This window comes from Bradyrhizobium sp. B039 (genome assembly GCF_038965675.1).
Taxonomy (GTDB): Bacteria; Pseudomonadota; Alphaproteobacteria; order Rhizobiales; family Xanthobacteraceae; genus Bradyrhizobium; species Bradyrhizobium diazoefficiens.
Genome location: NZ_CP152416.1, coordinates 2,836,382 through 2,951,724, shown reverse-complemented (window position 1 = coordinate 2,951,724; position 115,343 = coordinate 2,836,382). Strand labels below are relative to the sequence as shown.

The 115,343-nt window shown below is 65.3% G+C and carries 92 protein-coding genes and 1 pseudogene (2 of these 93 running past the window's edge); 32 read left to right on the top strand and 61 right to left on the bottom strand.

What is annotated here, in order from left to right:
* The 5 genes from shc to AAFG50_RS13805 form a co-directional block, all read right to left on the bottom strand.
* Nucleotides 1-1,857: the 5' portion of a squalene--hopene cyclase gene (gene shc / locus AAFG50_RS13825; RefSeq protein WP_028172327.1), read on the bottom strand. It extends 126 nt beyond the left edge of the window; 1,857 of the gene's 1,983 nt are visible here — the first part of the coding sequence; it begins with the start codon at nt 1,855-1,857; its stop codon lies off the left edge, out of view.
* A gap of 51 nt (nt 1,858-1,908) precedes the next feature.
* A complete protein-coding gene (gene hpnE, locus AAFG50_RS13820) occupies nt 1,909-3,165 on the bottom strand; it encodes a hydroxysqualene dehydroxylase HpnE (protein ID WP_028172328.1) in 1,257 nt (418 codons plus the stop codon).
* Nucleotides 3,165-4,004 carry a presqualene diphosphate synthase HpnD gene (gene hpnD / locus AAFG50_RS13815; RefSeq protein ID WP_011085786.1) on the bottom strand — a complete coding sequence of 280 codons (840 nt, stop codon included), beginning with the start codon at nt 4,002-4,004 and terminating at the stop codon, nt 3,165-3,167. The genes hpnE and hpnD overlap by 1 nt, the downstream gene beginning before the upstream one ends.
* Complete coding sequence (gene hpnC / locus AAFG50_RS13810; protein WP_028172329.1) at nt 3,994-4,878, bottom strand: squalene synthase HpnC; 885 nt, start codon at nt 4,876-4,878, stop codon at nt 3,994-3,996. The genes hpnD and hpnC overlap by 11 nt, the downstream gene beginning before the upstream one ends.
* A gap of 191 nt (nt 4,879-5,069) precedes the next feature.
* Nucleotides 5,070-5,303, bottom strand: coding sequence for a hypothetical protein (locus AAFG50_RS13805; protein ID WP_028172330.1), 234 nt, complete (start codon nt 5,301-5,303; stop codon nt 5,070-5,072).
* A 459-nt stretch (nt 5,304-5,762) separates the two neighbouring features.
* Between AAFG50_RS13805 and AAFG50_RS13800 the strand changes: the two genes are divergently transcribed.
* A complete protein-coding gene (locus AAFG50_RS13800; protein ID WP_027544089.1) occupies nt 5,763-6,260 on the top strand; it encodes a hypothetical protein in 498 nt (165 codons plus the stop codon).
* Nucleotides 6,261-6,335: 75 nt separating this feature from the next.
* Entirely contained in the window at nt 6,336-7,169 is an 834-nt protein-coding gene (locus tag AAFG50_RS13795) for a hypothetical protein (protein ID WP_028172331.1), read from the top strand.
* 28 nt (nt 7,170-7,197) lie between these two features.
* Here AAFG50_RS13795 and AAFG50_RS13790 read toward each other — a convergent pair whose 3' ends face one another.
* The 4 genes from AAFG50_RS13790 to AAFG50_RS13775 form a co-directional block, all read right to left on the bottom strand.
* Complete coding sequence (locus AAFG50_RS13790; RefSeq protein WP_011085781.1) at nt 7,198-9,564, bottom strand: MMPL family transporter; 2,367 nt, start codon at nt 9,562-9,564, stop codon at nt 7,198-7,200.
* A 205-nt stretch (nt 9,565-9,769) separates the two neighbouring features.
* Complete coding sequence (gene eutC, locus AAFG50_RS13785; RefSeq protein ID WP_028172332.1) at nt 9,770-10,555, bottom strand: ethanolamine ammonia-lyase subunit EutC; 786 nt, start codon at nt 10,553-10,555, stop codon at nt 9,770-9,772.
* 6 nt (nt 10,556-10,561) lie between these two features.
* On the bottom strand, nt 10,562-12,148 hold the full coding sequence (locus AAFG50_RS13780; protein ID WP_028172333.1) for a B12-binding domain-containing radical SAM protein: 1,587 nt from the start codon (nt 12,146-12,148) through the stop codon (nt 10,562-10,564).
* A 152-nt stretch (nt 12,149-12,300) separates the two neighbouring features.
* The gene (locus AAFG50_RS13775) at nt 12,301-13,683 is read right to left on the bottom strand and encodes an ethanolamine ammonia-lyase subunit EutB (RefSeq protein WP_028172334.1); all 1,383 of its coding nucleotides are present in this window, start codon (nt 13,681-13,683) and stop codon (nt 12,301-12,303) included.
* Between the two features lie 212 nt (nt 13,684-13,895).
* Between AAFG50_RS13775 and AAFG50_RS13770 the strand changes: the two genes are divergently transcribed.
* Complete coding sequence (locus tag AAFG50_RS13770; RefSeq protein ID WP_028172335.1) at nt 13,896-15,626, top strand: methyl-accepting chemotaxis protein; 1,731 nt, start codon at nt 13,896-13,898, stop codon at nt 15,624-15,626.
* A 304-nt stretch (nt 15,627-15,930) separates the two neighbouring features.
* Here the strand turns inward: AAFG50_RS13770 and AAFG50_RS13765 are convergent, their stop codons facing one another.
* Nucleotides 15,931-16,422: a septal ring lytic transglycosylase RlpA family protein gene (locus tag AAFG50_RS13765; protein ID WP_011085776.1), complete on the bottom strand. Its 492-nt coding sequence runs from the start codon at nt 16,420-16,422 to the stop codon at nt 15,931-15,933.
* Nucleotides 16,423-16,999: 577 nt separating this feature from the next.
* Between AAFG50_RS13765 and AAFG50_RS13760 the strand changes: the two genes are divergently transcribed.
* On the top strand, nt 17,000-17,989 hold the full coding sequence (locus AAFG50_RS13760; protein WP_028172337.1) for an MBL fold metallo-hydrolase: 990 nt from the start codon (nt 17,000-17,002) through the stop codon (nt 17,987-17,989).
* A gap of 83 nt (nt 17,990-18,072) precedes the next feature.
* On the opposite strand, the gene AAFG50_RS13755 is transcribed toward AAFG50_RS13760, so the two are convergent.
* The 17 genes and pseudogenes from AAFG50_RS13755 to hpaR all read right to left on the bottom strand — a co-directional run bounded on the left by AAFG50_RS13755 (nt 18,073) and on the right by hpaR (nt 41,610).
* Complete coding sequence (locus tag AAFG50_RS13755; RefSeq protein ID WP_028172338.1) at nt 18,073-19,290, bottom strand: acyl-CoA dehydrogenase family protein; 1,218 nt, start codon at nt 19,288-19,290, stop codon at nt 18,073-18,075.
* A 222-nt stretch (nt 19,291-19,512) separates the two neighbouring features.
* The gene (locus AAFG50_RS13750; protein WP_028172339.1) at nt 19,513-20,724 is read right to left on the bottom strand and encodes an ABC transporter substrate-binding protein; all 1,212 of its coding nucleotides are present in this window, start codon (nt 20,722-20,724) and stop codon (nt 19,513-19,515) included.
* A gap of 119 nt (nt 20,725-20,843) precedes the next feature.
* Nucleotides 20,844-21,425: an HdeD family acid-resistance protein gene (locus AAFG50_RS13745; protein WP_028172340.1), complete on the bottom strand. Its 582-nt coding sequence runs from the start codon at nt 21,423-21,425 to the stop codon at nt 20,844-20,846.
* A gap of 129 nt (nt 21,426-21,554) precedes the next feature.
* A complete protein-coding gene (locus tag AAFG50_RS13740; protein ID WP_028172341.1) occupies nt 21,555-22,670 on the bottom strand; it encodes a response regulator in 1,116 nt (371 codons plus the stop codon).
* Between the two features lie 3 nt (nt 22,671-22,673).
* Nucleotides 22,674-25,307 carry an ATP-binding protein gene (locus AAFG50_RS13735; RefSeq protein WP_049832425.1) on the bottom strand — a complete coding sequence of 878 codons (2,634 nt, stop codon included), beginning with the start codon at nt 25,305-25,307 and terminating at the stop codon, nt 22,674-22,676.
* Nucleotides 25,308-25,492: 185 nt separating this feature from the next.
* Complete coding sequence (locus tag AAFG50_RS13730; protein WP_028172342.1) at nt 25,493-27,010, bottom strand: FAD-dependent oxidoreductase; 1,518 nt, start codon at nt 27,008-27,010, stop codon at nt 25,493-25,495.
* 78 nt (nt 27,011-27,088) lie between these two features.
* Nucleotides 27,089-27,985: an alpha/beta hydrolase gene (locus AAFG50_RS13725; RefSeq protein ID WP_028172343.1), complete on the bottom strand. Its 897-nt coding sequence runs from the start codon at nt 27,983-27,985 to the stop codon at nt 27,089-27,091.
* Between the two features lie 113 nt (nt 27,986-28,098).
* Nucleotides 28,099-28,926 (bottom strand): metal-dependent phosphohydrolase, encoded by an 828-nt coding sequence (locus AAFG50_RS13720; RefSeq protein WP_028172344.1) that lies wholly within the window; start codon nt 28,924-28,926, stop codon nt 28,099-28,101.
* A 308-nt stretch (nt 28,927-29,234) separates the two neighbouring features.
* Nucleotides 29,235-30,113 carry a transglutaminase family protein gene (locus tag AAFG50_RS13715; protein ID WP_028172345.1) on the bottom strand — a complete coding sequence of 293 codons (879 nt, stop codon included), beginning with the start codon at nt 30,111-30,113 and terminating at the stop codon, nt 29,235-29,237.
* Complete coding sequence (locus tag AAFG50_RS13710) at nt 30,110-32,623, bottom strand: circularly permuted type 2 ATP-grasp protein (RefSeq protein WP_011085762.1); 2,514 nt, start codon at nt 32,621-32,623, stop codon at nt 30,110-30,112. Before AAFG50_RS13710 ends, AAFG50_RS13715 begins: the two co-directional genes overlap by 4 nt.
* Nucleotides 32,624-32,650: 27 nt before the next feature.
* Nucleotides 32,651-35,920 (bottom strand): transglutaminase family protein, encoded by a 3,270-nt coding sequence (locus AAFG50_RS13705; protein WP_028172346.1) that lies wholly within the window; start codon nt 35,918-35,920, stop codon nt 32,651-32,653.
* 294 nt (nt 35,921-36,214) lie between these two features.
* Nucleotides 36,215-37,519 carry a methyl-accepting chemotaxis protein gene (locus AAFG50_RS13700; RefSeq protein ID WP_028172347.1) on the bottom strand — a complete coding sequence of 435 codons (1,305 nt, stop codon included), beginning with the start codon at nt 37,517-37,519 and terminating at the stop codon, nt 36,215-36,217.
* A complete protein-coding gene (locus tag AAFG50_RS13695; RefSeq protein ID WP_011085759.1) occupies nt 37,497-38,018 on the bottom strand; it encodes a PAS domain-containing protein in 522 nt (173 codons plus the stop codon). Before AAFG50_RS13695 ends, AAFG50_RS13700 begins: the two co-directional genes overlap by 23 nt.
* Nucleotides 38,019-38,189: 171 nt before the next feature.
* Nucleotides 38,190-39,713: an altronate dehydratase family protein gene (locus AAFG50_RS13690; protein WP_028172348.1), complete on the bottom strand. Its 1,524-nt coding sequence runs from the start codon at nt 39,711-39,713 to the stop codon at nt 38,190-38,192.
* 168 nt (nt 39,714-39,881) lie between these two features.
* Nucleotides 39,882-40,658 carry an aldolase/citrate lyase family protein gene (locus tag AAFG50_RS13685; RefSeq protein WP_008549964.1) on the bottom strand — a complete coding sequence of 259 codons (777 nt, stop codon included), beginning with the start codon at nt 40,656-40,658 and terminating at the stop codon, nt 39,882-39,884.
* A gap of 115 nt (nt 40,659-40,773) precedes the next feature.
* Nucleotides 40,774-41,086: pseudogene (locus tag AAFG50_RS13680) on the bottom strand (malate dehydrogenase); the annotation flags it as partial.
* A 5-nt stretch (nt 41,087-41,091) separates the two neighbouring features.
* Nucleotides 41,092-41,610, bottom strand: coding sequence for a homoprotocatechuate degradation operon regulator HpaR (hpaR, locus tag AAFG50_RS13675; RefSeq protein ID WP_028172350.1), 519 nt, complete (start codon nt 41,608-41,610; stop codon nt 41,092-41,094).
* 111 nt (nt 41,611-41,721) lie between these two features.
* On the opposite strand from hpaR, the gene hpaH reads away from it, so the two are divergent.
* From hpaH to AAFG50_RS13645, 6 genes are all read left to right on the top strand, one after another.
* On the top strand, nt 41,722-42,528 hold the full coding sequence (hpaH, locus tag AAFG50_RS13670; RefSeq protein ID WP_028172351.1) for a 2-oxo-hept-4-ene-1,7-dioate hydratase: 807 nt from the start codon (nt 41,722-41,724) through the stop codon (nt 42,526-42,528).
* Between the two features lie 31 nt (nt 42,529-42,559).
* Nucleotides 42,560-42,958 (top strand): 5-carboxymethyl-2-hydroxymuconate Delta-isomerase, encoded by a 399-nt coding sequence (locus tag AAFG50_RS13665; RefSeq protein WP_028172352.1) that lies wholly within the window; start codon nt 42,560-42,562, stop codon nt 42,956-42,958.
* The gene (gene hpaE / locus AAFG50_RS13660; RefSeq protein ID WP_028172353.1) at nt 42,951-44,489 is read left to right on the top strand and encodes a 5-carboxymethyl-2-hydroxymuconate semialdehyde dehydrogenase; all 1,539 of its coding nucleotides are present in this window, start codon (nt 42,951-42,953) and stop codon (nt 44,487-44,489) included. The genes AAFG50_RS13665 and hpaE overlap by 8 nt, the downstream gene beginning before the upstream one ends.
* Nucleotides 44,490-44,619: 130 nt before the next feature.
* Nucleotides 44,620-45,603 carry a 3,4-dihydroxyphenylacetate 2,3-dioxygenase gene (hpaD, locus tag AAFG50_RS13655; protein WP_028172354.1) on the top strand — a complete coding sequence of 328 codons (984 nt, stop codon included), beginning with the start codon at nt 44,620-44,622 and terminating at the stop codon, nt 45,601-45,603.
* A 3-nt stretch (nt 45,604-45,606) separates the two neighbouring features.
* Nucleotides 45,607-46,476 carry a fumarylacetoacetate hydrolase family protein gene (locus tag AAFG50_RS13650; protein ID WP_028172355.1) on the top strand — a complete coding sequence of 290 codons (870 nt, stop codon included), beginning with the start codon at nt 45,607-45,609 and terminating at the stop codon, nt 46,474-46,476.
* A gap of 25 nt (nt 46,477-46,501) precedes the next feature.
* The gene (locus tag AAFG50_RS13645) at nt 46,502-48,127 is read left to right on the top strand and encodes a thiamine pyrophosphate-dependent enzyme (protein WP_028172356.1); all 1,626 of its coding nucleotides are present in this window, start codon (nt 46,502-46,504) and stop codon (nt 48,125-48,127) included.
* Here AAFG50_RS13645 and AAFG50_RS13640 read toward each other — a convergent pair.
* From AAFG50_RS13640 to AAFG50_RS13620, 5 genes are all read right to left on the bottom strand, one after another.
* On the bottom strand, nt 48,105-49,349 hold the full coding sequence (locus AAFG50_RS13640; RefSeq protein ID WP_028172357.1) for an MFS transporter: 1,245 nt from the start codon (nt 49,347-49,349) through the stop codon (nt 48,105-48,107). The two genes, AAFG50_RS13645 and AAFG50_RS13640, sit on opposite strands and share 23 nt — an antisense overlap.
* Before the next feature lie 58 nt (nt 49,350-49,407).
* The gene (gene alkB, locus AAFG50_RS13635; protein ID WP_028172358.1) at nt 49,408-50,061 is read right to left on the bottom strand and encodes a DNA oxidative demethylase AlkB; all 654 of its coding nucleotides are present in this window, start codon (nt 50,059-50,061) and stop codon (nt 49,408-49,410) included.
* A gap of 9 nt (nt 50,062-50,070) precedes the next feature.
* The gene (locus AAFG50_RS13630; RefSeq protein WP_028172359.1) at nt 50,071-50,817 is read right to left on the bottom strand and encodes a 2OG-Fe(II) oxygenase; all 747 of its coding nucleotides are present in this window, start codon (nt 50,815-50,817) and stop codon (nt 50,071-50,073) included.
* Nucleotides 50,818-51,098: 281 nt separating this feature from the next.
* Entirely contained in the window at nt 51,099-51,785 is a 687-nt protein-coding gene (locus AAFG50_RS13625) for a DUF2848 domain-containing protein (protein WP_028172360.1), read from the bottom strand.
* Complete coding sequence (locus tag AAFG50_RS13620; RefSeq protein WP_028172361.1) at nt 51,778-53,127, bottom strand: amidase; 1,350 nt, start codon at nt 53,125-53,127, stop codon at nt 51,778-51,780. Before AAFG50_RS13620 ends, AAFG50_RS13625 begins: the two co-directional genes overlap by 8 nt.
* Nucleotides 53,128-53,306: 179 nt before the next feature.
* On the opposite strand from AAFG50_RS13620, the gene AAFG50_RS13615 reads away from it, so the two are divergent.
* From AAFG50_RS13615 to AAFG50_RS13600, 4 genes are all read left to right on the top strand, one after another.
* Complete coding sequence (locus AAFG50_RS13615; RefSeq protein ID WP_028172362.1) at nt 53,307-53,720, top strand: Zn-ribbon domain-containing OB-fold protein; 414 nt, start codon at nt 53,307-53,309, stop codon at nt 53,718-53,720.
* Between the two features lie 3 nt (nt 53,721-53,723).
* A complete protein-coding gene (locus AAFG50_RS13610; RefSeq protein ID WP_011085742.1) occupies nt 53,724-54,863 on the top strand; it encodes a thiolase in 1,140 nt (379 codons plus the stop codon).
* A gap of 106 nt (nt 54,864-54,969) precedes the next feature.
* Nucleotides 54,970-55,884, top strand: coding sequence for an SDR family oxidoreductase (locus AAFG50_RS13605; protein WP_028172363.1), 915 nt, complete (start codon nt 54,970-54,972; stop codon nt 55,882-55,884).
* Between the two features lie 128 nt (nt 55,885-56,012).
* Nucleotides 56,013-57,131, top strand: coding sequence for an SMP-30/gluconolactonase/LRE family protein (locus AAFG50_RS13600; protein ID WP_028172364.1), 1,119 nt, complete (start codon nt 56,013-56,015; stop codon nt 57,129-57,131).
* 90 nt (nt 57,132-57,221) lie between these two features.
* On the opposite strand, the gene ppc is transcribed toward AAFG50_RS13600, so the two are convergent.
* The 6 genes from ppc to AAFG50_RS13570 all read right to left on the bottom strand — a co-directional run bounded on the left by ppc (nt 57,222) and on the right by AAFG50_RS13570 (nt 65,163).
* A complete protein-coding gene (gene ppc, locus AAFG50_RS13595) occupies nt 57,222-60,020 on the bottom strand; it encodes a phosphoenolpyruvate carboxylase (protein ID WP_028172365.1) in 2,799 nt (932 codons plus the stop codon).
* Nucleotides 60,021-60,148: 128 nt separating this feature from the next.
* A complete protein-coding gene (locus tag AAFG50_RS13590; RefSeq protein WP_028172366.1) occupies nt 60,149-60,553 on the bottom strand; it encodes a YccF domain-containing protein in 405 nt (134 codons plus the stop codon).
* A 49-nt stretch (nt 60,554-60,602) separates the two neighbouring features.
* A complete protein-coding gene (locus AAFG50_RS13585; protein WP_028172367.1) occupies nt 60,603-61,688 on the bottom strand; it encodes a rhomboid family intramembrane serine protease in 1,086 nt (361 codons plus the stop codon).
* A gap of 87 nt (nt 61,689-61,775) precedes the next feature.
* Nucleotides 61,776-62,570: an enoyl-CoA hydratase-related protein gene (locus AAFG50_RS13580; RefSeq protein WP_028172368.1), complete on the bottom strand. Its 795-nt coding sequence runs from the start codon at nt 62,568-62,570 to the stop codon at nt 61,776-61,778.
* Between the two features lie 122 nt (nt 62,571-62,692).
* Entirely contained in the window at nt 62,693-64,237 is a 1,545-nt protein-coding gene (locus AAFG50_RS13575) for an acyl-CoA synthetase (RefSeq protein WP_028172369.1), read from the bottom strand.
* Nucleotides 64,238-64,353: 116 nt separating this feature from the next.
* A complete protein-coding gene (locus tag AAFG50_RS13570) occupies nt 64,354-65,163 on the bottom strand; it encodes a crotonase/enoyl-CoA hydratase family protein (protein ID WP_028172370.1) in 810 nt (269 codons plus the stop codon).
* Between the two features lie 105 nt (nt 65,164-65,268).
* On the opposite strand from AAFG50_RS13570, the gene AAFG50_RS13565 reads away from it, so the two are divergent.
* On the top strand, nt 65,269-66,141 hold the full coding sequence (locus AAFG50_RS13565; protein ID WP_028172371.1) for an SDR family oxidoreductase: 873 nt from the start codon (nt 65,269-65,271) through the stop codon (nt 66,139-66,141).
* A gap of 214 nt (nt 66,142-66,355) precedes the next feature.
* Nucleotides 66,356-67,933, top strand: a complete 1,578-nt coding sequence (locus AAFG50_RS13560) for a fatty acid--CoA ligase (RefSeq protein ID WP_028172372.1) — start codon at nt 66,356-66,358, stop codon at nt 67,931-67,933.
* Nucleotides 67,934-68,131: 198 nt separating this feature from the next.
* On the opposite strand, the gene AAFG50_RS13555 is transcribed toward AAFG50_RS13560, so the two are convergent.
* Nucleotides 68,132-69,406 (bottom strand): acyl-CoA dehydrogenase family protein, encoded by a 1,275-nt coding sequence (locus AAFG50_RS13555; RefSeq protein WP_028172373.1) that lies wholly within the window; start codon nt 69,404-69,406, stop codon nt 68,132-68,134.
* Between the two features lie 210 nt (nt 69,407-69,616).
* On the opposite strand from AAFG50_RS13555, the gene AAFG50_RS13550 reads away from it, so the two are divergent.
* Entirely contained in the window at nt 69,617-70,396 is a 780-nt protein-coding gene (locus AAFG50_RS13550; RefSeq protein ID WP_028172374.1) for an enoyl-CoA hydratase-related protein, read from the top strand.
* A gap of 249 nt (nt 70,397-70,645) precedes the next feature.
* On the opposite strand, the gene AAFG50_RS13545 is transcribed toward AAFG50_RS13550, so the two are convergent.
* Genes AAFG50_RS13545 through AAFG50_RS13535 form a run of 3 tightly spaced genes read right to left on the bottom strand, consistent with a single transcriptional unit; the run spans nt 70,646 to nt 72,798 of the window.
* Nucleotides 70,646-71,023 (bottom strand): DUF6285 domain-containing protein, encoded by a 378-nt coding sequence (locus tag AAFG50_RS13545; RefSeq protein WP_011085729.1) that lies wholly within the window; start codon nt 71,021-71,023, stop codon nt 70,646-70,648.
* Nucleotides 71,024-71,026: 3 nt separating this feature from the next.
* A complete protein-coding gene (locus tag AAFG50_RS13540; RefSeq protein ID WP_028172375.1) occupies nt 71,027-72,013 on the bottom strand; it encodes a phosphotransferase family protein in 987 nt (328 codons plus the stop codon).
* Nucleotides 72,010-72,798: an enoyl-CoA hydratase/isomerase gene (locus tag AAFG50_RS13535; RefSeq protein WP_011085727.1), complete on the bottom strand. Its 789-nt coding sequence runs from the start codon at nt 72,796-72,798 to the stop codon at nt 72,010-72,012. Before AAFG50_RS13535 ends, AAFG50_RS13540 begins: the two co-directional genes overlap by 4 nt.
* Before the next feature lie 179 nt (nt 72,799-72,977).
* On the opposite strand from AAFG50_RS13535, the gene AAFG50_RS13530 reads away from it, so the two are divergent.
* From AAFG50_RS13530 to AAFG50_RS13520, 3 genes are all read left to right on the top strand, one after another.
* Nucleotides 72,978-73,757 (top strand): SDR family oxidoreductase, encoded by a 780-nt coding sequence (locus AAFG50_RS13530; protein WP_028172376.1) that lies wholly within the window; start codon nt 72,978-72,980, stop codon nt 73,755-73,757.
* A 131-nt stretch (nt 73,758-73,888) separates the two neighbouring features.
* A complete protein-coding gene (locus AAFG50_RS13525; RefSeq protein ID WP_028172377.1) occupies nt 73,889-74,269 on the top strand; it encodes a VOC family protein in 381 nt (126 codons plus the stop codon).
* A gap of 287 nt (nt 74,270-74,556) precedes the next feature.
* Nucleotides 74,557-75,834, top strand: coding sequence for an acyl-CoA dehydrogenase family protein (locus AAFG50_RS13520; RefSeq protein WP_028172378.1), 1,278 nt, complete (start codon nt 74,557-74,559; stop codon nt 75,832-75,834).
* Nucleotides 75,835-76,009: 175 nt separating this feature from the next.
* On the opposite strand, the gene yghU is transcribed toward AAFG50_RS13520, so the two are convergent.
* Entirely contained in the window at nt 76,010-76,885 is an 876-nt protein-coding gene (gene yghU / locus AAFG50_RS13515; protein ID WP_011085723.1) for a glutathione-dependent disulfide-bond oxidoreductase, read from the bottom strand.
* 113 nt (nt 76,886-76,998) lie between these two features.
* Nucleotides 76,999-78,657, bottom strand: coding sequence for an NAD(P)/FAD-dependent oxidoreductase (locus AAFG50_RS13510; RefSeq protein WP_028172379.1), 1,659 nt, complete (start codon nt 78,655-78,657; stop codon nt 76,999-77,001).
* A 268-nt stretch (nt 78,658-78,925) separates the two neighbouring features.
* Between AAFG50_RS13510 and AAFG50_RS13505 the strand changes: the two genes are divergently transcribed.
* Nucleotides 78,926-80,059 (top strand): nitronate monooxygenase, encoded by a 1,134-nt coding sequence (locus AAFG50_RS13505; protein WP_342714182.1) that lies wholly within the window; start codon nt 78,926-78,928, stop codon nt 80,057-80,059.
* A gap of 183 nt (nt 80,060-80,242) precedes the next feature.
* Nucleotides 80,243-81,751: an acetyl-CoA acetyltransferase gene (locus tag AAFG50_RS13500; RefSeq protein WP_028172381.1), complete on the top strand. Its 1,509-nt coding sequence runs from the start codon at nt 80,243-80,245 to the stop codon at nt 81,749-81,751.
* A 149-nt stretch (nt 81,752-81,900) separates the two neighbouring features.
* Here AAFG50_RS13500 and AAFG50_RS13495 read toward each other — a convergent pair whose 3' ends face one another.
* The 8 genes from AAFG50_RS13495 to ltnD form a co-directional block, all read right to left on the bottom strand.
* On the bottom strand, nt 81,901-83,097 hold the full coding sequence (locus AAFG50_RS13495) for an efflux RND transporter periplasmic adaptor subunit (RefSeq protein ID WP_342714181.1): 1,197 nt from the start codon (nt 83,095-83,097) through the stop codon (nt 81,901-81,903).
* Nucleotides 83,084-86,263, bottom strand: coding sequence for an efflux RND transporter permease subunit (locus AAFG50_RS13490; RefSeq protein ID WP_342714180.1), 3,180 nt, complete (start codon nt 86,261-86,263; stop codon nt 83,084-83,086). Before AAFG50_RS13490 ends, AAFG50_RS13495 begins: the two co-directional genes overlap by 14 nt.
* A 169-nt stretch (nt 86,264-86,432) precedes the next feature.
* Nucleotides 86,433-88,127, bottom strand: coding sequence for a methyl-accepting chemotaxis protein (locus AAFG50_RS13485; protein ID WP_028172384.1), 1,695 nt, complete (start codon nt 88,125-88,127; stop codon nt 86,433-86,435).
* Between the two features lie 237 nt (nt 88,128-88,364).
* Nucleotides 88,365-90,557 (bottom strand): methyl-accepting chemotaxis protein, encoded by a 2,193-nt coding sequence (locus AAFG50_RS13480; protein WP_039184072.1) that lies wholly within the window; start codon nt 90,555-90,557, stop codon nt 88,365-88,367.
* 179 nt (nt 90,558-90,736) lie between these two features.
* A complete protein-coding gene (locus AAFG50_RS13475) occupies nt 90,737-92,428 on the bottom strand; it encodes a methyl-accepting chemotaxis protein (RefSeq protein ID WP_028172386.1) in 1,692 nt (563 codons plus the stop codon).
* A 170-nt stretch (nt 92,429-92,598) separates the two neighbouring features.
* Entirely contained in the window at nt 92,599-93,873 is a 1,275-nt protein-coding gene (gene otnK / locus AAFG50_RS13470) for a 3-oxo-tetronate kinase (protein WP_028172387.1), read from the bottom strand.
* On the bottom strand, nt 93,870-94,652 hold the full coding sequence (gene otnI / locus AAFG50_RS13465) for a 2-oxo-tetronate isomerase (protein ID WP_028172388.1): 783 nt from the start codon (nt 94,650-94,652) through the stop codon (nt 93,870-93,872). The genes otnK and otnI overlap by 4 nt, the downstream gene beginning before the upstream one ends.
* A 16-nt stretch (nt 94,653-94,668) precedes the next feature.
* Entirely contained in the window at nt 94,669-95,694 is a 1,026-nt protein-coding gene (gene ltnD / locus AAFG50_RS13460) for an L-threonate dehydrogenase (protein WP_257787556.1), read from the bottom strand.
* Between ltnD and AAFG50_RS13455 the strand changes: the two genes are divergently transcribed.
* Complete coding sequence (locus AAFG50_RS13455) at nt 95,693-96,373, top strand: aldolase (RefSeq protein ID WP_039184069.1); 681 nt, start codon at nt 95,693-95,695, stop codon at nt 96,371-96,373. The two genes, ltnD and AAFG50_RS13455, sit on opposite strands and share 2 nt — an antisense overlap.
* Nucleotides 96,374-96,534: 161 nt before the next feature.
* On the opposite strand, the gene AAFG50_RS13450 is transcribed toward AAFG50_RS13455, so the two are convergent.
* From AAFG50_RS13450 to AAFG50_RS13425, 6 genes are all read right to left on the bottom strand, one after another.
* Nucleotides 96,535-97,239: an ABC transporter ATP-binding protein gene (locus AAFG50_RS13450; protein WP_028172391.1), complete on the bottom strand. Its 705-nt coding sequence runs from the start codon at nt 97,237-97,239 to the stop codon at nt 96,535-96,537.
* Nucleotides 97,223-97,954 (bottom strand): ABC transporter ATP-binding protein, encoded by a 732-nt coding sequence (locus tag AAFG50_RS13445; RefSeq protein WP_011085709.1) that lies wholly within the window; start codon nt 97,952-97,954, stop codon nt 97,223-97,225. The genes AAFG50_RS13450 and AAFG50_RS13445 overlap by 17 nt, the downstream gene beginning before the upstream one ends.
* A complete protein-coding gene (locus tag AAFG50_RS13440; RefSeq protein ID WP_028172392.1) occupies nt 97,951-98,934 on the bottom strand; it encodes a branched-chain amino acid ABC transporter permease in 984 nt (327 codons plus the stop codon). Before AAFG50_RS13440 ends, AAFG50_RS13445 begins: the two co-directional genes overlap by 4 nt.
* The gene (locus AAFG50_RS13435) at nt 98,934-99,767 is read right to left on the bottom strand and encodes a branched-chain amino acid ABC transporter permease (RefSeq protein WP_231166725.1); all 834 of its coding nucleotides are present in this window, start codon (nt 99,765-99,767) and stop codon (nt 98,934-98,936) included. Before AAFG50_RS13435 ends, AAFG50_RS13440 begins: the two co-directional genes overlap by 1 nt.
* A 198-nt stretch (nt 99,768-99,965) precedes the next feature.
* The gene (locus AAFG50_RS13430; RefSeq protein ID WP_028172394.1) at nt 99,966-101,210 is read right to left on the bottom strand and encodes an ABC transporter substrate-binding protein; all 1,245 of its coding nucleotides are present in this window, start codon (nt 101,208-101,210) and stop codon (nt 99,966-99,968) included.
* Between the two features lie 89 nt (nt 101,211-101,299).
* Nucleotides 101,300-102,115, bottom strand: a complete 816-nt coding sequence (locus AAFG50_RS13425) for a putative hydro-lyase (RefSeq protein ID WP_028172395.1) — start codon at nt 102,113-102,115, stop codon at nt 101,300-101,302.
* 119 nt (nt 102,116-102,234) lie between these two features.
* Between AAFG50_RS13425 and AAFG50_RS13420 the strand changes: the two genes are divergently transcribed.
* From AAFG50_RS13420 to AAFG50_RS13405, 4 genes are all read left to right on the top strand, one after another.
* The gene (locus AAFG50_RS13420) at nt 102,235-103,152 is read left to right on the top strand and encodes a LysR family transcriptional regulator (RefSeq protein WP_011085704.1); all 918 of its coding nucleotides are present in this window, start codon (nt 102,235-102,237) and stop codon (nt 103,150-103,152) included.
* 119 nt (nt 103,153-103,271) lie between these two features.
* Nucleotides 103,272-104,522: a Zn-dependent hydrolase gene (locus tag AAFG50_RS13415; protein WP_028172397.1), complete on the top strand. Its 1,251-nt coding sequence runs from the start codon at nt 103,272-103,274 to the stop codon at nt 104,520-104,522.
* Between the two features lie 12 nt (nt 104,523-104,534).
* Nucleotides 104,535-105,446 (top strand): NAD(P)-dependent oxidoreductase, encoded by a 912-nt coding sequence (locus AAFG50_RS13410; RefSeq protein ID WP_028172398.1) that lies wholly within the window; start codon nt 104,535-104,537, stop codon nt 105,444-105,446.
* A 12-nt stretch (nt 105,447-105,458) separates the two neighbouring features.
* Entirely contained in the window at nt 105,459-106,532 is a 1,074-nt protein-coding gene (locus AAFG50_RS13405; protein WP_028172399.1) for a malate/lactate/ureidoglycolate dehydrogenase, read from the top strand.
* Nucleotides 106,533-106,705: 173 nt separating this feature from the next.
* On the opposite strand, the gene AAFG50_RS13400 is transcribed toward AAFG50_RS13405, so the two are convergent.
* Entirely contained in the window at nt 106,706-107,779 is a 1,074-nt protein-coding gene (locus tag AAFG50_RS13400; protein WP_011085700.1) for a tartrate dehydrogenase, read from the bottom strand.
* A gap of 155 nt (nt 107,780-107,934) precedes the next feature.
* Here AAFG50_RS13400 and AAFG50_RS13395 point away from each other — a divergent pair, with 155 nt between their 5' ends.
* Both AAFG50_RS13395 and AAFG50_RS13390 read left to right on the top strand, forming a co-directional pair.
* On the top strand, nt 107,935-108,711 hold the full coding sequence (locus tag AAFG50_RS13395; RefSeq protein ID WP_028172400.1) for an SDR family oxidoreductase: 777 nt from the start codon (nt 107,935-107,937) through the stop codon (nt 108,709-108,711).
* Between the two features lie 126 nt (nt 108,712-108,837).
* Entirely contained in the window at nt 108,838-110,256 is a 1,419-nt protein-coding gene (locus tag AAFG50_RS13390) for an amidase family protein (RefSeq protein ID WP_028172401.1), read from the top strand.
* 186 nt (nt 110,257-110,442) lie between these two features.
* Here the strand turns inward: AAFG50_RS13390 and AAFG50_RS13385 are convergent, their stop codons facing one another.
* A complete protein-coding gene (locus AAFG50_RS13385; RefSeq protein ID WP_342714179.1) occupies nt 110,443-111,549 on the bottom strand; it encodes an amino acid ABC transporter permease in 1,107 nt (368 codons plus the stop codon).
* Between the two features lie 2 nt (nt 111,550-111,551).
* Nucleotides 111,552-112,739 carry an ABC transporter permease subunit gene (locus AAFG50_RS13380; RefSeq protein WP_028172402.1) on the bottom strand — a complete coding sequence of 396 codons (1,188 nt, stop codon included), beginning with the start codon at nt 112,737-112,739 and terminating at the stop codon, nt 111,552-111,554.
* 87 nt (nt 112,740-112,826) lie between these two features.
* On the opposite strand from AAFG50_RS13380, the gene AAFG50_RS13375 reads away from it, so the two are divergent.
* The 3 genes in view from AAFG50_RS13375 to AAFG50_RS13365 are tightly spaced (at most 12 nt apart) and all read left to right on the top strand, a layout consistent with a single transcriptional unit that may run on beyond the window.
* Nucleotides 112,827-113,699 carry a MurR/RpiR family transcriptional regulator gene (locus AAFG50_RS13375; RefSeq protein ID WP_028172403.1) on the top strand — a complete coding sequence of 291 codons (873 nt, stop codon included), beginning with the start codon at nt 112,827-112,829 and terminating at the stop codon, nt 113,697-113,699.
* Nucleotides 113,700-113,702: 3 nt separating this feature from the next.
* Nucleotides 113,703-115,052: an aspartate aminotransferase family protein gene (locus AAFG50_RS13370; protein WP_028172404.1), complete on the top strand. Its 1,350-nt coding sequence runs from the start codon at nt 113,703-113,705 to the stop codon at nt 115,050-115,052.
* 12 nt (nt 115,053-115,064) lie between these two features.
* A protein-coding gene (locus AAFG50_RS13365; protein ID WP_011085693.1) for an amino acid ABC transporter substrate-binding protein crosses the window boundary here: on the top strand, nt 115,065-115,343 show its beginning. The gene runs 735 nt beyond the window's last position; only the first 279 of its 1,014 coding nucleotides appear in the window; its start codon is at nt 115,065-115,067; the stop codon falls past the right edge of the window.

Below are 115,343 nucleotides of genomic sequence, written 5' to 3'. Positions count from 1 at the left end.
GGCGGTGTACCGCTGCTCATCCCACAGTCCTTTTTCGTTCTGTGTTGCAATCAGGTACTCCACCCCGCGGGCGACGGCCGGGTGATCAACCTCGCCTGCCGCCATCAGGGCAAGCAAGGCCCATGCCGTTTGCGAGGCGGTCGAGGGGGCGGCTTCCCAGCCCTTGTAGTCCAGCCGGTAGCTGACGGCGTCCTCGCCCCAGCCCCCGTCCTTGTTCTGGATCGAGGCCAGCCAGGCCGCGGCTTTCCGAATCATCGGGTCGTCGTGGCGGACGCCGGCCATGTTCAGGGCGCAAAGCACCGACCAGGTTCCGTAGATGAAGTTCATGCCCCAGCGGCCGTACCAGGACCCTTCCGGGTGCTGGGTCTTGCGGAGGTAGGCGACCCCGTCGGCCACATGCTTGCTGGTCTTGGCGGTCTCGCCGAGCTGGGCCAGCATCGAGACGCAGCGCGCGGTGACGTCCTCGGTCGGCGGATCTAGCAGTGCGCCGTGGTCCGAGAACGGGATGTTGTTCAGGTAATATTCGAGATTGTTGACGTCGAAGGCGGCCCAGCCGCCGTCGTCGCTCTGCATGCCCTCGATCCACTCCCGGCCACGGTCGATCGCGGAATCATAGCCGGTGACGCCGTGCTCCCGGCGCATCCGGTCCATCGACATCACCACGACCGCGGTGTCGTCGAGATCGGGATAGTAGGCATTGTTGTACTGGAACGCCCAGCCGCCCGGGCGCACGTCGGGCCGCTTCACGGCCCAGTCGCCCTTCACCTCGAGCTCCTGCTTCGGGATCAGCCAGTCGAGGCCATGCTTCGCCGCAGGCACGGCCTTGTCGCCGCCGGCCTCCAGCAGCGCGTGGGCGGTCAGCGTCGTATCCCACACCGGCGAGACGCAGGGCTGGCAATAGGCCTCGTCGTCGCCGATCACGAGCAGCTTGTCGATGCCCCGGCGCGTGACCGCGCGCGGCGGATAGTTCTCGTCCTTGCCGAGCGCGTCGTACATCATGACGAGGTTGGCCATCGGCGGATAGATCGCGCCCATGCCGTCCTCGCCGTTGAGCCGCTCCTCGCTGAAGGCGAGCGCGGTGTCGATGGCGCGCTTGCGCAGGCTCTTCGGAAACAGCGGCTCGATGACGCGCAAGATCGCATCGAGCGAACGGAACAGCAGGAACCACGCCATGCTCTGGTGCGGCGCCTTCGCGGTCATGCCGATCGAGCGCGGATCCTGGAGAAACAGCTCGTCGATGCCGACGCCCTTCGGATTCTTCGCGCGCGGCTTGAGCGCGGCGATCACCATCAGCGGCACCATGGTGGTGCGCGCCCAGTAGGAGATCTTGTTGATGTGGAACGGCGACCAGAACGGCAGCAGCATGATCTCGATCGGCAGCACCGGCACCGCGCGCCAGGTCACGATGCCGAACATCGCGAGCATGAAGCGCGTGAAGACGTTGCTGTGAATGGCGCCGCCGCGGGCGTGGATCGCCTCGCGCGCACGCACCATGTGCGGGGCGTCGATGGAATCCCCGATCATCTTCAGCGCGAAGTACGCCTTCACGCTGGCGCTCATGTCGAACTCGCCGTCATGCACGAGCGGCCAGCCGCCATGGGCGCCCTGCACGCGACGGAGATAATTGCCGATCTTGGCCTCGAGCACGGTGTCGACCGGCTCGGCGAGATAGTGGCGCAACAGAACGTATTCGGCCGGAATCGTGCAGTCGGCCTCGAGCTCGAACACCCAATGGCCGTCGGATTGCTGGAAGCCGAGGACGCCTTGCGTGGCGGACGCAATGCTCGATTCCAAGATCTTCGATTCCAAGATCTTGGATTCCTGGGCTTCGCGGGCGGTCGCGTTCAAGGAATCCATCTGGCTCGATTACTCCGATAGTTGATTTGAATTGATCGGGACAAATTCCCGTCAGGGCCGCTGTGCGGCCAGCACCAGATCGGCGGCGCGATCACCGGACCGGACCGATCCCTCGATGGTTGCAGGCAATCCCGTAGCAGTCCAGTCGCCGGCGAGGAACAGGTTTTTCAGCGCGGTGACCGGCCCCGGACGCAGGGCATTCTGCGCCGGCGTGGCGGCAAAGGTGGCGCGGCGTTCGCGCACGATCTGCCAGGGAGGCAGCTCGCCGGAGACGCCGCCTGCCTCGCAGACATCGTTCCAGATCGTCTGCGCGAGTTCCTCGCGCGGCATGTCGACGAGACGGTCGCCGTTGCTGATGGTCACCGAGAGCCGGTTCGGAAACGCGAACAGCCATTCCACGATGCCGCCGATCACGCCCAGGATCGGCGGCGAACCCGGCGGCGGCTCAAAACGGAAATGTGCATTCACGATGGCGCGGAATTCGGTCGGCGTCTTCAGGCCCGGCAGCAGGCTGGCGGCGGCACGCGGCGGCACCGCCATCACGACGACATCGCCGTCGGCGAGCTGGATCACGTCCTCGCCGCCGAAATTCAGCGCGCCGGCCTTGCCGTCACTGGTCACGAACGCGCGCAGCTCATGGCCGAGCTGGACCGAGTGGCCGCGCTCCTGCAAGAACTTCACGGCGGGCTCGATCAGCACGGCGCTAAGGCCGTCGCGCGCGATCAAGGGACGGCAAGCCTGTCCGCCGGCAAGCAGCGTCTCGCGCACGATCGCGCCGGCGAGCCCGGCCGAGCCCTCGGGCGGATCGACGTTGAGCGCGGCGAGCAGCAGCGGCTGCACCAGGCGCTGATAGAGCACGCCTTCGGTAGGAATGGACTTGCCGACCAGCGTCTCCTCCGAGGCCCAGATCAGCGGCGCCAGCTTGAGATAGTCGGTGAGGCCTGTGTCGGGAACGCGGCGGCTCTCGTCGAGCACCCAGGTCGGCAGCCGGCCGGTGCCGAGATCGATCTGCCAGCGCTGCCCGGTCTTGATGTCGACGAAGGGAAACTGCGCGCTTTCAGGGCCGACCAGGCCCGCCTCGGTCCCGATCGAGCGCGCATAGGCGCGCGCATGGCTGTTGCCCGACAGCAGCAGATGATTGCCGTTGTCGATGGTGAGGTTGGTTGCGCCGTCGAAATAAGAACGGCAGCGGCCGCCGGCCTGGTGCGTCGCCTCGTGCACGGCGACCTTGAAGCCGGCATTGGCGAGCCGCACGGCGGCGGAGAGGCCGGAAATTCCAGCGCCGATGATGTGAGCTGTGTTTTGCATCAGATGAAAGCGTAACGGAGCAGGATCAGGATGCGTGTGACCTTCGACACACGCACCGGCTCGCGCGGCGCGTTGAAGCCACGCGCGATCAGGAGGTCCAGAATGGAATGATAGTATTTCGACATGATCCGCGGCGCACGCACGGTGCGGCGCTTGTTGCGGTTCATGATCTCGTCCGACTTCTCGAAATGCACCTTCGCACGCTGCGCCAGCGGCAGGCAGACCTTCGGCAGCGCGCGTTCGGCGATGACGCGGTTCGGGTCGTTGGAGGTGATGCCGGCATGCAGCAGCGCTTCGCGCGGCAGATAGAGCCGGCCGAGGCCGGCGTCCTCGTCGATGTCGCGCAGGATGTTGGTGAGCTGAAGCGCGCGGCCGAGATGATAGGCGAGCTGGATGCCGTCCTCTTCGGGCAGGCCGAACACCCGCACCGACAGCCGCCCCACGGCGCTGGCGACCCGATCGCAATAGAGATCGAGCGTCGCCATGTCGGGCGCGCGGATGTCCTGCGGCACGTCCATCTCCATGCCGTCGACGATGGCCAGGAAATCCTCGCGCTTGAGCCCGAAGGTCTTCACCGAGGCGACGTAGTCCTTCAGCCGCGGCGGCGGATTGCCCTGATAGAGCGCGTCGATGTCGGTGCGCCACGCCTGAAGCGCGGCGAGCCGCTCCTCGCGCGGGCCGTCGGAATCGGCGATGTCGTCGACCTGCCGGCAGAAGCTGTAGATCTGGAACATCGCTTCGCGCTGGTCATGCGGCAGGATGCGCATCGCGGCGTAGAACGAGCTGCCGGATGCGGTCGAGCCATAACTGGCGCCGGGCGAGGTCGCCTCAAGCGTCATGTGCAGTCCCCGGTCTGGAAATGGCCTTGCGTCCGATCGCGCGGCGGCCGACTTCGCCGATCATGCCGGCGAGGCTGAAGGTGAGGAGCTCGAACTTGTTGAGATGCACGCGCTCGCGCAGGGGATCGCGCACCTTGAGCAGGCGCACGATGCGGTCGGCATAGGCCTGGATCACCGAGACGTCGATGCCGAGGCGGAAATCCCGGATCTCCGCAGCTAGCGACCTGCCCTCGTCGAGCAGCGCTTCGTTGCGCACGGCGAGCCCCTGAAGGCAGGCCAGCATCGCCGGCGGCGACTGGGCAAGGCCGAGCTGCTCGACCGAGGCGCCGCTCGCGGCCAGCGCATCGCGCGGCAGATAGACGCGGTTGAGCTCGCGAAAATCCTTGCCGCAATCCTGGAGGTGGTTGTTGATCTGGAGCGCCGCGCAAAGCGCGTCCGACGCGGCCCAGGTCGAGGTGCTCTCGCCATGGACGTCGAGCATGAAACGGCCGACCGGCATCGCCGAGTAACGGCAATAGTGGATCACCTCGTCCCAGTTCTCGTAGCGCAGCTTGGTGACGTCCATGCGGAAGGCGATGAGCACGTCGAGCGCGTGGCGCGGCGCCATGCCGCGCTCGGCCAGCGCGCGCCGCAAGACGACGGCTTCGGCCTGGGTGTCGCCCTTGCCGAGCAGTTCCGCCTCGAGCAGGTCGAGATAGGCGAGCTTCTGGTCGCCCGGCAGCGTCGCGTGGTCGGCGATGTCGTCGGCAGTGCGGACGAAATTGTAATACGCCAGGATCAGCGCGCGATGACGCGGATGAATGATCCAGGACGCGACGGGAAAATTCTCGTCGCGGTCACCCTTGCCGGATCGCAATTCGCTCGCAGAGGTCATCGAGGGCTGGTTTACAATCGTTTGGACAGGAAGAGCTTTTTCGCTCGCGCGGGCTCGTGCCGGCGATGCCGCCGCGGCCCCCATATAGGGGAATACGGCCGCAAAACCAATCCTGTCTCTCGAAGGCTGCCCTGCGGATCCGGCCTGAAAAAGGCGGCCCCGGGGCCGCCCTTGTGGGCCAGTGGCCGAGCTTACTGGTTGTGGTTCTTCAGAACCTGGTCGCAGGCCTGCGAGATCTTGGTCCGGTTCTCCTTCAGGCAGGCCAGGATGGTGAAATCGCCCTGATCGATGACCGGACGGCAGAACTTCTGCACATCGCGCGTGCAGGCCTTCTGCTCGGAGTCCGTGCCACGCCCTTGCTGGGCAAATGCCGCCGTGGAAAGGGACGCCGACAGCAGGGTGAGAGCGACGAGAAGCTTACGCATTGTATTCCTTCATTCTGACGGCAGAATCGCACCAATCCCGGACAGCACAGGGCGGACGACCGGAACGGAATGTTCTGATGGCAAGTCGCCGCGGAGCGTGCGGCCTCGGAGAAGGCACAAGCACTGGCAAATGCGGCCAAATTGGCGCCACATCCACCAAATCAGGTCTTCCCTGCGCCTTCATTGGCAGATGTAAGGGGTTGATACTACGTCATAATTCAGGCGGCCCGCATTTTACTGCACGCCTGTTGCAGAGCTGCATCGCTCAGCCCCTCCGTTTCGGCCGGAAACATGCCGAAACACGGAAAATCGCAGCCGCCGGGCATGGCGCAAGGCCTCGTGAACCGCCATCTCTGGCGGCCAGGCTTTGAACCTGACACGGGCTCGAAGCACTAAACCTTCGATGTGGCGAGACGTCCCGATCTTGAGCGGACGTCGTTCCAAAACGGGATATTTGTGATGAAATTCTTTGGGCGATCTGGACTGGCAATCAAGGCGGCCGGCATCGGGGCGGCGCTGCTCTTCTCGGTTTCGGCAAGCCACGCACAGTCGTCCGGACCGTTTGCCGGTTTTGACGGCGCGTGGACCGGCACCGGCACGGTGTCGCTGTCCGACGGCTCCACCGAGCGCATCCGCTGCAAGGCCGACTACAAGGTCGCCGGCAGCGGTCTCAACCTGAAGCAGGCGCTGCACTGCGCGTCCGACAGCTACAAGTTCGACCTCACCAGCGACGTGACGAGCCAGGGCGACCGCATCTCCGGCAACTGGAGCGAGGCCAGCCGCAACATCTTCGGCAATCTCCAGGGCACCGCCGGCGGCGGCCAGATCGAGGTGTTCGTCGAGGCCAACGGCTTCGCCGCCAACCTGTCGCTGCGCACCAACGGCACCAAGCAGACGGTGCAGATCAGCTCCAAGGGCGAGATCCGCGGCGTCAACATCACGATGACGAAGGGCTGACGCTCTTCCCGCATCGAGAGAAACACGCCCCCGGTTCTCGCGAGCCGGGGGCTTTTTGCTGACATTGTTGCGGATATGGACCCAATTCGCAGACATCTGCTCAAGGCCGCCGGCCTTTTCGTCGCCAGTCGCGCCTTCGCAAATGACCTGCACGGAACGAGCATGCAGCCTTCGTCCGTGAAACCACGTCACGTGCTCTGCTTCCTCGGCAAGGACGACAGCCTGCTGCATCCGCCGAAGGCGGTGGCGAGGACGATCGCGGATTTCAACTTCGAGATCGACCGCACGTATTCGCAAGCCAAGCCCGATCCGCACATGGAGCGGTCGTTCGGCGTGTGCTGGGACCGTGTCTTTCCCAATGCATGGTCTGCCGCCGACGAGGCGGCCGTGGTCAACCACAGATCGGTGCTCTACGTGCTGAGCCCGCCGATGGACCAGCAGAAGACGGTCGCCTATTCGGCAGCGGCCTTGCGCATCGTCGAGGAGATGATCGAGGCCGGCGCCACCGCCGTGAAGGGCGAAAGCGCGGGCGTTGCCCACGGGGTTGCGCGATGGCGCAGTCTCGCCGATCAGGCACGCACAGGCGCAAGGACCAGTGAGGGCCTTGGCATGACGCTCGCCGTCGCCAAGGCCTGTCGTCTTGCCTTTGCCAAGCGCCCGCTCGGCGGCGATCACTATTACGAGACCGTCGGCTATCACCTCCTCGGTTTGCCGGAGGTCTATGTCGCGAAATCGCGCAGCAACGAATGGTCCGCGGTGATGCTCATGGAGGAGATCGCAAACGCGATGGCCGAGCGCGGCATCGACGCGACGCTGCGCGATCGCAAGCTTACGCTCTCGCGGGAACAGGACTACGCCGAGGACGACTTCAAGTTCAACCCGTACGGCATCATCCGCATCGAAGCCTGAGCGCAGGGCAGCGTTCGCCGCCCCGCGCTTAGATCGCGCGCTTGTCCGCGCCCTGAAGCTTGGCGTGCAGGTTGATCAGCCACATCGCGGTCGGCCGCAGGATGAAGAGGTCGGCGACCAGGGCCATGACCATCGAGAAGGCGCTGAGCCAGCCGAACAGCCGCAGCGACGGCAGGTCGGAGAACACGGTGACGACGAGGCCGCAGGCCAGCACCACCGTGGTCAGGATCAAGGCCGGTCCGACCAGCACGGTCGCCCGCTCCACCGCGAGCGCCGAGCCGACGCCCGGCTTGCTCTCCAGCCTCAAGCGATTGAGGAAGTGGATGGTGGCGCTCAATCCCAGGCCGAACGAGACGGTGAGCGCGACGACGCTGGCGAATTGCAGCCCCTCGCCCATCGCCCACAGCACCGTCCCCGACATCACGACAGGGAAGATGCCCGGCAGGATGCAGGCGAACATCACCACCCAGGAGCGGAAGGCGAGGCCGATGAAGATCGCGACCAGCGCGAATTCGACGGTGAGCCCACGGTTCAGCTTCTCGATCATGCTGGCCGAATTGCGCGCCGCGATGGCGGCAAGGCCCGTCACCGCGACCTCGTAGCCGGGATGCTTCTTGCGGACGGCGTCGAGCTCGGAATCGAGCTTGTCCACGATCGGCAGGAGTTGGCTGGAATCCTTGTCCGGCACGCGGCCTGCGACCACGACCGCATCCTGCTCGGCGTCGATGAACCGCCGCACCAGATGCTCGGGAATGACGCCGATATATTCCTTCAGCGTCGCAACGTCGGCGCTGCCGGCCTTTTCCGCGAGCCAGCGGCGCAGGGTCTCGACCGACCAGACGTTGCCGACACCGGCCGCCTTCTCCACGGTCGCATGCACGTCCGCGATCGTCTGCAGCGTCTCCGGCGAATAGAGCGATTCACCCTTGGGGAACTGGACCAGCACGTTGACCGGGTTGGCGCCGGTGAGCTTGGCGTCGAGCCGGTCGCTGGCGGCGACCGCCTGGCGCTTGTCCGGCACCTGGTCGGCAAGCCGGTAGCGGGGCTCCAGATTGGCGTAGATGACGCCGAGGCCGCCGACGAACAGCACCGCGATCAGGCTGAACAGGCCTGGCCGGCCGACCATGCGCACCGCGATCCAGTAGCAGAAATTGCGTAGCGCCTGGACGCCGGCGTCCGCCCCCTGGAACTTGACCGCGAAGACCTTCTCGTTGCGCACGAACAGCACGCCGAACACCGGCACCAGCGACAGCACCGCGACCAGCGCGATGATGGTGGCGGCGAGCCCCGCCTCGCCGAACTTGCGGATCAGGTCGGAGCTGGAGAACTGGAGCGCGATGAAGGAAATACCGGCGGTGCCGTGCGTTAGCACGCAGGCGGGTCCCACCACCAGCACGGCGTTCTTGAACGCGGTGAACTTGTCCTGGCCCGCGATCAGCCTGTCGCGCGCGGCGAAAGTCAGCTGCATCGAGTCCGAGAAGCTGATGACCATGATGAGCGGCGTCATCACGTTCAGGAACATGTTGAGATTGAAGTTCGCCCAGCCCAGCGCGCCGAGCGCCAACAGGATCGCGATCATCGGCGGGAACGCGGCCGCGATCATGAACGAGATCTTGCGGAAGAAGATGATGGCGATGACGCAGCCGGCGAGAATGCCGAGGATGTTGTAGGTCAGCCCGTCGCGCTCGACCGCGTTGCGGATCTCGAGCTGCATCACCGGCACGCCGGAGAGCTGCACGTTGAGCCCGGTGTCGCCGAGATCCTCCTTCATCAGCGCGCGGATGTCGGCGACGGTCTTGGTCAGCTTGCTGGAGGCGACCACCTCCGGATCGAGCGACAGCACGATCAGGGCCAGCGTGCCGTCCTCCGACAACAACTTGCCGCGGATGATCTCGTTGTTCTTGACGGTCTCGATGAACTTGTCATAGGCCGCGCCCTCGGGCAGCTCGGGCGGGAACAGCGCCGCCGGCAGCTTGCCCGGCGCCGGTGCCTGACGCGCCGAGAACAGCGAGACGAGGCCACGCGTGCCCTCGACCAGCTGCATGTCGGTGATGAAGTCGCGCAGCTTCTCGAGGTTGTTCCGAGCCAGGAGGTTCTTGCCTTCGACCACGACGAGGACGTCGAACTCCTCGGCCGGAAACTTCTTCGTCACCTCTTCGTACTGGTGGAATTCGCGGGTGTCGGAGCGGAACAGCTGCGACAGCGAATCGTCGATCTTGATCCGGTGGATGCCGAATACGGCGCCCACGATCAGGACGAGCAGGACGATGCAGGAGACGATCGGCGCCCGGACGGCGATCAGCCCGATGCGCTCCAACCCGAAGGCGATGGAGGACGCGGGTCCCTGCTCGACCTTGTCGACATGAACCTCACTCTCGCTGTGCTTTTCGAGCATGCCTTATCCAGTTCCTAAATCGGCTCGGTCTGTGAGCTTATTGCGCTCCGCGAACGGCTTGAAAACGCCATACCAATGGGAGGCTTGCCCCTTGAAAATGCGCGGAAAATCGCCGCGAGGGGTTTAGCAGGTCCATAGCCTCCCTCGCAAGCAGGCGAAGTGTGGCCAAATCGATCAAGATGTAGCGATTTTGCCGGAATGCCCGTTATTCGGGCAAGGACGTGCCAATTCGACGCGGCGCCCGGTCCGCGCTCTCGTCTTTCAGCGCGACGCCGGTGACCTCCCTTGCCAGCCCCTCCCGGAGGAGCCAGGCGATCTTGAAGGCGGCCTCGTCATAGCTCAACCCAGCGTGGTGGATGTTCGACACGCAATTGCGCTCGGCATCGGTGCGGCCCGGCGTCGGCGCGAAGGTCAGATAGGCGCCGAGGCTGTCGGGCGCAGACAAGCCGGGCCGCTCGCCGATCAGCGTCACGACCATGCGCGCGCCGAGAATGGCGCCGATCTGGTCGCCGAGCGCGACGCGCGCGCCTGAGGCGACGACAACATGGCCGAGCGCGACAGCATCGTCGGCTGCGAGCAGCGGCAGCAGGCGCGTCACCAGCGCCGTCGCATGGGCGTGGACCGCCGCCGCCGACAGGCCGTCGCCGATCACGATCGCAAGCTGGCATGGCCTTGAGGCAATTCGCGCCAGAGCCTCGATTGAGCCGGCATCAAGCTGCCGCCCCAGATCCGGCCGCCGCAGATAGTCCCTGCGGTCGGCCGCCTGGCTCCTCGCCTCGGTGACGGCGAGGCCGAGCGCACCGAGATCCGCGAGCAGCCGCGGTACGTCGAAGACTGCATGCACGGCATCGCGGGCCCGGGCGTGGTCCAGCGTGAAGTCGAGCAGCGCGCGTGTCGGCACGCTTGCGCCGCTGCGGCCGAGCGCAACGCGCGCAGGCGTGAACGACCGCAGATCGAGAGTCGGGCGGCGCGGGACGGCCGGATCAGACATGTTGCGTCATTCGGCGGGAACGGAAGCCTCGCGCAGCCGGATCGAATAGTTCGAGGCGTTCTGCTTGCCGCTGGAGGCCGCGCGGGCAAAGGTGATGAGATGGTGCGCGATCAGGGTGCAGCCGATCAGGCCTTCGAGGTCGCCGCGCTTGATGCGACCCAACGCGAACTTCCAGAACACGCGCCTGTAGTCGCCGAGCACGCCGACCTTCCAGAAGATGTTGCGCAGCATGACGAGACCGCGCCTGATGTTGGGCCAGGTCTTCATCTCGTCCGCCACCGGCATCTTGAGACGATGAGGATAAACGTGGTCGCATTGATACTGGAAGCGCGCGAACACCTTCTCGGGCTCGTAGGCGACGCCCATGGCGTGCTTCCAGGATGCGACGACGTCGTCATAGGGCAACAGGAAGTCGACGTTGGAATCGCGGCCGTCGTCCTCGATCAGGCGCCCTTCCCGCTCCAGACGGTCCCACAGCGGCGTCTTCGGCAGCGCCTGGAGCAGGTTGATCGTGAGCAGCGGAATCCGGGACTCCTCGACAAAGGCGAGCAGCGCCTCCGAGGTGTTCGGCTTGTCGGTGTCGAGCCCCATGATGATGCCGGACACCACCTCCATGCCGTAGGAGTTGATGGTGCGCACGCCCTCCAGGATCGGGACCATCATGTTGTGGTCCTTGTGCATCGCCTTCAGCGCATCGGGATCGGGCGTCTCGATTCCGCAGAAGATGGTGATGAAATAAGCCTCGCGCATCTTCTCCAGGATCTCGGGGCGCTTGGCGATGTTGAGCGTCGCCTCGCAGGCGAGCCGCACCACGTAGCCGGTCTTCTTCTGCCATTCGATCAGATGCGGCAGCAGGTCCATCGCCGCCTTGCGATTGCCGATGAAATTGTCGTCGACGAAATAGACCGTGTCGGTCATGCCGCATTCGCGCAGGCGATCGAGCTCGGCGATGATCTGCTCCGGCGACTTGATGCGCGGGTTGCGGCCGTAGAGGCCGGGGATGTCGCAGAACTCGCACTGATAGGGACAGCCGCTTGAATACTGGATGCTGCCGAGGAAGTATTTCTTCACGTCGGCAAGCTCGTAGGCCGGGATCGGAAACTCCGTCATCGGCACCCGGTCCTTGGTGGTCAGCACCACCTGGGTCTCGGGGCGCGATATGTCGCGCGACAGAATCTCGATCAGCTGGTTGGTGGCGTCGCCGAGCTCGCCGACATGCAGATAGTCGAAGGACGGATAATAATCCGGGCAGGCGCTGACGGAGGGCCCGCCGAGCGCAACCGGGAGATCGAATTCATGGGCGCGGCGGCAGATGTCGTTCATCTGCTGGCGCTGGATGTGCATGCCGCTGACGAAGACGACTTCCGCCCAGCCGAACTCCTCTTTCGTGGTGCGGCGCAGGTTCTCGTCGACGAATTTGACCTGCCAGTCCTCGGGCAGATAGGCCGCGAGCAGCAAAAGCCCCTGCGGCGGCATGAAGGCGCGGACGCCGTCGGTCAGCGGATAGGAATGCTCGAACGTACCGAACGACGACGTGTAACGCGGAAACACGCAAAGAATCCGCCGCGACGTACCGTTGCTTTCAGCTCGCATCAAAGCTCCCCCGCCACGCTCGACCTGGTTGCGGAAATTGCCAGCCAGACACATAGCGTAATGCTGTCGCCGGAATTTCTCAATATTGTGGCGTGAGCTTAATTCCGAGAGCGGCCAATGGTTTCCGGGGGCGAGCTGGCGCCTCCCTCACCTCAGGCGATCAGCCGGGAGGCAAAATCGGGCAGCAGGCCTGCATCGCCGGCAAGGCGGAAATCGGCGCCCACGATGCCCGACTGCGCCAGCCAGTCGTCGAATTCCGGCGCGCGGCGCAAACCGAAGACGTCGCGGACATAGAGCGCGTCGTGAAAAGACGTCGACTGGTAATTCAGCATGACGTCGTCGGCGCCGGGGACGCCCATGATGAAGGTGACGCCGGCGGCGGCGAGCAGCGTCAGCAGGTTGTCCATGTCGTCCTGGTCCGCCTCGGCGTGGTTGGTGTAGCAGATGTCGACCCCGAGCGGCAGGCCGAGCAGCTTGCCGCAAAAATGATCCTCCAGCCCCGCCCGGATGATTTCCTTGCCGTCGTAGAGATATTCCGGGCCGATGAAGCCGACCACGCTGTTAACCAGCAGCGGGGCATAGGCGCGCGCGACCGCATAGGCGCGCGCCTCGCAGGTCTGCTGGTCGACGCCGTGATGGGCATTGGCGGACAGCGCCGAGCCCTGGCCGGTCTCGAAATACATCACGTTCTGCCCGACCGTGCCGCGCCGCTGCGACAGCCCGGCCTCCTGCGCCTCCCGGAGCAAAGCGAGATCGATGCCAAAGCTACGGTTGGCGGCCTCGGTGCCGGCGACCGACTGGAAGACGAGGTCGACCGGCACGCCCTGCCCGATCAGCGACAGCGTCGTCGTGACATGGGTGAGCACGCAGCCTTGCGTCGGAAGCTTCAACCGCGCGATGATCTCGTCGAGCAGGCGCAGCAATTGGGCGATGACGGTCGGGTCGTCGCTGGCGGGATTGATGCCGATGCAGGCATCGCCGGCCCCCAGCAGGATGCCGTCGAGGATCGAGGCGGTGATGCCCCTGGCATCGTCGAACGGATGGTTGGGCTGGAGCCGCGTGCTCATCCGGCCCTTCAGCCCGATGGTGTTGCGGAAGGCGGTGGTCACCTCGCATTTCCGCGCCGCCAGGATCAAATCCTGGTTGCGCATCAGTTTCGAGACCGCGGCCGCCATTTCCGGCGTGATACCGGGGGCGAGCTTGCGCAGGATCTCGGGCGTCGCTGCGTCCGACAGCAGCCAGTCGCGGAAGGCGCCGACCGTGAGCGAGGCCACCGGCGCAAAGGCCCTTGCGTCATGGCTGTCGATGACGAGGCGGGTGACCTCGTCGGTCTCGTAGGGGATGAGCGCTTCCTGCAAGAACTGTCCGAGCGGAACATCCGCGAGCGCCATCCGCGCCGCGATCATCTGCTCGGCGCTGGCAGCGGCAATTCCGGCCAGCCGGTCGCCGGAGCGCGGCGGCGTCGCCTTGGCGAGCAGGTCGCGCAGATCCGGGAAGGCATAGGTCGTGGCGTCGATGGTATGGCGGTAGACCAAGGTCCCCTCCGGGGTTCGTCGGCCAAAGGCCGACTCCAGGACTATCCTGAAACTATACCTTCGGATCAAGACGCTGAAATAACTTACCTTTCTTTCGACCAAGGACGAAGGCGCGTTAACGCCGCGTCCATCTTCGTTCTGCATAGTTTTGCATAGATTTTTACACGACCGCGCTCACCGGCCGCCTCAGGCCATTCGGGCCCCTGAAAACCATGACCATCGACCAATCTGGGAATGCCGCCGGCCTGGCCGGCCGCTTCACGCTTGCCACCAAGCTCTATGCGATCTTCGCGCTGTTCGCACTGCTCACGGCGGCGATTGCGATGCTGTCCGACTACAACAGCCGCCGCAGCGCCGACCTGATCAGCGCGATCGAGACGGCGAACGCGGCCGCGCTGAACGTCGAGCGCGTCAACTCGCTGGTCTATGCGGTGGTGATGGAATCGCGCGGCGTCTACATGTCGACGGAGCCTGCCGTCGTGAAGAAATACGGCGAGGGCCTGCTCAAGTTCAACGCGCAGATCCTCGACGTCGTGAAGCGCTGGGAAACCATCGTCAGGGACGACGATGCCGAGCAGTTCGCCACCTTCAGGAAGCGCATCGAGCAGTTCGTCGAGTTTCGCAAGGAGCTGGTCCGCCGCGGCGTCGAAATCAATGCGGCCGCGGGCCGCGAATGGGGCGACAACGACGCCAACCGCGCCGTGCGCTCGGCGCTGAACAAGGATCTCGAGGCACTGTCCAAGGTCTATGCCGAGCGCGGCAAACAGATCGCCCGGCAGACCGAGACCAACCGCACCCTGTCCTTCGTCCTGACCAGCCTTGCCGGCGTGGCGCTGGCGCTCGTCGTGATCGGCATCGTCATCATCGCCCGCTCGATCGCCCGGCCGCTCGCCTCGATCACCGCCACCATCAAGCAGGTCGCCGATGGCGCCGAGAACGTCGTGGTGCCGTACGGCAACCGCGCCGACGAGATCGGCGGGCTGGCCCGCGCGATCCAGATCTTCCAGGACGCGATGGGGCGCAACCGCAACCTCGCCTCGCAGGTCTCGCAGGATTCCGCCGCGCGCGAGCAGCGCGCCCGCCATATCGAACGATCCGTCGAGGAGTTTCGCGACGCGATCGGCGCGATCATGCGCGGCCTCGGCGACAACGCCTCGGTCATGCGCGAGACCGCGCAGACCATCACGCGCGTCACCGCGGATGCAAGCAACCGGGCCGGCATGGCCGCAAACGCCAGCCAGCAGGCCTCGCACAACGTCACGGCGGTCGCAGGCGCGGCCGAGGAGCTGTCGGCCTCCGTCGAAGAGATCGGCCGGCAGGTCCGGCAGAGCGCCGGCGCGGTCGAGCAGACCGGCCAGCGCACCCAGAAATCGATCTCGGAGATCGAGAGCCTCGCCGCCGCCACCCAGCGCATCGACGGCGTGCTCAACCTGATCCAGGCGATCGCAGAGCAGACCAATCTGCTCGCGCTCAACGCCACCATCGAGGCCGCCCGCGCCGGCGATGCCGGCCGCGGCTTTGCCGTTGTCGCGCACGAAGTGAAAGCGCTCGCAGGCCAGACCGCCAAGGCGACCGCCGAGATCGGTGAGAACGTCTCCATGATCCAGGCCTCCACCCGCAACGCGGTCGATGCCGTGCGCGAGATCGGCGGCGCGGTGCGCGAGATCAACGAGGTCACCTCGGCGATCGCCGGCGCCGTCGGCCAGCAGGACCAGGCCACGCGCGAGATCTCCTCCAACGCGCAAAGCGCCGCCCAGGGCAACGAGACGCTGGTCGCCAACATCACCTCGCTGCGCGACGCCATCGGCGAGACCGATACGGCGGCATCCTCCGTGCTGACCGCGGCGAGCAGCCTGACCGCGACCGCGGAGACGCTGTCGCGCGAGGTGGAGAAGTTCTTCCAGAACCTGCGGTCGGATGCCCGCGCCGCCAGGGCGGGATAGCGCGCCTTTGCCGGCGTGAAGCCGGCGGTGGCACGCCCCAGACAAAAAACGCGAAAACAACCCCATGCACAGTAGCCGGGGACAGTTTTTTCAATAGCTTGGCCGGCGGCGCGACACCTTGCGGATTTTACGAAGTCGATTTGACTCGTCGGGCAAAACACCGGCATGATGTCACCATGGCGGCGGTGCAGTTCGCCGAACCGTACCCTTCCGCCCCGAAGATCGACCTCTTCGTTGACGAACCTCGCGAGGAGACCATCGAGACGTTTCCACCGTCCCGAACGGCTGTGCTCTGCCTCTTTGTTCAGCCAACCGGTCCGGGGATCCAATCGTCGCCGGAAAGCGGCCTGACTGTTACGTCGGGAATGACCCCGAGCTCCAGGCTCGGATCGAAATGGCGCATCGTCCGCTCATTGAGATCAATGATGCGGCCAGGCCTGAGCGGCCCCACGTCGTTTATCTTGACGATGACCTTCTTGCCTGCGGCCTCGACGAGAGCATATTTCGGCCGAGCGCCAAATTGGACCCCACCAAATTTCTGACGCAAACTCGTCTTGATGGCAGCCGTCCACAGCGAGGGATCATAACGCTCGCCGGAGGCTGTGCTTGGGCCGCCCTCCTCCTTGCCGGGCTTGAACGGATTGTACATGGATGCTGCGCCAACGATCGCATCCCCAGAGGCGGCATTGACGATAGCGCTTGAGTGAGCTCCACCCGTTTCACTTCGAGCAACGGTAACAGAAACGGCAAGCGCAACCACGGCGCCGCAAATTGCGGCGCTCGAGCGGAACACCATTATATCTCCTTTGATTTTCTCGATCGTCCGGTTCCGGATGCCGCAAGACATGGACAAGCGAACGCGGAAGCGTTCAGGAACTTGCGCCAATCTTTTGCGGATTCGAGCCAACCCCTGGCTACGGAACCGTTGTGGGAACCAGAGCGGTCCCACGGAGTGTTTTAATTCTCGCCGTCTAAGACAGGGATTGCGTCAGCAGAATGACCGACGAGAGCGACGCGCGACCGCACGAGTACGGCGGTAAAAGTGCGCAGTATCGAGCTTGCAATCCCGAGGAGTCCCGCGGAGGGATCGTCCAGCTCCAAGATCAAAGAGATCGCGCAGGCAAACAACCGCACACATACAAACAACGAGATCGCGACGACCTGGAGGTATTGACGCGCTCCCAGCTTTGGAGTCGCCGAAAGGGTTAAGTCTTTAGCGTGCAAATATCGTGTTGCCGGTTTGTCGATAGCATCCGAAGATAACGCATTAGGCCGAAACCGTCGTCAGGCGGAGGCCCCGCGCACGCAATGCGCCGCAGGCAAGCTACAGGAGTACTGTTTCGGCCCATCCCAACCGAAGAGGAGGCACGACCATGAAATTCGCAAGATGGATTTTCATCGCCGCCCTTTCGATGTGCGCCACAACGGCGATCTCTCCGGCCACCATCGCAGCTGAGCCGAACGGCAGGATTACGATCTTGTATGACGCGTTCGGCGCCGATCCAGCAATGACAAAGGACTGGGGTTTCTCTGCGCTGGTGGAAGTCGCAGGAAAACGCATTCTCTTTGACGCTGGAGATAACGCCGAGATCTTCGAGAAGAATGTCAAGGCGAAGGGGGTTGATCTTACCACGCTCGATTTCGTCGTTCTCTCCCATCGTCACGCCGATCACATGGCTGGATTGAGCTACGTCCTGAGTGTGAACCCGAAGATCACGATTTACGCACCCAAGGAAGGATTTGGCATCTACGGTTCATCGCTCCCCTCGACGTTCTATCGCAAGGACGATTCCCTGCCCGAGGAGATGCGATACTACGGCGGAAAACCGCCGAAAATCATGGAGTTCGGCACCGCCTGGCCCACTGCCAACTTCCAATTGATCGATCAGACGACGGAGATCATGCCGGGCATCACCCTGATCGCTCTGATCTCCGATCTTCCCGGGACGAAGGAACTCAAGGAACTTTCTCTTGCCGTGAACACGCCGGATGGTGTGGTTCTCGTGGTCGGCTGTTCGCATCCCGGAATCGAACGCATCGTAGAGGCCGCAACAGTCATCAATCCGAAGATTCATCTCGTTGCCGGAGGCTTCCACCTTGTGGTTGCCACCGACGACGCCATCGAGAAGATCGTGATCGCCCTCAAGGACAAGTTCCGGGTCGAGAACATTGCCCCCGGTCACTGCACTGGTGAACCGACATTTGCGGCGCTGAAGAAGGCATTCGGCGCGCGATACATCTATGCCGGTCTCGGCACATCGCTGGTTATCGGGCCCGACATCAATTCCAATGTCCGGCGTGGCGAGGCGCCGGCGCTTGACGATTTCGCGGTCTATCGCAAGCTTGCCAGTCGCGAAGACTGATTTCCCGCGAGAGAGCGGCGCTGCCATCGGCCGATCAAGTCGAAATCGGGGAGCGACTGGGTTAGGTCACGGCGCCCGGGTCGTCACGCCACGCCCACCCCGCCCCGCCTGATCAGCTCCTTGCCGACCGCGGCCAGATGCACCTGGTCAGGCCCGTCGCCGATGCGGATGAAGCGGGCGTAGACATAGGCGCGGGCGAGGAAGGTGTCCTGCGAGACGCCGGCGGCGCCGTGGATCTGGATGGCGCGGTCGATGACGCGGGCGGCCATGCTGGGCACCACGATCTTGGCCGCGGCGATCAGGTCGCGCGCCGCCTTGTTGCCCTCGCGATCCATCTTGTCGGCGGCCTGCAGCGTCAAGAGCCGCGCCTGCGCGATCTCGCAGAAGGAGTTGGCGATGTCCTCGCGCACCGAGCCCTGCTCGGCCAGCGGCTTGCCGAAGGCTGTGCGCGAGACCGCACGCTGGCACATCAATTCCAACGCACGCTGGGCGCAACCGATCAGCCGCATGCAGTGATGGATGCGGCCGGGGCCGAGCCTCCCTTGCGCGATCTCGAAGCCGCGGCCCTCGCCGAGCAGGATGTTCTCCGCGGGCACGCGGACATTGTCGTAGACGATCTCGGGATGGCCGACCGGGGCGTCGTCGTAGCCGTAGGTCAGCATGTCGCGGACGATGCGCACGCCCGGCGTCGCCTTCGGCACCAGGATCATGGATTGCTGACGATGGCGGTCGGGATGATCGGGCGCGGTCTTGCCCATCACGATCAGGATCTCGCAATCCTCGTTCATCGCGCCCGACGTGAACCATTTGCGGCCGTTGATGACGTAGCTGTCGCCGTCGCGCCTGATCTCGCACTGGATGTTGGTGGCGTCGCTGGAGGCGACCTGCGGCTCCGTCATCGAGAAGCCGGAGCGGATGCGCCCCTCCAGCAGCGGCGTCAGCCAGCGCTCCTGCTGCGCCGGCGTGCCGTAGTTCGCCAGCACCTCCATGTTGCCGACATCGGGCGCCGAGCAGTTGAAGACCTCGGGCGCCCAGAGGATGCGGCCCATGATCTCCTTTACGGGCGCGTATTCGAGGTTGGTCAATCCGGGTCCGTGCTCGCCTGACAGAAACAGGTTCCAGAGCCCCTGCTCGCGCGCCAGCCGCTTCAGGTCCTGGAGAATTTGCGGCGTCTTGTAACGCGTGGCTTCCGGCTTCACCTGCTCGTAATAGAGCTCCTCGACCGGCTCGACATGCGTCCGCATGAACCGGCGGACGCGCTCCTGGAGCTCCAGCGAACGGGCGGAGTGTTGAAAGTCCATTGGGGTCTCCTGTTCGTGCCGCCAAAGCAGATGCCTCTTCCCTTCTCCCCTTGTGGGAGAAGGTGGCGCGAAGCGCCGGATGAGGGGTTGTATCCGCGCATTCAAATGTAGAGACGAGTCGCGGAGAGATACCCCTCACCCGGCTGCGCTTCGCGCATCCACCCTCTCCGACAGGGGGGAGAGGGTGCACCTTCTCCGTGGTTGCTTGCCGGCCTATTCGCCTCACGTCCCGCGCAACAGCTCGCTCGCCACGACCCAGTCGTTGCCGTCGAACTGGAGCATATAGCCGTCCTTGATGGGGCGGAAATCCTGCGGCGTGGTGTTGAGCGTGATGCCGGGCATCAGCAGCGACAGCGGCACGTTCTTCAGGTTGGCCGCCTGCGCCATGATGTTCTCGCGCGTCAGATTGTCCTTGCACTGCCTCAGCAGGACCACCAGGGCCTCGGCGACGGTGTAGCCGTAGAGACCCGCGACATTGTTGATGTCGGCATTGGGCAGGCGCTTCTTCATGAAGTCGATATAGGCCGTCATCGCCGGATCGTCCTTCGGCGCCTCGACGAACGGCTTGAGCGAGCCGAGCGACAGCACGCCCTTGCCGGCATCGAGGCCGGCCGGCACCATCACGGTGGCCTTGTTGGCGCAGCCGCTGGCGATGAAGCGCTGCGGCTGCCAGCCGACCTCGTGCGCCTTCCGGACCGCCTGCGCGCAGGCGCGCGGCGTCACCGAATAGATCAGGAAGACATCGGCCTTGGTGTTGGCGAGCGTCAGCACCTGGGAATCGACGGTCGGATCGGCAACCTCGAAGCTCGAGGCCATCGCAATCGCCTTGTCGGCATCGGCGCCGAGCGCTTCCTTGACGCCGCGCAGATATTCCTTGCCGGCGTCATCGTTCTGATAGAGCACGGCGAACCGCGCATTCGGATTCTTGGCGCGGGCATAGGCGACGTCGATCGCGGCCTCGCTGGTGTAGTTCGGCGCCCAGGGCAGCGCCATCGACCACGGCATGTTGACGGGATCGTTCCACTTCGAGGCGGAGCTGATCAAGAAGAGCTGCGGCACCTTGTTGCTGTTGAGATATTTCGCGATCGCCGAGCTCGGCGCCGTGCCCATGGTGGCGAAGATGAAGGCGACGCCGTCGCTCTCGACCAGCCGGCGCGCCGCCTCCATGGTCTTGGGCGGCGAGAACGCGTCGTCGAGCGAGATCAGATTGAGCTTGCGGCCGTTGACGCCGCCCTTCTCGTTGACCTCGTCGAAATAGGCCGCGATGACCTTGCCGGTGATGCTGAGCGGCGAAGCCGGCCCGCTATAGGGCATGGTGTTGCCGATCTTGATCTCGGTGTCGCTGACGCCGGGACCGTAGGATTTCTGTGCGGAAGCGGGCGTGGACAGGCAGGCGACAGCCAATGCTGCGGCCAGGGCCAAAGCGGCTTTCATGGTTTCTCCCCGATGATTATCGCCGCGCGACGCCATCAGGCGAACGCGCGACGCGCTGCTTTTTGTCAGCGCGTCAGATCACCGGAGTTCCGCAACACGGTCTTGCGTCGAGTTGCTGGTTAGCTAGTGTGGCGCCGCCGCAGGCTGAAGCCCAGGCTGACCCAGCCCGCGCCCGCCATGATCAGGTCGATGCCGAGGAACAGGCCGAGGATGTAGACGCTGTTGACCGGCCAGCGCGCCAGGATCAACAATCCGAGCAGCAGCGTAATCACGGCCGAGAGCGCCACCCACACCCACGGGCTTTCGCGCTTCATGCTGAAGGCGAGAAACAACCTGACCGCGCCGGAAGCGAGCAGCGAGGCGCCGAGGAACAGCGTCAGCAGGACGGCGGCGAACAGCGGATTCTCGAAGGTCAGGAAGCCCGCGACGACGTAGAGCACGCCGAGCAGGGCCCAGATCAAGAACTTGCCCCAGCTCTTCATCTGGAACGCCCCGATGATTTCGGTGACCCCGGCCACGATCATCATCGCACCGACCACGATCACGCTCGCCACCGTCGCCATGACCATGCTGCCGAGCGCTACGAAGCCGGCGACGAGATAAACGACACCGAGCGCGACGATCCATCCCCATTTGGCATGCAGCGCGGTGATGCCCGAGCCGAGACTGGGATGGTGAGACGTATCCGAAGCACTTGTCATGGCGGCCACTCCTGCATGCGAAGCCCGCGGGCACACGCCAGACTAGCACGCACCGCACCCGGGCAACAGCCAGCAGAGCAGCCTTCACCGGCAGCAACATTGACGCAAATCAAGATCGAATGCGGCGCTTCAGTCCGGAATGCTGAAATAGAACGCCGCCCCCTTGCCCACCTCGGCGCTGGCCCAGATGCGTCCGCCATGGCGTTGCACGATGCGCGATGCGATCGAGAGGCCGATCCCCGTGCCCTCGTACTCATCGGAATCGTGAAATCGCTGAAACGCCGCGAACAGCTTGTCGGCCTGCTGCATGTCGAAGCCGGCGCCGTTGTCGCGCACGCAATAGACCGTTTCGCGCCCTTCGGTCCAGCCGATCACCGTGACCAGCGGCTTCTCCCGGGTGCGGGTGAACTTGAACGCATTGGAAAGAAGATTGACGAGCACCTGCCGCAGCAGTGCCTGATCGCCGACGCATCCGGGAATTTCGCCGACATGGACGAAGACCTCACGGCCGGCATGCTGCCGGCGCAGTTCGTCGACGACCTCGCCGACGAGTGCTCTGGTATCGACCGGCCCCTTCGACAGCGGCTGGCGGCCGAACCGCGACAGGCGCAACAGTCCGTCGATCAGGCGCTGCATGTGCTCGCCGCTTGCCAGGATGGCGCCGGCCAGCTGCCGCGGCTGGTCCGGCCATTGCGCGGAATGATCCTCGATCAGCGTCTCCGCATAGCCGACGATGACCGAGAGCGGACCGCGCAGATCGTGCGCGACGGAATAGGCGAATGCCTCGAGCTCCCGGTTGGCGGCTTCGAGCTCGAGGGTCCGCTCGCGGACCCGCAGCGCCAGCTCCGCATTCTCCAGGTGCAGGCGCCGCACCGCGAGCGCGCGCTCCAGCACGGGAATGACGACGCTGAGCTTGAACGGCTTGAGAATGTAGTCGAGTGCCCCCGCCTTCATGGCCTCGACCGCCGTCGCGATGGTTCCGTCACCGGTCATGATGATGCCGACCAGATGCGGATCGATCTCCCGCGCGGCCCGCAGCAGCTCGATGCCGTCCATGCCCGGCATCATCAGGTCGGCGAGCAGGAGGTCGCATTTCGTGCGCTGCAGCTCCGCCAGCGCGGATCGGGCGTCGGTGAAGCCGACCGCATCGTAATCCTCGGCGGGCAACGTGTCGCACAGCGCCCGCATCTGCGCAGCCTCGTCGTCAACCACCAGGATGCGGGCCTTTGGCTTTGCAGTCGGCATTTCCTATTCGCTCACCTCTATCGCACCCTGTGCGCGGCCAGGCTCGCAGCATTGCGCCAGCGTTTCCCTCAATTCGCGAAGCTTCGGCGGCTTGCTCAGGAGGTGGTCGACATGGGCCGGAATGTCATCCTCGGACATCAGGCGCTTGCCCCATCCTGTCAGCATGATCACGGGCGTGGCGGGCGACGCGGCCTTGATCGCGCTCGCCACCTTGCGGCCGTCGACATCAGGCATGCCGAGATCGGTGATCACGGCGGCGAAGGTCTCGCCGCGCGCGGAGGCGGCGCGGAACGCGGCGATGCCCGCGACGCCGTCATTGGCCGTCGTCACGACGTGCCCCTCCGCCTCCAGCGTATTGCACAATGATTTCAGCAGGAGCGGATCGTCGTCGACCAGCAGCAGCCGCAGCCGGGAGAGCCTCGCGGAATCGAGCCTGTCCTGCGACGGCGTGGCCGGCGCCGCCTGCGGGACCGGAAAATTCAACGACACGGTGGTGCCGCGACCGACGGCGCTGTCGATCTCGATCTCGCCGTTGTGCCGCCGGAGGACGCCGTAGACCATCGCCAGGCCCAATCCGGTTCCGCGCTCCCCCTTGGTCGTGAAGAACGGTTCGAGGCAGCGCCGGCGGGTCTCCTCGTCCATGCCCACGCCGTCGTCACCGACCTCGATCCGCACCTGGCCGTGCCCGTCCGCGCCGCCGGCAAGCTTGGTGCGCAGCGTCAGCGTGCCGCCGCCGGGCACCGCATCGACGGCATTGAAGATGAGATTGATCAACGCTTCGCGGATTTCGCTTTCGATGCCGGAGATCGCGGGCAATTGCTCCGCCAGCTCGGTGCGCAGCGCGATCACGGTTCCGCGAAGCTGCGGCATGTCGCTCCACCGCGCCCGCGTGAGGTCGACGACCTGCTGCACGAGCTGGTTGAGATGAACCGGCATCAGCGTCAGTTGCGGCTCTCGCTGCCGGTAGAACTCGCGCATGCGCGCCACGGTATGGGCCACGTCCTCGACCGCCCGCTGGATCGTCTCCAGATAATCGCGCGTGCGCGCACTCAGGCCCGGCTCCCGTTCCAGCAGCGATTGGGTGTAGAGCGACACCGGCGAGAGCGCATTGTTGATGTCATGGGCAATGCCGCTCGCCATCTGCCCAAGGGCGCGCAGCCGCTCCTGCTGCATCACGGCCTGCTGGGTCTGCCGCAGATCCTCGTAGGCCTGTTGCAGGGCGCCATGGAGCTGCGCCTGATGGGCGGCGAGCGCGACGTGCTCGCTCAATTGCCGCAGGAACTCGCATTCGCCGCTGCTGAAGCTGTCCCGCTCCTTCCGCGCCGCGACGAGGACGCCGAACACCCGGCTCTCCACCTGGAGCGGGGCCAGCACCATCGCGCACAGCCCGCCCCGCGCGAGCCGGACCGGGAACGGAAAGGACGACCGCGTGATGTCAGGCTCATAGACGAGCTGACCCATCACGCAGCGCGAAAGGCCGTTCTCGTCGATGTCGATCCGCGACCGCTCGGGCATCGCCAGTTCCATGGCCAGCGCACCGCTCTTGATCCCGACGCATTCCACCGTCAGCACGTGATCGACCGCGTCGTGAAAGCACAGGCAGCCGAAATCCACCGGCAACTGGTCTTCGAGACTGCGGACCACCACCTGGAAAATGCTGTTGAGATCCTGCCGCTCGCCGATCGCGCGGGTGATCTGGTGCAGAAGGCTCAATCGGGCGAGTTGCGCCTGGGCCTTCTGCTCCGCGTGCCTGCGCACGAGAATTTCGGATTCCAGCGCAAGATTGGACGCTGCAAGCTGTGCGGTCCGCTCCTCGACACGCACTTCCAGCTCCTCGTTCAAGCGCGCGAGCTGGGCTTCCGCCCGCATCCGCTCCAGCATGTCCGACGAGGCCATCCGCATCATCGAGAGCAGCAGGACGAGGCGCCCGGCGACCTTGCCGAGGTGAGCGACCATCGCCTCGGTGTCGTGCGGTGCCTGCGAGTAGAGCATCGCGACGTGGCCGAGCAGAACGACCCCGCCCATCAGGGCCAGCGGCCCGAAGATGCGGTCCGTCGCTCGCAGCCGCCAGCACAGAACGCAGGTGATCGCCCACAACAGCGGCGCCACGATCAACACCGGACGGGTGATATCGAGCAGGCCCGGCGGGCGATATGGCGGAAGGCGCTGGAAGATCGCAATCAGCAGCACCGCGACGACGGCCATGAACAGTGCAAAGGCCGGCATCCCGACCCGATCCCGCCGCACCGACCAGATCGCGGCGAGAATTCCGATCGCGAGGATGTGGGCGGCCGGCGGCCATGTCGCCGGCCGGAGAAATTCCCGCAGCTGCATGACGAACGCCAGCGACCCCGACCATTCCACGATCACCAGCACGTGGAGGAACTCCAGGACGAAGGTCGCGCCGAAGGCGATCGCGAGCCGCTTGGACAGCGGCTGTTCGATGCGCGCGCCCATATCCCAGAGCAGCAATGCCAGCAGCCCCGTGATGAGGGTGATGCTGGTGTCGAGAATGGTGTGGAGTTCCGGATAGTTCTGTCGTCCGGCGCCGAGCAGAAACACGCTGCCAATGCCAAAGGCGATCAGGACGCCCGCGACACTGAGCGATCGATTTGCAGTGCTGGCCCCGCTGTCCATATCGCTATCTTTGAGAAAGGGACGGCTCGAATCGAACGTCAGCGATGTTTCCGCCCTTTTTGCAGCGTATGCAATCTATACGTGCAGCAACCGCGAGGGAAGCGGCAGAGCCGCGGCTGCTCGCCTGCGACGATCCGGCAGGTGAATTGGCGCGCCGGGGGCACCGCCGGAGCGACGGCGGCGGCTCACAGGCCACGCCGCTCCATGTCGAGCTCGGCCTTGAGGCTGTCGAGATCGCGGTAAATCGAGGCGACCGCAAGCACGCGGCCGGCCTTGCGGTACTTCAGCAGACAGTCCCTGCCGGCAATGCTGCCGTCGATCACGATGTCGTCAAAACTCTCGGCGTGGCCGACATAGTTGATCGGCACATCGTAGTGCTGGCTCCAGAAGAACGGCACGGCATCGAAGCGTTCGCGCCGGCCCAGCATGTTGCGCGCCGCGGTCTGGCCCTGCCGCTCCGCGACCACCCAGTGCTCGACGCGGATGGTTTGCCGCGAATGCGGATCGGGCCAGCGCGCGATGTCGCCAGCCGCAAAGATGCCGGCGATGCTGGTTTCGAGATATTCGCTCACGCTGACACCGCGATCCGCCGCAAGCCCCGCCTTCTCGGCCAGCGCAAGGCGCGGCTTGACGCCGATGCCGACCACGACGAGGTCGGCCTCGATGACGCCGCCGCTCTTCAGCGTCGCGCGCGTACCGTCGAGCCTCTCCACAGTGTTCCCGAGGTGGAAGTTGACGCCATTCTCTTCATGGAGCGCGCGAACGAAATCGCCCATCTCCGGTCCGAGCACGCGCTGCATCGGCCGCTCCTCCGGAGCGACCACATGGACCTCCAGCTTGCGTGCCCGCAACGAGGCCGCGACTTCGAGGCCAATGAAGCTGGCGCCGATCACCAGCACGCGCCTCGCGCTGCCCGTGGCCTTGATGATGGCCCGGCTGTCGGCGACAGACCGCAAGGTGTGGACATGGGGCTGGTCGGCACCGGGAATCTGCAATTTGACCGGCTCGGCGCCGGTCGCGAGCAGCAGCCGGTCGAACGGCAGTCTGTCGCCATTGCCCAGCGTGACGCTGCGTGTCTTCGCATCGATCGCGGAGACATTCGTGTTCAGCCTGAGATCGATGCCCGCGTCCCGATAATAGTCCTCGCCCCGCAGCGGCAACCAATCCTCCGGTGCGTTGCCGGCAAGATAGTCCTTGGAGAGGTTCGGCCGGTCGACCGGCATGGCGCCGTCATCGCTGAGCATGGTGATGGCGCCGGCAAAGCCCTCGCGCCGGAGCATCTCGGCCGCCGCGAAGCCGGCCGCGCCGCCGCCGACGATGACGAATTTCTCGGGCGCCGGCGCGCTGCGGGCGGTCGGCTTCGGTGCCTCACGCTTGCGCTGAACGATGATCCTGTCCTGGTCCCGCGTCACCTCCCATACGGCCAGCGCGCTCAAGGCCGGCGGGCGCGTCGCCTCGCCCGATCGCAAGGAGAAACAGGCGTGATGCCAGGGACAGCGGATGGTGTCGTCCACCACCAGGCCTTCGGCGAGCGGGCCGTGATAATGGCTGCAGGCGGGTTCGATCGCGAAGACCTCGCCGCCCGCCTGGACCAGCAGCACATCTTCCGCGCCGACATGGCCGAGCAGCTTGCCGTCCCTGAACGCGGTGAGCGCCACGCCTTCGGTCAGATCCGGTCCGCTGGGCTTGCTTTCCTCGCTCATGGTCATCTCCCTCGCAACTCAACGCGCAGCTCAGGATTGGACGGCGGGACCGGCGAAAAGTTCCCGCGATCGCTAAAATCAGGACCCGGCAACCGCCTTGCGCACGTCGGCCACGGCCTGCGCCCATTCGGCCGGCCGCTCCTGCGGCAGGTTATGACCGGCGCCTGCGAACACGCGCCGCTCGAAAAAGCCCTCGAACTTGCGCGCGTGATGGGCGGTGCCGGTATTGACGCCGTCGCTGTCGCCGTCGATTGCGATTGTCGGGACGCGGATCGGCGGCTGTGCCGCAAGCTTTTCCTCGATCCCGGCATAGGCGGGATCGCCCGCGACCAGCGCGTAACGGTGGCGGTAGGAGTGGATCACGACCTCGACGAAATCGGGATTGTCGAACGAGGTCGCACTCCGCTCGAACGTCGCATCGTCGAAGGCCCATGTCGGCGACCACATCGACCAGAGTTGGCGGGCGAAGCCGCGCCGGTTGCGCTCCAGCGCGCGGCGGCCGCGCTCGTTGTGGAAGAGATATTGATACCAGAGCGCCGCCTCATGCGCCGGTGCCGCGGGCTCCATGGCGCGGGCGATGTCCTGGATGTTGTAGGAATTGCCGGAGACGAGCCCGACAACGCGCGCGGGGTGCAACGCCGCAACCACGCAGGCCGCGCGGCCGCCCCAGTCATAGCCGCCGACGACCGCGCGTTCGATGCGAAGCGCGTCCATGAAGGCCAGCAGATCGGCGCCCAGCGCCGCCTGCTCACCGGAGCGCAGCGTTTCCGGGAAACGAAACCGCGTCGGCCCGTAGCCGCGCAGCCAGGGCACCAGCACCCGCGCGCCGGCCTGCGCGATGATCGGCGCAGTCTCGGCATAGGCATTCACGTCGTAGGGGAAGCCGTGGCCCATGATGCAGGGCCAGCCGTCAGGCGTGCCGTATTCGAGATAGGCGATGTCGAGGACATCCGTAGTGATGGTTTTTTGTTGCATGATTTGCTTACGGATTTGGGACTTCGTAGCCCGGATGGAGCGCAGCGCAATCCGGGGACACCTGCATCCGCGAATCCCGGATGTCGCTGCGCTCCATCCGGGCTACAACAGGGCTACTTCTGCGGGCCCGACAGCGAGATGTCGCGTTCGGCGCGGAATACGTTGCTGTAGAGGTTGGCGATCCACTGCCGGCCGATCTCGGTCTTGTTGAGGTAGCCGATCTCGGTCTGGATATGCGGTGCGACGCTGTTCCAATAGAACTGTGGATAGCGGTTCACGATGTCAGCGGGCGAGTCGTAGCCGAGTTGTCGGTTCATGCCGACCTCCTCGAACTCGTAGTAGAGCGCGTTGGCCTTGCGCAAATAGTTGGGATCTCCGAGCTGCCCGATGAAGTCGGCGGCACGCAGGATCGAGGCCTCGTCGTCATAGTCCTGGCCTTCCCGGGCCGGAAACCGCGTGCCCTCGATGGCGCGGGCAATGCGTTCCGGATCGAGTCCGGGAATATGTCGCAGCCGCCGCGTCACGTAAAGCTTCGACCGATCGACGTGATACATCATCAAGCTGGCATCCGATGCGCCGCGCGGCAAACAAATCTTGGTGTCGGCCGCATCGATCACGAAGCCGTCGACGTCATCCTCCTCGAACAGGCCGCGCACATAGCCGATGTCGTGGGCAAGGCAGGCGATCAGGATATGGACGTAATCCGCGGCCGACAGATGCGTATGGAGACTTCGGCCACTGAGGATGGAATGGCCGGCCAGCGTCACCAGCATCGTATGCTCGATATTGTGATAGAGCGCATCGCTATTGCCGATGCATTCCATCGCAGTGCGGGTCGCGCTCTCGACGATACTTGCAGATGTCTCGTCGTACCGGCGACGCATGAACGTACCGAGCAACTTCTCCAGGGATTCGGCCGCCAGCCTCGGTAACGTGATCATGGATGCAGCCCCGCTTGTCGGTGGTGTTCCACGCCAACTCCCGACGTCTCATTCATGTCCTCGACGCAAAGGCCAGCATAGCCCATCTTTTGCCGGGTGACCAAATCCCGGAACAAAAATACGGAAATATGTTGCGTTGCGCGCTGCGACATCGCGTTTGCGGTCACGGCGCGATACACCCGGGGCGGGCCAGGCAGGACTGCGGCCGCCCAACACAAATCAAATTCGCTTTATCGGATGTTGACAAGAGACCACGGGAACGGGCTGGCGCATGCGCCTGCATCGTCCTGGACGGCGCAGACCCGCGGTCATTCCACCAGCAGCACGTCGACGGCGACGCCGAGCTTCTGCTTCGGCGAACCGACGATAATGCCATCGACCGGGGAGACGTCGGAAAAGTCGCGCGCGACCGCGAGCACGATATGGTCGCCAGCGACCAGAAGATCGTTGGTCGGATCGAAATCGACCCAGCCCAGCTCCGTCCCGCACCACAGCGACACCCAGGCGTGGGTGGCGTCGGCGCCTTGCAGCCGCGGCTGGCCCGGCGGCGGGATGGTGCGCAAATAGCCGCTGACATAGGCCGCCGGCAGGCCGAGCCCGCGCAGCCCTGCGATCATCACATGGGCAAAGTCCTGGCAGACGCCGTGCCGCTTGTCGAAGACCTCGTTGAGCGGCGTCGAGATCACCGTCGCCTTGGGATCGTAGCGAAACTGGTTGCGGATGCGGTGCATGAGATCGACCGCCCCTTTGAGGATGCCCTCGCCGGGTGGAAAGCTCTCCGCCGCATAGGCGCTGACCGGACGCAGCACCGGCACCAGCGGACTCGCAAAGACGTAGCCGACCGGGGATGACGGCCCGAGGCTGGTTGCCTCGAATGCGATGTCGCGGATGCTCTCCCAGGCCGGGCTGACAGCATCGCGCGCCGGCGGCTGGCGCGAGACGGCGACGCGCGAGCGCGAGTCGATGCGCAAATTGCGATGCGCGGCCTCGATCACCACGCTCTCGGTCAGCGTGCCGAAAAAGTCGCGGCGAACATTGCGCTCGACCGGGCGCGGACGAATCTCGACATGGTGCGAGATCAGCTCCTGCCCGCCGCCGCTCCTCGGCTCCAGCCGCAGCGTGCAGCGGGCGAAGCTGACCGGACTCTCGTATTCGTAGGTGGTGACGTGACGGATGTCGTAGATCACGCCAGCCCCGTCAGCTTTTCCGGCCGGCTGGCATTGGGGCCATGCGGGAAGTAGTGCAGCCCGATCGCCTCGGCGAGGCTGAGCAGATCCTGCTCCAGCGAGAACAGCGTCTTGACCTCGAGCTTCTCGGCCTCGGCCGTCGCCAGCATCGCCTGCACCGCCACCGCGAGCCGTTGCGGCTGCTCGATCAGGCCGTGCTCCTTCAGGCTCGGCAGCGCCGCGATGTGCTCGTTCAGCGTCGCCACCTGGAACGCGACCGAACGCGGGTTGAAGCCGTCGAGCACCGCGAGGTCGCGCACCGGCGCAAGGATCGGCGCCAGCAGATAGCGCGAGCGGTAGGTGATCTGGGAATCCACCAGCGTCAGCAGGATGTCGAGATCCTCGTCGCCGGCCTCGTCATAGGCGAACTGGCGTGCGAATCGCGCCGTGTTGATGGCACGCTCGGTGCGGCGGCCGATATCGAGGAAGCGCCAGCCGGCGGCGCGGTTCATGTTCTCCTGCGCAAGGCCGGCAAAGCTCGCCAGTTCCTGCAAGGTCAGCTCGGCCGCGCTCAGCACGCTGTCGTCGTCCTCGACCTCGTAGGCGAGGCGCTCGGCCATCTCGGTGATGACCTGCCAGGCATCGGGCGACAGCCGCTCGCGCAGGGAGGTCGCGGTGCGCAGCGCCGCGCGCACCAGCGACAAGGCCGAGCCGAAACGCTCCGCGCTCTGCAACGCCTCGGCGGCGATCCGCCCGGGGGCCGCGCGCGAGGTCTGCGAGATCGCACCCCAGGCCACCAGCAGGCGCTGGATGCGTTCGGCCGATTGCAGCGAGGCAGCGGTGCCCTTGTTGGGCCCGCTCGGCGAGCCCAGCGCGCGCACCAGCCGCAGGGTCGCCTCGGCGCGCTCGAGATAGCGGCCGAGCCAGAACAGATTGTCGGCGGCGCGGCTCGGCAGCACGCCGGCGATGCGGCGGATCCGCACCTTGTCGGTCGCGGGCAGCAGCGTCGCGGTCGAGACCTGCTTGCCCGAGACGACCCAGACGTCGGCGGCGCGGGCGCCGTCGCCCATCGACACCGCGCGCGCATCGGCCTGCTCGGCGATGCGGCAGAAGCCGCCGGGCATGATGGCCCAGCCGTCAGGCGTGGCGGCTGCGAACACGCGCAGCACGAAGGGGCGCGGCGTGATCTGGCCCTGTTCCCACACCGGCATGGTCGAGAGCCGCACCACCTCCTGGCCGACATAGTCCATGCCGCGCGCGCCGATGGCATCGATCAGGCGCTGGCGTCCGGCGGCGTCGAGCTCGCTCGCGAGCACCGGACCGTTGCTGTCGAAGCCGGGAACGCCGCGGCGGTAGGCGCCCTCGATCGCGACCTCGTCGAGCCGCGACAACACCTCGTCGCGCGCGATGCGCTGGCCGCACCACCAGGTCGCGATGTGGGGCATCTTCAGCTCTTCGCCGAGCAGGCGGCGGCTGAGCGCCGGCAGGAAGCCGAGCAGCGCCCGCGCCTCCAGCACGCCGGAGCCCGGCATGTTGGCGACGACGACGCCGTCCTTGCGCAGCACGTCGATCAGGCCGGGCACCCCGAGCCGCGAAGACGCATCGAGCTCGAGCGGATCGAGCGAATTGGAATCGACGCGGCGGAGCAGCACGTCGAGCCTCTTCAGGCCGGCGACGGTGCGGATGTGGATGCGGTTGTCGCTGACGGCGAGATCGTCGCCCTCGACCAGGAGGAAGCCGAGATAGCGCGCCAGCGTCGCGTGCTCGAAATAGGTTTCGCTGAAACTGCCGGGCGTGAGCACGCCGATCCTGGGCTCGTCGCGATCGGCGCGTGCGCGCAGGCTGTCGCGGAACGCCTCGAAGAACGGCGCGACGCGCGGCACGTTCATCGACTTGTAGAGATCAGAGAAGGCGCGCGAGAGCACGAGGCGGTTCTCCAGCGCATAGCCCGCGCCTGAGGGCGCCTGCGTGCGATCGCCGAGCACCCACCAGCGACCGTCGGGCCCGCGGCCGACATCGGCGGCGTAGAGCGAGAGATAGCGCCCGCCCGGCGGCGGCACGCCGCAGACGGGACGGAGATATTCGGGACTGCCGGCGATCGCGGCCGCCGGCAGCGCGCCTTCCGCGACCAGCCGGCCCTCGCCATAGATGTCGCGCAGCACGAGCTCGAGCAGCTCGGCGCGCTGGGTGATGCCGTCGCAAAGCTGCTTCCAGTCGGCCTCGTCGATCAGCAGCGGCAGATGGCTGAGCGACCACGGCCGGTCGGCACTGTCGCCCGGGGCGCGGTAGGTGACGCCGGCCTCGCGGAGGTGGCGGTCGGCCATGCCGAACCGCCGCTCGATCTCGTCGGGCGCAAGCGCGCCGAAGGCATCGAAGAAGCGGCTCCAGACCGCGCGCGGGGCGCCGTCGGGCCCTAGGAACTCGTCGGGAATGCCGGGCAGGCGGCTATAGTCGCGGACCCATTGCGCGAGCCGGCGCTGGCTTTGCGCCTTACCCGCCTTGTCGTCCTCTTCGGCTGCGCCCTCGCCCATGCGCCTCTCCCTGCCCCACCCTCATACTCATTGCAGGAGCGGGGTTCGCAAGTCGAGGGTCAGCGGAAACTCATTTGTGCGTTCCTCGGGCGGCGGCTGCATCGGCCCCGGCGTATGGCCATGGTCCTGGAAGCGCGCCAGCCGCCGCGCCTCGGCCTCATAGGTGTTGACCGGCTTGGTGTCGTAGCTGCGCCCGCCCGGATGGGCGACGTGATAGACGCAGCCGCCGAGCGAGCGGCCGTTCCAGGTGTCGATCAGGTCGAAGGTCAGGGGCGCGTGAACCGGAATGGTCGGGTGCAGGCCGGAGGCCGGCTGCCAGGCCTTGAAGCGGACGCCGGCCACGGCCTCCGAGGAGCGACCGGTCGAGGTCATCGGCAGGCGGCGGCCGTTGCAGGTCACGATGTGGCGGCCCTCGACGAAACCCTCCGCCTTGACCTGGAGGCGCTCGACCGACGAGTCGACATAGCGCACGGTGCCGCCGGCCGACCCCTCCTCGCCGAGCACATGCCAAGGCTCCAGCGCCTGGCGCAATTCCAGCGTCACGCCGCCATGATGGACGCGGCCGAAGGCGGGGAAGCGGAATTCGAGCTGGGCCAGATACCATTCCGGCTCGAACGGATAGCCGAACTGCTTCAGCTCGGAGAGCACGTCCAGGAAGTCTTCCCAGATGAAATGCGGCAGCATGAAACGGTCATGCAGCGCCGTGCCCCAGCGCACGAACTTGCCTGCCTGCGGCTCGCGCCAGAACTTTGCGATCAGCGCGCGGATCAGGAGCTGCTGCGCCAGCGACATGCGCGGATCGGGCGGCATTTCGAGCGCGCGGAATTCGACGAGGCCGAGCCGCCCCGTCGGACCATCGGGCGAGTAGAGCTTGTCGATGCAGATCTCGGCGCGGTGGGTGTTGCCGGTGATGTCGACGAGCAGATGCCGGAACAGCCGGTCCACCAGCCACAGCGGCGTCTGGTAGCCCGGCGGCGGCACGTGCGAGAGCGCGATCTCAAGCTCGTAGATGCTGTCGTGCCGGGCCTCGTCGATGCGCGGCGCCTGGCTGGTCGGGCCGATGAAGAGGCCGGAGAAGAAGTAGGACAGCGACGGATGCCGCTGCCAGTACAAGACCAGACTCTTGAGCAGATCGGGCCGGCGCAGGAACGGCGAGTCCTGAGGTGAGGAGCCGCCGACCACGACGTGATTGCCGCCGCCGGTGCCTGTGTGGCGGCCGTCCACCAGGAAGCGGTTGGCGCCGAGGCGAACCTTCGCCGCGTCCTCATAGAGGCCGGAGGTGATGTCGACCGCGTCGCGCCAGCTCTTGGCCGGCTGGATGTTGATCTCGATGACGCCGGGATCGGGCGTCACCTTGATGACCTCGATGCGCGGGTCGAACGGCGGCGGATAACCCTCGACATGGACCTGGAGCTGCATCTCCTCGGCGGTCGCTTCGAGCGCCGCAACGAGTTCGAGATAATCCTCGATCCGCTCGACCGGCGGCATGAAGGCGCAGAGCACGCCGTCGCGGACCTCGACCGACATCGCGGTGCGCACCGGGATCGACGTGTTGAGATGCTCGGGCGCGACCCGCGGCGGCGCTTCCGGGCGCGCCGCGAGGGTGAACACCGGCAGCTTGCCCCGCGCCTCCATCGGGTCGCGCTCGATGATGTAGGGATATTGGTTCGGCGGGACGTAGCCGAGCGAACCGATCGGCAGGCGCAGGCCGAGCGGGGAATCGCCCGGCGTCAGGAACAGATGATTGCGCCGCAACGTCCAGCGCTCGCTGCGCCAGCGCGGCGGCGCGTTCCAGCGCTGCACCGGCAGCACGAAGCCGCGCGGGGTGTTGAGGCCCTGCTCGAACACCCGCGCGATCCGCGCACGTGCCTCCGGATCGGACAATTTGGAGTCGGTCGGATCGACGTTGACGGGAAGCTCGGCCTCCTTCTGAAGCCAGAGTGCGGTGTCTTCATAGGCCGGCATGATGTAGCCGGGATCGAGCCCAAGCCGCAGCGCCGCGCCCTCCATGAAGGCCTCAGCGTCCTTTGCCCGGGCCGGCCGCGGATTCTCGATCTTGGCGATCAGGTCGACATTCTTCCAGATCGGCACACCGTCCTTGCGCCAATAGAGGCCGAAGGCCCAGCGCGGCAGGCTCTCGCCCGGGTACCATTTGCCTTGGCCGTAATGCAGAAGCCCGCCCGGCGCGAAGCGCGTGCGCAGGCGGCGGATCAGATCGTCGCCGAGCGCGCGCTTGGTCGGGCCGACGGCCTCCGTGTTCCACTCCCCCGCCTCGAGATCGTCGACCGAGACGAAGGTCGGCTCGCCGCCCATCGTGAGCCGCACGTCCGCGCTCGCGAGATCGCCGTCGACCTGCTCGCCGAGATCGTTGAGCCGCGCCCAGGATTCGTCGGAGAACGGCTTGGTGATGCGCGGCGCCTCGCGGATGCGCTTCACGCTCATGTCGAAGGCAAACTCGACCTCGGCAAAGCCGGCACCGCCGGAGATCGGCGCGGCCGAGCGATAATGCGGCGTGGCGGCCACCGGGATATGCCCCTCGCCCGCCAGCATGCCGGAGGTGGCGTCGAACCCGATCCAGCCCGCGCCCGGCAGGTAGACCTCGGCCCAGGCGTGCAGGTCGGTAAAGTCGTTCTCGACCTCGGGCGGTCCCTCGATCGGATCGATGTCGGGACGGATCTGGATCAGGTAGCCGGAGACGAAGCGGGCGGCGAGCCCGAGATGACGCAGCGTCTGGATCAGGAGCCAGGCGGAGTCGCGGCACGAGCCGGCGCCAGAGGAGAGCGTCTCCTCCGGCGTCTGCACGCCGGGCTCCATGCGGATGATGTAGCGGACGTGTTTCTGAAGCTCGCGATTGAGATCGACCAGGAAGTTGACGGTGTTCGGGGCTTCATGCGGGATCGTGTCGAGAAATTTCGCGAACAGGCGATCCGGCTTGACGGTCTCGAGATACGGCGCCAGCTCCGTCTTCAGGTCCTTGGGATATTCGAACGGGAAGCTGTCGGCATAGGGCTCGACGAAGAAGTCGAACGGGTTGACCACGGTCATCTGCGCCGTGAAATCGACCTCGAATTTCAGCTCGGTCGTCTTCTCCGGAAAAACGTAGCGCGCCAGCCAGTTGCCCTGCGGATCCTGCTGCCAGTTCACGAAATGGTTGGCCGGCGTGACCTTGAGCGAATAGCTCAGGATCGGCGTGCGCGTGTGCGGCGCCGGCCGCAGACGGATGGTCTGCGGACCAAGATCGATCGGGCGGTCGTATTTGTAGTGCGTGACGTGGTGTAACGCGACGTAGATCGACACGGGGTACGGTGCTCCAGCAGCTTTTTTGAGCAGAACACCTGACGCCAGTGCGATCAAGCACTAACAACGGGCAGACCGTGCCTAGGAAGTATCCGTCGTTGCCCCGTAGGCCTGGACCGAGCGAAGCGTAATCCGAGCTACACGGGCAGTATCGTAGGGTGGGCGAAGCGAAGCGTGCCCACCGCTTTCGTCGTGTGGATCGATGGTGGGCACGGCGCAAGATCGCCTTTGCCCACCCTACGAACGTGGATGCCCGGGACAAGCCCGGGCATGACGACCTCTTGTAGGGTGACGCTACGCCGCGGACGTCAGCCGCTGCAGGAACTGCGTGACCTCGCGCTTGAGCGTCTCGACCTCGCCATGGACGCGTTCGGAGGCGCTGTTGACGCGGCTTGCAACCCGCCCCGTGTCGGCGGCGGCCTCGCTGATACCTGTCACGTTGGAGGAGACCTGGGAGGTGCCGGCCGACGCCTCCTGGACGTTGTGGGCGATCTCGCGGGTGGCAAGACCTTGCTGCTCGATCGCGGTCGCGATCGAAGCGGTGATCCCGTCGATCTCGGCGATGGTCTGCGCGATCGCCTCGACCGCTGCGACCGAATTGGTCGTCGATTGCTGCATCTCGCCGACCTTGGCGCTGATCTCCTCGGTCGCCTTCGCGGTCTGGTTGGCGAGGCTCTTGACCTCGGAGGCCACCACCGCGAAGCCGCGACCGGCCTCGCCCGCACGCGCCGCCTCGATCGTGGCGTTGAGCGCCAGGAGGTTGGTCTGCTCGGCGATCTCGCTGATCAGCTTGACGACGTCGCCGATCCGCATCGCCGCATCCGCAAGCGTGCGGATCTCGCTGCCGGCGCGATTGGCTTCGTTCACGGCGCGTCCGGTGCTCGCGGTCGAGCCGGTCACCTGACGGCCGATCTCGGCAATCGAGGACGCAAGCTGTTCGGCTGCGCTGGCGACGGTGGCGACGTTGCGCGAGGCATGATCGGACGCACTGAGCACGCCGGAGGTCTGCCGGCTGGTCTTCTCGGCCGCCGCCGCCATCTGGCCGGCGTCGGATTCGAGATCGGTCGCGGCACCCATGAGGGTGCCGGCCACCTGGTCGAGATGCGTGCCGAACTGCTGTGCGAGGTCCGCGATCTCGACGACCCTGCGGCCGAGACTGTCGGTGCCGGAATTGATGACGGCGGCCGAACGGCGGAACGAGCCGGGCAATCCGCGCGCCAGGATCTTGCGGAAATACTTGCCGCGGCTGGCATACTCCATCGACGCCGAGGCTTCACGCAGATAGGCGTCGGTGATGTCGAGCATGTCGTTGACCGACTTCTGGATAGCGCCGATCCGCCCGGCCTGACGGTCGCTCAGGATGCGCGCCTCGAGATCGCCGCGCGCCGCCTTGCGGCACACATCCGCGACCTCATCGACGGCCACCGCCGTGCGACGCTGGCACCAGACGGCATAGCCGAGCAGCGCGACCGTCGCGCCTGACAGCGCCGCACTGATGATTCCAGTCACACCGAGAAGCGAGAGTCCGAAGGCAACGACGGCGAGGATACACGCGAGCGCGGTCGCTCCCTGCGCCTTAGAGAGAGAGCACAAATTCATCGTAACCGACACCTTGTTGCTTGAGCAGGCCGACCATCGCATCGAAGCTCGCATGCATGCCGTCCTTGGCATTGGCATGCCGCGCTTCTTCCGCGCACAGCGTCTTGTAGATCGGCTTGATGCGCTCGACCTGCGCCGGATCCGGTTTGCGACGGTTGGAGTGATAGCCGACGATATTGCCGCGTTCGTCGAACGTCGGCGTGACGTGGGCGAACACCCAGTAATGACTGCCGTCCTTCGCCAGATTGACGACGTAGGCGAAGATCTCCTGCTTGGACTGAAGCGTGTCCCAGAGCAGCTTGAAGACGCAGCGCGGCATGTCGGGGTGGCGGATCAGGCTATGGGGGGCGCCCATCAGCTCGGCATAGCTGTATTTCGCCATGCGGATGAAAATGTCGTTGGCGTAGGTGATGCGGCCCTTGAGGTCGGTCTTCGATACGATCAGCTCCTCCTCACCGAGGAGATTTTCCACGCCAGTCGGCCGTATCGCACGCGTCATCGTTGACGAATCCTCACGAAGGGCAGCGCCCTCGAAGGAGTCGCCCGCATCACCTCACGATTACGGTGCGAAATGTTAATCCCGAGTGACCGCAGGAGCTCCTGCGGTCATATGACACCTACGTATGACTACTTAGGTGTCCGCGTCCTGCAGCGAGGTGCATCAGCACCGCTACATCGTCGCGCCCAGCACCCAGGGCGCGAACTCGGCGCCGCCGAAATCGAAGCTCTCGCTCTTGGTCGGCTGTCCCGAGGCCGTCTTGAGGATGAGCTCGAAGATGCGCTGGCCGCATTGCTCGACGCTCTCCTCGCCCTCGAGGATGGTGCCGCAATTGACGTCCATGTCCTCTTCCATGCGCTTGTACATGGGCGTGTTGGTGGCGAGCTTGATCGACGGCGCCGGCTTGCAGCCGAACACGCTGCCGCGGCCGGTGGTGAAGCAGACCAGATTGGCGCCGCCGGCGACCTGCCCGGTCGCCGCGACGGGATCGTAGCCGGGCGTGTCCATGAACACGAAACCCTTCTTGGTGATGGGCTCGGCGTAGCGCAGCACCTCGACGAGGTTGGTGGTGCCGGCCTTGGCCATCGCGCCGAGCGACTTTTCCAGAATGGTGGTGAGGCCGCCGGCCTTGTTGCCGGGGCTCGGATTGGCGTTCATCTCGGCGCCTTCGCGCTCGGTGTAGGCGTCCCACCAGCGCATGAGATCGACCAGCTTCTCGCCGACCTCGCGGCTGACGGCGCGGCGGGTGAGCAGGTGCTCGGCGCCGTAGGTCTCCGGCGTCTCCGACAGGATCACGGTGCCGCCGTGGCGCACGATGAGATCGCTGGCGGCGCCGAGCGCCGGGTTGGCCGATACTCCGGAATAGCCGTCGGAGCCGCCGCATTGCAGGGCGACGGTGAGCTCGCTTGCCGGCACCGTTTCGCGCTTCACCTTGTTGGCGTCGGCGAGCGCCTCGCGCACAAAGGCGATGCCCGCCTCCACCGTCTTGCGGGTGCCGCCGACCTCCTGGATGTCCATCGCGCGCAGGCGGCCGGCGAGCTTCTGCTCCTCCATGAGGCCGCCGATCTGGTTCACCTCGCAGCCGAGGCCGAGCACGATGACGTGGGAGAAATTGACGTGGCGCGCGTAGCCGCCGAGCGTGCGGCGGAGCAGCGCCAGCGGCTCGTTCTGCGTCATGCCGCAGCCGGTCTTGTGCGTCAGCGCGACCACGCCGTCGACGTTGGGGAAATCGGCCAGCGGGTTGTCGCCGCTGAAGGGGTTCTTCTTGAAGACGTCGGCGACGAGGCTCGCGACATGCGCGCTGCAATTCACCGAAGTGAGGATGCCGATATAGTTGCGCGTGGCGACGCGGCCGTCCGGGCGGCGGATGCCTTCGAAGGTCGCCGGCAGGTCGAAGTTCGGCGTCGGCTTGACGTCGGCGCAATAGGCATAGTCCTTGGCGAAATCGCCCATGCCGCAATTCTGGGTGTGCACGTGCTGGCCGGGCGCGATCGGCACCGTGGCAAAGCCGATGATCTGGCCGTAGCGCCTGATCGGCTCGCCCACGGCGATCGGCTTGATCGCGACCTTGTGGCCGGAGGGAATGCGCTCGACCGTCGTCACGCCGTCGGCCACCGCTGTTCCCGGCGGCAGGCTCGCGCGCGCGATCAGCACACCATCATCGGGATGCAGGCGGATGGCGGGGCTGATGGTCATGAGAGGTCTCCTTAGGTCTTCAAAGTATCGTGCCCCGGACGCTGCGCAGCGCGAAGCGGTGCGCTGCAGATCCGGGGCCCAGTTGTTACGTCATGTACTTCACTTGCTTCTGGGTCCCGGCTCTGCGAAGCGGCGCTAGGCGCCGCATCGCGTCCGGGACACGAGAGATCAGGCCTTACCGCCGGAATCCTTGCGGGTCGCATTCACCTGCATCTTGGCATAGGTGGTCATCAGGCCGACCTCGTTCGACAGCGTCACCAGCTTGAAGCCCATGTTGATGGCGCGCGCCGCGCCTTCGGCGCCGCTGCAATGGATGCCGGGGTTGAGGCCGCGCTTGCCGCACTCCTTGATGATCTTCTCGTAGATCGCGAGGATCTCCGGCTCGCTGCGGTCAAGCTTCGGCTCGAGACCGTAGGAGAAGCCGAGATCGGACGGGCCGATATAGACGCCGTCGATGCCCTCGACGTCGAGGATCGCCTCCATGTTCTCGACCGCGGTTTTGGTCTCCATCATCGGCAGCAGAATGGTGTCGGCGTTCGCCGTCTTCTGGTAGGAGCCCGCGGTGCCGTACATGCCGGCGCGGATCGGGCCGTTGGAGCGGACGCCCTGCGGCGGATATTTCGAATAGGAAACGAGGTTCCTGGCCTCCTGCGGCGTGTTGACCATCGGGCAGATCACGCCATAGGCGCCGCCGTCGAGCACCTTGCCGATGATGCCGGGCTCGTTCCAGGGCACGCGGACCATCGGGGTCACCGGATGCTTGTCCATGGCCTGGAAGCACTGCACCATCGACAGATAGTCCTGCACGCCGTGCTGCATGTCGACCGTGACGCTGTCGAAGCCGCATTGCGCGATCATCTCGGCCGAGAAGCCGGAGGGAATCGCGAGCCATGCGTTGACCACGGCCTTGCCCGACTTCCAGATTTCCTTGACCTTGTTCGCCACGTTGCCTTCCTTCTTTGTTGTTTGGGCCGTCGTCACCATGACGAGCGCCGCGACAGCACGGCCCCGCTGTTAGCGCGAACCGGAGCGCCGCGCTACGCTCGCAATGACGCAAGACCTATGCAGTCGCCCTCTGGATGCTGCCTTCGCTGACGCCGACCTCGCGGGCGGTATTCACTATCGCCGCCCGGGTGTCATCCGGCAAGGGGATGCCGTTTTGGGTGCGCTGGATGCGGGTTTTCCGCCCGGGATCGCCGGGAATCAGCACCTGATCGAGCCCTGCTACCGGCTTGAAGTCGACATGGCGCAAGACCTCTGCATCGAACACATGGGAGGTATCGACCACCTTGGGGATCGACAGGGAAGGCCAGCATGCGGTCGGCAAAGCGCCGGCCGCAGGAGGTGGCCCCGGTTCCGGTCAGCGCGCCCCCGGCCCTCACTCCTCGGCACTTGCCTCGTTGCCGGCGCCGAGCCCCGCAAGACTCTGTTCGAGTTCGCCGAGCATCTCCTGCAATTCGGCGAGCTTGCGGGCGCCGAAGCGGCTGGTGATCTCGGCGTAGATCGCCTCCGACGTCGGCGCGACGGAGGCCATCAGCTTCACGCCCTCCTTCGAGATCGAGACCATGCTGCGGCGCTGGTCCGCCTTCGCGGTCTTGCGCTCGATCAGGTTGCGCGCCTCGAGATCGCGCAGGATGCGTGACAGGCTCGGCCCGAGCAGAAACGCCGTGCGCGCGAGTTCCGTGACCTCTGCGGCGTCGATGGCCGCCAGCGCACGCAGGATGCGCCATTGCTGCTCGGTCAAACCGTGCTCACGCAGCGAGGGACGAAACTGCCGCATCACCGCCTCTCGCGCGCGCAAGAGCGACATCGGCAGCGAGCGCGAGAAATCGCGCATCGGAACCTGCCGTGCGGCAGGCGCGCTAGCTTTGGCGGGATCAGCCGGTCTCTTCGTCATGACGCCCTTTCAAGCCGCAAAATGTTTGCAGTGCAGCAAGGTCAGATTCTGTTTGACGCATTCACTTAACATGTTAAGTATCTCCCCGCACCACGATTTGTCAGATCACAGATGGCGCTTTCCAACGACGATATCCAAGCTTGCGCGAGACGTCTGCACCAGGCGGAGAAGACCCGCACGCAGATCCGGCAGCTCTCGCAGGATTTCCCTGGCATCACCATCGCTGACGCCTACGCGATTCAGAAGGCCTGGGTCGACGTCAAGATCGCCGAGGGGCGCCTCGTCAAGGGCCACAAGATCGGCCTGACCTCGAAGGCGATGCAGAGTGCGCTCAACATCGACGAGCCGGATTCCGGCGTGCTGCTCGACGACATGTTCTTCGCCGACGGCGGCCTGGTCCCGACCGAGCGCTTCATCGCGACGCGCGTCGAGGCCGAGCTCGCCTTCGTCATGAGCAAGCGCCTCGCCGGCCCCGACTGCACGATGTTCGACGTGCTCAACGCCACCGACTTCGTGGTGCCGGCACTGGAGATTCTGGACACGCGGATCGAACGCGTCGACCCCAAGACCAAGGCCACGCGAAAAATCTTCGACACCATCGCCGACAATGCGGCGAATGCCGGCATCGTGCTCGGCGGCCGGCCGATCCGCCCGCTGGAGGCCGATCTGCGCTGGATCGGCGCGCTGTGTTTCAAGAACGGCCAGTTGGAAGAGACCGGCCTTGCCGCCGGCGTGCTCAATCATCCCGCCACCGCCGTGGCTTGGCTTGCCAACAAGATCGCGCCGCTCGGCCTTGCGCTGGAGCCCGGCCAGGTCGTGCTCGCCGGCTCCTTTATCCGTCCGATCGAGACCCGCAAGGGCGACACAATTCAGGCCGATTATGGCGCCTACGGCTCGGTGAGCTGCTACTTCGCCTAGGCGAACAAAAAAGACAGGGAGTGAAACCGCCATGCCGCATTTCACGATCGAGTATTCGGCCAATCTCGATGGCCGCCTCGAAATCGGCGCGGTCTGCGAAGTGGTGCGCAAGGCGGCGGTGGAGACCGGCATCTTCCCGCTCGGGGGCATCCGCGTCCGCGCTGTCAGGTGTGAGCATTATGCGATCGCGGATAGCAGGCAGGACTACGGCTTTCTCGACATGGTGCTGCGCATCGGTGAGGGCCGCGACCTCCCCACCCGCAAGACAGCCGGCGAGCACGTCTTCCAGGCCCTCTCGCGGCATCTCGATCCCGTCTTCGACGCCAGCAAGTTCGCCCTCTCGTTCGACATGCAGATCAACGACAAGGACACCAGCTGGAAGCGCAACAACATCCACGACGCCCTGAAAGTGGAGGCCACCCATGGATAAGCCCACGCCGAAAGCCGATGTGTTCCAGGCCAACCGCGACCGCGTCGCGCCGCTCTTGAAGACGCTGCGCGCCGACGGCATCGGCCACATGATCGACGGCAAGATCGTCCCCTCGATTTCAGGCGAGACCTTCGAGACCAAGTCGCCGGTCGATGGCGCTGTGCTCGCGAGCGTTGCGCGCGGCAATGCCGAGGATATCGATCGCGCGGCAACCGCCGCAGCGCTCGCCTTCAAGTCGTGGCGCGAGATGGGGCCCGCGATGCGGAAGAAGCTGCTGCATCGCGTGGCTGATGCCATCGAGGACAATGCCGACGACATCGCCGTGCTGGAATGCATCGACACTGGGCAGGCCTATCGCTTCATGGCCAAGGCCGCGATCCGCGCCGCTGAGAATTTTCGCTTCTTCGCCGACAAATGCGCGGAAGCCCGCGACGGCCAGAACACGCCGAGCGATGAGCACTGGAACGTCTCGACCCGCGTGCCGATCGGCCCGGTCGGCGTGATCACGCCCTGGAACACGCCGTTCATGCTCTCGACCTGGAAGATTGCGCCTGCCCTGGCCGCCGGCTGCACCGTCGTGCACAAGCCGGCGGAGTGGTCGCCGGTGACGGCCGCCATTCTCGCAAGACTTGTCAAGGAAGCCGGCGTCCCCGACGGCGTGCTCAACACCGTGCACGGCTTCGGTGAAGAGGCCGGCAAGGCGCTGACCGAGCATCCCGCCATCAAGGCGATCGGCTTCGTCGGCGAGAGCGCGACGGGCTCGGCAATCATGGTTCAGGGTGCACCGACCTTGAAGCGCGTGCATTTCGAGCTCGGCGGCAAGAACCCGGTGATCGTGTTCGACGATGCCGATCTCGACCGCGCGCTCGACGCCGTCGTGTTCATGATCTACTCGCTCAATGGCGAGCGCTGCACCTCGTCGAGCCGGCTGCTGATCCAGGCCAGCATTGCGGAGAAATTCGTGGAGAAGCTGACCGCGCGCGTGAAGGCGCTGAAGGTCGGCCATCCCCTCGACCCCTCAACCGAGATCGGACCGCTGATCCACGAGCGGCACCTCGCAAAGGTCTGTTCTTATTTCGACGTCGCGCGGAAGGACGGCGCGACCATTGCGGTCGGCGGCAAGGCCTATGACGGCCCCGGCGGCGGACATTATGTCGAGCCGACGCTGGTCACCGGCGCGCATGGCAAGATGCGCGTCGCGCAGGAAGAGGTGTTCGGCCCCTTCCTCACCGTGCTGCCCTTCAAGGACGAAGCCGACGCGATCGAGATCGCCAACGACATCCGCTACGGCCTGACCGGCTATGTCTGGACCAACGACGTCGGCCGCGCATTGCGCGTCGCCGACGCGCTGGAGGCCGGCATGATCTGGCTGAACTCGGAAAACGTCCGCCATCTGCCGACGCCGTTCGGCGGCATGAAGGCCTCGGGCATCGGCCGCGACGGCGGCGACTACTCGTTCGACTTCTACATGGAAACCAAGCACGTCTCGCTGGCGCGGGGCACACACAAGATTCAGAAACTGGGAATTTAGGGAAACGGTCATTCCGGGGCGCGCAAGGCGCGAGCCCGGAATCCATTCATCCACCAACTCTGCTGCGCGATGGATTCCGGGTTCGGCTCTGCGAGCCGCCCCGGAATGACAGGACCGAGGGGAAACGCCAATGCCCGTACCGCAACACGTCTTCGAGCCGCCCTTCAACATCATCCGTTCGAGCCACGTCGTGCTCGACGTGACCGATCTGAAGCTCAGCCGCGCGTTCTACGAGACCACCGTCGGACTGCATGTCGAGGATGCCGACGACAAGGTGGTGTATTTGCGCGCCGCCGAGGAGCATCAACATCACTCGCTGGTGCTGCGCAAGGCGGCGGCTCCCGCCTGCGCCCGGCTCGGCTTCAAGGTCGGCAACGACAAGGACCTCGACAAGGCCGCCGCGTTCCTCTCCGAGAACGGCCTCGCTTACGCCTTCGTCGACCAGCCGTTCCAGGGCCGCACGCTGCAATTCACCGATCCCTTCGGCTTCCAGATCGAGCTCTATGCGGCGATGGACAAGCGGCCGCATCTGCTTCGCCGCTACGACCTCTACCGGGGCTGCCACCCGCAGCGGCTCGACCATTTCAACGTCTTCGCCGCCGAGGTGCAGGACACCGTGGACTTCTATGCGCGGCTTGGCTTCCGCCTCACCGAGTACGCGGAAGAAGACGGGCCGAACGGGCGCATCGCCGCCGCCTGGATGCATCGCAAGGGCAATGTCCACGACTTCGCCATCACCAACGGCAAGGGCCCGCGGCTGCATCACTTCGCCTATTGGACGCCGACGGCGATGAACATCATCCATCTCTGCGACGTCATGGCCTCCTCGGGCTTCGTCAAGAACATCGAGCGCGGCCCCGGACGCCACGGCATCTCGAATGCGTTCTTCCTCTACGTCCGCGATCCTGATGGACACCGCCTCGAGCTCTACACCAGCGACTATTTCACCGGGGATCACGACCACGAGCCGCTGCGCTGGTCGCTGCGCGATCCGCGCCGCCAGACGTTGTGGGGCGCACCCGCCCCGCGCTCCTGGTTCGAGCAAGGCTCACCCTTCACGGGCCAGACCGTGCGCGAGCCGAAATTCGTCGCCGACGTGCTGGTGGCGGATTAAGCGATGAAGCTCCCTCGCCTCGCCACCTATTCCGTCAAGGGTGAACCCAGGTACGGCGCCGTCCTCGAGGGCGGCATCGTCGATCTCTCCGCGCGCTACGCCAAGGATTATCCGACGCTGCGCGAGGTGATCGCCGCCGGAAAGCTCGTCAGCCTTGCCGAGGAAGCCGCGGGCCGCACGCCGGTTCACGCGCTCGGCGAGATCACCTGGCTGCCGCCGGTGCCTGCGCCGGAAAAGATCATCTGCATCGGCGTCAACTATCCCGACCGCAATGCCGAGTACAAGGACGGCCAGGACGCGCCGAAATATCCGAGCATGTTCATGCGCTCGCCCCGCTCGTTCGTGGGCCATGATACGCCGCTGGTGCGCCCGCGTGCCTCCGCGCAGCTCGACTATGAAGGCGAGATCGTGCTCGTGATCGGCAAAGCCGGCCGGCACATTCCGGAAAGCACGGCGCTCGACCACATCGCCGGACTCACGCTCTGCAATGAAGGCTCGGTGCGCGACTGGCTTCGCCACGCCAAGTTCAACGTCACGCAGGGCAAGAATTTTGATTCCAGCGGCAGCCTCGGCCCGTGGCTGGTGCCTTACATGCGGGAATCCCAGATCGCCGACATCAGGCTCACCACACATGTCAACGGCGAGCTGCGGCAGGACGACCGTACCAGCCGGCTGATGTTTCCGTTCCGCTACCTCATCAGCTATATCTCGACCTTCGCAACGCTGGTTCCCGGTGACATCATCGTGACGGGCACGCCAACCGGCGCTGGTGCACGGTTCGATCCGCCGCGATACCTGAAGCCCGGCGATGTGATCGAGATCGAAGCCGAGGGCATCGGGCGCCTGCGGAACGGCGTCGTCGACGAAGCCTGACCAACGATTGAAATGGAATAGCAGAATGACCACCCTCACCGGCGGCGAAGCGATCGTAAGCGGCCTTGTCGCCCATGGCGTCGACACCGTGTTCGGCCTGCCCGGCGCGCAAATCTACGGCCTCTTCGACGCCTTCCATCAGGCGCAGCTCAAGGTGATCGGCGCGCGGCACGAGCAGGCCTGCGGCTACATGGCGTTCGGCTATGCGCGCTCCAGCGGCAGGCCCGGCGTGTTCAGCGTGGTGCCGGGTCCCGGCGTGCTCAACGCCAGCGCGGCGCTGCTCACCGCATACGGCTGCAACGAGCCGGTGCTGTGCGTCACCGGCCAGGTGCCGACGCAGTTCCTCGGCAAGGGCCGCGGCCATCTGCACGAGATGCCGGACCAGCTCGCGACCCTGCGCACCTATGTGAAATGGGCCGACCGGATCGAAACGCCCGGCAACGCGCCGACCACCGTGGCCCGCGCCTTCCAGGAGATGACCTCCGGGCGGCGTGGTCCCGCCTCGGTCGAGATGCCCTGGGATATTTTTACTCAGCGCGCCGACACCGCCGCCGTAGAGGTGCTGGAGCCACTGCCCGCGCCACTACCAGATCCTGATCTGATCAAACAGGCGGCCGCGCTGATCAAGGCGAGCAAAGCGCCGATGATCTTCGTCGGCAGCGGCGCGATCGAGGCGGGCGAGGAGATCCTCGAGCTCGCCGAGATGATCGATGCGCCCGTGGTCGCCTTCCGCAGCGGCCGCGGCATCGTCTCCAACGCGCACGAGCTCGGCCTCAACATGGCCGCCGCCTACAAACTGTGGCCGAACACCGATCTCATGATCGGCATCGGCACGCGGCTGGAGCTGCCGACGATGTCGCGCTGGCCCTACCGCCCCGACGGGTTGAAGAGCATCCGCATCGACATCGATCCAGTCGAGATGCGGCGCTTCATCTCAGACACCGCCATCGTCGCCGATGCCAAGGCGGCGACCGCCGATCTCGCCGCCGCCGTGCGCAAGGCCGGCTACGGCAAGACCGCCGGCCGCCGTGCCGCGATCCGCGAGGCCACTGCGACCGCGCAAACCGAAATCCAGCGCATCCAGCCGCAGATGGCGTATCTGAACATCCTGCGCGAGATGCTGCCGGCAAACGCGATCGTGACCGATGAATTGTCGCAGGTCGGCTTCGCCTCCTGGTATGGCTTCCCGATCTACGAGCCGCGCACCTTCATCACGTCAGGCTATCAGGGCACGCTCGGCTCCGGCTTTCCGACCGCGCTCGGCGCCAAGGTGGCGAACCCGGACAAGCCGGTGGTGGCGATCACCGGCGACGGCGGCTTCATGTTCGGCGTGCAGGAACTTGCCACCGCCGTGCAGTTCAACATCGGCGTGGTGACACTGGTGTTCAACAACAACGCCTATGGCAATGTCCGTCGCGACCAGCGCGAGCGCTTCGACGGCCGCGCGGTGGCGTCCGACCTCGTCAACCCGGATTTCGTCAAGCTCGCGGAATCCTTTGGCGTGGCGGCGGCGCGCGTCACCGCACCGGACCAGTTCAAGGCGGCGATGGAGAAGGCGCTTAGCCACGGCGGGCCGTATCTGATCTCGGTCGAGGTGACGCGGGACTCCGAAATCAGCCCGTGGGCGTTCATCCACCCGCCGAAGCCTTGAGGCCGGGCGCGCCCTGAAGTCGCGCCGCCGCGATCACCAACAGGCCCGCGCCTGCGACCGACCAGCAGGCGACCGGGGCCCAGTGCAGCAACGGCGCGTACTCGGGCATCTTCTGCAAGCCGCCGGCGACCGCCGCCATCCGCGCGAAGGTGCCGAGCGCCAGCGCCGAGAACACGAGGCCGGTGACCTTCCCCTCCGCACCGGTCGAGCCGATCGCCAGCGCGGCCGAGATCGCGCTCATCAGCATGCAGCCCCAGGCCGCGCCGGCGAGAAACTGCGCGGCGATCAGCGTGTTGAGGCTGCCGGCAAGCTCCGCCGCCGCGATCGCGACCGCTCCAAGCAATCCGGCGGCGCCCATCACGATCAGGCCGCCACGGTGCTTGACGACGAGGCTCGCCGGAAACATCGCGATGTTGAAGCCGATCCAGAACACCGGCATCAACCACTGCAGCTCGTCCGGCTTGGCGAACCGCAGATAGAACGGCGCGCTGTTCATGGCGAAGTGCAATTGATAGCCGAGCGCGAGCGCCACCATCGCGACGATGAAGGCGATCGGCACCAGGCCAAGCGGCTTGGCCGCCTCGGCCGGCGTCGGCGGCGAGGTGTCGCGCGCCACATCGTACTCGATCCGCGACAGCCCGAGCGCCGTCAGCAGCAGCACCGCGCCGGAGATCACGAAGGGCAGCCGCGCGTCGTGCTCGCGCAGCATCACGCCGAGATAGGGCGAGACGGCGCCGGCGAGGCCATAGCCCAGCATGGCCAGCGCCGCGAGAAACGGCACCTGCGGCCTGGCGCGGTACTTGCCGAGCAAGGTCAGCGGCGGCGCGCGCAGGGCCGACGACGTGACCGACCAGACCACGATCAGCGCGATCAACCCTACCTGCGCACCCGCGCCGACCCCGGCCACGAAAGGCAGCGCGACGAAGGCCGCGCACGAGATCGCCGCGAGCACGCCGACGAACAGGCCGAGCCGCCCGACGACGGGCGCGATCCTGTCGGCCGCGATCCCCATCGCGGTATCGGCAATGGTGAAGATCGCCTGGTCCAGCATCAGGATGAAAATCACGACCGCCGGCGCGAGGCCGACATCCGCCGCGAGCCTTGGCAGGTAGACGACGTAGGTCGTCCAGCCCAGCGTGAATACCAATTGCAGCAGGGCGAGATAAAGTCCCGTGCGAGCCGCGTTTGTGCTCGCGCCAGTCGAGACCTGTGCAGTGGTCATGTCGCTGCCTCCCCCCCTCGCCGAAGCTTAGACGACGGCAAGGCCCTAAGGAACTGCTTCAGAGCACCTTGCGGAAGGTCAGATTGATGCGCTGCCGGCCGAGCAGCGCGTGCTCGCCGTCGGCCAGCGGCGCCACGCCGTGATAGGCGAGCCTGCTGGCCCCGCCCCAGACCACGACGTCGCCATGGACGAGCCGGAAGCGGCGCGGCTTGTCGCTGCGCGCCATGCCGCCGAACAGGAAGGTCGCGGGCAACCCGAGCGAAACCGAGACGATCGGCGCGGCGAAATCGAGCTCGTCCTTGTCCTGATGCAGCGACAGCCGCGTGCCCGGCTCGTAACGATTGACGAGACAGGCCTGGGGCGAAAAGCCGTCAAAACCACCCTGCTCCGCCGCGCGGCGGGCGAGATCGCGGAACACCGGCGGCATCGCCGGCCATGGCGCGCCGGTTCGCGGATCGATCGGGTCGTAGCGATAGCCGGTGTGATCGGTGATCCAACCGCGCTCACCGCAATTGGTCATCGCCACGGACATCTGATAGCCACCGGGCGTGGTCATCCGCCGGAATGGCGATTGCGCCACGATCGCGCGCGCGGCGGCAATCAGCTCGCTCTCGATCGGCCTGACGAAGCCGCGCAGCAAGACGGCGCCGTCGGCGATCTCCTCGCGCGAGGGCTGCGCCTCGGCGACGCTATCAAACAAATCCGCCGTCAACGCCTGCGCTCATTTGGCATCATGAAAAATCACACCCAGCGTGTGGCGTTGGCCGGACCTGATGCGGCTGACGCCATGGCGGAGGTTAACCCGGTAGGTGCCGCGTGTCCCTTGCACCGGACGGTGATGCACAGCGAAAGCGACGGCGTCGCCCTGCGCCAGCGGCACCACCTCGGCGCGGGACTGCATGCGCGGGCGTTGCTCGGTCAGCACGAATTCGCCGCCGATGAAGTCGCGGCCGGGCTCGGACAGGAGGATCGCGACCTGGAGCGGGAACACGTGCTCGCCATAGAGGTCCTGGTGCAGGCAGTTGTAGTCGCCCGCCTCGTATTGCAGCAGCAGCGGCGTCGGCCGCGCCTGCCCCGCCTCGTGGCAACGCTTCAGGAACGCCGCGTGCGCAGCGGGGTAACGAATGTCGATCCCCATCGCTTCGTTCCAGCGATTGGCGACGCCTTGCAGGTGCGCATAGAGCGCCGGGCGCAGCTGCGCGATGAGATCAGGCAGCGGATAGGAGAAGTACTTGTACTCGCCGCGGCCAAAGCCGTGGCGGCCCATGACGATGCGGCTGCGGAAGTGCGCGTCATCGGGATAGAGCGCGGCGATGGCGCGGCATTGGTCGGGGCTGAGCAGGCCCTTGAGGACGGCGCAGCCCTGGGTATCGAGGTCTCCGGTGATCTGGGGCCAGTCGAGGGCATCGACCTGGGAGGCAACGTCAGTTCCGGATTCAGTTGCGGCAATACGTTTGGCGACGCCCATGGCTCATCCTATCCACATCCGTCATTCCGGGGCGCGCCCTCTTGGGCGCGAGCCCGGAATCCATCAAGCCGCAGAGACTGCGGATGAATGGATTCCGGGCTCGCGACGTCGTCGCGCCCCAGAATGACGGAGGTTGTGTCGCAAGTCCTGACGACCGTAACCACCCGATTTCCGACTGCCTCCCCGTCATTGCGAGCACAGCGAAGCAATCCAGAATCCCACCGGGGAACCAGTCTGGATTGCTTCGTCGCAAGGGCTCCTCGCAATGACGGTGGAGAGCCTCAGCCCCTCACCGGCAACGTCACCACGTCGTACCCATGCCTGATCGTCCGCTTCAGCACGGGATCCTCCAACTCGAACTCGAACCGGTCGGCGGGGCGGATGCCGCCCTTCGCGGCGAAGGTGCCGCCGAACATGGCGCAGCCGTCGGGGAACCTGGTGCCGTCGAAGCCGCGCGCGATCAGGTCGGCGACGGGGAGCATCGCGTCGAGCGTGCCCTCCTGGTAGAGCACGCGCTCGCCCTTGATCGTGGCGTAGGAACGCAAAATCATCCTGTCCCAGTGACCGATGACGTCCTCGAGCTCCCACAGCACTGACGCAATCGGCTTGTCGCACATCTGCTTGGAGACTGTGACGTTGTAGGCCTCGACCTTGCGGTCGGTGTGATCGGAGCCGCAGCCGACGAAGATGCGGCCCTGCCAGCCGATCAGCACGAACTCGACCTCGCCGGACGAGTCGCCGCCGCAGCACTCGATGCGGTCTTCCATGGTCAGCCTCCGCGCCGAGGCGCGGTAGTAGATCGGGGTCGAGGCCGGCGGGGCGATGCCCATCTCTTGCAGCTCGGCGATGTGCTTGTCGCGCGCGACGGGATCGCGGCCGGTCCAGCCGGCGATGACCATCTGGTCGATCGCCAGCGTCAGCGGCGTGGTGGCGTCCTGGGCATCGACGGTGAAAGTCAGGTCAAACACGAATTACGGCCTCCATGCCGGCAGCAAGTTCAAAGATACGGCGGTCCGATCCGCCCGCACCCGCCAGCATCAGGCCGACGGGAACGTCGCCCTCGCGATGTGCGGGCAGCGAGATGGCGCAGCCGTCGATCATGTTGATCAGGGTGCAGTTGCGCAGCGCGCGCAGGTTCTGGGTGGTGAACGCCTTGTCGTCGGCAAGGTCGGCAATCTTCGGCGGGGTGTTGGCGGTGGTCGGCAGCACCAAGGCGTCATAGGGGGCGATGTGCGCATTGACGCGGGCGATCAGCGAGCGGCGCTCGTTGAGAAGATCGATGTAATCCGCCGCGCTCTGCGCCTCGCCGCGCATGATGCGCACGGATACGCGGGGATCATAGACGTCCCCCTTGGTCGTGATGAGATAGCGGTGCCAGGCGTAGCTCTCGGACGCGGCAAAGCCGCCCTTGGCGTTCATCGGGCCGATATCGTGGAATTCGGCCATCTCGATGCGATCGATGATGGCGCCGTGATCGGCCAGCGTTTTCAGCGCGCGCTCGAACGTCTCGGCCACAGCCTTGTCGAGGTCGTCGAGCGCAATCGTGGTCGGCACCGCCAGCCGCATGCCCTTCACCGGGCGCGGCCTCAGCGCGACGACCGGCTCGTTCGCGAGCACGGCGTCGAGTATGGCACAGCAGCTGACCGATCGCGCCAGCGGCCCGATGCTGTCGAGCGAGAACGACAGCGGCACGGCGCCGTCGAGCGGCACGCGACGCTGCGTCGGCTTGTAGCCGACGATGCCGTTGAAGGCGGCCGGAATCCGGCAGGAGCCGCCGGTGTCGGTGCCGAGCGCGCCATGCGCCATGCCGTCGAGCACGGAGACCGCCGCGCCCGAGGACGAGCCGCCTGGCACGTGGCCCTCGGCCCGGTTCCAGGCGCCTTTGGGCGTGCCGTAGTGCGGATTGATGCCGATGCCGGAATAGGCGAACTCGGTCATGTTGGTGCGACCGATCAGGACGAAGCCGGCCTTGCGCAGCCGCTCGACCGTCGCGGCGTCGTGCTCGGCCGCCGGGGAATCGTCGAGCGCGCGGGAGCCGGCGCGCGTCACCTGGCCCTTGATGTCGAAGAGGTCCTTGATCGAGATCGGGATGCCGGCATAGCGCGACGGTGCGGCCTTGACCTTGCGCAAGGCGTCCATCGCATCCGCCGCCGCGAGCGCGGCGTCCTTGTCGACGTGGATGAAGGTGCGCTGGCCCTCGCCGGCGGGGTCGGCGATCCTGGCGAGACAGGCCTCGACCAGCTTGCGGGAGGTGGTGCGGCCGCTTTCGAGGTCTTCGGCGAGCTTCGCCAGTGTCGGAAAATCGGGCATGTCTGTCTCACGGAATATTTGCGCGCGCAATCTATAGCGCTGCTTCAGTTCGACACAAGCATTGTGCGCATGATGGCATGCATGCGCATTGCTGGACCGTTGACGCGCCATGGTCGATTGTCGCATCAAGGTCGAAGCAGGCAGGCACAAAGGCCTGCCGCCCGGGAGGACCCGCCGACATGGCCGAACCGCAGCGCGCGCGACCGAAACCGACGCCGGAGACCCAGCATTTCTGGGACGGCACGAAAGCGGGCGAACTGCGCCTGCAGCGCTGCGACGCCTGCGCGCATGTCTACTTCCCGCCGCGCCCGTTCTGCCCGTCCTGCGCCTCGCGCAAGGTCAGCATCTTCAAGGCGAGCGGCAAGGGTTTCCTCTACAGCTACGTGATCAACCACCGTCCCGCCGCGCCCGGCTTCACGCCGCCTTATGCGATCGCCGTGGTGGAGCTTGCCGAGGGACCGCGGATGATGAGCAACATCATCGACTGCCCGCAGACCCCGGAAGCGCTCGAACTCGACATGAAGCTCGAGGTCGCCTTCCAGGAGCTCGACGACAAGATCACCCTTCCCGTCTTCCGTCCGGCGAAGGGGTAAGCCATGCGCAGCAACCAGGTTGCCGTCGTCGGCGCGGCCGAGACCACCGAGCTCGGAATCGTCCCCAACGCCTCGCAGCTCCAGCTTCACGCGGACGCCGCGCTCAACGCCATCGCCGATGCTGGGCTGAAGCTCTCCGACATCGACGGCTTTGCCACAGCGGTCGAAACGCCGCAGCAGGTCTGCCACTATCTCGGCATTAGGCCTACCTGGGTGGACGGCACCTCGGTCGGCGGCTGCTCCTTCATGCTGCATGTTCGTCATGCCGCCGCGGCGATCGAGGCCGGCCTGTGCAAGACCGTGCTGATCACCCATGCCGAGAGCGGCAAATCGATGATCGGCAAGCTGCCGCGCTCGACGCCGGCGGACAGCCTCAACGGCCAGTTCGAGGCGCCCTATGGCGTCTATGGTCCGCCCAGCATGTTCCCGATCCCCGTGTTGCGCTTCATGAAAACCTACGGCATCACCCACGAGCAGCTTGCCGCGGTCGCGGTGGTGCAGCGCGAATGGGCGGCGAAGAATCCGCGGGCGATGATGAAAGACCCGATCACGGTCGCTGATGTCCTCAATTCGCGCATGATCGCCTATCCGTTCCGCCTGCTGCAATGCTGCCTCGTCACCGACGGCGGCGGCGCCCTGATCCTGACCTCGGCCGACCGCGCCAGGGATTTTCCGCGCAAGCCCGTCTACATCATGGGCACCGGCGAGAGCGTGGAAACGCCGATGGTCAGCCAGATGGAGACGTTTAATTCCTCGCGCGCGTTCAAGACCGCGGGTCCCCTCGCGTTCAAGGAAGCCGGCATCGCGCACAAGGACGTCGATCATCTCATGATCTACGACGCGTTCGCGCATCTGCCGCTGTTCGGCCTCGGCGATCTCGGCTTCATGCCGCATGAGGAAACGGGGAAGTTCATCGCCGACGGCAACACGCGGCCCGGGGCTAAGCTACCGCTCAACACCAATGGCGGCGGTCTCTCCTACATGCACTCGGGCATGTACGGCATGTACGCGCTCCAGGAGAGCGTGCGCCAGATGCGCGGCATCGCGCCGGCGCAGGTGCCGAACGCGAAGATTTCGGTGTGCCATGGCGTCGGCGGCATGTTCGCGGCATCGGGCACGATCGTGTTTACGAACGAGAGGTAACGCACCGTCATTCCGGGGCGCGCGCAGCGCGAACCCGGAATCTCGAGATTCCGGGTCTGGTGCTTCGCACCATCCCGGAATGACGGGCATAACAGGAGGCACCCACATGACAAAATCACTGCAAGACAAGGTCATCATCGTCACCGGCGCAGGCCGCGGCATCGGGCGGGAGATCGCGCTGCTCTGCGCGGCGGAAGGCGCCAAGGTCGTCGTCAACGATCCCGGTGTCGCCGCCGACGGTGCCGGCTCGAGCGCTTCTCCCGCCGAGGAAGTCGTCGAGGAGATCAAGAAGCGCGGCGGCGCGGCGGTTGCCAATTTCGAGTCGGTGGCGGAAGCGATTCCCGCCAGCAAGATCGTGAAGACCGCGACCGATCATTTCGGCCGGCTCGACGGCGTCGTCAACAATGCCGGCATTTTGCGCGACATGATCTTCCACAAGATGAGCGTGGAAGCGTTCGAGGCCGTCATCAAGGTGCATTTGATGGGCTCGTTCTACGTCAGCCACGCCGCGGCGCGGATTTTCCGTGAGCAGGAGTCCGGCTCCTTCGTGCACTTCACCTCGACCTCCGGCCTGATCGGCAACTTTGGCCAAGCTAACTACGCCGCCGCCAAGCTCGGCATCGTCGGCCTGTCGAAGTCGATCGCGCTCGACATGGGCCGCTTCAACGTCCGCTCCAACTGCGTCTCGCCGTTCGCCTGGACCCGCATGATCGGCACCATCCCGACCGAGACCGAAGCCGAGAAGGCGCGCGTCGAGAAGATCAAGCAGATGGGCCCGGAGAAGATCGCGCCGGTCTGCGCCTATCTGCTGTCCGATGCCGCCAAGGACGTCACCGGACAGATCTTCGGCGCGCGCATGAACGAGCTGTTCCTGTTCAGCCAGAACCGCCCGCTGCGCTCGGTGCATCGCAGCGAAGGCTGGACGCCGCAATCGATCGCGGAACACGGCATGCCGGCGCTGAAGGGCTCGTTCTACAAGCTCGACCGCTCCGCCGACATCTTCCCCTGGGATCCCGTGTAAGGATCCGTCCAGCCGCATTTCCGGCATCCCTGCCCTGCGATCTCTGGTTGTCTCGATCAGAGATCGCCCCGGTTTACGCCCGATTGCAGGCGGATGCTGTCCTCCCAACAAAACTTTGGGAGGAAACCATGACAAGAATACTGACCAACTCCGACGATACGACTGCAAGCGAGCGTGGCGGTCTCGACCGCCGCACTCTTCTCAAGGGCGCGGCCACGGTGGCCGCAACCGCCCTGCTCGCCTCGCGCGCTGACGCCCGCGAGTTCGGCGCCAATGCCGAGCCGCAGCGCTATCCCGACCCTGACATCATTGCCATCGACCCCAAGCGCTTCAAGGCCAAGGTCGGCAACACCGCGATCAAGCGGCTCTATACCGGCTGCCTGTGGGCGGAGGGACCGGCGTGGAATGCGCAGGGCCAATATCTCGTCTGGAGCGATATCCCGGCCAACCGGCAGCTGCGCTATCTCGACGACGACGGGCACATCTCCGAGCAGTTCCACAAGCCGTCGAACGAGGCCAACGGCAACTCGTTCGACACTGAGGGCCGCCAGATCAGCGCCGAGCGCACCCGCCTCGTCCGCTACGAGCATGACGGTTCGGTGACGACGCTGGCCGAGCAGGCTGGCGGCAAGCCGCTCAACGGCCCCAACGACATGGTCGTGCACCCCAACGACAAGGCGATCTGGTTCACCGATCCCGGTTATGGCGCGATCAGCATCTACGAGGGCAAGCTTGCCAATACCGGCTCGTTGCAGCCGTATCAGAAGGAAGCGGTCTATCGTCTCGACACGCAGACCGGACAGGTCGCGAAGGTCGCCGACGAGCCGTTCAAGCCGAACGGCATCGCATTCTCTCACGACTACAAGAAGCTCTATGTCTGCGACACCGGCATCACGCATTATCCGCAGGCGGAGAACGTGGTGTGGTCCTACGACATCGACGGGTCGAAGCTGTCGAACCCGAAGCGGCTGATCGACATGAAGCTCGACGGCAAGTCAGGCTTCCCCGACGGCCTGCGGGTCGACACCGAGGGCAACATCTGGGTCGGCGCCGGCTGGGTCGGTCCGGGCTATGACGGCGTGCAGGTGTTCGCACCGAACGACGGCGCGCGCATCGGACAGATCCTGCTGCCCGAGACCTGTGCCAATGTCTGCTTCGGCGGCAGGAAGAGGAACCGCCTGTTCATGACCGCGAGCCAGTCGCTCTATGCGGTCTATGTGGAGACACAGGGGGCGCATTTCTGTTGATGTGTGCGCCGTCATTCCGGGGCGGCTCGCAGAGCCGAAATCTCGAGGTTCCGGGTTCGCCCTTCGGGCGCCCCGGAACGACGGCTGAGGTTAGCCCGTATTCCTCAGCCCCGCAGAGATACCGTTGATGGTGAGCTGAATCCCGCGCAGCACCTGTTCGTCCGGGTTCTGCGCGCGGTGCTCCCTCAGCAGCTCGACCTGCACGTGGTTGAGCGGGTCGAGATAGGGGAAGCGGTGGCGCACGGAGCGTTCGAGCAGCGGGTTGCCTTGCAGCAGCCGGTCCTGGCCCATGATGTCGAGCAGCGTCTCGATGCAGGAATGCCATTCGCGGCGGATGCGGCCGAAGATTTTTTCGCGCAACGCCTCATCTGGTACGAGCTCGGCATAACGCGAGGCGATCGCGATCGAGCTTTTCGCCAGCACCATGTCCATGTTCGACAAGAGCATGCGGAAGAACGGCCATTCCTTGTAGAGCTCTTTGAGGAACGGCATGCCCATGTCGGGATGCTCGGCGATCCATTGCTCGACCGCGGTGCCAAAGCCGTACCAGCCCGGCAGCATCAGGCGGCATTGCGCCCAGGAGAACACCCAGGGAATGGCGCGAAGGTCTTCGATCGCGCGGGTCTTCTTGCGCGAGGCCGGGCGGCTGCCGATGTTGAGCGTCGCGATCTCGTTGATGACGGTCGAGGCCCAGAAGTAATCGACGAAACCGTCGGTCTCGTAGACAAGGCCGCGATAAGCCCTAAAGGCGAGACTCGACAATTCGTCCATTGCAGTGAGGTATTCGCGGCGCGGCGCGCTCTGGCGCGGATGCAGCAGGCTCGCCTCCAGCGTCGCGGCGGCGAGGATCTCCAGATTGTTGCGGCCGACTTCGGCGTTGGAATATTTCGACGAGATGATCTCGCCCTGCTCGGTGATGCGGATCTGGCCGTTCACGGCGCCGCCGGGCTGCGCGATGATCGCGTCGTAGCTCGGCCCGCCGCCGCGGCCGACCGAGCCGCCGCGGCCGTGGAACAGGCGCAGGCGCACGTGATGGCGCTCGAACACGTCGACGAGGTTGATCTCGGCCTTGTAGAGCTCCCAGCCCGAGGTGACGAAGCCGCCATCCTTGTTGCTGTCGGAATAGCCGAGCATGACCTCCTGCACGCTGCCGCGGCTGTCGACCAGGCGGCGGTAATCGTGCAGCGACAGCATGCGGTCCATGATGGCGCTGGAGGCCTGCAGATCCTCGATGGTCTCGAACAGCGGCACGATGTTGATCGCGCTGCGCCCGGAGGGATGGACGAGGCCCACCTCCTTGAGCAGCACGGCGACCTCGAGCATGTCCGACATGCCCTTGCACATCGAGATGATGCATTGGGGGATCGCGTCCGAGCCGAACTTCGCATGCGCCTCCGCGGCGGCGTGGAAGACGTTGAGCTCGCCCATGGTCTCGTCGCTGTACTTGACGAACGGGGACACCAGCGCGCGCGTGCTGCGGAGTTCGTTGGTGAGCAGCGAGATGCGCGCGTCCTCGCCAAGCGCGAGATAGGACATGCCGGGGTTGGCGGCGTCCATCAGCTCCGCGATGGTGCGCTCGTGCACCGCCGAGTTCTGGCGGATGTCGAGCCGCGCCAGATGGAAGCCGAAGCAGTCCACCGCGCGGCGCAACAGCCGCAGCCGGCCGCGGGCGATGACGCGGGCGTTGTTGGAGATCAGCGAACGGTGCAGCACGTCGAGATCGGCTTGCAACTCCTTGACGCTCTCGTAAGGCCTGCCCTTGCCGACCGGCCGGCGCGTGATCTCGACCTCGAGCGCTTCAGCCGTCGCCGTCAGGCGCGCATAGATGCCGGAGACCGCGAGGCGATACGGCTCGCCGCTCCGGTGCGGCGACGTATCGGGCGAGCGTTCCGCCAGCGTGCGCAGCTCCTCGGAGACGTCGGCGAGATGGGCCGCAATCGACAGCTCGGAGCCGAGCACGTGCAGCTCGTTCAGATAGAACTGCATCACCCGGCTCGACTGCAGCCGCAGCGTGCCGCGCATGACGTCGGCGGTGACGAAGGGATTGCCGTCGCGATCGCCGCCGATCCAGCTGCCCATGCGCAGGAACGAGGCGAGCTCGCTGGCCGCCTGCTCGCTGTCCTCCTCCAGCCGGTCTTCCAGCACGTTGACCAGCCGCGGCACCTCGCGCAGGAACGTGTAGTCGTAGAAGGACAGGCCGTTGGCGACCTCGTCGAGCACGGTGAGCTTGGTCCGGCGCAGCAGATTGGTCTGCCACAGCGTCAGCACTTCGCGGCGAAGCTGCTCGTCGCTGGCGGCGGCCTCGTCCTCGGTCAGCGCGACGCGCTCGCGGCGGTCGAGCAGGCTAGCGACCTCCATCTCTCGGTCCATGGTGCTCTTGCGGCGGACCTCGGTCGGGTGCGCGGTCAGCACCGGGCTGACGAGCGCGGTCTTGAAGAAGTTGCGCAAGGCGTCAGGGCCGATGCCCGCGGCCTTGGCATGCGCCAGCGTGTCCGCCAGCACGCCGGAGCCGCCGTTCTTGGCTGCGGTGCGGGCGCGCATCTGGCGGATGTTGTTCTGGTCCTCGGCGATGTTGGCGAGGTGGGAGAAATAGCTGAAGGCGCGGACGATCCGCACCGTCTCGGAGGTCGACATGCTGTCGAGGATCTGCTCGAGCTCGCGTCGGGCGAGCCGGTCCTCGTCGCGGTGGAACCGGATCGAGGTCTGGCGGATGCGCTCGACCAGGTCGAACAAGTCGGCGCCCTCCTGGTCGCGCACCGTGTCGCCCAGGATGCGTCCGAGCAGGCGAATGTCGTCCCGCAGCCGGGCGTCCGCCTCCAGCGCCTGGACGTCCTCCGGGCGGTTGGGGCGGGAATCGGCGGCATCGGATGGTAATGTCTGGAGGGACATGGCTCGCTCCCCTGGTTCGAGCTCGCTTGACTGCCCGGCTCAGCCGAGTGTGCAAGTTTTTTGCCGCAGCGCAAGGTGAAGTTGGGGGCGGCGCACACTTGGGGTGTTACTTGGGACCGGGACTGCCGCTAGGCCGGCACGATCACCTTCCCGATCGGCCACAGCGCGATCCCTGCGAGCTTCAGGTGGGCCCAGGCAAAGGGGATGCCGATGATGGTGATCGCCAGGACCAGAGCGGTCACGAGGTGGCCGAGCGCCAGCCACCAGCCGGCCAGCACGAACCAGATGACGTTGCCGATCACGCCGAGCGGGCCGGTGCCGATATCCTCGACACCCGTGACCTCGTAGCGGCTGACCGCTTTCGAGCCAAACGGCAGCAGCGTGTAGACGGCGATGTTGAACGCCGCCCGCGCCCAGGGCAGGCCGATGATGGTGACGGCCATGATGACCGCGGCGACCAGCCAGCCGAACGCCATCCAGGCGCCGCCGATGAGGATCCAGAGCAGGTTGAGCAGGATGGAAACAGGGGCCATGGGATTATCCGGAGGTCGGTGATCCCTCTTTATAGCACGCCTTCCGCGGTCATAGTCCACGACGCCGGCCGCGTTCGGCACGCAACGACGTGCCGACGAATCCAACATCCTCGATCCCGCGCGAAATCTCCTTCGAACAGAGCCAAAGCGTCACCGCAGCGGCGCCAATCGCGGCCAGCCCCGAAATGAGAACAGGATTGGGGCAGAATATGACGAGAAGATTATCGAGCGGAACGGAGCCAGTTGGCCAGCGTGGGCTGCAGGTAGATGCCAAAGCCCCACCGGAAAGCATCACGGCCGCAGCGTTCGCTCCGGCCAGAACCGTCACGACGATCGCGAGGCCTTTCTTCATGGCGAGGATGAGATCAACCATCTTCACGACGGCACAACATGCGGCCACGACGACGAGGGCCGGGCTCCATCCGGCGCCCCCGGCGGCGATCGCCTGAGCCTGGCCGCTCCAGGCCCACAGTGCGGCAACGCAGGCAAGCAGGGTGAGATTGACCTTTACCGCTTCCGGAAACTTGCACCGAAGCACATGGATATTCGCCTTCTCGATGAGGTCCAGCAATGCGCAGGCGATCAAGCCAGCTGCAAAACCACCAAGATGGACACCCCAGTCAATCCGTGAATTGCCGAACGCAAACGCGATGTTCAATCCGATGTTGATCGCGAAGAAATCGAACCCGACATCGAGCTTGCCGAGAATCCACAGGCAAAGCAGCGCGCCCAGAATGCCCGACGTGGCGCCGGACGCGCCGACCGTCAAATAGGGCGTGGAATGAATGCCATTGCCGATGACGGCGCCGAACACCATCGCGCAGAGGTAGATGATGAGGAAATAGGCCGGTCCCACCCGCCGCTCGAGATGCCCGCCCCACAGCACCAGACACAACATGTTCATCGTGAGGTGGACGAAATTGACGTGCAGGAAGCCGTAGGCGAGCAGTCGCCAATACTCATGCCGCGCGATTGCGGTCGTGTACATGCCCCCGTAGCGATACAGCAACTCCGCCGGCGCCGACGGACCGCCCGCCTGGATGAAGCAAAACCCCGACGTGAGGACCGTCACCGTCATCAGCGCGTAGACGGCCGCATGAGGGACTTCGAAGAAGCTGGCGCGGAATGAGGGCATAGGTGATCGCAAGCGGCTGGAGCGGGACCGCCAATCTAGCCGAGCCGATCCATAATTGCCACTCCTGCGTGTGCCAGCCGACCTGGCCTACCGCCCCTCGAACTTCGGCTCGCGCTTCTCCATGAAGGCCTTCATGCCCTCGGCCATGTCCTGGGTTTTGAACAATGGCAGGAGTTGGAGATAGACGTGGTGGACGTGGTCGGAGAAGTTCTCGTTGAGGCCCATCCGCATCATACGCTTGGAGGCTTGCACCGCGAGCGGCGCGTTGGCGGCGATTTCGCAGGCAATCGCAGTGGCGCGGCTCATCAAGTCGGCGTCCGGCACGACCTCGTTGGCAAGGCCCCAGTCCAGGCACTCGCCTGCGCTCAGCGTGCGGCCGGTGAAAATCAGCTCGGAGGCCTTGGCCCAACCGAGCATGCGTGGCAACAGCCAGGTGCCGCCGGATTCCGGCACCACGCCGCGCTTGACGAAGGCTGCGGCGAGTTTTGCGGATTCCGCCATGATGCGGATGTCGCAGCCGAGCGCGGTGTCCATGCCGTAGCCGGCGGCGCCGCCGTTGACGGCACAGATGGTCGGCTTGTCCATCGCTTGCAAGACCGTCGGCGGTGTGTTGCGCAGGTTGATCGTGGTCGGCGAGGACGCGGCGCTCAGGCCATTGCCGTCGCGCTCCTTGCGCAGGTCGAGACCCGCGCAGAACGCCCGCCCCTTGCCGGTGAGGATCACGACGCGGACGTTCTTGTCCTCATTGGCCTCGGTCAAGAGCCGCGCCAGATCGTTCAGCATCGGCCCGGAGATCGTGTTCATGCGCTCCGGCGCATTCAGCGTGATGGTCGCGATGTGATCGGCGACTGTGTAGAGGACTTCGTTTGCGGCGTCGGTCATGACTAATGTTTCCCCGTCCTGTGTCTCGTAGGGTGGGCAAAGGCGCGCTTGCGCCGTGCCCACCATCAGCAACCTCAATTGTCATGGTGGGCACGCTCCGCTTTGCCCACCCTACGCATTCTTCAGATCTTTCGCCCCGCCTGCTCCCAATAGGGATCGCGCAGGCGGCGCTTGAATATCTTGCCGGAGTCTTCGCGCGGCAGCCCCGAGCGGATCTCGATGTGCTTGGGCACCTTGTAGTCGGCGAGCGAGGTCTTCAGCCGCGCGCGGACATCGGCGGCATCGAGTGTGATGCCGGCTTGCGGCTCAACCACCGCCATCAATGCCTCGCCGAATTCGGCGTCGGGGATACCGAACACCGCGCAATCATGCACGCCGGGCACGGCGTGCAGCACGGACTCGATCTCGGCCGGATAGATGTTGACGCCGCCCGAGATCACCATGTCGCGCTTGCGATCGCAGATGAAGACGTAGCCGTCTTCGTCGATGTAGCCGACGTCGCCGGAGGTGATGAAGCCGTCGCGGTCGATCTCGGCGCGCTTCTCCGGCTTGTTGTGATAGGTGAAGTCGGCCATCTCCGCCATGCGGGAATAGATCTCGCCGATCTCGCCCACGCCGAGCACGCGGCCGTCATCGCCGATGAAGCGCAGCTCGGCGCCAGGAGAAATCTTGCCGACGGTGCCGGGCTTCTTGAGCGCGTCCTCGGAGGTCGCAAAGGTGACGGCGCTGGATTCGGTCGAGCCGTAGAATTCGTAGATCACGGGCCCCCACCAGTCGATCATGGCGCGCTTGACGTCGGCCGGGCAAGGCGCTGCCGCGTGGATGATATGGCGCAGCGAGGAAACGTCGTACTTCTTGCGCACCTGTTCCGGCAGCTTCATCAGTCGGATGAACATGGTCGGCACCATGAAGACGGTGTCGATCCTGTAGCGTTCGATCAGCTCCAAAAACTCTTCCGCCTCGAAGCGCGGCATCAGCACCAGCGTGCCGCCGAGTTTTCCCGCGCGGATGCCGAACGAGTTCGGCGCGGAATGATAGAGCGGGCCCGGCAGGATCGCGCGGGCGCCCGGCTTCAGACCATAGATCATCGCGCGCATGCGCTCGCCGGCGGCCTGCTGCTCCGGCGTCGGCGCATTACGCCGCACGCCCTTGGGGTGGCCGGTCGTGCCTGACGTATAGATCATGCTCATCGGCTGCGGCACGATTGGGCCGTCATAAGGCTGATGCTGCGCGAGCCAGGATTCGAAATCGATCGCGAAGTCCGGCGTCGCCAGATGATCCGGATCGATCTTGTAACTGGACAGGATCTCCGGCGGCGTCGGCACGCTGAGCATGGTGACGCCCTTGGGAATCGCATCGCGCAGGGCGTGCAGCATGTCGGCATGTCCGATCAGCACGGATGTGCCGGTATCGTTGAGGATGTAGTTGATCTCCTCTGGCTTGAAGTGCCAGTTGATCGGCACGCCATAGGCACCCAGCCGCATCGCGGCGTAGGCGGCCTCCAGGAAGGCGATGTCGTTGCGCATCAGCATGCAGACGCAATCGCCCGGGCCGACGCCGATCTTGCTGAGGCCGTTCGCGATGCAGTCGGCGCGATTGGCGACCTCGGCGTGGGAACGGCGGCGCTCGCCGGAGACGATGCCGAGGAACTCTGACGTTTCGCTCATTGTTGTTTTTCTTTGTTGTGGTTAGTGGCCGTCATTCCGGGGCGATGCGCAGCATCGAACCCGGAATCTCGAGGTTCCGGGTCTGGTCCTTCGGACCATCCCGGAACGACAGAGAACTAATCCGCAAACTTCGGCGCGCGCTTTTCCAGATTGGCACGGACCGCCTCGGTCTGGTTCGCACTGCCGATCAGCTTCTGCTGCTCGACGGACTCGGCGAGCAGCGCCGGGCCCGGATCGACTGAGAGATTGTTGAGCAGGCGCTTGGCGGCGCGGATCGCATCGGGGCTCTTGCCGGCGATCTCGCGCGCGACGTCGAGGGCGGCGGCGCGTGGGTCGTCGCAGATGCGCGTGGCGAGGCCGTAGGTCATCGCCTCCTGCGCGGAGAAGATGCGCCCGGTGTAAGTGAGATCGCGCAGGATGTCGTCGCGCACGAGACTGGCCAGGATCGGCGTGCCCGCCATATCAGGCACGAGGCCCCATTTGATCTCCATCACCGACATCCGCGCATCGGGGGAGAGGAAGCGCATGTCGGCGCCGAGCGAGAGCTGGAAGCCGCCACCGAAGGCAACGCCGTGCACGGCTGCGATTACGGGAACAGGAAGCTGGCGCCATCCCCATACCGCCTGTTGCGGAAAGTTCGCCTGGCCATGCGTGCGCTTGGTGAGATCGCGATTTTCGCCACCCGGAATTCCGTTGCCGCCCTTTTCCTTCATGGCGGCAAAACGCCCCATGTCGAGACCGGCGCAGAAAGCGCGGCCCTCGCCGGAGAGCACGACGACGCGCACGCCTTTTTCCTTCGAAAGCCGTTCGGTGGCGGCAACCAGCGCCTCGAACATGGCCTGATCGAGCGCGTTCATCTTGTCCGCGCGCACCAGGCGCACGTCGGCGACGCCTTCCGAGATCGAGATCGAGACGCGCTCTTCCATGGATGAATTCTCCCCTGTTCTTGTTCAGTGCCGCTTTACAGGAAGCCGGCGGCCGGATTTAGTCAATCGATCAATTAACCGACAATCCCTACGGGGGAAACACCCATGTTCAAGGAAAATCTTCTGGCCGGCCGGCGCATCCTCGTGACCGGCGGCGGCACCGGGCTCGGCAAGTCGATGGCGGCGCGCTTCCTCCAGCTTGGAGCCGAAGTGCACATCTGCGGCCGACGCAAGATCGTGTGCGACGAGACCGCGACCGAATTGATGGATCTTTATGGCGGACGCGTCACCAGCCACGGCGTCGATATCCGCAACGCGCTCGCGGTCGAGGAGATGATCGAAAACATCTTTCGCGAAGCGCCCCTCACCGATCTCATCAACAACGCCGCCGGCAATTTCATCTCGCGCACCGAAGAGCTGTCGCCGCGCGGCTTCGACGCCGTCGCCAACATCGTCATGCACGGCACGTTCTACGTGACGCATGCGGTCGGCAAGCGCTGGATCACCTTGAAGCAGCCGGGCAACGTCGTCTCGATCACCACGACCTGGGTGCGCAACGGCTCGCCCTATGTGGTGCCGTCGGCGATGAGCAAGTCGGCGATCCACGCCATGACGATGTCGCTTGCGACCGAATGGGGCCGCTACGGCATCCGCCTCAACACGATCGCGCCCGGCGAAATCCCGACCGAGGGCATGAGCAAGCGCATCAAGCCGGGCGACGAGGCCGGCGCGCGCACCAAGGCGATGAACCCGATGGGCCGCGTCGGTACCATGGAGGAGTTGCAGAACGTCGCCGTGTTCCTGATCTCCGGCGGCTGCGACTGGATCTCCGGCGAGACCATCGCCATGGACGGCGCCCAGGCGCTCGCGATGGGCGGCAATTTCTACCAGCTCCGCGACTGGAGCGACGACGACTGGAAGACCGCGCGCGAGAGCATCATGGCCCAGAACGAGAAGGACCGGGCGAAGCGGGGGTAGCCGCTCTCTCCGTAGTCGTCCTGGCGAAAGCCAGGACCTACTACCACCGAATGTCGTTTGGCGAAGATTGGTCATGACCGGTCTTCGCCAAATTGCGTTTTACGGCTATGGGTCCTGGCTTTCGCCAGGACGACGGCGGGGCTCCCCCATCTTGTCTTCACTCGCGGATGACGCCACACTCGGCGGCATAAGAACAAGACGTCACGGGAGGAACATGTCCACACAGCCATTGGCGAATCTCGCCGACATGGTGCGCGAGCGCGCGACGAGTCGCGGCAATGCCACCGCCTACGAGTTCGAGGGCCGCGTCACCAGCTTCGTCGCGTTCGACATCAAGACCAACAAGGTCGCCAACGCGCTTCTGGCGATGGGCGTGAAGAAGGGCGAGCGCATCGCCTATCTCGGCAAGAACAGCGACTTCTATTTCGAGCTGCTGATGGGCGCGATGAAGGCCGGCGTGGTGATGGCGCCGGTGAACTGGCGGCTTGCCGGACCCGAGGTCGCCTTCATCGTTTCGGATTGCAAGGCGCCGGTGCTGTTCGTCGGGCCGGAGTTCATCACACTGGTCCGCCAGATCAAGGACCGGTTGCCTGGCGTCCGCACGATCATCACCACCGAAGGCGGCGCGCCGGAATGGCAGGATTTTACGGCCTGGCGCGATGCGCAGAGCAGCGACGATCCGAAGGTACCGATCGATACGAAAGACATCGCGATCCAGCTCTACACGTCAGGCACCACGGGCAAGCCGAAGGGCGCGATGCTGAGCCACGCGAACTTCCTCAACCTGGTGCAGACAGGCAACGCCGCGGACAAGCCGGAGTGGAACCGGTGGTCGACCGACGACGTGTCGCTGGTCGCGATGCCGATCTTCCACATCGGCGGCTCGGGCTGGGGCGTGATGGGTCTCTATCACGGCGCCCGCGGCGTGATCGCACGCGAGTTCGATCCGACCAAGGTGCTGGATTTCTTCGAGCAGTCGGGCATCACGAAGCTCTTCATGGTGCCGGCAGCGATGCAGTTCGTGGTGCGGCAGCCGCGCGCGAAGACAGTCGATTTCTCCAGGCTGAAATACATGCTGTACGGCGCCTCGCCGATTCCGGCAGCGCTGCTGAAGGAGTGCATCGAGGTCTTCAAATGCGGCTTCGTGCAGATGTACGGCATGACCGAGACGACAGGCACCATCGTCGCGCTGCCGCCGGAGGATCACGTCGAGGGGCTGGAGCGGATGCGCTCGGCCGGCAAGGCGCTCCCCGGTGTCGAGATCGCCATTCTGGATGCGGACGGCAAGCCGCTGCCGCCGCGCCAAGTCGGCGAGATCGCGACGCGCTCGGGCTCCAACATGGCGGGCTACTGGAATTTGCCGGAGGCAACCGCGGCGACGCTGCGCGGCGACGGCTGGCTGCGCACCGGCGATGCCGGCTACATGGACGAGGACGGCTATCTCTACATCCACGACCGCATCAAGGACATGATCATCTCCGGCGGCGAGAACATCTATCCCGCCGAGGTCGAAAGCGCGCTGTGCGATCATCCTGATGTCGCCGAAGCCGCCGTGATCGGCGTGCCCGACGATAAATGGGGCGAAGCGGTGAAGGCAATGGTGGTGATGAAGCCCGGCAAGCAGGCGACCGCGACCGACATCATCAACTTCACCCGCGAACGCATCGCCGGGTTCAAGACGCCGAAGAGCGTGGAGTTTTTGCCGTCGCTGCCGAGGAATCCGAGTGGCAAGATTTTGCGGCGGGAGTTGCGCGAGCCGTACTGGGCGGGGAAGGATCGAAGGGTGAATTAGCCCTGCTCTATCCCCATCGTCGTCCCGGGGCGCGCGTAGCGCGAGCCCGGGACCCATAACCACAGGGAGCGATTTGACGAAGACTCGGAGTTGCCAGCTTGCCTCAAACTTCTCCCTGTGGTTATGGGTCCCCGCCTTCGCGGGGACGACTCGCGGAGGGAGATGTCGCACACCACGACCTCTTCCGCAGTGCGCCTCCTAATGCTTCCCCGGTCCCATATATCCGAACAGGAACCCCGCCACCTTGCGCATCTGGATCTCCTCGCTGCCTTCCGTGATCCGGTAACGGCGATGGTGCCGATAGATATGCTCGAACGGCTTGTGGCGTGAATAGCCCATGCCGCCGTGGACCTGCATGGCGCGGTCGGCGGATTCGCAGCAGAGGCGGTTTGCCCAGTAGTTGCACATCGAGACGCGGTCGGAGAGCGTGCGCTCGATCTGCTCCTCGGTGAGCTGGTCCATTTCCCAGGCGGTCTTGCGGATCAGAAGGCGCAGCATCTCGGCTTGCGTCGCGAGCTCGACAAGCGGGAACTGGATCGCCTGGTTCTCGGCGAGCGCCTTTCCGAACGGCTTTCGCTCGCGCGCATATTTGACGCTCTCGTTGATGCAGTAGACCGCGGCACCCAGCGAGCTCGCCGCCTGACGGATGCGGTTCTGGTGCACGAAGCACTGCGCCAGCGACAGGCCGCGGCCGACCTCGCCGAACAGCGCATCCTCGGGCACGAACACGTCGGTGAAGCTGACGCGGGGATGATCGGTCGGCATGTTGAAGGTCCACATGTACTCCTCGACCTTGACGCCGTGGCTCTTGGCCGGCACCAGGAAGCAGGTGATGCCGCGCGCATCGCCGTCATTGCCCGAGGTGCGTGCGAACAGCGCGCAATGCGTGGCGACGTGCATGCCCGTCGTCCACATCTTCTCGCCGTTGATGATCCAGCCCTTGATGTTGTCGCGGGTCGCCGGCACCGCACGTGTCTCCATGTGCGTGGCGTCCGAGCCATGATGCGGCTCGGTGAGGCCAAAGGTGATGCGGTACTTGCCCTTGATCGAGCCGTCGATCATCGCCTTCTGGTCGTCGCGACCGTAACGGTCGAGCATGGTGACAACAGGGAAATTGCCGACGATGGAATGCTCGTTTTGAAGGTCGTTGTGCAGGCCGAGACCTTTGGCGGCAAAATGCTCGCGGATCACCGCCATCCAGAGGTTGGAGCCGTCCTTGCCGCCATACTGCTTCGGCACCGGAAAGCGGAGGTGACCGGCGGCGTCCGCGAGATCCTTGGCCTTGCGCAGCAGCGCCTCCCATTCGTGGCGCGGCAGGCCGCCACTCTCGAAATCAGTGCGCGCCCATTCGCGGCGATGATCGAAGAAGCGGATGTTGTCGTCGGCCGCTTCCAGCGGCTTGATCTCGCGTTCGATGAAACGGTCGAGCTCTCCGAGATAGGCGACGAGATCTGTTGGCAATGAGAAATCCACGGCTCTCTCCCGGATGATTTTTTCGTTTTGCGTTAAGGCGCTAACCGCGCTTTTGCTTCGCACGATTAAGGTGAGAAGAGCGCGCGCAAGTCAAGCAAGCCGAGGCGTGCCGGCTGCGCAAGGCGCATTGCGCAATTCGATGGTGCCCCGGCGCTTGTGCACGCTAGTATGAAGGCAATATTCCTTCAGGAGAAAAAGCGGGAGCGAGCGATGGAGCTGAAATTTTCCAAGGTGGAACGCAAGGGACCGATCACGATCGTCACGCTGTCGCGGCCCGAGGTCTACAATGCGCTGCACACCGACGCGCATTTCGAGCTCCAGAAGGTGTTCGACGATTTCTCGGCCGATGCCGAGCAATGGGTCGCGATCGTCACGGGCGCCGGCGACAAGGCGTTCTGCGCCGGCAACGACCTGAAGTGGCAGGCGGCCGGCGGCAAACGCGGCTGGGACAAGGGCGGTTTTGCCGGCCTCACCGCGCGCTTCGACTGCGACAAGCCGATCATTGCCGCCGTCAACGGCGTTGCCATGGGCGGTGGCTTCGAGATCGCGCTGGCCTGCGACCTGATCATCGCCGCGGAGAACGCGACCTTCGCCTTGCCCGAGCCGCGCGTGGGCCTCGCCGCACTCGCCGGCGGCTTGCACCGGCTGCCGCGGCAGATCGGGCTGAAGCGCGCCATGGGCATGATCCTCACCGCGCGCCATGTCAGCGCCAAGGAGGGTCATGAACTCGGCTTCGTCAACGAGGTGGTGCCGCAGGGTGAGGCGCTGACGGCGGCGCTACGCTGGGCGGAGATGATCACCAAGAACTCACCGATGTCGATCCGGGCTTCAAAGCAGGCGATCCAGAAGGGGCTTGGCGTCTCGCTGGAGCAGGCGATCGAGGAGCAGCGGGAATATCCGGCGGTGAAGGCGATGGTGGCCTCGCAGGACTACATCGAGGGCCCGAAGGCGTTCTCGGAGAAGCGGCCGCCGAAATGGGTGGGGAAGTAATCCCTCCTGTCATTCCGGGGCGCGCCGTCAGGCGCGAGCCCGGAATCCATCGGGCCACGGCGACCGCGGATAAATGGATTCCGGGCTCGCCGCTTCGCGACGCCCCGGAATGACGAGGAGAGTGTGGCGCACCACTGCATCAACGCCGTCATTGCGAGCGCAGCGAAGCAATCCAGACTGCCTCCGCGGGGACACTCTGGATTGCTTCGTCGCAAGGGCTCCTCGCAATGACGGAGAATGTAGCGCCGCCTACCCGCCACGCCCCAGCTCGCGCTTGTACGACGCATAATTCGGCTGATCCACCGCAAGCTTGTCCATCGTGGTCGCCCACAGATGCTCGGCGAGGCCCGGCGTTGCGATATCCACCTCGCCCCTGGCGATACGCTCGGCCAGCACGCGGTTGAGGTCCGTCACCGAGCCGTCAATGCCGAGCAGTGCACGCAGCCGCTCCACCTCTTTCGCATCGCTCCCCTCCTCCTGCGTCAGCTGCCGCGTGACGAGGTCGAGGATGTTGATGGCGACGCGCAGCTTGAACGCCTGGTGGCCGGAGATCAGCGGTGCGATGTCGCTGCGGAGGAAATCGGCGACTGACTTGGTCAGCTCGACCGGTGTCGGTTCGTCCTGCATGTGTCAACTCCCGCGCGGCGCCAAGAGCCGCAACAGATCGATCTCGGTCTCGGAGGCGCGACGCCCGATCATGGCGCGCTCCATGGAATGGTCCGGTCCCTCGCGAAACCGCTGCATCATGCCGCCGCACATGATGCCCCAGCGCAGCGTGCCCATCACTTCCCAGAATTTTACGCGCGCGGGATCGACTTTTCGGCCTGCCGCTTCGTAACCCGCGAACAATTCCTCGCGAGTGCCAAAACCGCCGACGGGCTTGTCGATCTCGCCGAACCGCCAAGAGTTAACGCAGACCCAGCCAAGATCCTCCATGGGATCGCCGAGATGGGCAAGCTCCCAGTCGAGCACGGCGCGGACGCCGTCGGGGCCGATGATGAGATTGCCGTTGCGGAAATCGCCATGCACCAGCGTCTCCTCGGCCGAGGGGCCGGGATCGCGGTCGCGCAGCCAGCGCAGCGCCAGCTCGAACACGGGCTTGGGCCAGTTCAGGCTGCGATAGTCGCGCTCGAACTCGCCGATCTCCTTCGCTGCCGTCATGCGCCGGAGCTCAGGCAGCTTGTCCAGCGGCAGCCTGTGCAGGCCAGCGAGGATGCCACCGATCTGCCGCGCGAGGTGCGGCCGTGCCGACGCGAACTCGTCGTCGCGCAGGATCTTGCGCGCGATGGTCTCGCCCTCGACCCGCTGCATGATGAAGCCGGTGCCGAGATCGTCCTCGGCGGTCAGGACATGCATCACGCGCGGCGACGGCACACCGGCCTCATAGGCGAGCTGCATCAATTGCGCTTCAGCGCCGAGCCCCGCCGCGCGCGTCGGAGCCGCGCCATAACCCTTCGGTGAGCGGCGCAGGATCGCACCGATCGGCCCATCGGGATGCACGATGTCGAAGCGCCAGGTTTCCTGGCTGGCACCGCCGGACAGCTTGGCCGCGCCGGTGACGCCGGTCGCCCCCTCGCACCAGCGCGTGACGCTGCGGGAGAGTTGCGCTTCGATCATTTGCCCTTGAACTGCGCGGGGCGCTTCTCCAGGAACGCGCCGACGCCCTCGCGAAAATCCTGGGTGTCGCCGGCGCGGAGCTGGCACTGGAATTCGAGGTTGAGCTGATCCTCGAAAGAATTTTCCGGGCTGTCCCAATAGAGCTTGCGGATCAGCGACAACGCCACCGTCGGGCCGCTGGCAAGCTCGCGCGCCAGCTTCATCGCCTCCTCCATCAGCACGCCGTCATCGTAGACGCGATTGACGAGGCCCCATTCCAGCGCCTTCTCGGCCGGGAGCCGCTCGCCCATCAGCGACAGCTCGATCGAGCGGGCCCGACCAATGAGCCGCGGCAGCAGCCAGGTCGACCCGCAATCCGGCACGAGGCCGATGCGGCGGAACGCCTGCAGGAAGTAGGACGAGCGCGCACACAGGATCATGTCGCCAAGCAGCGCGAAGCTCATGCCGGCACCCGCCGCCGGCCCATTGACCGCGGTGACGATCGGGCAGTGCAGATTGCGGATGCGGCGCAGGAACGGGTGAAAGCCGGTCTCCAGCGTCAGGCCGGCCTTGGTCTTCTTCGACTGGTTGTTGCGGCCCTGAAGATTAGCGCCAGTGCAGAACGCCCGCCCCGCGCCGGTCAACACGACGCAGCGCACCTCGTCTTTCTTCTCTTCGATCGCATCGAGCGCCTCGGCAAGGCCACCCAGCATGTCCACGGAGACCGCGTTCATCACCTCCTGATGGTCGAGCTTGAGGATCGCGACCGAACCATCGAAATCGAGCGTGACGTGTTTGAACTGCATGGTTTCCTCGTCAGTTGCGGCCTGCGTCAGTTTCGCAGACCGGAATTACTTTTGCCGGGGCGCATATTTGATTTTTGGCGCGGTCTTGTCCATGGTGATCGGAGCATAGCAAGCAATCTTGCGCGCAGCGGCTGGTGCGCGTCATGCCAGAAAGTCTTGCCAAAAACGGGAAACGCGCCATGAACCTTTTCGACCTCTCCGGCCGTGTCGCCGTGATCACCGGCGGCAATGGCGGCATCGGGCTCGGCATCGCGCAGGCACTGGCCGGCCAGGGCTGCAACGTTTCGATCTGGGGCCGCAATCCTGACAAGAACAGAAGCGCTGCCGCGAGCCTGGCGAGACTTGCCGGCAAGGTGGATACCCGCGTCTGCGACGTCACCGATCCGGCATCGGTCAATGCCGCCATGAAGGCCACGCTCGACACCTTCGGCCGGGTCGACGGCTGCTTCGCCAATGCCGGCATCGGCGGCGGCGGCCGGCGCTCCTTCATCGAGCGCACCGAAGAGGAATGGCGCACGATGTTTTCGACCAATCTCGACGGCGTGTTCCACGCGTTCCAGGCGGCCGCCAGACACATGACCGACCGCGCCAATGCCGGCGATCCCTTCGGCCGGCTGGTCGCGACCTCGAGCCTCGCCTCGATCTTCGGCACCGCGCGCAACGAGCACTATGCCGCGACCAAGGCTGCCATCAACGCGCTGGTGCGCGCGCTCGGCGTCGAGCTGGCACGCCACGGCGTCACTGCGAATGCGATCCTGCCCGGCTGGATCAAGAGCGACATGACCGCCGGCCTCATGGCCAACGACAAGTTCGTCGCCAATGTGATGCCGCGCATTCCGCAGCGTCGCTTCGGCGAGGCCAGCGATTTCGGCGGCATCGCGGTGTATCTGATGAGCAGGGCGTCGTCGTATCATACGGCCGATACGTTCGTGATCGACGGCGGCTATACCGCGTTTTGACATCTCGTAGGGTGGGCAAAGGCGCTCTTGCGCCGTGCCCACCAGAAATACTTTCGAAGGTCGTGGTGGGCACCCTGCGCTTTGCCCACCCTACGGCTTCTCGTTTTGTGAGCGCAGAGGGGACAGGGCGAATGTTTTCACACATCATGATCGGCACCAACGACCTCGACAAGGCGAAGGCTTTCTACGACCAGCTGCTCAGCACGCTCGAGGTGCGGCCTGCACGGGTCGACGGCCATCGCATCTTCTACATCACCAAGACCGGCGTGTTCTCGGTGACGAAGCCGATCAACGGCGAGCCCGCGACCTGCGCGAACGGCGGCACCATCGGCTTTGCCGCCAACTCGCCTGAGCAGGTCGACAGGTGGCACGCGGCCGGCGTCGCTGCCGGAGGAACGCCGATCGAGAATCCGCCCGGCATCCGCGAGGGCGCGGGGAACAAGCTTTATCTCGCCTACTTGCGCGATCTCGACGGCAACAAGATCTGCGCGATGCACCGGATGCCGAACTGATTGCTCCAGGACGCTGTCATTCCCCGCGAAGGCGGGGAATCCAGTACGCCGCGGCTTCTCCGTGAGTCGCTGACGTCACGGAGTACTGGATCGCCCGGTCAAGCCGGGCGATGACAACCGTGAGTGCGGCCCGCGCCTGCCACCTCACTCCGTTCAAACAACATTTCAAACGCCCTCGCGATATTCCATCGCGTGGCATGGCTCGCGTGAAAAATGCGCGCTCGCACTTTGGCCACGCTGCGACTATTCTCGCGTTCAGCACGAACTCAGCGCCCCCGGGAGGAACAATGACAAAACACACCTACATTCCCCGCACCACCAACTACACGCTCAATCCGGGCGACGAGCTCAACGACCTCCGCATGTCGGACCAGGTTCGCCCGCTCTACGATCACGTCAGGAAGTTCATCCGCGACACCGTCGAGCCGATGTCGATCGAGTTCGCCAAGGCTGGCGAGAGCAAGGAAGACCGCTGGAGTTTTACGCCGAAGCAGCTCGAAGTACTCGAGGTCGCCAAGAACAAGGCCAAGAAGGAAGGCCTCTGGAACTTCTTCCTGCCCGATGACGAGACCGGCCAGGGCCTGAAGAATCTCGACTATGCCTATATCGCCTCCGAGCTCGGCAAGAGCCCGCTGGCCTCCGAGACGATGAACTGCTCGGCGCCCGACACCGGCAACATGGAGGTGCTGGAGCGCGTCGGCACCAAGGAGCAGAAGGAGAAGTGGCTGAAGCCGCTGCTCAACGGCGAGATCCGCTCGGCCTATGTCATGACCGAGCCGAACGTCGCCTCCTCCGACGCCAAGAACATCTCGACGACGGCCAAGCTCGTCGGCGACGAATGGGTCATCAACGGCGAGAAGTACTACATCTCCGGCCTAGGGGATCCCCGCTGCAAGATCCTCATCGTGATGGTGAAGACCAACCCGGATGCGGCGCCGAGCAAGCAGCAGTCGCAGATCCTGGTGCCGCGCGACACGCCCGGCGTCGAGGTGCTCGGACCCATGTACGTGTTCGGCCAGGACCACGCCCCGCGCGGCCACATGCACATGCGCTTCAACAATGTGCGCGTGCCGAAGGAGAACATGCTGCTCGGCGAAGGCCGCGGCTTCGAGATCTCGCAGCTCCGCCTCGGCCCGGGGCGCATCCATCACTGCATGCGCACCATCGGCAAGGCCGAGAAGGCGCTCGATCTGATGGTGCAGCGCGGCCTGACCCGCGAAGCCTTCGGCAAGAAGATCGCCCATCTCGGCGGCAATATGCAGATCATCGCGCAGGCGCGCTGCGAGATCGAGGCGATGCGGCTGATGGTGCTGAAGGCGGCAAAGGCCATGGACGTGCTCGGCAACAAGGAAGCCCGCGTCTGGGTCTCAATGGTGAAGGCCATGGTGCCCGAGCGCGCCTGCAAGATCATCGACCAGGCCATCCAGATGCACGGCGCCACCGGCATCTCGCACTGGACCCCGCTCGCCGAGATGTACCAGGACGTGCGCCACCTGCGCTTTGCCGACGGCCCGGACGAGGTGCACTGGATGGTCGTCGGCCGGCACGAACTGAGCATGGCCTGAACTCTATCCGTCCCTCTCTCCGTACTTGCGGGGAGAGTCCCGTAGGGTGGGCAAAGGCGCGCTCTTCGCGCGCCGTGCCCACCGTCTCGGCTCTTCGCATGACGTGGTGGGCACGCTCCGCTTTGCCCACCCTACGAAGCTCCCCGCACGCAGGGAGAGGCGAAGACAGCGACACCTACGTCGCCGGCGCGAGCTTGTCCTGCGTCTTGGTTTCGAAATCGGATGCGTCGTGGCGCTCGTGGAGCTGGCTGGCGGGGTCGCCGGAGACGCGGTTGACCATGCGGCCGCGCTTCACGGCCGGACGCTTGGCGATCTCGTCGGTCCAGCGCTGCACGTTCTTATAGTCCTGCACGGAGAGGAATTCGCCGGCGCCGTACACCAGCCCCTTGGCGAGCGCGCCATACCAGGGCCACACCGCGATGTCGGCGATGGTGTACTCGCTGCCCGCGAGATATTCGTTGTCGGCGAGGCGCCGGTCGAGCACGTCGAGCTGGCGCTTGGTTTCCATCGCAAAACGGTCGATGGCGTATTCGATCTTGGTCGGCGCGTAGGCGTAGAAATGGCCGAAGCCGCCGCCGAGATACGGCGCGCTGCCCATCTGCCAGAACAGCCAGGACATCGCTTCGGTGCGGGTCTTGATGTCCTTCGGCAGGAAGGCGCCGAACTTCTCGGCGAGATAGAACAGGATCGAGCCGGACTCGAACACCCTGACCGGCTCGGGGCCGGAGCGGTCCATCAGCGCCGGGATTTTCGAGTTCGGATTGATGTCGACGAAGCCGCTGCCGAACTGGTCGCCGTTGCCGATCCTGATCAGCCAGGCGTCGTATTCGGCCCCCTTGTGGCCGAGCGCCAGAAGCTCCTCCAGCATCACCGTGACCTTCACCCCGTTCGGGGTCGCCAGCGAATAGAGCTGGAGCGGATGGCGGCCGACCGGCAGCTCCTTGTCGTGGGTGGGGCCGGCGATCGGGCGGTTGATGCTGGCGAACTGCCCGCCATTCTCCTTGTTCCAGGTCCAGACTTTGGGCGGCACGTAGGCGGGGACGTCAGTCATGCGGGGCTCCGGCGGAAAGATGCGTCTGCATTAATTAGCCCGCCAATGGCCGATGACAAGCCCTGCCGGCTCTGCGTCCGGCGCGGGCCTCATGCCGGTGTCATGCATCCGGCCTAACCCGTCACCACCCTGCGCGGCTGCTCCGCCCGCGTCATCACGAACCCCTCATACCCCTTCCCCGCGACCTCGTCGCAGATCCGCCGGTAGACGCCGACGCCGCCGATATATGGCATGAAGATGCGCGGCTTGCCTGGGATGTTGGCGCCCATGTACCAGGAATTGGCCTGCGGATAGAGCGTGCCATGGGCAACTTCGTTGACGTGCGCGACCCACTTGTCCTCCGCCCCTCCGTCCGCCTCCATCGTGGCGAGGCCCTGCTTGCGCATGTGGAGGAGGCAGTCGGCGATCCAGTCGACATGCTGCTCGATCGACACGATCATGTTCGACAGCACCGACGGGCTGCCGGGCCCGGTGATGATGAAGAGATTGGGAAAGCCTGCGCTCATCAGGCCGAGATAGGTCTTGGGGCCCTCGGCCCATTTCTGGTTCAGCGTCCGCCCGCCGCGACCGCGAATGTCGATCCGGGCGACCGATCCGGTCATGGCGTCAAAGCCGGTCGCCATCACCAGCGCATCGACCTCGTGATCTGCCCCCGCGACACGGACAGCGTTCGCGGTGATCTCCTCGATCGGATTGGTCTTGATGTCGACCAGCGAGACGTTCGGCCGGTTGAAGGTCGCGAAATAATCGGTGTCGATGCAGATGCGCTTGGTGCCGATCGGATGACTGTTCGGCTGGAGCAATTCCGCAGTGCTAGCGTCCTTGACGATCTCGGTGATCTTGCCGCGCACGTAGTCGGCGGCGGTGTCATTCGCGGCCAGATCCAGGCCGAGATTGTTGTAGGCGTACATGAAGGTGAGCCCGCCGCGATCCCAACGCGCCCCGTATTTGGCGCACCTCTCATCCTCGCTATCGTCGAGAGCGCCGCGATCGGGCGGCTCGGCATAGATGCCGTTACGCGCGACCTCGCGGGCGAAGCGGCGGATCTCCGGATAATTCTGCCGGAACGCATTGCGTTCCTCGTCGGTCAACGCGGCATTGCGGGCGGGAATCGAGAAATTCGCGGTGCGCTGGAAGACCGTGAGATGCTTTGCCTGCTCGGCAATGATGGGCGCCGACTGGATGCCGGATGAACCGGTGCCGATAAGGCCAACGCGCAAGCCCGTGAAGTCCACGGGCTCGTGCGGCCAGTTGCCGGTGTGGTAGACGGGACCTTTGAAGTTTTCGAGACCCTTGATGTCGGGCTTGCGCGCGTTCGACAGGCAGCCGGTGGCGAGCACGACGAACTTCGCTTCGACCGTCTTTCCGCCGGAAATCGTCACCGACCAGCCATTGGTCTGTTCATCGAAGACAGCGCGCTCGACGCGCGTGTCAAACTGGATGTCGCGGCGCAGATCGAAACGATCCGCGACATGGTTGGCGTATTTCAGGATCTCTGCCTGCGGCGCGTAGCGTTCGGTCCAGTCCCATTCCTGCTGGAGCTCTTCCGAGAACGAGTAGGAATATTGCATGCTCTCGACATCGCAGCGCGCGCCCGGATAACGATTCCAGTACCAGGTGCCGCCGACCCCGCCGCCCTGCTCGTAGACTCGCGCCGAGAAGCCAAGCCCGCGCAGCCGATGCAACATGTACATGCCGGCAAAGCCGGCGCCGACGACGACCACGTCGTAGGCTTCGCTGGCCTTGGCCGGACTCGATTGCGCTGGCGACATCGGTTGGCGCTCCCTCGTTGTTGTCTGTTGTTGTTCGCCAGCATTCTCTCACGTCGGCCAAAGCGCAAGAGGCTCATTCGCGGCCGCAGCTCCGCTTATTTTGCGCGACGGAATGGCTCCTCGCGTGGCGTGGCGCCTATACGCAAGATGCGCGGCGAAATCCGGCTTGGCATCGCCGGCGACGATGGGCTAGCGTCGCACGGCCTTCGCCAAGGACAACAAGAACGCAAAGCAATAACAGCAACGCGACGGCCGCCGGGAGAGAGCCATGAAATCGCCGATCTGCGACATGCTGGGCATCGAGTTCCCGCTGCTCGCCTTCAGCCATTGCCGCGACGTCGTCGCCGCCGTCAGCCGCGCCGGTGGCTTCGGCGTGTTAGGTGCCACCGTGCACACGCCTGATACGCTCGAACGCGAGCTGAAATGGATCGACGACCACGTCGACGGCAAGCCCTACGGCATCGACGTGCTGATCCCCGAGAACATCTCGACGGCGGGCGAGAAGGACGTCACCTGGAAGAGCCTGGAAGCGCGCGTGCCGCAAGAGCATCGCAACTACACGCGCGACCTCCTGAAGAAGTACGACATCGAGCTGACGACCACTGAAATGGCCGACAACCAGCCGCAGCCGTTCGACGGAAAGACGGCGCTTCAGCTGCTCGAGGTCTCCTTCAATCATCCGATCAGGCTGATCGCGAACGCACTCGGCGTGCCGCCGAAAGCGATGATCGAGATGGGCAAGAAGCACGGTGTGCCGGTCGCAGCTCTCGTCGGCGCCAAGGAGCACCCGCTGCGCCAGGTCGCGGCCGGCGTCGATATCCTCGTGGTCCAGGGCACCGAGGCCGGCGGCCATTGCGGCGAGGTGTCGACCATGGTGCTGGTGCCGGAGGTGATCAAGGCAATCAAGAAGATCCGCGACGTGCCGGTGCTGGCGGCCGGCGGCATCATGACAGGACGGCAGATGGCGGCCTGCATGGCGATGGGCGCGGCCGGCGCCTGGACCGGCTCGGTGTGGCTCGCGACCGTGGAAGCCGAGACGACGGAAATCTTCCGCGAAAAGATGATCGCCGCGTCCTCGCGTGACGCGGTGCGCTCGAAGGGACGCACCGGCAAGCCCGCGCGGCAGCTCCGCTCGGTGTGGACCGATGCCTGGGACCGCGCGCCGGAAAGCCCCGGTGCACTGCCGATGCCGCTGCAAAGCATCATCAGCCGCGACGCCTTCAATTCGATCGACCGCGCGGCGGCGGCTGGCAACGCCAAAGCGCGCGATCTCGTCAGCTACTTCGTCGGCCAGGGCGTCGGCCTGATCGACAGCGTGAGGTCGGCGGGCGCGGTGGTGCAGGAGTTCAAGGAAGAGTTTGCCGAGGCCGTCGAGCACATGAATGCGCTGGTGGCGGAGTAGCGCTTGTGGCGGGAGTGGTGTTCGCGGCCCATCCTTCGAGGCTCGCCAAGCGCCGCAAGCGTCGCTCGGCTCGCACCTCAGGATGACGCTTTCTCCGTAGCCGTCACCCTGAGGTGGCCGCTTCTTCAGCGGCCCTCGAAGGGCGACGGCGTGCCCGAGACTTAAACCGTGAAGCAAGAAGAAATGACCAACATCCCCGAAGACCGCATCCCCGTCATCGTCGGCATCGGCGAGATCGTCGACCGTCCCAAGGAGATCACCGAGGGCCTCGAGCCGCTCGATCTGCTCGAACAGGCGCTGCGGCGCGCCGAAGCGGATGCCGGGGCAATGCTGCTCGGCGAAGTGCAGTCGCTCGACGTCGTCAACTTCCTGAGCTGGCGCTACCGCGACCCGGAGAAGCTGCTGGCGCAGCGACTCGGGATCACGCCTTCGCATTGCTATTACGGCCCGGTCGGCGGCGAGAGCCCGATCCGCTATATCCACGAGGCGGCAAAGCGCATCGCGCGCGGGGAATGCAGCGTTGCCGCGGTCTGCGGCGCGGAGGCACAGTCGACCGCGACCAAGGCCGAGCGCGCAGGCGCAAAGCTGCCATGGACGCCGTTCGCGCATGATGTCGAGGAGCCGAAGCGCGGCGCAGCGTTTCAGAAGCCGCTGGCCGTGAAGCTCGGCGTGTTCCGGCCCGTCACGGTCTATCCGTTCTACGAGGCGGCCTCCTCCGCGCATTGGGGCCAGACGCCACGCGAGGCGATGGCGGAGTCAGGGACGCTGTGGTCGCGCTATTCCGAGGCCGCCGCACAAAATCCAAACGCCTGGCTGAAGCGACGCTATGCGCCGGACGAGATCACGACGCCGACCGCGGACAACCGTCTCATCGCATGGCCCTACAACAAGCTCATGGTCGCCAACCCCAGCGTCAACATGGGCGGCGCGCTGCTGCTCACCAGCCTTGCCAGGGCGCGCGCGGCGGGTATCGCCGAGGACAGACTGGTCTATCCGCTCGGCGGCGCCTCGGCGGAGGAGCCGCGCGACTATCTCCTGCGCGACCAGTTCTACGAGAGCCATCCGCAGAATGCGGTGCTGAAAGCCGCGGTGGACCTCGCCGGCGGCGACGGCACGGCATTCGAAGCGATCGAGCTCTATAGCTGCTTCCCCTGCGTGCCCAAGATGGCGCGGCGGACGCTGGGCCTTTCCGCCGACGTGCAGCCGACCGTGACCGGCGGCCTCACCTTCTTCGGCGCGCCGCTCAACACCTACATGACGCATGCGGCCTGCGCGATGGTGCAGCGCCTGCGCGATGGCGCCAGGCTCGGCCTGCTCTACGGCCAGGGCGGCTTCGTCACCAAGCATCATGCGCTGGTGGTTTCGAAGGCGCCGCCGCGCGCGGCGCTGGCGCAGGAGACGAGCGTGCAAGAAGAGGCCGACCGCAACAAGCGCGCGGTGCCGAATTTCGTCGCGGAAGCCTCGGGCAAGGGCAAGGTCGAGAGCTTTACGGTGCTCTACGGCCGCGGCGGGGATGTCGAGCACGGTGTGGTGATGCTGCGCACGGAAGATGACCGCCGCACGCTGGCGCGGATTCCGGCGGGTGATACCGCGACGCTGGCGCATCTCCTCAACATGGATCGCACGCCGGTCGGCTCGCTTGGCGAGATCGCGATGGCCGGCGACGGCGTACCGGAGTGGCGGGTATCCTGATCTCCCTCTCCCCGTTCTTACGGGGAGAGGGTCGGGGTGAGGGGCTGCGTCCGCAAACACCGTGAGAGTTAGACTCGCGGAGAGTCCCTCTCACCCGAATTGCTTCGCAATTCGACCTCTCCCCGCAAGCGGGGCGAAGTGAAGAAAAGCTAGCCCTTCGGCGCCTGCTTTTCCGACGCGGTGGCCGGCTTGCCCTTGGCGCCGACGACGCGGACCTGATCGCCATCGGACAGGCCGTCCGGCGGGGCGGTGATGACGCGATCGTCCGGAGAGATGCCTGATGCGAGCTCGATTTCCTTGCCAAGATCGCGCGCGATCGTCACGGCCTTGAACAGCACCTTGTCGTCCGCACCGACGGTCGCGACACGCAGGCCGCTGCCGTTGAAGATCAGCGCGCTGGCGGGAATGCTGAGCGGCGCGGAGTCGCGCTGGAGGCTCAACTTCACGCTGGCATAGCCGCCGGGCATTAGTTCGCCCGAGGAATTGTCCAGGCCAAGCTGCATGCGCGTGGTGCCGGAGGCAACGTCGACGGCCTGCGAAGACGCTTCCACCGTCGCCTGGAAGGTCCGGTTCGGATACTCCGGCAGCGCGATGGTGGCCTTCGCGCCGATCTTGATGGCCGGCACGTAATTCTGGGGCACGTTGACATAGACGCGCAGCTTGGTGATGTCCGAGACCACGAACATCGCCGGGCCCGAGCCGCCACCGGCATTGATCAGCGCACCGACGTCGGTATCGCGCGCCGTGACCACGCCGTCGAACGGAACGGTGATCTTCTTGTAGCCGGCCAGCGCTTCCAGCCGCTCGACATTGGCCTGTCCCGAATGCACCGCGGCGTTCTTGTTGGAGAGATCGGCGGTGCGCTCGTCGATCTCCTGCGCGGAGACGAAGTTGGAGGCGACCAGCGTCTTGCGCCGGTTCAACGTCGCTTCCGACAGCCTTGCGCTGGCCTGCTGGCTGGCGAGGTCGGCGCGGGCCTGCAGGAGCTGCTGATCGAGGTCGGGCGCCTCGATCTCGGCAATCACCTGCCCTGCCTTGACGCGGGCCCCCATGTCGGCGCTCCAGCTCTTCAGGTAACCCGACACGCGCGCGAAGATCGGGGCACGGTAGTAGGCTTCCAACCGGCCCGGCAGATCGAGGCTGGCGTTGAGCGCCTTGGCGTTAGGCTGGGTCACCGCGACGCTGGGAACGGCCTGATCATCGGTCCATTCCTTCAACTTGGAGCCCTGCTCCTCGCGCGCGCGGATGCCGGTGCCGACGACAAGGCCTGACGCAATCAGCGCCACCACGCCGAAGATGCCCAGTTTCCGGTGCGACACCGGGGAGCGGGATTCAGTGGGCGACATGCGGAGTCTCCAAGGGGGCGGCGGCTTCGGCGCCTTGTTTCTTGTGTACCATGCTGAACACCACGGGAACAAACATCAGCGTGGCGAAGGTTGCAAAGATCAGGCCGCCGATCACGGCGCGGCCGAGCGGCGCATTCTGCTCACCGCCCTCGCCGAGGCCCAGAGCCATCGGCGCCATGCCGATGATCATGGCAAGCGCGGTCATCAACACCGGGCGGAACCGGACGAAGCCGGCTTCGAGCGCAGCCGCAACGGGATCGCCGAGCTCCGCGTAGCGCTCGCGCGCAAAGGAGATCACGAGCACGCTGTTGGCGGTGGCAACCCCCATGCACATGATGGCGCCGGTGAGCGCCGGGACCGACAGCGTGGTCTCGGTCATGAACAGCATCCACACGATGCCGGCGAGCGCGGCCGGCAGCGCCGTGATGATCACGAACGGGTCGGACCAGGACTGGAAATTCACGACGATCAGGAAGTAGATCAGTACGACGGCGCCGAGCAGGCCGAACAGCAGGCCGGTGAAGGCGCTGTTCATGGTCTGCACCTGGCCGAGCAGCACGACGGAAGATCCCTTCGGCACCTCCTTCGCGGTGTCGGCGATCACCTGGCGGATGTCGGCGGCAACCGCGCCGAGATCGCGGCCCGAGGTCGTAGCGAAGATCTGCACCATCGACTGGATGTCGTATTGCGACACCACCGCGCTCGACGTCGAGCGCTTGATGTCGGCGATGCCGCCGAGGATCGGCGACTGCGCGTTGCCGGTGGCGGTGATCGGCAGCGTCTGCAGCGCGCCGAGCGAGTCGATCTGGTATTGCGGCGTCTGCATCACGATCGAATAGGACACGCCGTTATCCGGATTGAGGTAGTAGGTCGGCGCCACCTGCGAGGAACCGGCAAGATTGACCACGAGACTGTTGGTGACGTCGCGCTCGGTCAGGCCGACATATTGCGCACGGGTACGGTCGACATCGATATTGAAGGTCGGGTTGTTTGGCGATTGCTGGATGCGCGCATCGGCAACGCCGGGAATCTTGCGGACTTTGGCCAGCAGATTGTTGGCGTAAGCGAAGTTGGCGCTGATATTGGCGCCGCGGATCTGAAGGTCGATCGGCGCCGGCGCACCGAAGTTCAGGATCTGGCTGACGATATCGGCCGGCAGGAACGCGAAGCTGACGCCGGGGAAGAGCCGCGGCAGCTGCTCGCGCAGCACGCGCACATGCTCTTCGGTCGGCTTGTGGCCTTCCCTCAGCTTGATCTGGATGTCGCCGTCCTGCGGACCGATCACGCCGGTGTTGTTGTAGGTCATGTTGATGCCGGAGATCGGCATGCCGATGTTGTCGGTCATGGTCTCGATCTCACCCGGGATCAGCTTGCGCACGGCCTTCTGCACGTCGGCGAGCCGGTTCGCGGTCTCCTCGACGCGGGTGCCAACCTGGGTGCGGACATGCATCAGGATGTTGCCGGCATCGACCGCGGGGAAGAAGTTGCGCCCGAGGAACGGCACCAGCGCGAAGGACGCGCCGACCACGCAGAGGAAGCCGATCACGAACACCGCGCGATGCGCCAGCGCCAGCCCAAGGAAATCATGGTAGCCGCCGCGGATGCGTTCGAAACGCTTCTCGAACCCGCGCTGGAACCAGACCAGCGGATTGCGCGATGTCGGCGGCTCGCCCTCGTGGTGGACATGCGCATGCAGCAGATAGTTCGCCATGGTCGGCACCAGCGTGCGCGACAGGATGAACGACCAGATCATCGCGAACATCACCGCTTCGGCCATCGGCACGAACAGGAAGCGCGCGACACCGGTGAGGAAGAACATCGGCACGAACACGATGCAGATGCAGAGCAGCGAGACGAAGGCCGGCGTGACGATCTGGTTGGCGCCGTCGAGGATCGACTGCTCGACCGGCTTGCCCTGCTCCAGATGGTAGTTGATGTTCTCGATCGTCACGGTGGCGTCGTCGACGAGGATGCCGACGGCGAGCGCGAGACCGCCGAGCGTCATGATGTTCAGCGTCTCGCCGATCGCCGAGAGCATGATGATGGCGCCCAGCACCGACAGCGGGATCGAGACCGCGATGATGATGGTCGAGCGCCAGCTGCCGAGGAACAGCAGGATCATGACGCTGGTCAGCAGCGCCGCGATCACGCCCTCGAAGGCGACACCTTCGATCGCGCCGCGAACGAACACCGACTGGTCGCCGATGAAGCCGATCTTCAGCGCGTCCGGGAGCTGGTCCTTGACCTCGATCACCTTCTGCTTGATGCCGGCGATGATATCGAGCGTCGAGGTCGCGCCCGCCTTCAGCACCATCATCAGCACCGAGCGGTTGCCGTCGACATGAACGATGTTGGTCTGCGGCGGATTGCCGTCACGCACGGTCGCGACATCGCGCACATAGACCATCGCGCCGTTGACGGTCTTGATTGGGAGGTTGCCGAGCTCGTCGATTTTCAGCGGCGAGTTGTTGAGCTGGATGTTGTATTCGAAGGTGCCGATCTTCTGGGTGCCTACAGGCGTGATCAGGTTCTGCGCAGCCAGCGCATTGGCGACGTCCTGGCCCGACAGGCCGCGGGCCTGGAGCGCGGTCGGGTCGAGATCGATCTGGACCTGGCGCTGCTTGCCGCCGAACGGATACGGAATCGCCGCACCAGGCACGGTGACCAGCGGGGTGCGCAGATTGTTAATGCCGATATCGGCGAGGTTCTGCTCGGTCAGGCCGTCGCCCGACAAAGCCACCTGGATGATTGGCACGGTCGAGGCGGAGTAGTTCAGGATCAAGGGCGGCGTCGCGCCCGGCGGCATCTGCTTGAGCAACGTCTGCGAGATCGCTGTGACCTGTGCGTTGGCAGTGCGGATGTCGACGTTCGGCTGAAAGAAGATCTTGATGATGCCAAAGCCGTTATAGGAGTTGGCGACGATATGCTCGATGTCGTTGACCGTCGTCGTCAGCGCACGCTGGAACGGCGTCGTGATGCGGCCGGACATCTGGTCGGGCGGCAGGCCGGTGTACTGCCAGACCACGCCGATCACGGGAATGCGGATGTCGGGGAAGATGTCGGTCGGCGTCCGCAGGGCTGCCAGCGGTCCGATGATCAGGAGCAGGAGCGCGAGCACGACAAACGTATAGGGTCGGCTCAGGGCAATACGGACCAGAGCAATCATGCGCCAGGCAATTCCAGGTCAGGCAGGGATACGGAATCCGCCCCCACGGGGATCCTGTTTCCCCTTTACCTGAGCACCGCCGGAAACGCTAATCACCGGCAGCTTTCCTGCATTCACTTCCCTGCTACCGCACTGCGAAATCGGCATCGCAGCTATGCGGCCGCACACGTCACGCTGCGCGGACGGAGTTCAGGAACTTGCCGACCTCGAGCTTGAGGCGGTTGGAGTCGCGGGACAGCATCTGCGCCGCCGACAGCACCTGCGAAGACGCCGATCCGGTTTCGGATGCGCCGCGCTGGACGTCGCCGACATTGGAAGACACCTGCTGGGTGCCGTTGGCCGCCTGCTGCACATTGCGGGCGATCTCCTGGGTCGCCGCGCGCTGCTGCTCCACGGCTGCGGCGATCGCCGAGGATATTTCGGAAAGGCGCGCGATGGTGCCGGAGATTTCGCTGATGGCGCCGACCGATTCCTGCGTCGCCGCCTGGATGCCGCCGACCTGCTGGCCAATCTCGCCGGTCGCCTTCGCCGTCTGTTCGGCGAGCGCCTTGACCTCGGAAGCCACAACCGCAAAGCCGCGGCCGGCCTCGCCGGCACGTGCCGCTTCGATCGTGGCGTTCAACGCCAGGAGATTGGTCTGGCCCGCGATGGCATTGATGAGCTCGACAACGTCGCCGATCCGAGAGGCCGCCCGCGACAACTCGCTGACGCGTTCGGTGGTGGCGTGCGCCTGGCTGACGGCCTCGCTCGCAATCCGGGTGGAATCCTGCACCTGGCGACCGATCTCGTGGACCGACGACGACATCTCCTCGGCGGCCGATGCCACCGAATGGACGTTGGTGGAAGCTTCTTCCGAGCCGGCTGCGACCACCGTCGCCAGTTCCTGCGCCCGGCCCGCCGTCGAGGACAGCGTCGAGGCCGACGCCTCGAGCTCGGTCGCAGCTGACGACACGGTCTCGACGATCTCGCCGATCGCGGCCTCGAAGCCGTCGGCAAGTTTGGTCATGCCGGCCTTGCGCTGCTCCTCGGCGCGGCGCTGCACCGCCTGGACCTCGTCGCGGCTGAAGCGGATGATGGTCTGCACGGTCTGGAGGTTGCGCAGCGCCTCGCCGATCTCGTCATCGCGTTCGATGACGATGCGGTTGTCGAGCTTGTCCTGCACGAGGTTGAGCATGGTGTCGTTGAGGTGCCGCATCGGGCCCTGGATCGCGCGCATGGTCGCAAGGCCGGCGAAGCCGACGATGGCGATGCCGACCAAGGCCAGCAGCGTCAGATCCAGGCTGGTCGAACCGCCGGTGGAGAGCGCGCCGCCGATGCCGAGCGCCAGCATGAACAGCGCCTGGAGCGTCATCGTCGTGACCAGGCGCGCCTTCAGCGTCCCGGTGAAGACGCTGAAGCGATCGAGCAGCGAGCGGCGGCGGATGATGCCGGCATCGACGCGATAACCATGCGGCTTCTTCTCGCGGATCGCGGCATAGACCTCTTCGGCGAGCTTGCGCTGGTCGGCCGGCAGCCTGGTGCGGATCGAGGTATAGCCGGTGACATGGCCGTTCTCGCGGATCGGCGAGGCCGTCGCCAGCACCCAGTAGAAGTCGCCGTTCTTGCGGCGGTTCTTCACCGCGCCGAGCCACGGCTTGCCGGCCTTCAGCGTGTCCCAGAGATTGTCGAACGCCTCCGGCGGCATGTCGGGATGACGGACGATGTTGTGCGGCTGGCCCATCAGCTCGGCCGACGTGAAGCCGGCGGCGGCGAGGAAATCCTCGTTGAAGTAGGTGAGCTTGCCCTTGAGGTCGGTCCGGGAGACGATCAGTGTCTCGTCACTGACCGGATATTCGACATCAGTGACAGGAAAATTCTTGCGCATCGAAGCCCCCAAAGACCGAATTCAGTCTGAAATCATTCCAATCAGGACTGCCGCAGCGCGAGACCGCCCTCGCCCAATTCTTGAAAATCCGCTTTAACCATCGATGAAACGATCTGTCCGCAAGACTACGGGTACCCCTCGTAACGCCACCTAAAAGCGACATCATGCTACCGGAAGAATGAAAGGAGCGACGTTTTTGGCGCCGCTCCTCGCTCGATCGACGGGTTGTGCGAGGGTCTACGCGGCGCGGACGTTGGTCAGGAACTTGCTGACCTCGTTCTTGAGCCGGCCCGAGTCGTTCGACAGCATTTGCGCCGCCGACAGCACCTGCGAAGAGGCCGTGCCGGTCTCGGTCGCGCCATGCTGCACGTCGGTGATGTTGGAAGAGACCTGCTGGGTTCCTTGCGCCGCCTGCTGCACGTTGCGGGCGATCTCCTGCGTGGCCGCGCCCTGCTCTTCCACCGCGGCGGCGATCGCCGACGAGATCTCCGACAGACGCTCGATGGTCGAGGAGATTTCCTTGATCGCGCCGACCGAGTCGTTGGTCGCAAGCTGGATGCCGGAGATCTGCTGGCCGATCTCGCCGGTCGCCTTCGCGGTCTGCTCGGCGAGCGCCTTCACCTCGGAGGCCACCACGGCGAAGCCGCGGCCGGCCTCGCCGGCGCGTGCCGCCTCGATAGTGGCGTTCAGCGCGAGCAGGTTGGTCTGGCCGGCGATGGTGTTGATCAGCTCGACGACGTCGCCGATGCGGGCGGCCGCCCTGGAGAGCTCGCTGACGCGCTCGGTGGTGGCTCGGGCTTGGCCGACGGCGTCGCTCGCCATCCGCGCCGATTCCTGCACTTGACGGCTGATCTCGCCGACCGAAGAGGCCATCTCCTCCGTTGCCGAGGCCACCGACTGCACGTTGCCCGATGCCTGGTCTGACGCCGCAGCGACGACCTTGGTAAGCTGTTGCGCCCGTTCGGCGGTCGAGCTGAGCGTTCCGGCCGAGGATTCCAGCGCACCGGACGCGGCCGACACCGTCTCCACGATGCCGCCGACCGACGCTTCGAAGCTGTCGGCCAGCTCGTTCATCGCGCGCCGGCGCTCGCGGTCGGCAGCCGCCTGGTCCTGGGCACGCTGCTCGATGCTGCGCTTGATGTCGCCCTGCATCGACCTGAGCGACGTCGCCAGCCTACCGACCTCGTCGGCCTGCTCGATCCCGAGCTGCTGATTGAAATCGCCCTTGGCGATGCCATCGGCGAAATTGGCACAATCCTGGATCGGCCGCGCGATCTTGCGTGCGGCGAACGAGATCAGGAAGATCGCCGCCAGCACGATGACCAGGCCAACGCCGAGCTGCCAGAACGTGTTCGAGGTCGCACGGGCACTGAGCGAGGCGTCGAGTTGCCTTGCAGACGCAAGCACCACGTCGCGGGGGATCGAGATCACGATCGACCAGGCGTTCTCGGTGAGCCCGAAGCGGATCGGCGCATAGATGTCGATGTTGGCGAACTTCGGATCGTCCTGCACCGTGCCCTTGCCGGCCTTGACGATGGCGAGGCTTTCACTCCAGCGAGCGTCGGCCTCGGAGGCGTTCTTGCCGATCACGTCCTGATTGGCGCTGTTGGCGACGATCAGCCCGGTGTCGTTGAGGATCGCGACCTTGCCCTTGCCCTCGAACAGCGAGCCGTTGATCTTGACGGCCAGCTTCTGCACGAAGTCGAGATTGTAGTCGGCGCCGGCGACACCGCGGAATTTGCCGTCGATCATGACCGGCACCGACATGGTCGCGAGGAAGACGGCCTTGCCCTGAACGATGTATGGCAACGGACCCAGGATGTTTTCCTTACCCGTGGTGTTCGGGTTGATGTACCAGGCGCCCTTCACGAGGCCGTTGGGATGCCGCTCGCTGCTGTCGTACTCGACGAGCGGCTGAACGGCGATGGCGCCGCTGGCGTTGCGCGTCCAATAGGGCAGAAAGCGGCCGGTATTGTCCGATCCCGCCTCCTTGCGTCCCTTGAACGACGCATCATCACCATCCAGCGCGCCGGGTTCCCAGGCCGAGTAGGTGCCGTTGAAGGCAGGGTTGAGCTCGAGCACGTGACGCAGAAGCGCGTTGAACTGGGTCCGCCGCGCCGCGATCGGAGTGCCGGTCTTCTCGTCGGCGAGGATCGCGAAGGCATGTGCGGTGGTGCGCGCCGCATCAAACCCGACCTCCAGCTCAGCCTTGATGGCGTTGGCTTCGGTGGAGGCCCGGTTCATGAGGCTCTCCTTGGTCTGACGGTCGACCAGCTGCATGACCTCGTGGGTCACGTACTGGTTCATGCTCTGCGTGGAGAAGAGGCCGTAGCCGATCAGCACGATGCACGTCACTGCCAGGCAGAGGCCGGCGATCAGGGCGATCTTCAACTGGATGGAGCGAATGGCGGAAAATGAAAACAACTTCACGATTGAGTCTCCAAAACACTGCGACGAGTTAAGGTTCGCAGGGTTGGGAACCCGTAAAGAATTGGAACCGTACGACCCACGTGAAAAATAAGTCAGCAGGCGCCAAGCCATGCGCCAAAATCAAAGAGCGGCGCCGACGGCGCCGCTCTTGCGTAGTCCGATACCTGCTCTGACGGCCCTTACGCAGCGCGAACGCTGGTCAGGAACTTGCTGACCTCGGTCTTGAGTCGGCTCGAGTCGTTCGACAGCATCTGCGCCGCCGACAGCACCTGCGAGGAGGCGGTGCCGGTCTCGGTCGCACCGCGCTGCACGTCGGAGATGTTGGAGGAGACCTGCTGGGTGCCCTGCGCCGCCTGCTGCACATTGCGGGCGATCTCCTGGGTCGCTGCACCCTGCTCTTCGACGGCCGCAGCGATCGCCGACGAGATCTCCGAGAGACGCTCGATCGTCGAGGAGATCTCCTTGATCGCTCCGACCGAATCGTTGGTCGCCGCCTGGATGCCGGAAATCTGCTGGCCGATCTCGCCGGTCGCCTTCGCGGTCTGCTCGGCGAGTGCCTTCACTTCGGAAGCCACCACCGCGAAGCCGCGGCCGGCTTCGCCCGCGCGCGCCGCCTCGATGGTGGCGTTCAGCGCCAGGAGGTTGGTCTGGCCGGCGATGGTGTTGATCAGCTCGACGACGTCGCCGATGCGGGACGCCGCCTTGGAGAGCTCGCTGACGCGCTCGGTGGTGGCGCGGGCCTGACCGACGGCGTCGCCCGCCATCCGCGCCGATTCCTGCACCTGACGGCTGATCTCGCCCACGGACGACGCCATCTCCTCCGTCGCCGAAGCCACCGACTGCACGTTGGTCGAGGCTTCCTCCGAAGCTCCGGCAACCGTGGTCGCGAGCCGCTGGGAGCGGTCGGCGGTCGAGGTCAGCGTCGAGGCGGAAGCTTCGAGCTGGGTCGAGGCCGATGACACGGTCTGGACGATCTCGCCGATCATCGTCTCGAATTCGCGGGTGATGTTGTCGACGCGGCGGCCGCGCTCGATCTTGGCTTCGGCGTCGGCCGCGGCGGCTTCGTCGGCGGCCTTCTTGGCGATCAACGCCTCCTTGAAGACCTGGAGCACGTCGGCCATGGCGCCGATCTCGGTCTTCTCGCCGCGATGCGGGACTTCGGCGGAGAGGTCGCCCTTGCCCAGCGCCTGCATCGGCTCGACGATCGAGTTGATGCCGCTGGAGACGTCGTGGACGAGATAGACGCTGACGCCGATGCCTGTCAGGACGGCCGCGCCCAGGATGATCGCGACCAGCAGGAAGGCGAAGGAATAGCTGTCGGCGGCGTCGCGCGCGGCCTGGTCGCCACCCCGGGTGTTGAGGTCGATATCCTTGCGCAGAACCTCGTCGGACTGGATGCCGATCTTGTTGGCGGTCTTGACGTTCAGCTCATGCGCCTCGTGCGGGACTTTGCCGACCTCCTTGCGCGACAGCGCAAAGACCTCGTCGGCGCTCTTCTTGTAGTCGTCCCACAGCTTGGACCATTCGGTGTAGAGCGCCCGCTCCTCCGGCGAGGTGATCATGGGCTCGTAGCTCTGGCGGGCCTTGGCCAGTGTCTCGCTAGTGGTGACCGCGATCTTTTCCATCGCGAGCTTTTCTTCCAGGGTCTCGGCCAGCATGTGCTCGCGGACCACACTGCGATAGGTGATGACGCTGGCCCGGAGCTCGCCCAGCACCCTCACGCTGGGCATCCAGCTCGTGGTGATGTCGGTGGTGTTCGCGTTCATCGCGCGCATCTTCACGACGGCGAGCAGGCCCATGCCGGTCATCGCGACCAGCAGGAACGCCACGACACTGATGATCTTGGCGCGGATGGAGATCTTGGCGAACATAGTCAGGTCTCTTTATGCTGGCGCGGGCGCGCGTCCGGGAGGTCTAAAGAATCAACCAAAGGGAGCGACGCCGACATCAGACAACAGAGCGACTGAGCAGATGTTAACTACGACTCCGTGCGAGTACGGAGCCTGAAAGAGATGAACAGGCAGCTAAGAACGCTCTGCGCTCAGCGCATGAGCCTAAGCGCATCGGAGAAGAACTCCGGGCCACCGAAATTTCCTGACTTCAGCGCAAGCAGCATCTCGCCCCCGGCGCCGACCGCGCGCAGCACCGGAACGCCTGCAGCGATCTCCACCCCCACGAGAAATCCGGGAATCCTCAACCGGTCGACCACGGCGCCGGACGTCTCGCCGCCGGCAACGACCAATCGCCGCACGCCTGATTTCACAAGGTTTTCGGCGATGTCGGCCATGGCCTGCTCGATCGCATGTCCGGCTGCGTCACGGCCGTGACGTGCCTGAAGCGCGGCAACCTGATCCGGTGTCGAGCTCGATGCGATCAGCACGGGCCCCTCCGCCAGCCGCGGCCTTGCCCAGTCCAGCGCACGCTGAGCTTCGTCCGCCCCCGTAAGAATACGGTCCGGATCGAGATGAAACACCGGCATGACCTGTTCGGCGCTGGCGATCTGCTTGAGCGTGGCCTGCGAGCAGCTGCCGGCAAGACACGCCGCCGGCCCGCCAACGGCAGCTTCGGATTCGCCGCCTGCCGCATTCGACCTGACCTTGCCGGTCGACACCAGCGCGCGCGCCAGTCCAAGGCCGATGCCGGAGGCGCCGACCGACAGCCGATGTTCGGCTGCGACGAGGCCGATTGTTTCGAGATCGCGATCGAAGACGGCGTCGATGATCGCAGCGCCAATGCCCTTGCCCGCGAGTTCGGCCAGCCGTGCCCGCACGGCATCTGCGCCGCGCGTGACGGCGGCGAGATCGACGAGGCCGATTTGCGTCCGGCTCTGGCGCGCCAGCACCCTCACCAGGCTGGAATCGTGCATCGGATTGAGCGGATGGTCCTTGAGCGGGCTCTCGTTCAGCGGCACGGCGCCGACAAACAGGTTGCCCTGGTAGACGGTGCGGCCGGTCTCCGGGAAGGCCGGCGTCACCAGAACGATGCCCTCGCCGCAATCGTCGCGCAACGCGTCCATCACCGGGCCGATATTGCCGGCGTCGGTGGAATCGAAGGTCGAGCAGATCTTGAACAGCACATGGCTCGCGCCGCGGCCCCGCAACCATGTCTCCGCCGCGCGCGAGCGCGATACAGCAAGACCTGCTTCGATCGAGCGGCTCTTCAAGGACACCACGACAGCGTCGACCTCGGGCAGCGCCAGATCGTCGGCAGGAATGCCGATGGTCTGCACGGTGCGCAGGCCCGCACGCGTCAGCGTGTTGGCAAGATCGGAGGCGCCGGTATAGTCGTCGGCGATGCAACCCAGTGCAAGAGTCACGGCTTCACTCCCGCATAGGGCTTGAACCAGGCGAGGCCGTCGGTGGTCTTGCCGCGCGGATTGTATTCGCAGCCGACGAAGCCGGCATAGCCGAGCCGGTCGAGCTCTTCGAACAGGAAGGGATAGTTCAGCTCCTCGCCGTCGGGCTCGTTGCGCGAGGGAATGCTGGCGATCTGGATGTGGCCGATGATCGGCATCATCTCGCGCAAGCGCATGGTGACGTCGCCATGGATGATCTGGCAGTGATAGATGTCGAACTGGAGCTTGAGGTTCGGAAGCCGCAACTCCTGGATCAGGTCGCGCGCGAAGCCGAAATCGTTGAGGAAATAGCCGGGCACGTTGCGGGCATTGATCGGCTCGAGCACGATGTCGATGCCATGCGGCGCGAAGAACTCCGCCGCCCACGCCACCGACTTGTAGAACGCCTCGATCGCGACGCGCTCGCCGCGGTTGGCAAGGCCGGCCATCAGGTGCAGGCGCTTGACGCCGGTGGCCTTGGCGTAAGGCAGCGCGGTCTCGAGGCTCGCCTTGAGATCGGCGAAGCGCGCCGGGAGCGCAGCAAAACCCTTCTCGCCTGCATTCCAGTCGCCGGGCGGCAGGTTGAACAGCGCCTGGGTCAGACCGTTGCGCTTGAGCCGCTCGCCGACCGCCTCGGCCGGATGCTCATAAGGAAAGAGAAACTCGACGGCCGTGAAGCCGGCCTGGGCGGCGGCCTCGAAGCGATCGAGGAACGGCACCTCGGTGAACATCATCGAGAGATTGGCGGCGAAACGGGGCATTGGAATCCTCTTATCCTTACTTGTCGCCGGGGAGCTTCACGCCGGTGACCTGCGCATACATGCGCGCGACCGAGGCGTCGTCGTCGCGGCCCATGCCGGCGGCAGCCGTCATCAGGAACATCTGGAGCGCGGCGGCCGAGACCGGCACGGGGAATCTGGCACTGCGCGCCATGTCCTGGATGATGCCGAGGTCCTTGACGAAGATCTCGACCGCGCTGCGCGGCGTATAGTCGCCGTCGAGCACATGCGGCATGCGGTTCTCGAACATCCAGGAATTGCCGGCGGAGGCCGTGATCACCTCATAGACCTTGCGGATGTCGAGGCCCTGCTTGGCCGCGAACGCCATCGCTTCGCTGGCAGCAGCGATGTGCACGCCGGCCAGCAACTGGTTGATCATCTTGAAGGCGGCGCCCTGCCCGGCCGCGTCGCCGAGCTCGTAGAGCTTTGCAGCCATGGCATCGAGCGCCGGCCGTGCCTTTGCAAAGGCGGCCGGGCTGCCTGAGGCGAGGATCGTCAGCTCGCCTTGCGCGGCGCGCTGCGCCCCGCCGGAGATCGGCGCATCCAGATAATGCCGGCCCGTCGCCTCGAGCTGCTTGGCAAGGCGCCGCGCCACGTCGGGATCCATGGTGGCCGATGACAGGAAGACGCTGTCCTTGGGCATGGTTTCGGCGACGCCATCCTTGCCGAACAGGATCGTCTCGGTCTGCGCGGCGTTGACGACGACGCTGACGACGACGTCGGCGTCCTTGGCCGCTTCGGCCGGCGTCTTGGCGCCCGCGCCGCCGTCCTTCACGAAGCGCGCCACCGCATCAGCCGAGACGTCGCAGCCGGTGACGGCGTGACCGGCGCGCTTCAGCGAGGTCGCCATGCCAAATCCCATCGAGCCGAGCCCGATGACGGCGATACGCTGATTTTGTGACGTGGAGGCGGACATATGCAACTGACCCTTGCGAACGTTTCCCGAATAGCCGCCCTTTGCGGCAGCTTGGCAACCGAATAACACGGCTTGGCCGCGCTGCCAAAGCGTGAGACAAGCAGGCATGACGGCCATGAGCAACGAGACAAGGCTGCGTGAGGATATCTGCCGCTTCGGACGGTCCCTGTTCGAGCGCGGGCTGACGCCGGGCTCCTCTGGCAATATCAGCGTCAAGCTTGACGATGGCGGCTGGCTGGTGACGCCGACCAATGCCTCGCTCGGCTTCCTCGACCCGGCGCGGCTGTCGCGGCTGGATAGCCAGGGCCGGCCGATCTCGGGCGATGCACCGACCAAGGAAGTTCCACTGCACACCGCGCTCTACGACACCCGCGGTAGCGCACGCGCGATCGTGCACCTGCATTCGACGCATTCTGTCGCACTGTCGATGCTGCCCGAGATCGACCCGCGCGCCGCGCTGCCGCCGATGACGGCCTATTATCTGATGAAATGCGGCGCGACCGCGCTCGTGCCCTATTACCGCCCCGGCGATCCCGCAGTGGCGGATGCGATCAAGGGGCTGGCGGGGAAATATTCGTCCGTCCTGCTCGCCAATCACGGCCCGGTGGTCGCCGGCGACACGCTGGAGGCCGCGGTGTTCGCGACGGAGGAGCTGGAGGAGACGGCGAAGCTCTATCTGCTGCTGCGCGGGATGAACCCGAAATATCTGTCGCCGGAGCAGGTGACGGATCTGGTGAAGGTGTTCGGGGTGACGTTGCCGGAGCATGGGCACGAGCACGGACATTAACCGCATACTCTGCCATCATCCTGAGGTGCGAGCCTTGCGATGCAATGCATCGCAAGGTGAAGCCTCGAAGGATGGGCTACAGGTGCTTGCGGCCCATCCTTCGAGGCGCGCAAAGAGCGCGCCCCCCCAGGATGACGGCTGCGATTGCGGCGGCAGTCTAGCTAAAGCCCCAGATACGCCTTCCTCACATCGGGATTGCCCTTGATCTCGCTCGCCGCGCCCTGCATCAGCACGCGGCCGGTTTGCAGAATGTAGGCGCGGTCGGCGATCTCCAGGCACTCGGCCATGCGTTGCTCGACGATCAGGACGGTCATGCCGGCGTCGCGGATGCGCAATACTGCCTGGAAAATCTCGTCCACCAGCTTCGGCATGATGCCTTGCGAGGGCTCATCCAGCATCAGCAGCCGCGGGCGCGTCATCAGCGCGCGGCCGATGGCGAGCATCTGCTGCTCGCCGCCGGAGAGCGTTTCGGCGCGCTGCTCCAAACGTTCCTGAAGACGCGGAAACAGGTTGAAGACGAGGTCGAGCGGTCCCTCGCGGTCCGCCTCGCCGCGGTAGAGATAGCTGCCGAGGCGAAGGTTGTCGCGCACCGACAGGCGCGGGAACAAGCGGCGGTTCTCCGGCACATAGGCGATGCCGGTGGCCGTGATGTGGTGCTGCGCCATGCCGTCGAGGCGCTTGCCGTCGAACGTCACGGTGCCCGAACGCGGGCGTTCGGCGCCGGCGATGGACTTCAGCAGCGTCGACTTGCCCGCGCCGTTGGCGCCGGCGACGCAGACGATCTCGCCCTTCTCGACCTCGATCGAGACTGCGGAGATCGCGACCAGACCCTGATAGGCGGTCGTGACTTCATGCACTGACAGCATGACGATCTCCCAGATATGCGCTGATCACCTTGGGATCGCGAACGACGTCGGCAGGCTTGCCCTCGACCAGCACCTTGCCGAGGTCGAGCACGATGGCGCGGTCGACCAGCGGCATCACGATCTCCATGACGTGCTCGACCATCAGCACGGTGATGCCGGCATCGCGCACCTTGCGCACCAGCGCGACACCGGTCTGCGCCTCGGTCGGCGTGAGGCCGGTGAGGACTTCGTCGAGCAGCAGCAGCTTTGGTTCGGTCGCAAGCGCACGGGCGACTTCGAGGCGGCGCTTCTCGGCCGGCACGAGATCGCTCGCAAGCACGTCGGCGCGCGCGGCGAGGCCGGTGAATTCGAGCACCTCATGCGCCTTGCGCCGCGCCTCGCGCATCACGGTGTTGCGCACCAGCGCACCGACGATGACGTTGTCGATGACGGTCATGGTCTCGAAGCTCTTGACCACCTGAAAGGTGCGCCCGACGCCGCGCTGGCAGCGTTCGGCCGCCGGCATGTGGGTGACGTCCTCGCCGTCGAACCAGATCGAGCCCTGGGTCGGCGGCAGGACGCCGGCGATGAGATTGAACAATGTCGACTTGCCGGCACCGTTCGGGCCGATCAGGCCGACGATCTCGCCGCGGCCGACCGAGATCGACACGTCGCTGTTGGCGACGAGGCCGCCGAACCGCTGCCAGACGCCGCGGGTTTCAAGGAGCGCGGTCATCGCGTGGCTCCCTTTGCTTTTGAACGGGAGAACAGGCTCACCAGACCGCGCGGCAGGGCCAGCGAGATCGCAACGATCAGTGCGCCATAGACGATAAGGTCAACACCACGGCCGGAGCCGCCGATATAGGAGCGTGTCAGCTCCGTCATCGGGATCAGGATGGCAGCGCCGAGCACCGGCCCCCACAGGGTGCCGATGCCGCCGAGCACGGCCGGCAGCGCCATCAGCAGCGAGAACTGGAAGCCCATCACGCTCTCGGGATCGATATAGGCGAGGAACTGCGCATAGAAGCCGCCGCCGATGGCGACGAGGAAGGCGGACACGGCCGCCGCGCCCATCTTGGAATTGAACACGACGACGCCGAGGCTCTCGGCCGCTTCCGGATTGTCCTTCACGGCGCGCCACCAGAAGCCCCATTTGGAATCTTCGAGCCACCAGGTGACGAACCAGGCGAGGCTGCACAGCACCAGCGCGAAATAGAAGTAAGGCAGCTTGCTGCGCATGAACTGGAATTTCAGCCAGCTGTCGCCGCGCACCGGAATGGTGATGCCCATCGCAGCGCCCGCCCATTCCCAGTTCTGGAACAGGAGCAGCCCGATCTCGGCGATGACGATGGTCGCGATCACGAAGTAATGGCCGCGCAGACGGAAGAAGGGATAGCCGAGCCCCATTGCGATGACGGCCGCGATCACGCCGCCGGCGAGCATGCCGAACCAGGGCAATACGCCGAACTTGGTGAACAGCAGCTCGGTGGTATAGGCGCCGATGCCGAAATAGAGCGCGTGCCCCAGCGAGATCTGTCCGCAATAGCCGGACAGGATGTTCCAGCTCTGCGACAGCGCCGCGTACATCAGGGTCAGGATCAGGATGTTCTGGACGTAGACATCCTTGATGAACAGCGGTGCAAGGGCCGCGAGCGCGGCCAGCACCGCGGCGATGATCAGGTCGCGGCGGCGCCGCGTAGCAAAATTCTGGTCCATCACATCGATCCGAACAGGCCGCGCGGCCGGATGAAGACGACGAGCAGATAGACCGCGTAGATGCCGACCGATTTCAGCGAAGGCGGCAGCACCAGGGCGGTGGTCGCCTCGACGAGGCCGACGATGATGCCGCCGGCGAACGCGCCGAACACACTGCCGAAACCACCGAGCGCAACCGTGACATAGGCGATCAGCGCGAAGGAGGCGCCGACGTCCGGATAGATGTAGAAGAACACCGCCATGATCGCGCCGGCGAGACCGACCAGTGCGGCGCCCAGGCCCCAGCCCAGCGCGAACACGCGGTTCTTGTCGATGCCGACGAGTGCGACTGCACCGGGATCTTCGCGGGTGGCTTCGAGCGCGCGGCCGAAGTCAGTGCGGTTGATGAAGAAATAGAGGCCGGCGAAAGCCGCGATCGAGACCAGCGCGCCGATCAACTGCGGCTCCGGCAGGAAGATGCCGCCGATCGAGATCGTCTTGCCGCCGAGCCAGGACTGCGGAATGCTGCGATAGTCCGGCGTGAAGAAGAACTGCGCGAGCCCGCGCATCACGATGGCAAGGCCGAAGGTCGAGAAGATCTGCACCATGCCGGCGTTTGCCTTGGCGCGCATCGCGAAGCGTACAATCAAGAGGTAGACGACCGCCCCGAACACGAACAGGGCCGCGGCGACCAGCGGCGCCGACAGCAGGGGGTCGATGGCGAAGAACGCGAACAGGAAGAAGCTCACATACATCGCGATCATCAGGAACTCGCCATGGGCGAAGTTCACGACGTCCATCAGGCCGAAGATCAGCGCGAGGCCGACGGCGATCAGTCCGTAGAGCAGGCCCATGAGCAGGCCGCTCGCGAGACTCTGGATAATGGCTTGAGCTGTCAAAAGTCGTCCCCCACAATACGCCCTCATCCTGAGGAACGCGCCGCGGCGCGCGTCTCGAAGGATGGGCCCACCCTCGTCCTTCGAGACGCGAGCTACGCCCGCTCCTCAGGATGAGGGCGGGAGCCAAGTCTGAGCTCCCGCTCTCCGAAACGCTTACTTCATCGGCCAGATCGCTTCGGCGATCGCGGCCTGCGGCGGGAAGATGGTGACGAACTTGCCGCCGACATATTGCAGCAGCACCGGGTCGGCGTCGTTGTTCTGGCCCATCTCGTCGAACTTGACGCGCTTCCAGGGCATGATGGTCTGCTCGCCCGGGATGTCGGTGGCGGCCAGCGCATCGCGGATTTTCTCGCCGTCGGTCGACTTGGCGCGGCTGATGGCGTCAGCAAGGATGATCAGGCCCATGAACTGGCGCGAGGTGAGGTCGTTGAAATCCTTGCCCGACCGCGCCTTGAACATCTCGTTGATCTTGCCGACCATCGGGCGCTTCTGCGCGAGGTCGAGCGAGAAGGTGCCGCGCGAGATCACGCCTTCGAGCTTGTCGCCGACGGCGTCGTAGAGCGCCTTCTCGGAGAAGCCTGCGTCCTGCGCCACGATCGCGTTGGGCTTGTAGCCGAGCTCGGCCATGGTCTTGACCAGCAGGATGCCGTCGGTGGTGTAGCTCGAGGGCATCAGCACGTCGGCATTGGCGGTCTTGAGCTGCTGCACTTCGGCCGAGAGCGACGGCGAATTGGCGCGATACTTGATGTCGGTGACGATCTTGTAGGCGCGCTCGCCGGCGATCTTGGCCTGGGCGTTGCCCGAGTCGGTGCCGAAGATGGTATCCTCGTGGAACAGTGACAGCGTCTCGATCTTGGTGCCCTTCTTCTTCATCGCGTCGAAGAAGTCGAACATCGCGGCCGAGTACATCTCGTCATGCGGCGCGGCACGGAAGTAATATTTGAGACCGCGGCGATGCAGGCTCGGCGAGGAGTTGTCGGCGGAGACGAACGGGATCTGGTAACGCTCGCAGATCTGGCTGACGGTGACGGCGACCGCGCTCTGGTAGGTGCCGATGATGGCGGAGACCTTCTCCTGCGTGATCAGGCGCTCGGCCTCGGCGCGGCCCTTCTGCGGATCGGCCTGGTGGTCGGCGAACACGAGACGGACTTTTGCGCCGCCGAGGCCCGGCAGGCCTTCGCCCTTCGCCAGCGGCAGGTCGAAATCGGTGTCCTTGTTGATGACCTCGAGCGCGGTCTCATAGGCCTTCTGCGCATCGACGCCCTGCTGCGCGCTGCCGCCGGAGAACGGATAGATGACGCCGATCACGACTTCCGAGGTCTGGGCGCGTGCGGCGAGCGGCACCAGCGCTGCTGTGGCGGTGGCACCCAGCAACACGTCGCGGCGAGAGATCGTCATGGCAAAGTCCTCTGTTACGGAATTTCGGCTGATCGAATGAAGCGATTGATGGATGCGGTAAAGCCCGAAGAAGCAGCAAACGCTGCCCACTATATCACGGCCATGGTCCTGTTCTTGAGATCCGTCACCAGCATCAGGCCGGGCGAATGCGTGATCGCGAACGGCAGCCTGGCGGCGTTGATCACCGATTGCGGCGTGACGCCGCAGGCCCAGAACACCGGAATCTCGTCATCGGCGACCGGCACGGGATCGCCATAGTCGGGCTTGGCGATGTCCTTGATGCCGATCAGATGCGGATGGCCGAGATGCACGGGCGCGCCGTGCACGGCTGGATAGCGCGAGGTGATCTGCACGGCGCGGATCGCATCGGCCGGCTTGAACGGACGCATCGACACCACCATGGGGCCGGCGAACGGACCGGCCTCGCCGCAGGCGATGTTGGTGCGGTACATCGGCACGCGCACGTTCTGCTCGATGTGGCGGATCGGCATGCCCTCGTCGAGCAGCGCCTCCTCGAACGAGAACGAGCAGCCGAGCACGAAGGTCACGAGGTCGTCGCGCCAGTAGCCCCTCACGTCGGTCGGCTCGTCGACGACTTCGCCATCGCGCCAGACACGGTAGCGGGGAACGTCGGTGCGGATGTCGAGATCGGCGCCGAGTGCGGGGATATGCGGACTGCCGACGTCGGACATGCCGATGATCGGGCAGGGTTTCGGGTTGAGCTGGCAGAAGCGGTGAAAGGCGCTGGCGTATTCCGCCGGCAGGATCGCCAGATTGCCCTGGACGAAGCCGGGGGCGACCCCGGCGGTGGACCCCACCTCGCCGCCGCGATAGGCGAGCCGCGCCTGGCGGCTCGGGAGGGTGTCGGGTGTTTCAGTTTGCTGCGCTGCCACCAAAACAGTCATCTGATCGACCTGCCTATAAACTCGACAAAGACAGCCAACACCAAGCGTGCTATAAAGTCTAATCGTCCTTTCTAATCAATATCGATAAATCCAGTTTATCGATCGGGGAAATCCTTCCAATGCTGGACTTCAGATCGATCGAGACGTTCCTCTGGGTTGTGAAGCTCGGCAGCTTCCGCGGCGCTGCGGCCCGCCTCAACACGACCCAGCCGGCGATCTCCCAGCGCATCGCCCAGCTCGAGCGCGAGATGGGCGTGAAGCTGCTCAACCGCGACCATCGCGTGGCCTCGCCGACGCCGAGCGGCCGGCAGATGATGGTCTATGCGGAGAAGCTGATCGGTCTCCGCGCTCAGATGATGGCGGAGATCGGCGACCGCTCAGCGATGCGCGGCGTGATGCGGCTCGGCGTCGCCGAGACCATCGTGCACACCTGGCTGCCGCGCCTCGTGAAAAGCGTGAACCAGATCTATCCGAACCTGTCGCTCGAGATCGAGGTCGACATCACCCCGAACCTCACGGCACGCCTCCTCGCGCAGGAGATCGAGCTTGCTTTCGTGGTTGGGCCGCTGTCCGCCTCCGGCGTGCACAATCGCGTGCTCGCCGACTACCCGATCGGCTTTCTCGCAAGCCCCTCGCTCGGGCTCGGCAAGGGTCCGGTGACGCCGGCGGAGCTCGCACGGTTTCCGATCATCACCTTCCCACGCAAGACCAAGCCTTACGAGGTCGTGCGCGAGGTGTTCGACCGGCCGGAATTGCCGCCGATACGGCTGCATGCCTCTGCGTCGCTCGCGACCGTTATCCACATGGCGGTCGAGGGCCTCGGGATCGCCGTGATCCCCGACGCCATCGTCGAGAACGAGCTCGCCGACGGGCGGCTGCAACTGCTCGACACCGATCTCGAAATCACACCGCTGACGTTCACGGCGAGCTGGCTCGCCTCGCCCGACGTCGTGGCGGTGGAGCGTGTCGCCGAGCTTGCATGTCAGATTGCGCAGAGCAGCCTCGCGGTTGACGCGCCCGCGCTGGCGCGTCATTGAAACGGATGCCGGACAACCTTCAACGTCATTCCGGGATGGTGCGCAAGCACCAGACCCGGAATCTCAAGATTCCGGGTTCGCTCGTCGGGCCCCGGAATGACAACTGAGAGACTGACCGCATGAGCCGAGCCGCCACCAATCTGCAAATCGATTCCGCCCGCCTCTGGGGCTCCATCCACGAGACCGCGCAATTCGGCGGGACGGCCAAGGGCGGCGTGCGGCGGCTGACGCTGAGCGCCGAGGACAAGCAGGTGCGCGACTGGTTCCGCAAGGCCTGCGAGGATGCCGGTCTCGAGGTTCATGTCGATGCGCTCGGCTCACAGTTCGGCCTGCGCAAGGGACGTGACATGTCGAAGCCGCCCGTCGGCATCGGCTCGCATCTCGACACCCAGCCGACCGGCGGCAAATATGACGGCATCCTGGGAACGCTCGGCGCGCTGGAAGTGATCCGCACCCTGAACGACGCCGGCATCGAGACCGAGGCGCCCATCTGTGTGGTCAACTGGACCAACGAGGAAGGCTCGCGCTTCGCGCCCGCGATGATGGCGTCCGCGGCTTACGTCGGCGATTTCACCACCGACGACATCCTGTCACGCAAGGACGCCGAGGGCATCACCGTCGGCCAGGCGCTCGACGGCATCGGCTATCGCGGCGACAAGCCGGTCGGCTTCCAGAAGCTCGGCTGCTTCGTCGAGCTGCACATCGAGCAGGGCCCGATTTTGGAGGCCGAGGGCAAGACCATCGGCGTCGTCGATTCCGGCCAGGGCGTGCTCTGGTATGACGGCAAGATTTCCGGCTTCGAGAGCCATGCGGGATCGACCCCGATGCCGCTGCGGCGCGATGCGCTGGCCACGCTCTCCGAAATCGTGTTGGCGATGGAGGCGATTGCAAAGAAGCATGGGCCGAACGCGGTCGGCACCATCGGCGAGGCCGTGATCTCAAACCCCTCGCGCAACGTCATTCCCGGCGAGATCGCCTTCACCATGGATTGCCGCAGTGCCGATGGCGCGATCATGGACGCGCTCGATCACGATCTGCGCGCCGCGATTGCCGAGATTGCCGCCCGCCGCAAGGTCGAGGTCAAGATCGACCTGGTCTGGCGCAAGCCGCCGACGCATTTCGATCCCAAGCTGATCGCGGCGGTCGAGAACGCGGCGAAGACGCTCGGCTATTCCTCTCGCCGCATCACCTCCGGCGCCGGCCACGATGCCTGCAACCTCAACACCGTGATGCCGGCGGCGATGGTGTTCGTGCCCTGCAAGGACGGCATCAGCCACAACGAGCTTGAGGATGCCACGCAGCCCGACTGCGCCGCAGGCACCAACGTGCTGATGCACACCGTGCTGGCGATCGCCGGCGTCGCGGCCTGACCGGAGAGAGCCATGCGCGGAGTTTTCGTCGACGCCAACGAAGCCCTCGCCGTGATCATGGAGCGGCTGGAGAAACCGGGCGATCCCAAGGTGCGGATCAACAGGGATCCGGACATCAAGCCCGAGCAATACCCTGAAATCCTCGACGGCGCCGAGATCGCGATCGTCGACCACACCGCGCTGCCGACGGACGTCGCGAAGAAATGCACGGGGCTGAAGCACGTCGTGTTCCTCGGCACCGGCGCGCGCAGCTACATGAATCCGGAAGAGCTCGCCGAGCTCGGCATCTCCGTGCACCTGATCAAGGGCTATGGCGACACCGCCGTGGCTGAATCCGCGATCGCGCTGATGTGGGCCTCGGCCCGCGTCATCGCGATGATGGACCGCGAGATGCGCGTCGGCAACTGGCTGCGCGAAGACGGCATGCAGCTCACCGGCAAGACGCTCGGCCTTATCGGCTTCGGCGGCATCGCAGCAGAGGTCGCGCGCATTGCGTCCGGCAGCGGCATGAAGGTGATCGCCTGGAATCGCTCGCCGAAGAGCTCCCCGGGCGTCACGTTCACCGATCTCGACACGGTGCTGGCGACCAGCGACGTGGTGTCGCTGCACCTGCTGCTCAACGAAGAAACGCGCGGCATGATCACGCGCGAGAAGATCTTTGCGATGAAGCCCGGCGTCATCCTCATCAACACCGCGCGCGCCGCAGTCGTCGACGAGGTCGCCATGATCGACGCGCTGAAGTCGGGCCACATCCGTCACGCCGGCCTCGACGTCTTCAACGTCGAGCCCCTGCCCGGGGATCATCCGCTGACAAAACTGCCGAACGTGACACTGTCGGCGCATTCGGCGTTCCGCACGCCGGAGGCCAGCGAGAACCTGATTGAAGCGGCCTGGATTCACTGCCGCCGGATCGTGAAGGGATAAGAGCAACAACAAATGGCTGACTATCGCACCATCAAGGCCGAAGCGCTCACCAGCGTCGTCCGCGCCATCGTCAAGGCCGGCGGCTCCTCGGACCGCGAGGCCGAGCTCGTATCCACCAACCTCGTCGAGGCCAATCTTAGGGGACATGACTCGCACGGCGTCGGCATGATCCCGCGCTATGTCCAGAGCGTCACCAACGGCGGCCTCGCCGTGAACCAGCACGTCAAGATCGTGCTCGACACTGGCCCGCTCCTCACCCTCGACGGCCTCACCGGCTACGGCCAGGTGATCGGCCACGAAGCGATGGAGCTGGCAGCCGAGCGTGCCAAGAGCAACGGCGTATGTCTCGTCGGTCTTTCCAATGCGCACCACATTGGCCGCATCGGCCACTGGGCCGAGCAGTGCATCGACCACGGGCTTGTATCGATCCACTTCGTCAACGTGATCTCGCGCCCGATCGTGGCGCCCTGGGGCGGCAGCGATGCCCGCCACGGCACCAACCCGTTCTGCGTCGGCATCCCGCGCAGGGGCAAAGAGCCGATCGTGCTCGACTTCGCCACCAGCAGGATCGCGCAGGGAAAGACCCGCGTCGCCCACAACAAGGGCGTCGAACTGGAGCCCGGCACCATCATCGACAATGAAGGCAAGCCCACGGTCAATCCGCGCTACACCGTGATCCCGCCGTACGGCGCTATTCTGCCGTTCGGCGAGCACAAGGGTTCGGGGCTCGCGCTCGTGTGCGAAATCCTCGGCGGCGCGCTCTCCGGCGGACAGGTGGTCAAGGGCCCGTCCGACGGCAAGTACAACGTCCTCAACGGCATGCTCTCGATCATCATCGACCCGGGCAAGCTCGGCACCGGCGAAAACCTCGCACGCGAAGTCGAAAGCTTCGTCGCCTGGCACACCGGCTCACCGCCTGGCCCCGGCGTCGACAAGGTCAAGATCGCCGGCGAGCCCGAGCGCGAGACCAAGAAGAAGTGCCTCGCCGACGGCATTCCGGTCGATCCGACCACCTGGCAGGAGATTCTCGCGGCCGGGCAGAAGTTCGGGCTGGATCAGGCCGCGATCGAGAAGATCGCGGGGTAGGAAACCGCAACTGCTGTCGTCCCGGATCAGCGCAGCGAAGCGCACATCCGGGGCCTATAACCACAGAAGGTGGTTTGGCGAAGACTCGTAGTCACCAACGTCGCGCCGCAACTACTCCCTGGGGTAATGGGTCCCGGCTTTCGCCGGGACGACGCCTCGGTTAGCAGCTCTGCTTAATCCACCATATCCGCGACCGCCTTGCCGCAGGCCGTCGTGTCGGCATTGCCGCCGAGATCCCTGGTGCGCAGCGTGCGCTCGGCGAGCGTGCGCTCGATCGCTTCCACGATCGATCGGCCGGCTTCCTTCTCGCCGAGATGCTCGAACATCATCGCACCGGACCAGATTGCGCCGATCGGGTTGGCGATGCCCTGGCCCGCGATGTCGGGCGCCGAGCCGTGCACCGGTTCGAACACCGAGGGGAAATCGCCCTCGGGATTGATGTTACCTGATGGCGCGATGCCGATGGTACCGGTGCAGGCCGGGCCGAGATCGGAGAGGATGTCACCGAACAGATTCGAGCCGACCACGACGTCGAACCAATCAGGGTGCAGCACGAAGTTCGCGGTGAGGATGTCGATGTGGTACTTGTCCCACTTCACGCCCGGGAATTTCTTGGCCATCGCCTCCACGCGCTCGTCCCAATAGGGCATGGTGATGGAGATGCCGTTCGACTTGGTCGCCGAGGTCAGGTGCTTCTTCGGCCGCGATTGCGCGAGCTCGAAGGCGAACTTCAGGATGCGGTCGACGCCGGTGCGGGTCATCACCGTCTGCTGGGTGACGAATTCACGGTCGGTGTCCGGGAACATGCGGCCGCCGACGGAGGAATATTCACCCTCGGTGTTCTCGCGGACCACCCAGAAATCGATGTCGCCGGGCTTGCGGTTGGCGAGCGGCGACGGCACGCCGGGCATCAGCCGTACCGGCCGCAGGTTCACGTACTGGTCGAACTCGCGGCGGAATTTGATCAGCGAGCCCCACAGCGAAACATGATCCGGAATCTTGGCCGGCCAGCCGACCGCGCCGAAATAGATCGCGTCGTGCTTGCCGATCTTCTCCTTCCAGTCGTCCGGCATCATCTGGCCGTGCTTCTCGTAATAGTCCCATGACGAGAAGTCGAAATGGTCGAAATGCAGGGACACGCCGTGTTTCTTGGCGGCCGCCTCCAAAACGCGCAGGCCCTCCGGCATCACTTCCTTGCCGATGCCGTCGCCGGGGATGACCGCGATCCGGTATTGTTTCTTGCTCATCGAGAACGTCCTTGGTTGGTCCGGCAGCCGCCGTCTTTTGATCGCCCTGCAATGAACCAAAGTCGCGGGCAGCGCAACGCTGCACTGCAATGTTGACCGTGGCACGGCCGACCGCCTACTGATTTCATCGTGTTCCCATCTTGCGAGTAACCCCCATGGATCTGCATCTGCGTGGCAAGCGTGTCCTGATCACGGGCGCGTCCAAGGGCATCGGCGCCGCCGCCGCCGAGGCGTTCGCCGAGGAAGGCGCGCATCTCCTGCTCGCCGCGCGCAGCGGCGATCAGCTCAAGGCACTGGCGGACCGCTTGCGGTCTGCGCACCAGATCGACGCCGCGACGAGCATCGTCGACCTGCGCAAGACCGAAGACATCGCACGGCTGGCCACAGAAGCCGCCGACATCGACATCCTCGTCAACAATGCCGGCGACATCCCCGGCGGCTCGATCGACAAGATCGACGAGGCGACCTGGCGCCACGCCTGGGAATTGAAAGTGTTCGGCTACATCAACCTCACGCGGCAGATCTACGCGCAGATGAAGGCGAAGGGCGGCGGGGTCATCGTCAACGACATCGGTGCGGCCGGCGAAAAGTTCGACGCGAACTACATCTGCGGCAGCGCCGGGAATGCCGCGCTGATGGCGTTCACCCGCGCGCTCGGCGGCAAGAGCCTCGCCGACAACATCCGCGTGGTCGGCATCAATCCCGGTCCTGTGGGCACCGACCGCCACGTCACGCTGCTCAAGACGCGGGCCAAGCACCAGTTCGGCGACGAGAGCCGTTACAAGGAATTCCAGAAGAGCCTGCCGCTGGGCCGTCCCGCACATGCGCGCGAGATCGGCGATCTCATGGCGTTCCTGGCGTCGGATCGCGCCGGCTATACGTCCGGGGTCATCTATACGGTGGATGGCGGCATCAGTGCCGGGTGGGGTTAGTTTCTCCAAGGTAATTTAGCCACCGTCGTTCCGGGGCGATGCAAAGCACCGAACCCGGAACCTCGAGATTCCGGGTTCGCCCTTCGGGCGCCCCGGAATGACAATCAAGAGATAGGAGTAAAATAGTTGTCTCAAGACCTGATCCGCGAAACCGCCCGCACCGTCGTCGACAAGTTGCGTTCCGGCGACGTCTCGCCGCTCGAACTGCTGGATGCGCTGGAGAAGCGCGTCGCCGAGGTCGACGGCAAGGTCAACGCGCTGCCGACGCTGTGCTTCGACCGCGCGCGGGCCAATGCGAAGGCGCTGATGCAGAAGCCGGCCGGTGCGCGCGGGCTGCTCGCTGGCCTGCCGGTGCCGATCAAGGACCTGACCGACGTCGCCGGCGTGCTGAACACGCAGGGTTCGCCGATCTTCAAGGACAACATCCCCGCGAAGTCCGACCTCATGGTCGAGAACCTCGAAACCAACGGCGCAGTCGTCTACGCCAAGTCCAACACGCCGGAATTCGGCGCCGGCGCCAACACCTTCAACGAGGTGTTCGGCGCAACTCTCAATCCCTGGGATACGTCCAAGTCGGCAGCGGGCTCTTCAGGCGGCGCGGCGGTGGCGCTTGCGACCGGCATGGCCTGGCTCGCCCAGGGCTCCGACATGGGTGGCAGCCTGCGCAGCCCGGCGGCGTTCTGCGGCGTCGTCGGAATGCGGCCGAGCATCGGCCGCGTCGCCCATACCCCCAAATCGGCGATCGATCGCAATCTCGGCGTGGTGGGCCCGATGGCACGCAACGTCGAGGATCTCGCCCTGCTGCTGGATGCCATGAGCGGCGACTATGCGGACGATCCGCTGTCGCTACCTGCGCCTACGACGTCGTTCCTGTCGACGACACAGGCGGGCAAGAAGCCGAAGCGCATTGCCTATTCACCCGATCTCGGTATCACGCCCGTCGATCCTGAGGTGAAAGCCATCACACGCAAGGCCGCTGAACGCTTTGCCGAGGCCGGCGCCATCGTCGAGGAGGCCCATCCCGACTGGCGCGAGGCGCATGAATGCTTCCACGTGCTGCGCGCGTTCGATTTCGCCATCACCAAGGCCAATCTGCTGCGCACCAAGCGCGACCTGCTCAAGCCCGAGGTGATCTGGAACATCGAGGAAGGCCTCAAGCTCACCGTCGAGCAGCTCGCGCGCGCCGAGGCGCAACGCGTCGGCATGACTGCACGCGCGGTGGAGTTCTTCAAGACCTACGATCTCCTGCTGGTGCCGACGACGATCGTGCCGCCCTTTCCGATCGAAGACCGCTATGTCGCCGAATGCGCGGGCAAGAGGTTCGACAACTACGTCGAGTGGCTCGGCATCGTCTACGCCATCACGCTAGCGTGCTGCCCGTCGCTGTCGCTGCCCTGCGGCTTCACGGCGTCAGGCCTGCCGGTCGGCGTCCAGGTGGTGGGAGCCCCCCGCGCTGATGCACAAGTGCTCGCGGGAGCGAAGGTTCTGGAGGATATTCTGGGCCTGCGCGGCACGACGCCGATTGATCCGAAGGTGAAGAAGTAGCACGATCTACAACGCGTACTCGGTAGTTCCCCTCTCCCCTCGTGGGAGAGGGTGGCTCGCCGCAAAGCGGCGAGACGGGAGGGTATCTCTCCGCGAGCGACTCCCTCACCGTCCGAACTCGAGGATAGAACCCCTCATCCGGCGCTTCGCGCCACCTTCTCCCACAAGGGGAGAAGGAAGATCACCTCACCGTCCGCTTGCCGCCTCCAGGCCGCGGCTATAGCGCGACATCGCAAAGCAGAACACAAAATAGATCGCGGCGACGAAGATGTAGACTTCGACCGAGAACTGCTGCCAGGCCGGATCGATGATCGCCGTCTTGGCCGTCGTGAGCAGGTCGAAGATGCCGATGATGAGGACGAGGCTGGTGTCCTTGAAGAAGGCAATGAAGGTGTTGACCAGCGGCGGGATGACGTGGCGGATCGCCTGCGGCAGGACGATCAGCCGGTGCTTGCGCCAATAGGACAGCCCCAGCCCCTCGGCGGCCTCGTATTGTCCGCGCGGCACGGCCTGAAGGCCGCCGCGAATGACTTCGGCAAGGTAAGCGCCCGCAAACAGGATGATCGCGATCTGCGCACGCAGCAGCTTGTCGATGTTGAAGCCGCTGGGCATGAACAGCGGAAACATCACGCTCGCCATGAACAGCAGGCTGACCAACGGCACGCCGCGGATCAGCTCGACATAGAGCACGCTGAGCGAGCGGATCGCCGGCAGCTTTGAGCGCCGGCCGAGCGCGACGAGGATACCGAGCGGGAAGCCGAAGGCGAGACCGAAGGTCGCCAGGATCAGCGTCACCGGCAGTCCGCCCCAGCGGTCCTGCGACACGAAGGACAGGCCGAACACGCCTCCCCACATCAGCACGCTGATCAGCGCCAGCACACCGATCCAGAGATAGACCAGCTCGCGCCGCCAGAAAGCACGGCGGCTGGAGAGATAGAACAGCGCGATGAACAGCACCACCGACAGCGCCGGCCGCCATTGCTCGTCGAACGGATAGGTGCCGAACAGGATGAACCGATATTTCTCGGGGATGATCGCCCAGCAGGCGCCGAAGCCGCGGACGGCACGGCACGCGCTGGAATCGTTCGCGGGCGTCAGCCACACTGCATTCGCGATGCCCCACTGCACGAAGCTGAAGATGCCCTTGGCGAGGATCGCCAGCAGCACGACCGACAGAATGCCGTTGGGGATCGACGAGAACAAATTGGTGCGCAGCCAGCGCAGCACCGGATTTCCCATCTGCGGGCGGCGCGCGGCGCGCGGTGCATCCGGACTATCGGTGATCGCCGTCATGCTCAGCGCTCCACCAGCGCGATACGCGCGTTGTACCAGTTCATGAAGAAGCTGATGCCGAGGCTGATGGTCAAGAACACCGCCATGATCAGCGCGATCGCCTCGATCGCCTGCCCGGTCTGGTTCAGCGTGGTGTTGGCGACCGAGACCACGTCCTGGTAGCCGATCGCGACCGCGAGCGAGGAGTTCTTGGTCAGGTTGAGGTATTGGCTCGTCATCGGCGGCACGATGACGCGGAGCGCCTGCGGCAGGATGATCTGCCGCAGCATGAAGCTGCGGCGCAGGCCGAGCGCGTTGGCGGCATCCCACTGCCCGCGCGGCACCGACTGGATGCCGCTGCGCACGATCTCGGCGATGAAGGCCGAGGTGTAGGTGACGAGCGCGATCAGGAGCGCAAAATATTCCGGCGCCAGCGTCAACCCGCCGACGAAGTTGAAGCCGCGCAGCTCGGGCCATTCGATCGCCCAGGGCACACCTAGCAGCACCGACACTGCCGCCGGCAGCATGACGATCAGGCCGAGCGCAAACGGCCATGCCGACCGCGGCTTGCCGTCCCGCATCTGCTGCGCGATCTGCCATCGTCTGAAAACATAGAACACGGCACAGCCCAGCGCGGCGGTGCCGAGCACCCAGAGTTGCGGCGCCCCGATCGGGATCGCCGGCAGGATCAGGCCGCGATTGGAGAGGAACACTCCCTCGAGCGGCCGGAACGCCGCGCGCGCGGCCGGCAGCCCCTGCATCAGCACGTACCAGAACAGGAGCTGAAGCAGCAGCGGGATGTCGCGGAGCGTCTCGACATAGACGGCGGCGAGCCGCGACAGCAGCCAGTTGGCCGACAGCCGCGAGATCCCGATCAGCGTGCCCAGGATGGTCGCAAGCACGATGCCGATCACCGCAACGCGCAGAGTGTTGGCGATCCCGACGACGAAGGCCCAGAGGTAGGTGTCGCGCGGACTATAGGCGAGCAGGCTGTCGGCGATCGGCATGCCCGCTTCGCGGCCGAGAAAGGCAAAGCCCGTGGTGATCCGGCGAGCGGAGAGATTGGTGACGGTGTTGGACCAGAGGAAGGCGATCACCCCGACCGCGATCCCGACCACCAGGACCTGCCAGAACAGGCCTTTCAGCTCCCGTTGTCCGAAGGCGCCGAACAAGCGGCGGCGCGGCGGCGGTCTCGGACCATCTGATGTCACAGCGCAAAAATCCTTCTCAAAAGCAACGATTTCCGGCGGCGCACGTCAACTGTTGCACCAAAAGCCAATTCATGCAACAAATGTTTCATGGCCGAGCCCGCGAAATCCTCGCCGTTGAGCGAACTGCGCATTGCATTGCCATCGCTCCCGATGCGCTTGCAGGAGGTCGGACGCTTCGTCGCCGCCAATGATTACGACGCCACCACCCGCTCGATGCGCGATCTCGCGGCCGTTGCCGGCGCCGATCCCGCCGCGTTCACGCGGCTTGCAAAAGCCATCGGCTATTCCGGCTGGGACGCGTTGCGCGCGGCGCTGACCGAGGCGCGGCGGCCGTCGCAGACCTCGCCCTTCTCCGGCCGCGCCAAGAGCCGGCACCATGGTCCGCACGCCGACGTCGCGCTCGTTACCGGCAAGCTCGAGGCCGAGGCCGCCGGCCTTCCGCGCATTCCGGCGCAGCCGATTGCAGAGGCGGCCCGCGCGCTGCACGACACCAGGCGAATCTGGATCGCGGGCTATCGCAGCTGCCGCAGCGTCGCGGAACTCTTGAACTACGAGCTGCGGCTGTTCCGCCCCGAACAGGTGCAACTCGTCGGCGCGTCCGGTCCTGACGATCTCGATCTCGGCGCCTTCCGCCCCGGCGAGGCCGTCATCGTCATCGGCTTCCTGCCCTACACGCACGCAAGCGTCCGGGTCGCGCAGGCCGCCTATCGTGCCGGCGCGACGCTGATTGCGATCGCCGATAGCGTATCAGCACCGATGGCCGAGGGCGCCGACCATGTGCTGCTGTTCGAGGCAGCCTCTTCCCCGGGCTTTTTCCCAAGCCTCACCGGCGCGATCGCGATTGCACAGTCGCTTGCCGCGGTGACGTTCTCGCTCGGCGGCATCGCCGCGAAGAAGCGTCTGGAGAATACCGAGGCGCGGCTTGCCGCAGCTACCACCTACGTCTCGGAGAAAGGTTGATCCATGAGCACTCGCACCAGCCGCGTGCTGCACCGCTCGCTACGCGAAACGCCGCCCAAGGCGATCGGCGGCGAAGGCGTCTATCTCTTCGCCGAGGACGGACGGCGCGTCATCGACGCCTCCGGCGGCGCCGCGGTCTCCTGTCTCGGCCACCAGCATCCGCGTGTGATCGCGGCGATGGCGAAGCAGGCGTCGACGCTCGCCTATGCGCACACCGCCTTCTTTTCGTCCGAGCCGGCAGAAGCACTGGCGGAGACGCTGGTCGGGCACGAGCCCGGCGGTCTCGCCTACGCCTATTTCGTCAGCGGCGGATCGGAGGCGATCGAGGCCAGCATCAAGCTCGCGCGGCAATATTTCATCGAGCGCGGCGAGCCGCAGCGACAGCATTTCATCGCGCGGCGGCAGAGCTATCACGGCAATACGCTCGGCGCGCTCGCCGCCGGCGGCAATGCCTGGCGCCGGGCGCCCTATGCGCCGCTGCTGTCAGCCGCCTTCAGCCATGTGACTCCCGCCTTTGCTTATCATGAGAAGCACGACGGCGAGTCGGATGCGCAGTTCGTAGCGCGGCTCGCAGCCGAGCTCGAAGCTGAATTTCAACGGCTCGGTCCCAACACCGTTGCGGCGTTCCTCGCCGAACCCGTCGTCGGCGCCACCGCCGGCGCGGTGACGGCGCCGGACGGTTACTTCAGGGCCGTGCGCGAAATCTGCGACCGGCACGGTGCGCTGCTCATCCTGGATGAAGTCATGTGTGGCATGGGCCGCACCGGCACCACGCACGCCTGGGAGCAGGAAGGTGTCGCGCCCGATATCCAGGCCATCGCGAAAGGACTCGGCGGCGGTTACCAGCCGATCGGCGCGATGCTCGCGAGCGGCAGGATCATCGACACCATCCGGTCAGGCTCGGGCGCCTTCCAGCATGGCCATACCTATCTGGCGCACCCCCTCGCCTGCGCGGCCGCGCTCGCGGTGCAGGATGTGATCCGCGAGGACGGCCTACTCGATCGCGTCAAGGAGCGTGGCAAGCAGCTCGAGCAGCGACTGACCGAGCGCTTCGGCAATCACCGCCATGTCGGCGATATCAGGGGGCGCGGCCTATTCTGGGCGATCGAGCTCGTCGCCGATCGCGCCAGCCGCACCTCGTTCGATCCGGCGCTCAAGCTCAACCAGAAGATCAAGGCGGAGGCCTTCGCCAACGGCCTCGGCTGCTATCCCGGCGGCGGCACCGTGGACGGCGTCCGCGGCGACCACGTGCTGCTGGCACCGCCCTATATCGCATCAGTCGCCGAGATCGACCTGATCGTCGACAAGCTCGGCACCGCCGTCGACAACGTGTTGCGTAGTGTCAATCATTGAGGGGAGAGTAGCATGATGAGGAAAGTAGTTATCGCAGCCGGCGTGCTCGCAGCATCGGCGGTGGCCGCGCAGGCGGCGACGCTCGACACGGTAAAGAGCCGCGGCACGCTGGTGTGCGGCGTCAGCGCAGGTTTTGCCGGCTTCTCGGCGCCGGACTCGCAAGGCAATTACAAGGGCCTCGACGTCGACTATTGCCGCGCGCTTGCGGCCGGCGTGCTGGGCGATGCCAGCAAGGTGCGTTACGTCTCCCTGACAGCGCAGAATCGCTTCACCGCGCTGCAATCGGGCGAG

What these genes read in the sequence shown, in the direction of transcription:
- hpnE (WP_028172328.1), bottom strand. Translation starts at nt 3,165, where the DNA reads ATGCAAAACACAGCTCACATCATCGGCGCTGGAATTTCCGGCCTCTCC.
- hpnD (WP_011085786.1), bottom strand. Translation starts at nt 4,004, where the DNA reads ATGACGCTTGAGGCGACCTCGCCCGGCGCCAGTTATGGCTCGACCGCA.
- hpnC (WP_028172329.1), bottom strand. Translation starts at nt 4,878, where the DNA reads ATGACCTCTGCGAGCGAATTGCGATCCGGCAAGGGTGACCGCGACGAG.
- AAFG50_RS13805 (WP_028172330.1), bottom strand. Translation starts at nt 5,303, where the DNA reads ATGCGTAAGCTTCTCGTCGCTCTCACCCTGCTGTCGGCGTCCCTTTCC.
- AAFG50_RS13800 (WP_027544089.1), top strand. Translation starts at nt 5,763, where the DNA reads ATGAAATTCTTTGGGCGATCTGGACTGGCAATCAAGGCGGCCGGCATC.
- AAFG50_RS13795 (WP_028172331.1), top strand. Translation starts at nt 6,336, where the DNA reads ATGGACCCAATTCGCAGACATCTGCTCAAGGCCGCCGGCCTTTTCGTC.
- AAFG50_RS13790 (WP_011085781.1), bottom strand. Translation starts at nt 9,564, where the DNA reads ATGCTCGAAAAGCACAGCGAGAGTGAGGTTCATGTCGACAAGGTCGAG.
- eutC (WP_028172332.1), bottom strand. Translation starts at nt 10,555, where the DNA reads ATGTCTGATCCGGCCGTCCCGCGCCGCCCGACTCTCGATCTGCGGTCG.
- AAFG50_RS13780 (WP_028172333.1), bottom strand. Translation starts at nt 12,148, where the DNA reads ATGCGAGCTGAAAGCAACGGTACGTCGCGGCGGATTCTTTGCGTGTTT.
- AAFG50_RS13770 (WP_028172335.1), top strand. Translation starts at nt 13,896, where the DNA reads ATGACCATCGACCAATCTGGGAATGCCGCCGGCCTGGCCGGCCGCTTC.
- AAFG50_RS13765 (WP_011085776.1), bottom strand. Translation starts at nt 16,422, where the DNA reads ATGGTGTTCCGCTCGAGCGCCGCAATTTGCGGCGCCGTGGTTGCGCTT.
- AAFG50_RS13760 (WP_028172337.1), top strand. Translation starts at nt 17,000, where the DNA reads ATGAAATTCGCAAGATGGATTTTCATCGCCGCCCTTTCGATGTGCGCC.
- AAFG50_RS13755 (WP_028172338.1), bottom strand. Translation starts at nt 19,290, where the DNA reads ATGGACTTTCAACACTCCGCCCGTTCGCTGGAGCTCCAGGAGCGCGTC.
- AAFG50_RS13750 (WP_028172339.1), bottom strand. Translation starts at nt 20,724, where the DNA reads ATGAAAGCCGCTTTGGCCCTGGCCGCAGCATTGGCTGTCGCCTGCCTG.
- AAFG50_RS13745 (WP_028172340.1), bottom strand. Translation starts at nt 21,425, where the DNA reads ATGACAAGTGCTTCGGATACGTCTCACCATCCCAGTCTCGGCTCGGGC.
- AAFG50_RS13740 (WP_028172341.1), bottom strand. Translation starts at nt 22,670, where the DNA reads ATGCCGACTGCAAAGCCAAAGGCCCGCATCCTGGTGGTTGACGACGAG.
- AAFG50_RS13735 (WP_049832425.1), bottom strand. Translation starts at nt 25,307, where the DNA reads ATGGACAGCGGGGCCAGCACTGCAAATCGATCGCTCAGTGTCGCGGGC.
- AAFG50_RS13730 (WP_028172342.1), bottom strand. Translation starts at nt 27,010, where the DNA reads ATGAGCGAGGAAAGCAAGCCCAGCGGACCGGATCTGACCGAAGGCGTG.
- AAFG50_RS13725 (WP_028172343.1), bottom strand. Translation starts at nt 27,985, where the DNA reads ATGCAACAAAAAACCATCACTACGGATGTCCTCGACATCGCCTATCTC.
- AAFG50_RS13720 (WP_028172344.1), bottom strand. Translation starts at nt 28,926, where the DNA reads ATGATCACGTTACCGAGGCTGGCGGCCGAATCCCTGGAGAAGTTGCTC.
- AAFG50_RS13710 (WP_011085762.1), bottom strand. Translation starts at nt 32,623, where the DNA reads ATGGGCGAGGGCGCAGCCGAAGAGGACGACAAGGCGGGTAAGGCGCAA.
- AAFG50_RS13700 (WP_028172347.1), bottom strand. Translation starts at nt 37,519, where the DNA reads ATGAATTTGTGCTCTCTCTCTAAGGCGCAGGGAGCGACCGCGCTCGCG.
- AAFG50_RS13695 (WP_011085759.1), bottom strand. Translation starts at nt 38,018, where the DNA reads ATGACGCGTGCGATACGGCCGACTGGCGTGGAAAATCTCCTCGGTGAG.
- AAFG50_RS13690 (WP_028172348.1), bottom strand. Translation starts at nt 39,713, where the DNA reads ATGACCATCAGCCCCGCCATCCGCCTGCATCCCGATGATGGTGTGCTG.
- hpaR (WP_028172350.1), bottom strand. Translation starts at nt 41,610, where the DNA reads ATGACGAAGAGACCGGCTGATCCCGCCAAAGCTAGCGCGCCTGCCGCA.
- hpaH (WP_028172351.1), top strand. Translation starts at nt 41,722, where the DNA reads ATGGCGCTTTCCAACGACGATATCCAAGCTTGCGCGAGACGTCTGCAC.
- AAFG50_RS13665 (WP_028172352.1), top strand. Translation starts at nt 42,560, where the DNA reads ATGCCGCATTTCACGATCGAGTATTCGGCCAATCTCGATGGCCGCCTC.
- hpaE (WP_028172353.1), top strand. Translation starts at nt 42,951, where the DNA reads ATGGATAAGCCCACGCCGAAAGCCGATGTGTTCCAGGCCAACCGCGAC.
- hpaD (WP_028172354.1), top strand. Translation starts at nt 44,620, where the DNA reads ATGCCCGTACCGCAACACGTCTTCGAGCCGCCCTTCAACATCATCCGT.
- AAFG50_RS13650 (WP_028172355.1), top strand. Translation starts at nt 45,607, where the DNA reads ATGAAGCTCCCTCGCCTCGCCACCTATTCCGTCAAGGGTGAACCCAGG.
- AAFG50_RS13645 (WP_028172356.1), top strand. Translation starts at nt 46,502, where the DNA reads ATGACCACCCTCACCGGCGGCGAAGCGATCGTAAGCGGCCTTGTCGCC.
- AAFG50_RS13640 (WP_028172357.1), bottom strand. Translation starts at nt 49,349, where the DNA reads ATGACCACTGCACAGGTCTCGACTGGCGCGAGCACAAACGCGGCTCGC.
- AAFG50_RS13630 (WP_028172359.1), bottom strand. Translation starts at nt 50,817, where the DNA reads ATGGGCGTCGCCAAACGTATTGCCGCAACTGAATCCGGAACTGACGTT.
- AAFG50_RS13620 (WP_028172361.1), bottom strand. Translation starts at nt 53,127, where the DNA reads ATGCCCGATTTTCCGACACTGGCGAAGCTCGCCGAAGACCTCGAAAGC.
- AAFG50_RS13615 (WP_028172362.1), top strand. Translation starts at nt 53,307, where the DNA reads ATGGCCGAACCGCAGCGCGCGCGACCGAAACCGACGCCGGAGACCCAG.
- AAFG50_RS13610 (WP_011085742.1), top strand. Translation starts at nt 53,724, where the DNA reads ATGCGCAGCAACCAGGTTGCCGTCGTCGGCGCGGCCGAGACCACCGAG.
- AAFG50_RS13605 (WP_028172363.1), top strand. Translation starts at nt 54,970, where the DNA reads ATGACAAAATCACTGCAAGACAAGGTCATCATCGTCACCGGCGCAGGC.
- AAFG50_RS13600 (WP_028172364.1), top strand. Translation starts at nt 56,013, where the DNA reads ATGACAAGAATACTGACCAACTCCGACGATACGACTGCAAGCGAGCGT.
- ppc (WP_028172365.1), bottom strand. Translation starts at nt 60,020, where the DNA reads ATGTCCCTCCAGACATTACCATCCGATGCCGCCGATTCCCGCCCCAAC.
- AAFG50_RS13590 (WP_028172366.1), bottom strand. Translation starts at nt 60,553, where the DNA reads ATGGCCCCTGTTTCCATCCTGCTCAACCTGCTCTGGATCCTCATCGGC.
- AAFG50_RS13585 (WP_028172367.1), bottom strand. Translation starts at nt 61,688, where the DNA reads ATGCCCTCATTCCGCGCCAGCTTCTTCGAAGTCCCTCATGCGGCCGTC.
- AAFG50_RS13580 (WP_028172368.1), bottom strand. Translation starts at nt 62,570, where the DNA reads ATGACCGACGCCGCAAACGAAGTCCTCTACACAGTCGCCGATCACATC.
- AAFG50_RS13575 (WP_028172369.1), bottom strand. Translation starts at nt 64,237, where the DNA reads ATGAGCGAAACGTCAGAGTTCCTCGGCATCGTCTCCGGCGAGCGCCGC.
- AAFG50_RS13570 (WP_028172370.1), bottom strand. Translation starts at nt 65,163, where the DNA reads ATGGAAGAGCGCGTCTCGATCTCGATCTCGGAAGGCGTCGCCGACGTG.
- AAFG50_RS13565 (WP_028172371.1), top strand. Translation starts at nt 65,269, where the DNA reads ATGTTCAAGGAAAATCTTCTGGCCGGCCGGCGCATCCTCGTGACCGGC.
- AAFG50_RS13560 (WP_028172372.1), top strand. Translation starts at nt 66,356, where the DNA reads ATGTCCACACAGCCATTGGCGAATCTCGCCGACATGGTGCGCGAGCGC.
- AAFG50_RS13550 (WP_028172374.1), top strand. Translation starts at nt 69,617, where the DNA reads ATGGAGCTGAAATTTTCCAAGGTGGAACGCAAGGGACCGATCACGATC.
- AAFG50_RS13545 (WP_011085729.1), bottom strand. Translation starts at nt 71,023, where the DNA reads ATGCAGGACGAACCGACACCGGTCGAGCTGACCAAGTCAGTCGCCGAT.
- AAFG50_RS13540 (WP_028172375.1), bottom strand. Translation starts at nt 72,013, where the DNA reads ATGATCGAAGCGCAACTCTCCCGCAGCGTCACGCGCTGGTGCGAGGGG.
- AAFG50_RS13535 (WP_011085727.1), bottom strand. Translation starts at nt 72,798, where the DNA reads ATGCAGTTCAAACACGTCACGCTCGATTTCGATGGTTCGGTCGCGATC.
- AAFG50_RS13530 (WP_028172376.1), top strand. Translation starts at nt 72,978, where the DNA reads ATGAACCTTTTCGACCTCTCCGGCCGTGTCGCCGTGATCACCGGCGGC.
- AAFG50_RS13525 (WP_028172377.1), top strand. Translation starts at nt 73,889, where the DNA reads ATGTTTTCACACATCATGATCGGCACCAACGACCTCGACAAGGCGAAG.
- AAFG50_RS13520 (WP_028172378.1), top strand. Translation starts at nt 74,557, where the DNA reads ATGACAAAACACACCTACATTCCCCGCACCACCAACTACACGCTCAAT.
- yghU (WP_011085723.1), bottom strand. Translation starts at nt 76,885, where the DNA reads ATGACTGACGTCCCCGCCTACGTGCCGCCCAAAGTCTGGACCTGGAAC.
- AAFG50_RS13510 (WP_028172379.1), bottom strand. Translation starts at nt 78,657, where the DNA reads ATGTCGCCAGCGCAATCGAGTCCGGCCAAGGCCAGCGAAGCCTACGAC.
- AAFG50_RS13505 (WP_342714182.1), top strand. Translation starts at nt 78,926, where the DNA reads ATGAAATCGCCGATCTGCGACATGCTGGGCATCGAGTTCCCGCTGCTC.
- AAFG50_RS13500 (WP_028172381.1), top strand. Translation starts at nt 80,243, where the DNA reads ATGACCAACATCCCCGAAGACCGCATCCCCGTCATCGTCGGCATCGGC.
- AAFG50_RS13495 (WP_342714181.1), bottom strand. Translation starts at nt 83,097, where the DNA reads ATGTCGCCCACTGAATCCCGCTCCCCGGTGTCGCACCGGAAACTGGGC.
- AAFG50_RS13490 (WP_342714180.1), bottom strand. Translation starts at nt 86,263, where the DNA reads ATGATTGCTCTGGTCCGTATTGCCCTGAGCCGACCCTATACGTTTGTC.
- AAFG50_RS13485 (WP_028172384.1), bottom strand. Translation starts at nt 88,127, where the DNA reads ATGCGCAAGAATTTTCCTGTCACTGATGTCGAATATCCGGTCAGTGAC.
- AAFG50_RS13475 (WP_028172386.1), bottom strand. Translation starts at nt 92,428, where the DNA reads ATGTTCGCCAAGATCTCCATCCGCGCCAAGATCATCAGTGTCGTGGCG.
- otnI (WP_028172388.1), bottom strand. Translation starts at nt 94,652, where the DNA reads ATGCCCCGTTTCGCCGCCAATCTCTCGATGATGTTCACCGAGGTGCCG.
- AAFG50_RS13455 (WP_039184069.1), top strand. Translation starts at nt 95,693, where the DNA reads ATGACGGCCATGAGCAACGAGACAAGGCTGCGTGAGGATATCTGCCGC.
- ltnD (WP_257787556.1), bottom strand. Translation starts at nt 95,694, where the DNA reads ATGCCTGCTTGTCTCACGCTTTGGCAGCGCGGCCAAGCCGTGTTATTC.
- AAFG50_RS13450 (WP_028172391.1), bottom strand. Translation starts at nt 97,239, where the DNA reads ATGCTGTCAGTGCATGAAGTCACGACCGCCTATCAGGGTCTGGTCGCG.
- AAFG50_RS13445 (WP_011085709.1), bottom strand. Translation starts at nt 97,954, where the DNA reads ATGACCGCGCTCCTTGAAACCCGCGGCGTCTGGCAGCGGTTCGGCGGC.
- AAFG50_RS13440 (WP_028172392.1), bottom strand. Translation starts at nt 98,934, where the DNA reads ATGGACCAGAATTTTGCTACGCGGCGCCGCCGCGACCTGATCATCGCC.
- AAFG50_RS13435 (WP_231166725.1), bottom strand. Translation starts at nt 99,767, where the DNA reads ATGGGCCTGCTCTACGGACTGATCGCCGTCGGCCTCGCGCTGATCTTC.
- AAFG50_RS13430 (WP_028172394.1), bottom strand. Translation starts at nt 101,210, where the DNA reads ATGACGATCTCTCGCCGCGACGTGTTGCTGGGTGCCACCGCCACAGCA.
- AAFG50_RS13425 (WP_028172395.1), bottom strand. Translation starts at nt 102,115, where the DNA reads ATGACTGTTTTGGTGGCAGCGCAGCAAACTGAAACACCCGACACCCTC.
- AAFG50_RS13420 (WP_011085704.1), top strand. Translation starts at nt 102,235, where the DNA reads ATGCTGGACTTCAGATCGATCGAGACGTTCCTCTGGGTTGTGAAGCTC.
- AAFG50_RS13415 (WP_028172397.1), top strand. Translation starts at nt 103,272, where the DNA reads ATGAGCCGAGCCGCCACCAATCTGCAAATCGATTCCGCCCGCCTCTGG.
- AAFG50_RS13410 (WP_028172398.1), top strand. Translation starts at nt 104,535, where the DNA reads ATGCGCGGAGTTTTCGTCGACGCCAACGAAGCCCTCGCCGTGATCATG.
- AAFG50_RS13405 (WP_028172399.1), top strand. Translation starts at nt 105,459, where the DNA reads ATGGCTGACTATCGCACCATCAAGGCCGAAGCGCTCACCAGCGTCGTC.
- AAFG50_RS13400 (WP_011085700.1), bottom strand. Translation starts at nt 107,779, where the DNA reads ATGAGCAAGAAACAATACCGGATCGCGGTCATCCCCGGCGACGGCATC.
- AAFG50_RS13395 (WP_028172400.1), top strand. Translation starts at nt 107,935, where the DNA reads ATGGATCTGCATCTGCGTGGCAAGCGTGTCCTGATCACGGGCGCGTCC.
- AAFG50_RS13385 (WP_342714179.1), bottom strand. Translation starts at nt 111,549, where the DNA reads ATGACGGCGATCACCGATAGTCCGGATGCACCGCGCGCCGCGCGCCGC.
- AAFG50_RS13375 (WP_028172403.1), top strand. Translation starts at nt 112,827, where the DNA reads ATGGCCGAGCCCGCGAAATCCTCGCCGTTGAGCGAACTGCGCATTGCA.
- AAFG50_RS13370 (WP_028172404.1), top strand. Translation starts at nt 113,703, where the DNA reads ATGAGCACTCGCACCAGCCGCGTGCTGCACCGCTCGCTACGCGAAACG.